Source organism: Terriglobus sp. RCC_193 (genome assembly GCF_041355105.1).
Lineage (GTDB): Bacteria > Acidobacteriota > Terriglobia > Terriglobales > Acidobacteriaceae > Terriglobus.
In genome coordinates this window covers 57672-173014 of the sequence record NZ_JBFUPK010000001.1, presented here as the reverse complement: position 1 = coordinate 173014, position 115343 = coordinate 57672, and the positions used below count along the sequence as shown (strand labels likewise).

Here is a 115343-nt window from a genome sequence, read left to right as displayed (position 1 = left end):
GCGCCTACCAGACGCAATACGGCCTGCTCGGCACCTCAGGCACAGGCGCCACCATCGGCCGCAACGCAGGCGTCCAGCCCTGGACCTTCTATCTGGACACTAACCTGCAGCGCACCTTCAAACTCACGCACAATGCCAAGGCGGAACATCCGCAATCGCTCACGGCAAACATCCGCAGCTCCAACGTGCTGAACCATCTCAACGTCACCAACGTAGGCAGCGTCGTAGGTTCACCTACCTTCGGCCGAGCCACCCAGGGCGACAATGGTCGACGCATCGAAGGCGGCCTTCGCTACAGCTTCTAATTCCGATCCTATAAATCAACATCGGCAGGTGTCTCATCCGAGGCGCCTGCCGATGACTTATTGGACAGAATGGCTCGCATCGCTCACGCTGATAAAGGGCCTCCCCCTGGGAGACTCTGTGTGAGGAGCAAAGCAAAAGAATGGATCAACGCGTAACGATCTGGTGCAAGGCCGTCTTGTTCGATATGGATGGCACACTCGTTGACTCAACAGCAGTGGTCGAGCAGGGCTGGGCCAAATGGGCATCGCGCTATGGACTTCAACTGGATTCCATCCTCAGGTTCTCGCATGGGCGTCCTGCATCTGCAACGATGGAACACTTCCTACCCGGGCAGGATCATGCGGCGGACATTGCAGAGCTTGTAGTGCATGAAGAAACCAATCTGCAGGGTGTGATCGCCATTCCGGGCGCGGCGGAGTTTGTGAATGCAGTGCAGGGACATCCATGGGCAATCGTCACATCCGCCTGGAGAAAATTAGCAACAGCCCGTGTAGGCGCTGCGGGCTTACCAATACCAGAGGTTCTGGTGCCAGTGGATGAGATCAGCAAAGGCAAGCCAGATCCAGAAGGCTTCTTAAAAGCCGCGGAAACACTAGGCGTGCAACCCAAAGACTGCCTGGTATTTGAAGACACACGACCCGGCATCGACGCAGCGCTTCGCGCGGGAATGCAGGTTGTAGGACTGCTGACAACAATGCCCGCAGAGCAACTGCAGCATGAATTGCTAGTACAGGACTTCCGCTCGGTGTCGATTGTTCCGCAGGGCGATCGGCTTGCAGTTTCACTCGTGATTGCAAACAGACCGTAAAGGAAGTTAACGAACTCTCTGAACGGGAACCGCTTCTCCCATAGGATGAGGACATGCGCATTCTTATCCCTGGCGGCAGCGGACAAGTCGGTCGCGTTCTGGCTCGCCATCTCACCGAAGCAGGCCATCAGGTCACAGTTCTTTCTCGCAACCCAGAACCCGCACCCTGGCAAACACTCCAATGGGACGGCATCACGGAAGGCCCCTGGGTCTCCGAACTGCATCGCGCAGACGCAGTCATCGGCCTATCCGGCCGCATCGTCAACACACGCTACACGCCCAAGCACCGCCGCGAAATTCTCGACTCACGCATCCTGCCCACACAGCTTCTCGGCAAACTCATCGCAGCTTCACCCACACCACCACGCATCTGGCTCAACGCATCCACCGCCACCATCTATCGCGACGCCCATGACCATGCGCAGGACGAGTTCGACGGTGAACTCGGCGACCGCCCCTTCGAACGCGGCAAACGCGAATCCGCCTCACTCCCTGAAACCTATTCATTCTCCGTCGACGTCGGCGCGCAGTGGGAAGAAGCTCTCTTCGCAGAAACACTACCGCACACGCAACGAGTAGCGCTCCGCACATCGCTCGTCATGTCGCCCAGCCCCGGCAGCGTCTTCGCAGTCTTCTCGCGTATCACCCGCCTCGGACTTGGTGGAACGCAGGGCTCAGGGGAACAACACGTCTCCTGGATGCATGAACTCGACTTCATACGCGCCATCAATCTTCTCCTGACGCGCCCGGAGATAACAGAAGAAACCGGCGGCATCATCAATCTGGCTGCGCCGGAAGCTCCCATCAATCGCCGCTTCATGCGCACGCTGCGCCGAGCATGGCACATGCCCATCGGTCTCCCGGCCCCAGAGTTCCTCATGCGCCCCGCACTCTGGGCCATCCGCACAGAACCGGAACTCGTCTTCAAAAGCCGCTGGGTATCTCCCGCACTCCTGCTGAAACACGGCTTCCAATTCCGCTTCCCCGACTGGCAATCCGCCGCGACCGACCTGGCCGCCCGCCTGAAGAAAAGCTGAACCCCTCGCATCAGGCGAACTCCAAACGGTCAAATACCGTCATTCTGAGCAAAGCGAAGAATCCCGACGAACCCTAATCCTGCCAAGACCGCCACAAGCTTCCAGCCACCACCCAAACCAGCTTCGCAAAAGCGAAGCTCATACGGTCGCAGACCGTCATCCTGAACGAAGCGAAGCGCAGCTGAAGGACCTGCATTCCTCTCAACTCTCTACAACGCATCAGGAAGCCCAAAACAAACCAGCAGCCAAAAAACCGGGTGCCCCAGGTTCGCGAAGTTAACCTGGGCATCGCTCCAAAGGAGCGATCCAACGCACAAAGTGCGTCCAGCAAAGCTCCAACGGCCGAAGACCGTCATCCTGAGCACTACGAAGCTCCAACGATCAAAGACCATCCCAACAAAGCTCGTACGGTCAACGACCGTCATTCTGAGCAAAGCGAAGAATCCCAACGCATCTTCTCGCAACCTACGCATTCAAATCCTTCCAGTCACAAACCCAAACCAGCTTCGCAAAAGCGAAGCTCAAACGAACGAAGTTCCTCTCCCAGCGAAGCTCCATCGCGCAAAGCGCGTCTTCTTTCGGAAGGGCAGGGCTTCAGCCCTGCCGTAAAGAGACTCACAAATCAAGAAAACCGCGCGGCCAAAAAGATAAACAGGAGCATGAGACAAACCCCGCGCGCCCACGGAACGACCATGGCTGGCCAAACGTCGAAGACTTCGAGAACGGCACGAAGTGCTGTCAAGCCCCTAACCCACCCAACCCCAACAAACCAAAAGAAATAGAGTTGGCAGGTTATTTCCCCCAAACCACTAAAATAGAAAAAGGGACAAGCTAAGAGCCAAAAGCTAACAGCTAAAGGCTTTAGAAAGACGATTCTACAAAACAGGGTGGAGGGGTACCCCACTAGCAAAGCTGATTTTCAGGCATTTCCCCTGCATCATGCGCCAGGATGCCGTTCAGCACCAGCATCCCCATCGCATGACGAGTATCCGTCGTAGCGCTGGCAATATGCGGCGTCAGGAACACATTCTCCAACTCGATATACCGCGGATCAAGCGCAGGCTCATTCGCATACACATCCAGCCCCGCCGCAAACACACGCTTTGACCGCAACGCCTCAATCAACGCATCGTCATCGACCGTATCGCCGCGAGACACATTCACCACCACAGCGTTCTCCGGCAGCAGAGCAATGCGCTCACGGTTCAGGAAGCGGTGCAGCTCCGGCGTTCCCGGCGCGCACAACACCAGGAAGTCACTCACACGCAACAGCTCTTCCGCCGTCGCATGGTAAGTCGCACCCAACTCCTCCGCAGCGGAGAGTTGACGACGATTGTGGTAGTGAATCTCCGTGCCAAAACCCCGCAGACGCGCAGCAATCGCCTGTCCGATGCGGCCCATACCAAGGATGCCCGCACGACGACCGGTCAACCCGATCCCCAGCAACTGCACATTGCTATAACCCTGCCATGTGCCGCTGCGCACCAGCGCCTCAGCCTCATGTCCGCGACGCGCGGCGTTCAGGACCAGCATCACAGCCAGATCGGCGCACGCATCGGACAGCACACCCGGTGAGTAGAAGACGCTCACGCCATACTCCCGGCAGGCATCCAGGTCCACATGGTTATACCCCACGGACACCGTGCCAATAGCCTTCAGCTCCGGCTGCAGCGCCGCGATCACCTCACGCCCCATCGGCTGCATGGCCGACACAAACACCGCCCGGCAACCCTGTGCCCCCTCCACCACTTCCGCAGCCGGAAGAATTCGATCACCATCCGCGCGAACGACATCGAAGTGGGTCGCAATGGCAGCTTCCACGGTTGCAGGCAAAGGTCGGCTCAGAAAGGCTTTGGCGCGTGTCATATCGCTCCATTATCGCCGCATTCCAGGCTATGGTTCGATGTCCATCGAAGCATCATCCAATATCCATGAGCAGGCAATTACAGGTTTCTGTACTCGATCTGGTTGGTATGCGTCCCGACGAATCCACGGGCAACGCCATCGCCCGCAGCGTGGAAACGGCGCAGCACGTAGAGCGTCTCGGCTACAAGCGCTTCTGGTTGGCAGAACACCACAGCATCCGCGGCCTCGCCTGTTCGGCAACCGCCATCCTCATCGGTCATGTAGCGGATAAGACATCCGCCATCCGCGTTGGCAGCGGCGGCATCATGCTGCCCAACCACGCGCCATTAGTAGTCGCCGAGCAGTTCGGCACGCTGGCATCCATGTATCCCAACCGCATCGACCTGGGACTGGGCCGCGCACCTGGTTCGGACATGCCCACCATGCGCGCCCTCCGCCGCACCAGCAGCGGCGACGACTTCCCCGACCTGGTAGCGGAACTGCGTCAGTATCTCGGCGACCCCAAGCCCGGCCAGATCGTCCACGCCGTCCCCGGCGAAGGCACCCACGTACCCATCACCCTGCTAGGCAGCAGCGGCTACTCCGCCCAGCTTGCAGGCCATCTGGGTCTGCCCTTCGCCTTCGCGGCACACTTCGCACCGCAGTATGTGGAACCGGCCATGGAACTCTACCGCCGCCACTTCACACCATCGGACGTGCTGGACAAGCCATACGCCATGGTCGGCCTCCCCGTGATCGCCGCCGACACCGAAGCACATGCCAAGCGGCTATTCACCACACCGCAGCAACGCTTCCTATCCCTGATACGCAACCAGCCCATCGAGGTACGCCCCCCGGTGGACTCCATGGAAGGCCTATGGAACTCCAGCGAAGCCGACGCCGTCGCAGCGCGGCTTGCACTTGCCGTTGTAGGTGATCGCGAAGGCGTGAAGACACGGCTACAGCGCACGGTGGACTGGCTTGGAGTGGACGAGGTCTTCGCAGTAACGGACACCTATGAGCAGGCAGACCGTCTCCGCTCCTACGAGATACTCGCAGACGTAGCGAAGGAGATCACGCTGCCTTCATAGCGCCTGCACCAACGGCAAAGGCGCATGCAGAGAGCATGCGCCTTTGTGTATATGCAGGTAAGTGAACTACGCGGAGACCAGCTCTTCCACCTGCGCTTTGCCGTAGTGGCTCTTCACATAGTCATCCAGGATGACCTTGAACTCATCCACAATGTGGTCGCCCTTGAGAGTCATGGCCAGCTTACCGTCAATGTAGACGGGCGCCTTCGGCTCCTCGAACGTACCCGGCAGCGAGATGCCGATGTTGGCATGTTTGGACTCGCCCGGTCCGTTCACGATGCAGCCCATGACGGCCAGCTTCATCTCTTCGACGCCGGGGTAGTTAACCTTCCAGTCGGGCATCGACGACGTGATGTAGTTCTGCACCTGCTCCGCCAGCATCTGGAAGTACGTCGACGTAGTGCGACCACAACCGGGACAGCTTGTGACCTGCGGTGCGAAGCTGCGGATAGAGAGTGCCTGCAGGATCTGTTGCGCACAACGCACTTCCTCACTGCGGTCGCCGCCCGGCGTCGGCGTAAGCGACACGCGGATGGTATCGCCAATGCCCTTCAGCAGCAGCGGCGCGAGGCCAGCAGTAGAAGCCACCGTCCCCTTCATGCCCATGCCGGCTTCCGTGAGGCCGAGGTGCAGTGCATGGTCCGTGCGTGAGGCGAGTTCGCTATAGACATCAATCAGGTCGCAAACGCCGCTGACCTTGGCCGAGAGGACGATCTGATCACGACGAAGGCCGTAACGTTCCGCCGCTGCAGCGTTGTCCAGCGCGGAGCGCACCATTGTCTCCAGCATGACCTCACGCGCAGGCAGAGGATTAGCCAACTGGTTGTTCTCATCCATCATCTTTGTCAGCAGCGCCTGGTCCAGCGATCCCCAGTTCACGCCAATGCGGACGGGCTTCTGATGCTTTACGGCAACTTCAATCATGGTGCGAAAATTGTCGTCGTCCTTGCGACCGATGGAGCAGTTGCCGGGATTGATACGGTACTTGGCGAGCGCCTGTGCACAGTCAGGATACTTTGCGAGCAGCTGATGGCCGTTGTAGTGGAAGTCGCCGATGATGGGTGTCTCCCATCCCTTCTTGCGGATACCTTCCACGATGTACGGCAGGGCCTTCGCGGCATCATCGTTGTTGACAGTAACGCGTACCATCTCGCTGCCAGCACGTGCGAGAGCGGCAATCTGCTGAATAGAACTTTCGATGTCGGCGGTGTCGGTGTTCGTCATCGACTGCACGACTACCGGAGCATCGGAGCCGACGCGAACGTTGCCAATCTTGACGGTGACGGCCTTCCGGCGGGTAATTTCGGGCATGAGAACCTCAAGTATTAAGTTTACCAAAGCGGCACCCCGGAAGCAGGTACACTAAACGGACGTGGCCCGGTAGCTCAGTTGCATAGAGCGGCGCACTCCTAAGGCGAAGGTCGCAGGTTGGACTCCTGCCCGGGTCACCATCACTTCCCTCTTCCATCTCCAACGACATGCGCGCTTCGAAGTCCTTTCCCCCAAAGAAAATAGGGCGACTGCGCCTATGTGACGCCGCCGCCCTGAAGAGAAGATCAACGTTTTGGCGACAGGCCGAAGGTAACCGAGAGCATAACGCTGCGACCAGGAAGAACACTGACGTTGTCTCCACCGTTGATGGGTGTTTGTCCAGTGGTGTTGAACGGGTCAACATAAGTGGTTCCGTTTGCCGCAATGTTCTGCGTCAACGCGGTACCCGCGATGCTGGTTCCTGTAATGCTGTGTTGGTCAAAGAGGTTATTGAAGCTCAGACGAATCTTGGTCTGGTCAAATCGTCCACCATTGCGGACTGTGTAGTTGAAGAAAAGATTCGTCGCGGAGAAGGGATTGATGGTTGCCTGATTGTGGTACTGACCATTGTCCTGGTACAGCGTCCCCACCCGCTTGTTGAAGATACCTGCGTCCCACGCTTTGTGCTGATACGTCACAGCTTCCGTTTGCGTATCCGATGGGGTGTTGGCGACCCACAGACCGGAAGGTGCGGCGAGCGTCAACTGCGCTGTCGATGTACCGCAGCCCGTAGCTCCAGACGTGCAGCTTACTGCGAGATTGCCCACATAGGTGGCGCGGCCAACCGTTGCATTCAGATACACACTTAAGCCGTGCGCAATGTAGATATTGCTCTCTGCTTCAAAGCCCTTGGTGATGGAGCTGGGCTGCAGGAAGTAGATCGGCTCGCCCGACGGATCAAGCGTGGATGAATAGCTGTTCTGGAAACGCGTGTGATAGAAATCCGCATTAAAGGTCACGTGTCGCAGCTTGACGATGCTACCGAACTGATAGGTTGTGGAGCGCTGCTGCTTCGGCTGCGTCTTCACAGGTATTCCCGTTGCACTCTGCTTATAGTCAAAGACCTTGCTCGGGGGCACAACACTTCCCGTGGCTAACTGAGCATAGGCAGACCAGTTGCTGGTGAGCTTGTAGTTTCCGTCAATAGAGGGCAACCACGCTGAATACGTGCCCGAATTTGTAATGAAGGAATTCGGATCATTTGTACCCAGACCACCAATCGTTTTTCCGTTGTCGGCATACTGCTTGGTCTGAATGTTGTAGTGAGCAAACTTCGTTCCGGCCGTTACGTCGAGCTTGCGGGTTACGTGAAAATCATATTCCGCATACGGCTGAAAAGAGTTTGTCCAGAACGATTCGTTGAAGTTGGAGAGGGGTTGATTGGCCCAGTTATTCAGCGGATCAGAAGGAAACTGGTGCCGGTTAGTTGCAGCCCACTCATACCACATGCCTGCGCGCAGGATTCCGAAGCGCGACACCTGGCTCAGCGTAGAAGTCTCACCATACTTGCGGTAACTGTTGTACTTATCCACACCGCAAGGGAGCGCGCTGACTCCCTTCTTCGCCACCTGCACGTTGCATGGTGCAATCGGCATACCGTTATAGGTTTTGGAGCCATTGATGGAAGTCAGTTCCGTGATGGGTGTGGCATTCGAGTATTTCTCGCCGTTGTCGTAGTTATAGGTATACGGCTTCACATCCAGAATGAAATTCTTTCCAAACTCTGAATGCACGCCCACGTACTCAAAATCTGTGGGAACGTGGTAGTAGTTGTACTGATTATTCAGATAGTTCACTGGATCGGAGTTATCCGTGAGCAGGAAGTTGATTCCCGAACCCGCAAAGGGCGCCAACGTTCCAGTGCACGTATAGCCATTCTGTGCGCCATACATCTGGCAGCGAGTTGCATTGAAGTTGGGGGTATTCGCATCCAGCCAGATCACACCGGAAAATCCCGAAAGATACGTCTTGTCTGAGAATTTGTACTGAGCCTTGATGGCACCCGCATTGCGTGTCTGATGATTGAAGGTCTGGTAGCCATCAGACTGCATGTGATGCACATCGATGGAAAAGTTCAACTTCTTACCGGGCAGCAGACCGCCCGAGTCATATTCGAAGTTATAGAGCTGAGTATTAAACGAGCCATAAGCAACACTGCCGCGGATGTTGCTGACCGGCGATACAGGCTTCGATAGAAGATGGATGGATCCACCAAAAGGCGTGGGGCCAATGGTGGAAGCAGAACCCGGGCTGCGATCGAAATCAATGCCGCCAAGGAACTGCGATGGGAAAAATGCCCACGAGTGATGCGTCGGAGTGTTGGTGTCGTAGAAAGGGATGCCGTCAAAATCAATGTCGTAGTTACCGTCAGGAAAGCCGCGGAAGTAAGTGCTCGATTGTCCGAGTCCCACACCATTGCCGTTCGTTGTGAAGGTACCCGGCGCCATCGCCACAGCTTCGCCAAAGTCAGCTACGGGTGACGTAAAGTTGCGGAGAAAGTGCTGCGTAATCACCGTGCGCGCAGAACGAGCATCCAGTGGTGTATCCATGGGAGCAAGTGCGGCAGCGACAGAATGCGTTGGGTCTGCTTCAACATTCACCTCGGTCGCTACCGATCCGATGTTGAGCGTCATGGAGAGGTCTGTCGCCTCGCTTCCTGCTACCGTCACGCCAGTCTTCACTGTGGAGGTAAATCCCGTGGAGGCAGCCTCGACGCGATAACGGCCATGGGGCAGTCCTGTAACGCTAAAGTGTCCCTGCGCATCGGTGACCGTGCTGCGTGCAACCGCTCCGCCATTTTCAGCGGTGATAGTAACGGTGGCGTGCGAAATGGAACTACCCTTGGCATCCAGAACTGTACCCGTGATGGACGCAGCTATTTGCGCAACGGCCATATGCGTTGTGACCAGAAACGCAGCGCCAACAGCAAACAGTGGCGCGCGTGCACACTGCAACAAAGTCTTTCTATTCGTCATCCGTAACCTCCGAGAAAATGTTGTTTGTAAAAGCTGGCTGTAAGAACAGCGGCGCGCTTAACGTGACGCCGTTACTGTGAGTCGTTGCTGCAACTCCTGCTGGGCCGCGACAAGCCGCGCGCGGAACACAGGGTTCGTAAGCATTGCGCCGAACATGGCGGAGGCTATCTCGCGGGCTGCCACTAGATCACTGGCGTAGTGCACTCCGCAGGTCAGCCGATGCTGCGCGTAGACGTCTGTGCGCGCCAGGATCAGGTCCTTCTTATCAGGAGCGATGTAGGCCATCGTGTAGCCCAACAGATAGCCGGAGAGCGTGTGGCCACTGGGGTAGGAGTTGTGCTCGGTCGTGATCTTGCAAGCAGGGTGCAGCGTGCTATCCAACTGGTACGGTCGCGGACGCGCGAATGCGTTCTTCAGCGGTGTGCTGGCCACGGCTTCTTCGTTATGCACGTCCGTGGAAAGTGCAGCCAGTTGCGGCAGATTCTCCGCCGTGAATCCGCTGCCGAAGATATTGCGATAAATGAAAATGTCCTGCTCTACGTCATCTGCCTGGGCTGCCTGCACATCCTGCGGTGTGCGGGCTGCTTCCAGCTTGTGCAGTTGCTCCAACTCCCGCACGGTGGCTGCGGAGGTATCACTTGGAGGATGCCCCACGATCAGGCTGGTATCCAGGGCAGACCCAAGAAGAAAGCGCGAAGTCTTTACTGCCTTGGGCGAAGGCGGGGTTGTCGCAGCCTGTTGCGCTGCCAGGGAGGCACAAAAGAGCAGGCCCAGAGCAGCCGTGAAGCGATTGAGTTGAGTCATATCAGGGGCGAGACTAGGGGTGCTTTTTGAAAGAACAGAGAGAAAACCATTGCAGGACTGTGAATTTGACCTTGTAGATGTCGCGCCTATGCGCATTTCTGTTGAAATTCAGATGGATTTCAGGTCTGCTTCAGAGCCTTTTCAGAATTGAGACAACTCCGCAATCGCTTCGCTGGAAACGTGCAGTTCGTCTCCTTCAGGGAAATCGATGTGGAATGTGGACCCCTGAAGAGGTGTACTTTCCACCGCTAAATCCGCACCGTGAGCGTCTGCAATCCATCTCCCGATGGAAAGGCCAAGACCATTGCCAGCGCGCGATTTCCCTTCTCGCAGATCCGCCTGATAAAAGCGATCGAAGACATGCGCGCGCACGCTTTCCGGCATGCCCACACCGGTATCGCGCACCGTAACGCGCGGTCGCATCCCGCCCCAGGAAACCTCTACTCGAATTTCGCCATGCTGCGGCGTATAGCGAATCGCGTTGTCCAGCAGGATGCCGAGCAGGCGCTGCAATAAAACCTCATCGCCGTTAACGCTGATCGATTGCTCTGGAAGTTGCCAGTCAAGGTAGATGCTGCAGGATTCGGCAAGGTCTTCCACACGCCGGCATCCACTTACGACCAACTCTGATAAATCAACCCGCTTAAACTGCACTTCATTGATGAAGTTGTCGCTCTGCGCAAGCGTCAGCAACGCATCCAGCAGCGTAGTGGCAGTGCGGCACTCCGTGACAATCTTCTCCAGGTCATGCCTATATTCGTCTTCTTCGCGTGGGCGAATTAACGAGAGCTGTGCCGTCGCCAGCATGACGGTGATGGAAGTACGAATGTCATGCGATGCATCTGCGGAGAAGCGGCTCAGTCGCAACACCGCAGCTTCAAGCCTTGCCAATAGCTGATTCCAGGCAATCACCAGGTTCTGCACTTCATCACGCGCCGTGGGCACGGGCAATCTGCTGGAGAGATTGCCAACACCAATTTCCAATGCGGCACGCGTAATACGATCCACCGGCTTCAAAGCATGGCGGCTCAAAAGATATCCGCTGACCGATGCCACAATCAGCAGCGCAGGCAAGAGAAGGAACAGCGCGTTGCGGTACCTGCTGAGGATGATGGCCTCTTCATCCAGCACGCCACCGATGTAGAGACGCACCGGTTGCCCCTTCAGCAACATGGCATGGCACAACACTAATACCGGCCCACCCTGAAGGATGACCGTGCCGTAGGTTGGATGTTCGCATCCCTCCGATTGTGGCAGGTCTGGCCCTGGTTGATCCGTAGGAAACATCCACGAGCCATCCGCATTACGTATGTGGAAGAGATTGCCTTCGTGCGTCACCAGAGCGTAGTTCTTCAACTGCTCGATGATGCTGGCCTGCGTACGCGAAGCCTCATTCGTTTGCAGAAGACTGATGAGTCGCGCCTCTCGCCCATCCAGATGTGTTTGTTTGCCCTGGATGAGTTCATAGTGCAGCAGACCGTACGTCAGCATGCCGAAGAGCACCAGCCCTGTGAACATGACAAGCGAATACAACAGCGCGAGTTTTGCGCGCACCGAAAGCATCAGCCTATCCCTCTTCAAAGATGTAGCCGATGCCATGCACCGTACGGATCACCGTGTGATCTACCTGAAGTTTTGAGCGCAGCCCGTGGATATACACATCCAGCGTGTTCTCCTTTACGTCTGCCGCAAATTCCCAGCCAGCTTCAATTAACTGCTCGCGCGAAGTGACAAGGCCTTTGCGGCGCATCAGAGTTTCCAGCAGCACGTATTGCTTGCGTGTCAGCGCGATCTCTTTGCGATTGCGGATAGCAACTCGACGGCCCGGATCCAGAACGATATCGCCCGCGCTGAGCGCTTGCGGATCTTCGCGAATAACGCGTCGGCCAAGCGCTGTTACCCGAGCCAGCAGGATCTCCAGGATGAATGGCTTCACCAGGTAATCATCTGCACCACGATCGAAAGCATCCACGATCTTTGGCACTGCATCCACCGCCGTCAGCATCAGGATGGGTGTCTTGCACAACTTGCGGCGCACACGCTCCAACACAGTAAAGCCATCAATACCGGGAAGAAGGATGTCCAGCAGAGCGACGTCAAACTGTCCGTTTAACAGGCACTCCTCACCTTCATGTCCGTCATAGCAAATGCTCACACGGTGGCCTTCTTCACGCAGTGCACGGTTCACCAGGGCTGCAATCCGCGTATCGTCTTCGATGACCAGTATGTTCATTCGCGTTACCGCGATCAGGCTCTTACCGCAGCGCGATCTTCAGGTCCTCATGGATCAGCCGTTGTGAAGTGAGTTTGCCGTTTGCGTCGAACGACAGGACAATCACCCAGTCATACACATCGTCCGGCCACTTGCTGTCAGGTATCAAAGTCTTCGAAGCGCCGAAAGCCTCCAGCAATGCTGGAATCTGACCGTGCCGCCATGAAATCAGCGGATGTGTTCCATGCGGGCTGTCACGCAGTTCCTTCACCAGCAGCGCATTGTCCTTCGTGCCAATGTCGCTGTGGAGAGGCATACCCGTGGCGGCATGCAGAGGCTCCAACGTCAATCGTGGCCGCATACTTTCGTCGCTGTCTGCCCCTGCGTAAAGACCATCCACGGCAAAGGACAGATCGCCGTCCTGAAAGTGCTGGAAATAGTTCACATAAGCCTTGGCGCGCGCCTCGCCCTGCGGCGTAAGTCCGTGGCTGTCAACTGACTTATCTGACTTGTCCGGTTTTTCCGAGTGACGGACAATGAGCAGAACATTGTTGGCCAGATAGTCGTGGCGGGACTGACCTGTACCAGACACAGACCAAAGCATCGCGAAGGCGAACATCGCCAACACACGTATGACACGCATGCAGAAACTCCAGGGTGAGACGGATCGCCGAATTAAGGGATCTTCACTTCAAGAAGACCTGAGCAGGGTTTATCGCAAGATGAACACTCGGTAAATTTCCATTTTTGGGCATTGTTCCGGCGCCCCGGCGCGAACGCGGGATAGGCCGACGATTGGCTATTAACATCATCGTTTTCATAAAGATTCGTTCTACAAACGAACCCTTTTGTTTCCATGCAACCGGTCGTCACGGCCGCACGGCTTTTACACTGGAAGCAGGATGTACACGGTCGCTGCCTTTTATCGCTTCTTCGCCCTCACCGATCCGCAGGCTCTGCGTGACGAACTGCATGAGACATTTGCGCTCACGGATCTGCGCGGCACCACGCTGCTGGCACCGGAAGGGGTCAATGGCACGATGGCAGGCTCAGCGGAGACGATGGAACGATTCCTGAATTTACTGAGAGAACGCGCAGGGTTAGACCGCGCAGAAGTAAAGTTTTCCTCCAGCGAAAAGCCGCCGTTTCGTCGCCTGAAGTTCAAGCGCAAGCGCGAGATCATTACCTTTCGCGCGGATTCACCGGTGGACCCGACGCGACCGGGCACCTATGTGGAATCTGCGCGCTGGAACGAACTGATTTCCAGCCCCGATGTGCTTCTGCTGGATACCCGCAACACATACGAAACGGAAATTGGCACTTTCGATGGCGCGGTGATGCCGCCCCTGGAGAAGTTTTCGGATTTCGCGCAATGGGTCCAGGAACATCTTGATCCAGCACGGCATACAAAGGTGGCAATGTTCTGCACGGGTGGTATCCGTTGTGAAAAGGCTTCTGCCTATATGCTGCAGCAGGGCTTTCCAGAGGTGTATCACCTACGCGGCGGTATTCTGCGTTACCTGGAGGAAACTCCGGCGGAACAGAGCCAGTGGAAGGGTGACTGCTACATCTTCGATGAGCGAGTGGCGGTGAAGCATTCCGATCTGCGGTCGGAAGATTCCATCCGGGACTAATCCCTTGCCCTGTTTACTAACAACAATGCCCCGGTTCGCAAAGTGAACCGGGGCATTGTTATTGATTTGCGATCGAACTCCCTTGCACTCTATCGCGGGCTGGCTGGTGTCGCCGGCGTGGCAGGAGTTGCGGGTGTGGCAGGAGTTGCCGAGGTTGTGGATGTTGATTTACTTCGGGAAGAACTGTGGCTGCCGCCGGTAATACCCATGAGCGGCCCCATTGCACTGGCTCCTGCGCCGTGAGAGATGCCCATGACACGGCCCATCGCGCCGTTGACGTCTTCCATACGGAAGTGGCCGCGAATGTGGACAACATTCACTTCACGTGATTCGGCGTTGAGAATGACCATGTCGCTGATAAAACCATCGCCACCGCTCTTGATGACAATGTCATTGCTTTCGCCATCGCTTTCGTTCCGGATGACATGGGACCAGCCGTTGCCTTCCAGCTTGCGGCGCAGCCCGTCCAGATCGCTTTTCTGGTACTGGCCCTTGGATGCAAACTCATAGTTGCGGACAGTGATGAGATCGATCTTCGAAGATAGCTCGGAGTAACGGCCATCGCGGTTGCCGAGCGCCATCATGTTCTTGTCGAGGTTGACCTCGTTGCGTTCCTTGGCATTGGCGCCGAGGCGATCAAGCCCCTCCATGAGTTCGTCCTTCGCCTGCGGATCGAATCCCACGACAGAGGGCTGTTCTGCAACCTCTGTCGAACCATCGTCATGCATCGTGACGGAATAGGCATGGGCAGCTTCGCCGGTGAAGCTGGCGGTGAGTGTCGTTGTGCCAGACCCGCTGCGCATGGCCAGCAGATACGGTTTTCCGGCAGAAGACGTGGTCGCGGTCTGTGCGTGGCCTGCGGTCGTACAGAAGACCAGCAGGGCAGCTGCTGAGAATTGCCGGAGAGAAAGAGTGTCGTTCATCGTACTTATCCTCAAAAACCTGGGTTCAAAAAGTTATTTCGCCAGTTCCAGCGCGATCTGGGTGAAGCGTGCGGCGCTGGTGCGCTCCATGCTGGTGTCCACCTGATCCAGAGCGTGGTTGGTCAACTGCAGAGCGAGATCAAGCTGCTGCTGCGCTTCGGTCGCGCGCCGTTCTTCGCGGACGCGGTGCAGATGCACCATGTCGCCACCGATAGCGAAGAGAAGCGTTGCGGCAACGAGAGTCCACCATCCGGCTCGCTTGTGGGCCGAAGCAAAGACGGCAAGACGACTCTTCTGCTTTCGTGTAGCTTCGCGGGTCGCGACGCGCTGCATAACGCGATCCGTAAATCCTTCCGGGGCGGGAACGTGGCGCATACATGCGCGCAAGTCATGCTCCAACTCCTCGATTTCCATCTGTTCGTTCCGCTCGAATTTATCCACGGACATACTCCTTCAAAACTACCGATCCTTTGCGGCGTAAGAGTTGCAGGCCGCGCTGCAGATGGCTCTTTACGGTGGCCACTGGATCACCGGTGGTACGGGCGATCTCTTCCGGTGTGAGATCTTCGCCATAACGAAGTACCAGCACGGTACGTTGTGCCTCCGGCAGGCTGTGCAGCATACGTTCCATGGCAACCCCCATAGAACCGCAGTCTGATCCGCCGGAATCGCCGGGGCGGTCGTGTTTGTCTTCCCACTCGTCGGACTGGCCCTCTGGCCGTACCTTGCGGCGACGGAGAGCGTCTGTCGAACGGTGGGTGGCGACGCGACGAAGCCAGTGACGCACGTGGTCCGCGCTTTCCAGCCGAGGAAGCCAGTTATGCAGCTCCAGGAAGACATCCTGGGCCACTTCCTCTGCCAGACCGCGGTCGCCGACAAGCCGCAGGGCCACGGAAAAGACCATGGAACTGTGGCTCTCAACGATGTCGCGAAACTCGTCTTCGGTTGCCGTCACCCGATTTTTCCTTACTTCTCAAACAGCCTGTCACTTTTCAATACGTCTCACATGACCGGAACGAATGCAGGAAGTTACCAGAAACGCCAAGTTTTTATTCCCCCGATTTCCACGCCCCCTGCTTTGGTATCCTGAACTGTCAGAAACGGGGAAGTTGCCATGCCGGAGCATCGCGCAAGAGAACATCATCGGAACCGTGTCCAGGAGACGCTTCGGGAAGAAATTGGCGTCATTATTGACGGCGAACTTTCCGATCCACGCATCGGGTCGGTGACGGTGACAGAGGTAACGCTGGAACCCGGCGGTAAGAGCGGCCATGTGTATGTGGCTGTAAACGGCGACGAGGGCGATGAGCAGCGCACTCTCGACGGCCTGCGCGCGGCCAAGGGTTACATTCGCGCCGAGTTGCTCGACCGTATGGGGACACGACATCTACCGGATCTATCGTTTCATATTGACCGGTCTGAGAAGATTAATGCGCGCATGACCACGTTGCTGACGCGGATGAAGAAACGTGAAGGACGGCGACGCGCCGGAGCCACGGAGGCCAATCCATCCTGATGGCGTTCACACCCTTGCGCTATTCCCATGATGTGTCGCAGGATTTCGATCCACAGCCGGAGCCGGCGGAGACGCCCTTGCAGCAGATTGCAGAGGAGATACGGCAGCATCGCCGTTTCCTGGTAACGTCACATGCACGCCCGGATGGCGATGCGGTGGGATCGACGCTGGCCATGGGAAGCATTCTGCACCGCATGGACAAAGAGGTGGACATGGTCCTGGCCGATCCCGTACCGCAGGTGTACCGGACGCTGCCAGGTATTGGGCGGATTCGACAGGCGCGTGAGGTGGATGCATCCGCGTATGACGTGGTCATCGTCCTGGAATGTGATGGCACCCTGCGCACCGGCCTGACAGGGCTGGATGCCATGCGCATTCTGAATATCGACCACCACCTGACCGGAGTACACTTCGGCACCTTGAACTGGATTGATCCAGAGGCCTCGGCGGTGGCGGCGATGGTGTTTGAGGTGGCGATGGCCCTGGGTGTGGACGTGACCCCGGCGATTGCCACCTGCCTATATACAGCGCTGATGACCGATACGGGCTCGTTCACCTATCCCGGAACGTCGGCGGATACCTTTACCCTGGCGCATGCGCTGATTGACCTGGGCGCAAAGGCGGACAGCGTGGCGCGCGACGTGCTCTATAGCGTACCGGTCTGCCGCATTCAACTGCTGGGGCGGGCGCTGTCGCGGATACGGATTGAGCAGGGTGTGGCATGGTCGTGGATTACGCAGGACGACCTGACAGAATTCTCCGCAACGGATGAGGATTCTGAAGGTACGGTGAATTATCTGATTTCCATTGCAGGCGTAGAGGCTGCTGTGTTTCTGCGGGAAACCTGTGGTGGACCTGTAGGGTTTCGGACTTCCCTGCGATCCAAGTCAAGCGTGGATGTTTCTGCCGTGGCCAGCCGTCTTGGTGGCGGCGGACACCGGAACGCCGCAGGTTGCACGCTGGAGGGACCATTCGATGTTTCGGTCACGCGTGTGCTGGCTGCCATGTACGAAGAGATCGAACGTGCCGCGTCCGCCGGGACTGTCTGTTAGCCTCAGATTCGGCAGTCCCAAACCGTGAACGAACCCATACAGAACGAATCGGCGACTCCGCCGGATGATCTTTCCACGCAGCCGCTGGGTTGGCGCGCATGGATGCAGACGGAAGCCGCATGCACATTGCGCGAGCTGGTAGTGTTGTGCGTCGTAACGGCGGCGCTCTTGTTCTTCGGTCTTGTGCCATTTCGCGTCGGGCCGGCAGTGATTTCACAACCGGCGATTGGACTGGTGGGCGCGGATGAGCCGCGATATGCGCAAATTGCAGTGGAGATGCTGGAAGAACACTCGGCTGTCTGCCATGCATTGGATGCCCGGGTAATCCCACGTTCGCTGCGTTGGAAGGACATCCACGCGAGCTTTCTCTGCGCAGAAGGCGGGACCATTACGCCGATCCTGTACGGTCATCCGTGGCTGGAGAAGCCAGCGCTGTATTACTGGCGCACCATGAGCTTCTACAAGGAGTTTGGCAAGAGCGACTGGGCTGCGCGATTGTCGAGTGCTACTGGCGCATTTGCTCTGGTGTTCCTGATCTTTCTGCATATGCGGAGATTCCGCGCAGGTGGCCACCTGGATGCTGCACTGATTACGGCGTCTGCTGTGGCGATTGTCGCGTTTGCGCGCGGTGCAAGCACGGATATGCAGCTTGCCGCACCATTCTGCATCGGCATGCTGGGCTGGTATGCATGGTACGAGACAGGCAAGAAGTTCTGGCTGTTTGACCTGTACTTCTTTGGCGGCATCGCCACGTTGGCCAAAGGGCCAGTAGCCATCTTTCTTTCTGTCAGCATCATCCTGCTGTTTGTTGGATTGAGACGGGAATGGCAGGTGCTGCGCCGCATGATCTGGCTGCCGGGCATCTGCCTGTTCCTGGCGATCGTGCTGCCCTGGTTTATCGCGGTGCAGTTACGCAATCCCACGTTTTACAAGTTCTTCCTGTTTGAGCAGAATCTGCAGCGATTTGCGTCAGACCGCTACCAGCACCATCAGAACCCGTTCTATTACCTGATTGTGCTGCTGCTGGCACTGATGCCGTGGACAGTTGTGGCGTTGCGAGCGCTGTGGGATTCCGTGGACATCGCGTGGGCAGAGTGGCGTGTGCGGCATAAGCCTGCGCGTTACCTGGGACATACGCGCGCGGGCGATGCGTTCCCTGAGTTTCTGGTGCTGTGGGCCATCTTTCCGGTGGTGTTCTTTTCGTTCTCCGGATCGAAACTGCCGGGATATATTCTGCCCGCCATTCCCCCGATCACGATTCTGACCGGCGACTACCTCTATCGCGTGCGTCGCGCCGGATTGCCACGTTGGCTGATGGTGTCACATGGAGTGATGTGCGGCATCCTGACGTTCGTGCTACTGCTGTGCCCGCAGTACATGGTGTATCAACGCATGATTCCACCATTGCCAACACTGGTGTGGGCCGCATCAATTGCGCTGGTGACAGGCGTAGCGATCGTGCTTCTTACACGGCGGTTTGGACTGCAGTGGCTACGACCACTGACTTTAGTGCCGGTGTTATGCCTGCTATTTTTCCTGCTGCACCGTAACGGTTGGCTGCTGGATGAGAACTATTCGGCGCGGCCCATGGCACGACAGATTCAGCAGATGGCGCCGGATGTGAAGCTTCTGGTGACCCACCACATCCGACGCGATACGGATTACGGGCTGTGCTTTTATCGCAACCAGCCACTGCGCCACTACCTGCAGGAAGAGTCCGCTACAGAGAAACAAAGCGTAATCACAGGCGTTCCCAACGAGGAACACATCCTGGTGATTCGTTCGGGCGATACGGCCCTGCTGCAGAAGCTGCTACCCTGGCGACATTACAAGCTGATGTTTGTGAATGTGTGGCAGGGTCTCGCGGTGTATCACGTGGATGCCCTGCAGTAGGAACCAAAGAGGTTCCCCAATTACATAAACCCTGCAAAACAAAGACAAAACCGTCTACTCTCAGCGATGGGAAGACGTGCTGGAACGATACGACATACGTGATCTGCGGCTGTATACGGGCCGCGACCTCCGCGAATTGCTGGCGGAAGAGGGGCGGCTGTGGCATGACAGGCTGCGATGGGACTATTCCGAATCCATCGCGCTGCTGCTGGGCTATCTGGATTCGCGCATTTTGCCGGGATTTGTGGCGGTGGAACGCACTACGGGCGCGGTGCATGGGTATTGTTTTTCCGTCTATGAAACGCAGAAGGCCGTGGTGGGCGACGTGTTCGCTGTAGGCGAAGATGCTCGCGAGTTGGAGATCACACTGCTGCATCACCTGCTGCCCATGTTGCAACATACGCCGGGCGTAGACAGGATCGAATCGCAGTTGCTGCTGGAGAGCAGCGAATTGCAGGAGCCGTTCGAGGAACACGAGTTTCATGCACACGCACGTCTGTTCATGGAAGTGAATCTGCCGGATATGCGAGAGCTGATTCCAGAAGGAAGTCTGGTTCGGCGTGAGGACGAGGTGCTACCGAAGCTGCCGCAACATCTAAAGCTGGTGCGCTGGACGGCCCCCTGCTATCAGCCCGCGGGCGACCTGATCCATCGCGCGTATGAAGCCCACGGCGACTCCAATATCAACGATCAATACCGCACCGTACAGGGATCGCTGCGGTTCCTGCACAACATTGTGCGTTTTCCCGGATGCGGCGTATTCGATGCGGAAAACAGCTTTGTCGTGAGGGATGAACGTAGCAGTCAGCTCGAGGCCATCGCGCTGGTATCAAAAGTGGATGTTGGCGTGGCACACATCACGCAGCTTTGCGTGTCGCCAAGGCGGCGTGGCTATGGAATGGGCAGGATGCTGCTGAGGCATGTGGCCACGCAACTGGCACAAAAGGGTACGCGAGCCATTACGCTCACGGTGACCGAAGCAAACACTCCAGCAAAAGGGCTGTATGAAAGCCTTGGATTTCGGACGCGGCTGGCGTTCCGTGCGAATGTGTGGACTCGGAATAGTCGATGAACACGCGGTGACCACTTTGTCCTGGTGATAAAAGCAAAGTTCTGCCAAAGAAAATGGACCCGTTTGAAGTGGGTCCGTTTTCGCGTTTCATGACACAACCGGTCAGTGACTTACCTGGGCGGTGTGGTTTGATCGTGCGGGCGCGGATAGGTCGCCGTAACCACAGTGCTGATACCGCCACGGGGGCGGAAGTCACCTTTGACCTCGGCCCAGATGGGATCGCAGGCAGTGACCATGTCGTCAAGGATGCGGTTGCAGATGTTTTCCTGGAAGATGCCAAGGTTGCGGTAGCAGAAGAGATATTCTTTCAGGCTCTTCAGTTCCAGGCACTTGTCCTTTGGCATGTAGCGGATGATGATGTGGCCGAAGTCCGGCAGGCCGGTGCGGGGACACACGCTGGTAAACTCCGGGTCGTCGATGAGTATCTCGTAGGAGCGGAACTGGTTCTGCCACGTCTCGATAGCGGGCATGGGCTCTTTGGTCCCGGCGGCTGCGTGCTCGTCGGTGTAGAGCGGATTGGTGTTGGTCATCATAATTCGTTATTTCCCTGCCCTTTATTTTAGCGTTTTTGCTGAATTTTCGATGGCAGGTGGCTGGTAGACGAGGTTCCTGGGCGATGGGCCGAAAGATGGCCAGGGGATAAGCGGCACCTGGTTAACACCGGGTTTGGACCAATCGCAAACGCCGTTGGGAAAGATGGTTTTCAGGCGCGCAAGCTCATCGACACTGAGCGACGTCTTGTAATCAGCGGGGTCAATGGGTTTGAGCGTGCATTTTAGGATGTTGCCTGCGAGCGGGCCGCCGGCTTCACGACGCGCATTGGAGTAGACGGGATAGTCGCGCTGGCAGGGACTTGTGGCGTCCTGAAAGACGAGTTCGTCGCGGGTGAAACGGCCCTCGGTGAAGCATCCATCAACGCCGCCAGAGGGCTTGTTGCGAAGGACTTTGTCACGTTGTGTGCCGGGCCGAGTATCGGATTTGTAGGCCGTGATCCAGTGGTTCAGCAGGTCCTGCGATGCGGCGTCAGTCACGATGTTGCGCCAGAAGACCATGTTCGCCGAACTACCGTTGGCCTGGCGGACACGATCGCGCAAAGCGAAATGAAACCAACCGTAGTGATAGCCGCCCGTTTCTTTGGATGTGCCATCGTCGACGATGGGAATGGAGGCGAGGCCGCCTCCGCCACTAAGCATGAGTCCGGACTGGTATGTGCGGCGGATAGCATCGAGGTTACCTGCAGTACGTGCGGGAATGTAGTTGGAATCGTTGTCGACGCCGCCGATCTTTTCGTTCAGATCGAGGAACTGCGTGGTGGTGATGACACCGCGATTCAGCGCGCTGAGACCGTATTGCACGCCCGTGTTGTCGAACGGGCGGAGAGCGAAGCCCGTCTGCGGATCGACACCGTAGGCGTTGCGTGCCCAGTCAAAGATAGTAGGCCGTGCGCCCGAGGGATTCTTATCCTGGTCATAGCGGAGTTGCCGCGGGACCGCGTCTTTCCACATGGCAGAGAGATAGCCCTTGATGTCGTCGCGGTGCGGGACGGGGTCGGTGCGTTGCGCTTGATTTGCCGCATCAATCATGGCGTCAACGGAGGGATAACCACCGATAGCTGCCTGCTGCATGCCGGTGAGCGCAAGCGGCGCGGTGGCCTGAAAATAATGCATCAGCAGATGCGCATCGAGTCCGGCCAGCGCAATGGCCAGCGCATCTGGGAAAGTCGCGCGGATCATCACACCGTCAATCAGGCCGGGGAAGGCATCGGCGATTTGCAATGACGTATACGCACCGCCAGAACCTCCGATGGAGATCGTCCAGTCGGGCACGCCGAAGGTTTCGATGAAATGTTCTTTGCCCATAGCGGTGGCTTCACCGGCCAGGATGGCATTGCAGGAGTTGCTGGTGTGGTTGAGCGTGTTGGAGAAAAGTGCGTCGCCCTGTGCGAGCCGTTCGCGATCCAGCGTGGAGACACCGAGCGCAGTACCCTGCACATACCATCCGCCCGGACAGCCTGAACCCTGCAACGCGACCAGATGGTGGTTCCATCCACGCGGCGGGGCGAACGGCGTGGGTTGCGGTTCGCTGGTGGGATCGTGGAGAACAGCGTTCTGGTAGATGCCGCGATCCATGGTTCCGGTTTCCACGCGGACGATGAAGTTGACGGTGTTGCCGGAAGCCGTAGTGGTGATGGCGACGTCGCGCGGGACCTTGGTGAGGTCTTTCAGCGGTTTGAATTGCAAAGAGTTCTTCGGCAGATACACGTACTGAACCACTGTGCGAACGGAGCAGTTTTCATCCAGCGGTTTCCCCAGCGCTGTTCCGTCAGGAAGTTTGAAATCGTTGGTCTGACAGATGAAGGGTGCCATGCGCGGGCCGGAGAAAACAGGGCCTTCGATGGGGTAGTTCGTCAGCGTGAGCAATACGGTTCCGCTGCGCAGCGTGTTCGCTCCGTTGCGCAGACCGGTGACGAGCGCGAGATAATCACTGTGCCCTTCTGCGTGGAAAGCGCGACTGACGTCTGTGCCGTTAAGCGTGACGGACGGCTTGGACGCAAGCGTGTGCAACTCCACAAGAACGTCGCCGCCAGTGACCAGCGATGCATCTGTTGAGATGGCTTTGAGCGTGGTCTGCGAAAGCGCGGGAGATGTGGCGGCGATTAATCCTGCTGCGAGAAAAGCTGTCCGAATGAGCACGGCAGCATGATAACCGCGCTGTCTTAATTCTCTGAAAGATGATCGATGTGGTCGAGTACGAGAACCGGCACCGGCTGTTTCTGCGGCTCCAGTTTCACTCCCAGTTGCTTGTGCAGTGCTTCCTGAAAGCCCTGCCCTTCCACGTCTGCTCCAGCGGCTGCCTGCGCGTAGGGAGGGATGAAGTCGAGGATGAAGTCGATGTTGCCGGTAATGCCAGTGTCGTTCACGACAGGGCGACCGAGGTCGCCCCAACCGGTCAATGAAGTGGCAAAGACGGTGATGGGCATATCACGTGCACCGATGCGGAAGTGCGTGCTGTTGCTGCCCGCAAGCATCAAGAGACCGCCGCACACCTGGGGATAACCTTCGGCATCCGCATCGTCGGTCGTCTTGCCCTTGAAGTCGGTGGAACACGTGCCGGTGTGTTTGCGGAAGTGCGGGCCAAAGGTATCTGGCTTGAGGAGTTGGAGCGAATACACGGATGCAGTGCGGGTCTCGTAATGGACGACGAGGCCGAAGCGTTCCTCAAGCAAGGAACGCATCATGAGACGAAGTTCGTCCTTGGTGACATCGGACTTGTCGGTGCGCGCCTGAATGTCGAAACGCGCTTCGCGTGCCCATGGTGGGGCCATATCGCGGAAAGCATCGCGCTGCGGCAGCGTCAGTTTCCACGCGAAGGAGATGATCTGAAGAAATTCAATATTGCGCAGATTAAGCTGGCCACCGGTAGGCGAGTAAACATTGCCGGGGCCGAGTGGGACATTGGTATTCGGTTCTTTGCTCCCGGGACCGATGCCGGATTTGTTCTCGCGCACGGAGGTGATGTCGAAAGCGAGTTTCTGCTGTGCCGCGATGGGAAGTGCGAGGCAAAGGATTGCGACAAGTCCGGCAAAGATTCGCATGGCGCTTCCAGCTTAGCGCAGATCGTTTTCCGCTCTTCCTTTGGCATTGCACAAAGCACAAAGGAGAGCAGGTCCTTCGGCTTCGCTCAGGATGACGAACTTCGTTCGTGTAAGCTTCGCTGGTTTTCTTGCTTACACGAGACCGAGATCAAAGAGGCTGTCGGCGCTGGAGTTGAGGGCTTCTTCAACAGAACGCGGTTGCCAGCCGAGGAGTTGCTGCGCTTTCGCAGACGTTGTCTGACGACGTTTGCCAAGCTGCGGGACCAGGTCTTTTGCCTCTGGCCTGATGACCGCGAAGGCACGGATCATCCAATCCGACACTTCGCGTTTGGGCAGCTTTGCACCACGTGCACCAAGGTGTTGGCGCAGGATATTTGCGTATTCGATAAACGGGACAGCGTTACCGCTGATAGCGAGAAAGCGTTGGCCATTGGCCTCAGGATGTGTCATGGCAAGGAGTTCGAGGTCAGCGACATCGCGAACATCGACGGCACCAAACGCGATGCGGGGAACACCGGGAAATTCGCCTTTCAACATGCGTTGAAGAATCTGCACCGACGTCGAGAGCTTTGGACCAAGTGCAGGACCGAAGATGCCAACCGGGTTAACCGATGCAAGTTGAAGATTGCCACCTTCGCGCGCAAGGAAGTCCCATGCGGCACGTTCGGCAATGGCTTTGCTGCGGATGTATGGACTCACGTCATCGCCGTCTACGTTGGTCCAGTCTTCTTCCGTAAAAGATGTGGAACGATCCGGATGCCCATAGCCAATAGCGGCAAAGGAACTGGTTAGAACGACTCGCTCCACACCTGCATCGCGTGCTGCGCGAAGAACACGAAGTGTGCCCTCGCGAGCGGGTGTGGTCAGGTCCATGGTCTTCTCATCCTTGCCAAAGAAGAACGGCGAAGCCACGTGGAGTACATAACGGCAGCCTGCAACGGCCTCGGGCCAACCTGTGTCAGAAGTAAGGTCAGTCGTACAGAATTCAACATGGCTATCACCCAGACCTGCACACGCCAGCATATTGCTGATTTCATGACTGCGATCAAGCGAACGTACCGTCGTGCGAACACGATAGCCCTGGCGTAACAACGCGACGATGCAGTGGATACCGACAAAGCCAGTGCCGCCGGTGACAAGAACAAGATCACTCATGATGATTGGATTCCAGTTTGGTTCGAAGGTTTTCGCTTAGCGCGGCTTGATGGGTTTGAACGGACGCAGACGCGGCGGATCAAAGGTAAGGTCAACGTGACCGGACGCCGGATGAAGCACCTTAGAGGGACGTCCCTGGCTTCGCATGCGAGAGGCTGCATACTCCCATGAGGGCACTCATCTTCATCCGTCTCCCAATGCGTTACGCAGGCCTGATCGCACCAATGCAATAGCTTTGGCATGGCTGCCTTGTGCGCTCCGGAGGTCATATACGCACGCATGCTCTCTGGACTGTCCCACAGGGTCATAGTCCAGAAAGTAAGCTTGCGGTCCGGCAGCAGCGAGCCTTTGCGAAAGCCTGCCGCGCTGCGTACCTGCGATTCCGACCGCAGCGCATACACCACGAACCCGGGAAGAAAACGCAGGGAGCGAATACGCAGGCGTGTGAGACTGACGTGCATCCGATTGTCACCTCGGGGAAGGCATGGGCTGGTTAATGGGCACTGGCTTGCCGAAATTCGGCGTACCATCCGCGTTCCAGGTAAATGGCTGGATGCGGGGCGAGCGGTGATTGCCGCAGCCCTGTCCTGCCTCTGGATTGGCGTGATAGATGATCCAGTTTTGACCGTTGGGCGCAGTGAAAAATCCATTGTGGCCGGGGCTGTAAGCGTGTGCTGATGGTTCGGTGGTGAAGAACGGATGATCGATCTTCGTCCAGCTCTTTGCGTCGAGCAGGTTCGCGTTTGCCTTCACTTCCAGTTCGCCCAGCGAATAGAAGTCTGTCCAGCAGCCGTTCGCGGAGAAGGTGACGAAAACCTTATCACCATGCGGCAGGAACTCCGGGCCTTCATTCACGTTGACGTGGCGTCCCGGCAGATCGCCGTGCAACTCCCACTCATATGTTGGCTTGCCAATGAGTGTGCGTGGACTGTCGATGGTCCACGGGTTACTCATATGCGCGATGAAGATATCCTGTTCGCCGTCGTGATCGCCCTGCCAGCCCGACCAGATGATGTAATGCTGACCGCGATGCTCAAAGACAGATGCGTCAATGGCCCACTTGTCCGTGCTATCGGCAACCTTCCCCTTCAGTATCCATGTGCCCTGCGTGGGATCGTCCGACGGATTCTCGACGACATAGATGCGATGATCTTCATTCTTGCCAGCGTCCGCGGCGAAGTAGATGTACCACTTATTGCCCCAGCGATGCAGTTCCGGCGCCCATAGTTCCTTTGACCATTCGTGACCTGGTTCGGGTGTCCACACGATGACCGGCGCAGCCTTATCCAGAACAGCCATGTCCGTGGTCTTGCGAATCTGCAGGTCTTTGCCGGTGGTGTTCATGTAGAAATACGAACCCTTGTAACGAATCACCCACGGATCAGGACCGTGATCGAGCACCGGATTCGTAAAAGTGGACTGCGCCGTGGCTGTGGCCGCGAAAAGAAGCGTGGCAAGAAGGGTTCGAATACGCATTGCGGTTGATTGTAGATCGGCAACGCGGTATTGCTCCACGCAAACAAGCGCAAAGCAGAAGCAGGACCGCATCTGTGCAACGGTCCTGCTTTCCGTTCAGAAGAAACGCAAGTGAAGAAACCTTTAGTGCGACGTGTACTTCAGGCCAAGGATGGAACCGATCAACATCGTGAGGAAGAGCAGGCGCGGAGCTGTTGCCGGCTCATCGAAAAGTGCAATGCCGAGGATGGTTGCTCCCACAGCGCCGATGCCTACCCACACAGCGTATGCAGTACCAATAGGAAGCGTCTGCGCTGCACGGGCCAGCAGATACATGCTGCCTGCGAGAGCGATGAGAGTAAAGATGCTGGGAAACAGGCGAGTGAAACCATGTGTGTATTTCAGGCCAACGGCCCATGTGGTTTCAAGAAGACCCGCGACAAAGATAAGAACCCAGGGGTTCGACATGAAGAGACGCTCCGCTGCGTCGTCTTGTCCTTACCGGGTACGGCGCGTCTCGTCCGGATCGAAAATCGATAGGTTAGATTTTGCGTTTCCTCAACAAGAATATCATTCTGCTTCTTTACCGCATACGAAAGGCCCGCTGGTTGCGGGCCTTTTCGAGTCACGGAAGAGAGGTTAATCGCGGCGGTTGAGCACCGGGCGGTTGTCATTGCTATTGCCGCTGTCCTGCGTGCTGGCCGGGTCGTTGTTACTGGCAGTGGTGCGGCGCAGCGTGGGTTTGTTGCCGTCCTTGCCACCGTCGACCTTGCGTTTGTTCTGAATGCGAGCCAGCCGTGCCTTGATGTCGTCGAATTCAGACGACGTGACCAGATAATCCGGACGCGAGGGCAGGATAGTGGCAATCTCCTGCTCAGAACGATCAATGCGATCCGGTGTCTGCGGGTGGTCAGAGAAGGCGCGTGCCAGAACGCCAGGCTTGCGCTTCTCTAACGCGTCCAGCTTTTCAAACATGGTGATAAGGCCCTGAGGATCGTACCCGGAGCGATAGGCGTATTGAATGCCGAGGTAGTCGGCTTCCGCCTCAAAGTTACGCGAGAACTTCAGAAAGCCAAGCGGAATGGCCAGCTGCGATGCCTCGTAGATGCCGTATGCCGTGTAGCCGCCCATGAAGATCAGGGGCACGGTGGAAAGCTGCATGTACTCCAGACGCGTCATCTGGCGGGCTGCGTGGTGCGCACACACATGCGCGATCTCGTGCGCCATCACACCGGCGAGTTCGCTTTCATTGTCCGCGGCCAGGATGAGGCCGCTGTTCACGTAGAAAAAACCACCGGGCAAAGCCATGGCGTTGATCTCGTCGGAATCGATAACCTTGATGGTGAACGGCACCTTGGCATCGGAGTTCTTCACGATGTTCTGGCCAACACGGTTCACATATTCGACAATGACGGGATCTGTGATGAGGTGCGAGGAACGTTCGATTTCGACCGCGTAGGACTTACCGTTGCGAACTTCCCAGTCCGTTGAAAACCAGTTCCCCAGGCCGCGACCACCGATGTCGCGCGTACCGGTGGCGTTGACGTCCTCCGTAGAGCCCTTCTTGATGTCCTTCTTCAGCTCGTCGCCGGGTTCCGGAATGGGCTGATTATTATTCTTCGCAGCTTCCGCGCGCGCCTTCTCCAGATCATCCTTCGAGGCCGTCACCGGGCCGTCGCCGGTAGGTCCGCCGTTGGTGGGCGACTTCGACTGCGGCGTATTGCCGGGATTAGAGGACGTGGTAGAGGTAGGCGTCTGCTGACCGGAGGTCTGCGCAACCACGGGCACGACCGGAACGGCGGCAAGGGTGGTAAGGAGAACCAGATTCTTCAATTTCATTGGAGGAAGCTCCCGGGCGCACGAAGCCCTATGTTGTTAGACGCAGTTTACGCCTCAAGGTTCCTATGCGGCAGGTACGCAATTTACCGCTGGAAGCGCGACGCGCATTGCTTCTGCATCCAGCCACAGGCTATGCTCACGAGGCACGCCAAATTGCGAATCTTTCTGCGGTGATCGCCGCATTCCATGGAGATAAAGCCCGAATGACCAAGGTAAAACTGGCAGCGATGATGTTCCTGGAGTTCTTCATCTGGGGTGGATGGTATGTGACCGTCAGCACCTGGGTGAGCCAGACGCTGCACTTCTCCGGTGTGCAAACCGGGTGGATTGTAGGTAGCACCGCCATTGGCGCGCTTGTCTCGCCGTTTCTTGCAGGATGGGTTGCCGATAACCTGATGCCCGCGCAGTACATGCTGGCACTGCTGCATCTCATTGGCGCCGTGCTGCTATATCTGGCGTCGAACCAGACACACTACGGTCCGCTATACGGCATCATCCTGACTTACGCGGTACTCTTCATGCCCACGCTGGGGTTGGCAAATACGGTTGCCTTCCGCCACATCAATAACCCCAAGACGGAGTTCGCACCCATCCGTGTGCTGGGCACCATTGGCTGGATCTGTGCTGGCCTGCTGATCAGCTACTTCCACGCCGACGCTACTGCCCTGCCACTGCGCATCTCCGCGATTGCCTCCGTGGTCATGGCCTTCTATTCGTTGACGTTGCCGTCCACACCACCGCAGGCTACGGAACCCTTCTCCGTGGGCAATCTATTCCCGGTGGAAGTGCGCCGCATGTTCCGCGATAAGAGCTTCCTGATCTTCGCGATTGCGTCATTCCTCATCTGCATTCCGCTGCAGTTCTACTATGCCTTCACCAACCCTTTCCTGAACCAGCTGCAGGTGCACAACGCAGCCGGCATCATGACCGGTGGCCAGATGAGCGAACTTGGCTGCATGTTGCTCATCCCATGGTTCTTCCGCCGCCTGGGCGTGAAGTGGATGCTGGTCAGCGGCATGCTGGCATGGGTGCTTCGCTACGTTGCCTTCTCTTATGGCAACCCCGGCTCGGGCGTGTGGATGTTATGGCTTGGCATTTTGCTGCACGGCATCTGCTATGACTTTTTCTTCGTCACAGGCCAGATCTACACCGATCGTAAGGCTCCGCTGGCCTACCGCAGCGCCGCACAGGGCCTGATCACGCTGATCACCTATGGTGTGGGCATGCTGGTGGGCGCATGGCTCAGCGGTGTGGTGGTGGACAAGTATGCCACCACACTGGCCGATGGCACCACAGCGCACAACTGGCACGCCATCTGGATCGTGGCGGCAGGCCTGTCTCTGGTGGTTCTGGTGTTGTTCACCGCCATCTTCAAGGACAACGAAGACGACGCGGATTCCACGCTGAGCACCACGCCACTGGTGGTGGAAGCCACAACAGGCACGGCTGTAGCAGAAGGCACTATCTAAACGATCACAACAACAGTAGAAAGGGGATGCGAGTTCTTCGCATCCCCTTTCTGTTTGCATTTCATGCAACCGGTTCCCCTACGTCCACCACGGCTCCACCTGCGGTTCGGTCAGCAGGACGCGTGTAAGCATGTTGATGGCAGAGCTTAAGCCTTCGTGGATGCTGGCAAGCGCGTCCTCATGCTCAATGGAGAGAACGTAGTCGTAGCCTGCAAGCCGCAGAGCGGAAGCGATGGATTTCCATTCGAGTTCGCCGTGCCCCCAGCCGACGGAACGAAAGAGCCACGAACGCTGCGGCATGTGGCGATAGCTCTTCGTGTCCAGCACGCCGTTCTTGGCGCGGTTGTTCGGAGAGATGAAGACATCTTTTGCATGGAAGTGGAAGATGGCCTCGCCAAGGTCTGCGATGGCTGTGGGAATGTCGATTCCCTGCCACCAGAAATGGCTCGGGTCGAAGTTCACGCCGATGCTCTTGCCCGCAGCTTCACGCAGTCGCAGTGCCGTCTCGGGGTTGTACACCACGAAGCCAGGATGCGCTTCCAGCGCGACCCGAATGCCGTGGTCCGCAGCGAAGGTGGCTGTTTCTTTCCAGTAAGGAATCACGCGTTCGTTCCACTGCCAGTCCAGAGCATCAGAATATTCCGGCGGCCAGGGGGTTGTGATCCAGTTCGGAATCTTGTCCTGCGGGCCCGCGCCGGGGCAGCCGCTGAAGGTGTTCACCACGGGCACTTCCAGCAGTTGCGCAAGCTGGATAGTTTTGCGAATTATCTTATCTTCTCGCGCAGCAACCGCGGGGTCAGGATGGATGGGATTGCCATGACAGGAGAGCGCGCTGATGATGCGGCCGGTATCTTCCACGCGGCGGCGGAAATCCTTGGCACGCTGCGGTGAGGCAAGAAGATCGTCAAGACCAACATGGCTATCGCCCGGGAAGTTACCTGTGCCAAATTCAAGAGCCTGTAATTGCGGATACTTCTTCAACTCTTCCAGAAGCTGGTCGAAGTTCAGTTGGCCGAACACTGCTGTGAGAAGACCTAATTTCATAGTGCAAAGTCCTTAAGGGGAATCGTGAGGGTGGAAAGCTGTAACAACATTGGCTGCCAACATGCGACCGGCAGCGGCACCGTTGCCTTTTTCCAGGGCTTCAATAACCTGCCAGTGAATGGCCTGCGCTTCCAGTAAATCAACATGTGTTTTGCCGAGACGCGTGGCAATGCGCACTTCATACGCCAGTGCTTCCCAGCTTCGTAACAACGCGCGGTTGTTTGCAGCAGCAACGATCATGCGATGGAACTGCACATCATGATGGCCGTAGGCACTTTGGTTCTTCTGCCGTGCCGCCGATTCTACCGCGCTCGCCTGTTTACGCAATGTCACAACATTGCCCTTGAAGTATTTTGCAGCAGAAACCGCGGCGAGCCGCTCCAGTGCTGCACGAACGTCATAGGCATCCTCTACCTGCTTGGGCGTGATCTCGCGAACGCGCGTCCCCTTGTAAGGTTCCGTGATGATGAGATCCATCGCCTCCAGTTCGCGCAGTGCCTCGCGCACGGGTCCCTGGCTGGTCTTCATTTCATTCGCGATCTGGAGTTCCACGATGCGCTGGCCGGGAGCCATGCGGCCATCCATGATGCGGCTCAATAATTCGTGCTTGACGCGGTCCGCATTGGACTGGCGCTGTGTGCCATCAGACATAGCATCCATTATGTCGGATGGAGGATGATGCTGTCATTGCATAGGGAAGAGCAGAGATCGATGGCGCATTACGCTTCACGCGTGACATTCGCTGCCAGTCCAAACGGCCAAAGTGACCTGGGTTGCTGGCTATTTATTCCTTGAAGAACATCTGGCGAGGGAGCTCTTCCTGTGCACGTGCGTAGTCTTCCGGGATTCCAATGTCGATGAAGTATCCGCTGGCAAGAAATGCAGTGGGACGCAGGTCGCGAAGATACTGCATGAGTACCTGCTCTTCAAAGGAAAACCGTTCTGGCAGCTGGAGAGTTTCCAGCAGATTGCGTTGCATAAGATAAACGCCTGCGTTAATGTAACCCGGACCGGAACGCCCCTTCTCTGAAAAGCCCATCACGTGTGTTCCGTCCACCTGAACTGCGCCATAACGTGTGGTGTCAGGAACCGGCATCAATGCAAGACTAAGTGTGCTCGCCGTAGCAACATGTTGTTGCTGCATCGCAGCGTAATCCACAGTGGCGAAGGTGTCACCGTTGAGAACGAAGACGGATTCACCCTGTGCCATGCGCATTGCAGCACGAATCGCTCCGCCGGTCCCAAGCGGTTCGTTTTCTTCGCAGAAGATAACTTCCAGCGGGCCATCCCGATGTGCGAAGCCATTGCGAATCTCTGCGGCGAGGTGGCCGATTGAGAGAATGACGCGAGTGAATCCCTGTTGCTGCAGCGATTGCAGAAGATACCAAAGAAACGGTTTCCCGGCGATGGGTGCCATGGGCTTAGGCAGATTGGGAACAACGCCAGCAAGGCGCGTTCCCTTCCCCCCGGCAAGGATAATGGCTTCCATCAGGCGTCGCTCCGTTCTGTTATCGTGCGCGCCATGCCGTAGCGCCTTCGCCCATGAAGCTACACGCCACGGTGCGGCCCGCTTCGGTTACGTTCAATGCAGCTTCCACACGTAGTCGCCGCGCAGGATCGACGAGGAACATCATGAAACCGCCGCCACCTGCACCGGAGACCTTGCCGCAGTATGCGCCTTCGCGGAGTGCCGTGTCGTAGAGCGCGTCAATGGTGGCGTTGGAAATACTGGATGCGAGACGCTTCTTTTGCCGCCACGCCTCCTTCATGATGTCGCCCATAACGTGTACTTCACCGCGAAGCAGAGCAGCTTTCATGTGGAAGGCTTCCTGCTTCGTACGATGCATCGCGTCCATAGCGTCTTCGTTCTTGTCGCGGACGTTCTTCGATTCCTCTTCGATGATGGCCGCGGAAGAGCGCGATTTACCGGTGTAGAAGAGAATCAATGATGCTTCGAGTTCCGCGATGATGTCCGACCGCACACGCAGCGGGTTGACCAATACCTGCGTCGTGTCATGGAACTCCATGAAGTTGAATCCGCCGAAGGCTGCCGCGTACTGGTCCTGCCGACCACCATGCAGGCCGATGTCGATACGCTCAATCGCGAAGGCAAGCTGTGCAAGATCGTATTCGCCGAGAGCGAGGCTCCATGCTTCATCAAATGCGCGCAACATGGAGACGACCATGGTGGACGACGATCCAAGACCACTGCCTGCAGGCGCATCACAATGCGTGATGAGTGTCAGCGGCTCGCGTTTGCCATTGCGATAATCGCTAATCATGCGGTTGTAAACACCGCGATGCAGTGAGAGTTTGTTGTCCTCTGGAATAGGAGCGTCCACAGGAAACTCTTCCACAATGTTCAGATCCTGCGCGATGAACCGGATGCAGTTGTCCGTGTTCGTCTGTAGCGTGGTATGTGCGAAGAGGCTGATGGTGGCGTTGAGAACAGCTCCACCGAAGAGATCACAGTAAGGAGAAACGTCTGTGCCACCGCCAGCAAGACCGAGACGAAGCGGGGCGCGTGCGCGATAGAGGGGCATGGCGTTCGATGATCCCTTTCCGAAAAGATCAACGCACAAAATGAGCGTGCGACTTATGCGTTTGTTTCCACGCGCGAAAACCGCTCGCACAGGAAAAGCCAGATAAAGACCGTATTCGTATAAACGTAACGCCAGAGCAGGCGGCGCGGCTCCAGGATGGTCCGGAAAAGCCACTCCATGCCGATCATCTGCATCCATGCGGGAGCGCGGCGAACCATGCCGCTGATCATCTCAAAGCTGCCACCTACGGCCATTGCAACAGGCACATTCATAAGACGAATGTGCTGGTCCATGAAGAACTCCTGCTTGGGCGCGCCGAAAGCAACGAAGAGAATATCGGGGGCGAAGTTGCGAATGGCCTCGCGTACAGCTTCCAAACCTTCTTCCGTGCGCTCAAAACCAAATGGTGGGCAATACACATCAACGATCAGATTCGGGCATGTCTCTGCGAGGAGTTCCTTCATCTTCTCACCCGCGCCGGGACGACCGCCCAGCAGCATCACGCGCTGCGAGTATGCATTTGCGCATTCGCAGATACGTGTGACCAGCTCCACGCCCTGCACTCGATGTGCATGAGAATCACGCAGTGCGCGCGTGGCCAGAAAAACGGAGATGCCGTCGAGAACAACTTCCTCTGCGCGACGAATCACATCGGCAAAGCGAGGCTGCTGATGGGCGAGCACAAAGACCTGTCCGTTAATCGCGATGACAAGATGTGTGGGTCCCTTTGCCTCTGCATGCTGCACCACACGCATCGCGACTTCGTCGATGGTGCCTGGCTGATACGGCAGATTCCTTACTGACAATGGTGTTTCTGCCGACATTCAGGAATCGCTGACCTTTAGCGGGAATAGCCGAAGTATAGCACCGGAAACATGCATTTTCCTGCGATTTCAATAGAAAACAACGCGTCGAAGATATTGCGTTCCCAAAGCGGAATCGCTGTTAGACATTGCTGGTGTCGGTGATATCTTCATCAATCGGTGCGTCTTCAGGAGTGGCTGGGCTAAGTCGTTGACGAAGCTGTAAACGACCATCCTGAAGAACATTCCAAAGAGGCATAAGACCCAGGTCATGCTTCGCGGCAAAGCTGACTCCAATGGCATTCACCAGCATGGCAAGCGCCGTTCCTGCCGCAGCTCCTGCATCCGTGAAATGCGGTGTGAGCACACCCAAACCCAGTAGAAGAACAGTCATGGAAACAGCATTGATCTTCAGCAGGGTGCGGGCGTGGCCCGTCATACCCAGCAGTTCCGGAACGCCCGCGCACAGGATAAGAGAAAACTGACCAAGCAGAAGGATGCGCATGGCCGGAGCTGCTGGTGCGTAACCCGCTCCGAAACGGCTGAGGAAGAACACCGGATTGATCGCAAGGAAAAGCGTGGGCAGCACAGAGAGAACAACCGTTACACCAACCGTCTGCTGCGCAACGCGGCGCAGCGTTGCACGATCACCACGCGCAGACGCAGCAGCAAACTGCGGCGAAGCGACAGCAGCCATTGCGGAAACCAGCAGGTTCAACAGAAGCACAATGCGCCACACCACAGCGTAGCGGGCAACCTCTGTCGTGGAGGCCGCGATGCCAAGGATGAAAGGCGGAGCGGAAGAAATCGCAAGTTGCAGAAGCTCCGCACTGAATAACTGCACACCGAGACGTGACAGTGAAGGCACATCCAGCGCCTGATGTTCCGCATGTCGCACTGGCAACACACGCAACATGAGCGCCACGCCAAAGACCGCATTCAAAAGCATGGCTGCCACAATCAGCAGCAGTGTGCGATTGACATCCAGATGAAACACGAGTGCACCGGCGCAGAAGATCGCCGGCCACAACCACTGATAGATCATCTGGCTGGTGGCCACACGGCCCAGACCTGCCAGCACACCGGCTGCTGCATTGGCGATGTTCTGCGGGAAGATGGAGATCGCACCAATCGCCAGCGGAATCGCCATTGCTGGTTTGTGCAGGAGGTATAAGGCGATCGGTTTCGCGAGCAATACCAAGGCCAGAGTAATCAGTGCGGAGTTCAGTAGCGTGAGGCGCATGCCGCGCCATGCGATACGACGCGCGGTGCTGGGAAGATCGCGCCCCAACGCAGCAGCGACTTCACGCGTCATCGCACGGTCCACGCCCAGCCGCCCCAGTCCTGAGGCCATGGTCATGACGCTGAAGACAATGTAGAACGCGCCCACATCCTCAATACCAAGACGCAAGGCGATGAGAAAATGCAGGCCGTAGCGCGTAGGTAAATCCAACAGGCGCGTGCTTGCCGTGGCCAGCGTACGGGTAAGGGCACCGGCGCGTGACGCAGAGGAGTTGGAAGGTTCGCGAGTATCAGCTGCCATGTCCATGCACAACGAACAGAGTAATGCTTTGCGCGGGAAGAACGGATGAAATTACGCCGTTGCGGTACCCGGTTGGCAAAGAAGTCGATAACTTGCCTAACGAAAGTGTGTGCGTCTCCACTGTGCCGGAGTCTGGCATACTACGCAGTGAAACATGAATATTTGCAGCTTCGTGGAGTTGTTTATTGATGACCATCACTGTAATAGCGTGGTCTGCATTGCGTTCCGCGGCAAATGCGCTGATGGTATCCGGGTCGGGCGCGGATGCTGCAATGCTCACATCGCCAAAGCTGCCGCTGCGGCCGTCGTAGTTGCGATACATCTGCATAGCGAAGAAGGTCGGTGAACCATCCGGCGGTGCGATCCAGCGCGTTGCCAGCGAAAGGCCTTCGCGTCCGAAGATGCCAAGAACATCCGCCTGCGCGGTGGCACCGTTCATGTGTTTGTCCGCGCCCCAGTTGTATTCGGTGATGGCAATGGGCGTTCCGCGGAAGTAATCGCGATCGACCATAGCACGCAGCGATGGGATCAGTGCGGTGTTGACAGGAATCCATGGAACATCGTGATAGTTCGCGTCCCACAGACCGCGCGTGGAGCGATTGCGCAGAAGTTGCATGGGTTCACTGACGTCGTCGCTGTACTGATTACTCTGTGGATAGTAATGCACACTCACCATGTCGACCGGATGCCCTGCGCCCTTCCATTTGCGGAGCAGCCACGGCAGCAAATCCATACCGCCAGTTTCGCGGACACGATCGGGAGTAGCGGTTCCCTTTGAGGACTGAAGCTGAATATCGAAACCACTGTTGAGTGTGCCAATGGGCGACCACTCTTCCGGGCCAACAATCTTTGCAGCAGGATCGGCCCTGTGAATCGCATCAGCGAGAGCCAATGTTTTCGCCAATAGCTCCGAGGCATGTACGCCTTCGGGATGCACATCGCGGCGATTTTCATGCCAGAGCGATGGCTCATTGCCCAAGAGGTAGTAGCGCGTTTCACCAGTGCGGCGATTCTTCAACAGCGACCGCACCCATGTGGCTTCGCGCGCGGGTGTATCTGGCTGCATAGCATCGTTGGAATCGTTATGAATGATGCTGCCATCGAGCCGGATGCCGTTGCCGGCTTCGGTCATTCCCTGTGCGTCCGTGGATTTCTGCAGGCCGTATTTCGCAATGGAGTAGCTGGACAGACGTGCGTGATTCGGACCAAGCTTCGCCACCCACCCCATCATGGGGATGGTGATCATACTGTCGGCACCGGCACCTTGCGTGAGTGCGACAAAGTCTTCGCCATACTGCGCAAGTATGTCTGCCTTGTTTGAGGGATAGCTTTCGTAGAACCAGTTATTGCCCGCGTTACGCGCGCCGGATTGGTAATCGTAGACCTCGGCTGCCGCGCCGCCGAGTCGATTCACCGGCGCGCGCAGAAGCTGAAGCTGCCTGGTGGTGCCGAAGTTTACGCCATAGATGAGTGGACTGATGGGATGGCGATTGCGGCTGGCATCCACGGTAATGTTCGTCACGCGCGGTGCATTCTGCTGTCCATAGCAAGTTGTGCACAGAGAAGCGCTGAGAATAAGCGGCAAAGTTCTCATGGATATCGGAACCTTGGGTCGTTCGCGCCATAACGGGCGCTTTCATGCACCAGAATGGCGAGGATCATAGCGAATTCGCCGGGCGCCATGGTGAGTGGATAACCGGTGGAGATGAGGATGGCGTAGATGAGGTAATCCTGCAACGATCCGAGAAAGGCTCCCTGGCGCGAAGCGCGAACGTAGCGCGATTCCCATAGGCCACGCACGGGAAGCATCAGAAGAAGCACCGCGCCGATGAGCCCGAATTCAAACGTGATGCCAAGCCAGGTGATGTCCGCAAGAAAAAACGAATGATTGAAATAGCGGATGAAACCAGTGGTATCCAGCGGAGTAATAGAGCCGACACCGATCATCCATCGCAGGGGATCGCTACCAAGAAAGGCGATGGCTTTTTCAATCGTTCCATTGCGAATATCAAATCCAGCCTGTGCGCCGGTATCGAAAGTGGACGCAACGTAAGGCACCGACAGCAGTGCAGCAGCAGCAAAGGGTAACAAAGCGAGAATGAGGATGCGCGTCTTCGGTTTGGAGAAGCGCAGCATGTTCATCGCAAACACCAGCGATAGACCCAACACAGCAGCGCGCATGCGAATCAGTCCCATCACCGCGGCAAAGCCCGCAATGGTCGCCAGCAGCCACCACACCTTCTTCTCTGCGAAGAAACGGCGGAAGCAGTAGAAGATACCAATGGTGCCGAAGAGAAACGGCATACGGATGCGGTTGCCGCGGCTGTCGTGGCTGAACATTGGTGCGTCCCCAGCTTTATGCAGCACTTCATACACGGACTGCGGCACGAAAATCCATAACAGGATCAATAACGTGAAGAGCAACAAGCCCCAGTAAAGAAAACCCTTTGCAATTTCGCTGGAGGTGGGCTTCACCAGCCGCAGAAACCCGGTAAAGGAAAAGAAGTACAGGATAGGCAACAGCTTCACTTGTGAGGTGAGCCCAAGGAAGAAATTCTGTTGGAAGGAGAAGACCGCCGTGAAGCTGGGTACGAGAAACAAATACAACAGCGAGAGCAGAATCTGCCGTGAGCCGCGCGGCGCAGGGCCATCTTTCATGGCGAAGAAGCACAGCGGCAGCGTAAGGATGGGGAACGCCTTGGACAGCGCCCACATGGGCGGCAGGATTTTCAGATAGTGGAAGACTTCGCCGAAGAGCGGCAGCACTGTAAACAACAGCAGAAAATACGGCCAGCGGACGGGCAGTTCATCCGGTGAATCGATGGCGACAACGGGCAAATGGAATGTCTTCTGCGTGCGCTGTAGAACGAACGCAGGCACCCGTTGCTGCTGGATCACTTGGCCACCGTGGTCACGGGATAGTTGCCAAAGCTGTAGCCCAGGCTGCGGCTGAAGGGGATCGTCTTATTGATGTATTCGTCGACCCACATGTCCACTTCCGTGATCTTGCTACGGGGGACAAACACCACATCGCGCGGTTCCAGCGTGGCGATGGCGGCATTAGGACGCCCCTTGGTGTAGTCCTTCACGCTGACATAGAAAACATTCGCGTGATTGTCCGATGTGCGGCGAATGATAGCCACCTGCCCCGTACGAGCCGTGTCCATCATGCCGCCGGCGGCGATGATGGCCTGCAAAACATCCATACCCGATGCCAGTTGGATGGCGCCGGGTGACTTCACCTGGCCTCCCACATAGACCGTCGTGCCATAACGAACGATAGTGATATCCGGAACAGCGTTAGCGGCAATCCCTGCGTCGCGCAGCGCGTTAGCAATAACAGAAGCGGCCTGTGTGGACGTATCGCCTGCCAGCAGAACATTGCCCAGGAGCGGAATGGGAACACGGCCATCCGGACCGACAGGGCCTACGTGATTCAGTTCGGCATTGTTGGGAAAGTTGATGGAAAGTTCATCGCCGGGGGCGAGGCGATATTCCTCCAGGATGTAATGTGCCGGAGGTGCGGAAGCAGCCTGCGGTGATGCGGCAGGTGTCTGGCCAGAAGCCGCGAGGGACATCCACACACACAAAAGAGCTGCAAAACGGCAGAAGATGCGCCTGTTTTTCCGTAGATAAACCGGGACCATTTCTGCCCTCCACATCTCTCATCCAGAGTGATGTTGAGTGTTATTATTGCCTAAATAATGGTGCAGGTCACGAGAGAAGCACAGACAGGGCGTTCCAGCGGAGATGCCCGTATGCCTCTCTACTTTTCCGGGAAAAATACGAAGCGGTTTTGAGTGACGACAATTCTTAACCCGACTCCTTCGGTCAACATTCCGCCTCCCACCCCGGGGCTGCGTTCCCCATCCCTCCGCGATCTACTGAATATTGCGTTTTACTATCGCCGCCTGGCATTCCTGCTGGCGACGGTACTGTTGTTGATCGGCGTGCTGGTGGCGTTATTGCTGCCCCCGTCCTACATGGCGCGCGCACGCCTGCTGGCACTAAACGGCGGTGTGTACGACCTGCAGTCCGGCGGCATTCCAAATGCGCGTTCGCTTACGGCACCTCCCGCAGCAGACGTGGAACAACAGCTTCTGGAGAGTGCGGAGCTACACCGCGACGTGATCCGCCGCGAATTGGGCGCACGTGTTTCGTCTGATGTCTTCGATAAGCGCCTGACGGAATTTGAAAGCCATCTGAAAGTCTCCAAGCTGGAAACCGGCGATGTGATTGAAGTAACGTATCGCGACCGCGATCCACAGCGTGCAGCCGCTGCGCTGAAGACTCTGCTGGCCGTGTACTTTGAGGAGCGCTCGGAGATTCTTACCTCAGGCCGCGTGGCATTCCTGACCCAGCAGCGCGACAACATTCGTGCACAACTGGACGCCGCGAACGGGCAGATTGAAGCCTATGAGAAGCAGCATGGCGTGGTGGATGTGAAAGGCCAGATTGACTCCGCCGTGCAGTTGGACGGGCAGTTGCGACAGCGCATGGCAGAGGCCGAAACAGCGGTTGCCGATGCGCGGCGCACTGTGGATGTATTGCAGAGCAACGCATCGCGCGTGCCGCAGGAAGTGGAGCTGTACCGTGACAACACGGAAGCAGCGCGCACTATTGGCACTATGGAGGCGGACCTGTTCAAGCTCCATGCAAAGCGTGCGGACCTGATGTCGCGCTATCTGCCGACTTCTCCCTTTGTCACACAGGTGGATGCGCAGATTGCGCAGTTGGAAACGTCAATTGAGCAGCAGAAGAAACAGGTCTCCGTGGCGACGCGCGTGGGCTACAACAATTTCAAAGATCAGATCAATGGCCAGCTTTCGCAGGCGCAGGCTACGCTTGCCGGAGCGCAGGGACGTTACACCGTATTACAGACACAGGTAGCCGCATCGCAGGGAAAGCTGAAGGATCTTGTCAGCGTGAACGACACTCTGGCACGCCTTACTTCGCAGCGCGATCTGCTGGCGGAGACGGCAAAAAACTATGCCGAGCAGGTGGAGAAGGCGCGCGTTGAACAGAATCAGACGATGACCTCTGGCACAACGAACGTGCGCATGATCGAAACGCCCACGGTACCGCGCAAACGCACAAATTCGCGACTGCTGTTCATCGCAGCCGCCATCGTCGCTTCCCTTCTGATCACGATTGTCGTAATTGTGGTCGCATCCAGCATGCGCGAGACGTTCCTTTCACCGGATGAGGCAGAACGCAGCCTGCGTCTGCCGGTGCTCTCCGACATTGCGCGACGGAGCGCTCCGGAACAGACAGCAAGGCGCGCGTTTGGCCGCCTGATTGCCGCAGCCGATTCCGTTCCCACCGGTGGTCAGGGCAAAGCAATTCTTCTGCTGACCGCGCAGAACGAAGGCGGCATGAGCCTCGTCGCACGAGGATTGACAGAGGCACTGGAACCGCGGTCGCCGGGGCGCGTGGCGCTGGTGCGCATGGAGGAAAATGGCGACACACCGATCGAAGGCTCATCGCTGGCGTTGCGTCCTTTGACGAAGGATGCAGTGATCACCGTGGGCATGACCATGACACGATCGCGCCTGATCAATCTCTTCCACGAACTGCGTTCCACCTACGACTACATTGTGGTGACAGCGCCACCCGCCTATCAGTGGTTTGAAAGCCTGGAATTGACCACCGTCGCCGATCTGACGGTGCTGATCCTGGCTGCAGAAGTCACACGCAAGCCCGTTGCCGAAACGATCCTGTCGCAGGCCAGCTACATCGGCGGCAACGTCGATGGGCTGGTGATGACGGGTCGCAAATACTATATCCCCGGCTGGCTTTATCGCCTGCTGCTGGGACGAGGGACAGCATGAAGTTGAGCGCCGTAATGCCGCTGAAAACCACCGGACGGCACTACGCCGACAATATTCCCCGTTGCGACATTCTCTTCTCTTCCCTGCGGCATTTCTCCACGCCGGATATCTTTGACCGCTTCCTGATCGTTGTTCCTCACGATGAAGTGGAAGCCGCGAAGAAATACTCCCAGGCATGGAGCGACTTCCCGATTGAGATCGTGGACGAGAGCGAACACTTTGGCGTGTTTCAGGAATTCAACCAGCGCCACCAGATTCGCAACTGGCACCGGCAGCAGATCATCAAGCTGTACGGCTCGGAACTGATCAACACAGAATACTTTCTCGTCTTTGATCCGGACACATTTGCCACGCATCCGTTCACCCTGGACACATTACTGCCCGGTGGCAAGGCGCTAACGCATATGCAGTCACGCAAGATCGAGGAAACTTTCTGGAAATCGTCTGCAGAGTTGCTTCAGCAGAATCCGCATCTCGAAGAAGATGGCATTTGGCTGACGCCGGTAACACTCTCCGCAACGCTGTGCCGCAGTCTGCACAAGCGATTGGAGGAGATGTTCGGCATTCCGTGGATGAAGGTATTGCTGCAGCGCTATGCCATGGATTGGACCGAGTACACGCTGTACTGGCTGAACGCGGAGCAGCAGGGATTGATTGACCAATTCCACGCGTTTCCACAGCCAGGCGATGTGGAACTGCATACCAGTCAAAGCATCTGGCGCGCCGGGACAGGCGGCGAGAATCTGCAGAAGTGGAATGCGGCGAAACACTTCTCGCCGGACGACAAAGGCATCTTCGCGGTAATTCAGAGCAACACGGGCCTGAACATTGACCAGATTACGAAGAAGCTGGAGCCATACATGCCTATCCAGCGTCAGCCCTATGACCGGCAAATTGACCTCAAGCTGAAAATTGCAGAGACATACTCCGCGATTGTGCGCCAGGTGATGAAGAGGACTGGTGGAGCATTGGGCGGCCGCTGATTTAAGTTCTCAATGGAAATAGGAAGGGGACGGTTGCCCGTCCCTTTTCCTATTGTTACTGACGTATTTACATCCCTGCCGGAGGGGCCGGGGGTGGATTGTCGCCTCCGCGACGCGGGCCTCCGGGACCTCCGAAGCCACGACGTCCGAAGCCACGATCCGACGCAGCCTGCACGGTGTAGCCGGCCGGCACCTGGAACAGAGCCACAGCCGGTTCCGCCTTGGTGAGACCGCTGACCGTCATGGTATCTGTGCCGCGGAATGGATTCACGTCTGAACGGCTGAGTTCCACCTTCAGGTCCTGCGAGAACCATTCCTCATGCGTGGTGACGATGGGTGCAGTGTTGCCCATCGTATTTGCGGGAATGGTGCGGGTGATGCGCTTGCCCGTGGCCACGACACCGCCAATCGTCTTGCTGCCCAGATCGGTGGTGGCAACGTTCTTGTTATCACGAGGTCCGCGATGAAGACCGCCCTGCGCGTTGTCATCTGCAGGCGGCTGCGGCGGCATACCGGGTCCACGACGTCCTGGCCCACGATCACCGCTTGGCTGGGGAATGGCGCGCACAACAGCGATTTTCTTTTCCGTACGAAGCGTTGTGATGGTTTTCGCGACGGGGTCAAAGATGGTGATCATCGTATGCGGTTGCGTGTCCGCACCATGCGCGGGGAAGGTGATCTCTTCACGAGTACGGCCCAGCGAATCGCGCGAAACAGTGCGCGTAACAGTGTGTGTCAGCGTGGTGCCATCCTGCAGCTTCTCCGTCGCCGTGGTGATGAAAGAAGCGGAATACGGTGCATTCGTTACCGGCTGATGTCCAAAGCGGAAGCCCATAGGACCGGGACCTCCGGGAGCAAACGGGTGGACACCCGGCCCGGAAGGTCCCTGGGCCAGGACCGGCAGCGCGGCCAGCAAAACCGAAGCGGAAAGCAGATGCAGTTTCATAGTTCGAGCTCCTGAAGTAGGACGGTCTGATAACTAAAGACGAGGATGCGTGTAGAAAGTGGCACAGGACAGGGAGAAATTTTTCACTCTGCCTACTGCGACTGGTTTTGCTTGCGTTCCGTATAGTCCGGCGGAGGCTGAAAAACGTTTGCTGCGGGGTCCGCAAAGGTGGCAGACTCCAGCAGCATCGTCTGTGTTCCCGTGCGCGGATCGTCATTCACATTCCGCACCAGCATGCCACCGCTTCCCACGGACATGCAGTTCTCTCGCGTAATGACGATGGGCCGGTCATTGCCGAAGAAATTCACCGGATAGGTTTCCGTCGTCCGATGTGACTTACAGGAAATCCCCTGCACCGTATCAAAACCAAGGTCTTCATTCTTGACCTCCGGGCGCATCTCCGCCACTACACCTGTCTGACTCACAGGCACAGCACCGCCGGACACCATCCCTCCGGCCATGCCGGTAACAACTCCGGTTCCCAAAGACGATGGCCCAGCGACAACGCCCGATGACGGTGGGGTTGCAGGCAACGTTCGCAGACCAGGATTCTGCGCAGACCGATGCATTTCGAAACGAATGTACGTGTGCGGCACATTCTTCCCTTCGTCTTCCTGATAGAAGTACGTCACGCCGGCGATTGGGTCCACAATACTCACGCTACGCGTGATGGAACGCCCCGGCATCTGCACCTCATTCTCATTCCGAGTGCGACCATACGCATCGCGAATCATTACGGTATGTGTGGCACGCATAATATGCGTGCCGTCCGCCAGCGTCTGCTGCGTCGTATGGATATAGGCGAACGTACCTGGCTGGTGCTGCGCGGATGCCGCAACCACAGCAGAAGAAGAGAACAATGCAACGACAAACAAGCGGGACAGCATAAGACACGCCTTTCCCTTGCGGTGAGGCGATTCTAAGCAAGGCGCAAATGAAGCTGCAACGCCAATTTGCGCTGGCCTACACGGCAGCCAGAGTGCGCAGGATGCTGACGTTGCGAAGTGTGTCGCCGGGCTCGTCTACCGGCGTTTCTGCGATGAAGGCGCAATGAGCAAAGCGTGGATCACGCAGAATACGGCGGAACGGCTCTGGACCGATAGTGCCGTCGCCGATGTGTTCGTGGCGATCAAGTTTGCTGCCCTGCGGTGCCTTCGCGTCATTGCAGTGCCACACCTTCACACGCTTTGTACCGAAGCTTTCTTCAATCAGCGCCACCGTTTCTTCATAGCCTACCGCGGTAACGATGTCATATCCCGCAACATGCGTGTGGCAGGTGTCCAGGCAGACATCAACCGAAGCGCAACGGTCCAGCATGTGCAGCAGGTCAGCCACCTGATCGAGTTTGCCGCCCATGCTGAACTCGCTTCCTGCCGTGTTCTCGATGAGGATCCGGAGTTGCGAGCTCTGGCAGTCAAGACCATCGATGGCGCGTTCGATATTCTCCGCCGCATGCTGCAGTGCTTCAGCGCGTGTCAGGCCCTTCCATGAACCGGGATGGAAGACGAGAAAATCTGCACCTAGCGCGAGCGCACGCTCCACTTCACCGCGAAAGGCTGCGGTTGAGTTCTTTCGCACCTCTTCGCTCTGTGAACAGAGATTGATCAGGTACGACGCATGAATCGTCAGTGGCGAGATATTGTGTTGCGCGCGCAGTGTGCGCATCTTTTCCGCATCAGCAGCACTCACAACGGAAGGCTTCCACTGTCGCGGTGACGACGAAAAAATCTGGAAACAGTTGGCGCCGCAGTCGACCGCACGCTGCACGGCCGTCCAGGTGCCACCGCTGGTGGAAAGGTGAATGCCGATGCGTCGGGGAGTATTCAAAGAAGCCACATTTTCATGGTAGCGGACAAGGCAGGCCATGCGAGACTGTGGGTGCTTCTTAAGAACCAATTCAGAAGGAACGAATGATGCCTGCACCGCAGAATTACCAGAATCACGGACGCTTCGACCCGAAATTTCACCTCTTCACAGTCCCTTTGATTCTGCTGTGCTTCATCGCATCTCTGTTTCATCTGTGGAAGGAGCACACGCCAGCGAATGTATATTTTACGCCTACGAGAAAGAGAAAAGGCACCCTTTACGGGGTGCCTTTCTGATTGTGTCTATGCTCAAACTTAGTACACGTCGAGTTGATAACGCTTCTGCTTCTTAAGGTCGTTCAGATATTCCTGTGCGTGTTCCGGGCTGCAGTCCTTACCGTCGGCAATCGTGTCGAGCAGGGTCTGTTCCACGTCCTTGGCCATGCGTGAAGCATCGCCGCAAACGTAGAAGTACGCACCGCGTTCCAGCCACGACCACAACTCTTTCTGGTTCTCGCGCATACGATCCTGCACATAGATCTTTTTCGTCTGATCGCGTGAGAAAGCAGTGTCCAGACGAGTCAATGTGCCGTCCTTCAACATGCCCTGAAACTCCTGCTTGTAGAGGAAATCCGATGCTTCGCGCTGCTCGCCAAAGAAGAGCCAGTTATTGCCCTGGTGGCCGTGCGCCTGGCGATGCTGCAGAAAGGAACGGAACGGAGCCACACCGGTTCCCGGCCCCACCATGATGACGGGGGTTTCCGTGTCTTCCGGCAGACGGAAGTTCGCGTTGGCATGCAGGAAGATGGGCATGATGGCGCCCTCATCAGCACGCTCGCCCAGGTGACCGGAGCACAGGCCCTGACGGTCCCTGTTATGCGTGTGGTAACGCACCACGCGCACCGTGGTGTGCACGGCATCAGGATGCTTCGCCTGCGAAGACGCGATGGAATACATGCGCGGCGTCAGGCGCTGCAACACAGTGAAAAGCTGCTGCGGATCGGTGATACCACCGGGGTGTTCCGTAATGAGATCGAGGAATTCACGTCCCCAGACATACTCTTCGGCACGCGATTTATTGTCTTGTCCGGCAAGCGACTTCAGGAAGTCCAGGCCGGGAACAGACTCCGGTGCAATCTTGGCGTAGCTGTTCACGCTACCGCGGGTCAGCTTGCCAATGTGCAGCTTGGTACGCAGCGCATTGTCCAGCGTATCTTCTTTCTTGAAGAAGTCGAGGACCTTCTCGTCGCCCTTGAAGTTGAGCGCCTTCAGAACAGCTTCCACTTCGCTGTCGCGGTTGGTGGGCTGGATTCCGACAGCGTCGCCGGGCGTGTAGGCCATGCCCTCTTCCAACGCCAGTTCAATGTGACGGGTTTCTTTCTCGGAGTCGCGGTCCGTCAACACCTGGTTGACCAGCATCTTCGATTCGTAAGGGCTATTGCGTGTGTATTTCTGCGTATCAGTGCTCATCGTGGTGACTTATAGGTTATCATGCCGACCACTTCAGTCCGCATTCCAACAGGCGATTTATAGCCTGAAGACGATTCCCGTGGAAAGTGCGACGGGATGGCCGCCGGTATTTCCGGAATACCCGTTGTAAGCGACTTCCAGTGCACGCCAGTCAATGTGCGGCAGCAGCGTGTACTCCACACCGCCGTTGATCTGGTATTGGAAATTGGTGGAGCTGGAGCCATTGCTGACGATACCGACGCCGCCTAGAGCCTCACCATAAACCTTGATGGGGATAACGTGCGGCACGATGGAGGCGCGGATGCCACCCAGGCCGCTGGAGAATTGCGCATTGCCGTTCTTCAGGATGGAGCCGCGCACATCGTATCCGATGTGCACCAGCGCAAGACTGTGCCGATCCTGATAGATGCCGAAGGTCGGACCCCAGAAGTAACCATTGCCGCTCGTCAGGTCATTCGACTGCCCTGTGACCTGCGCGTAAATCGCTGTCTGCGCATGCGCCTTAGCACCGCAGATGATGGAAAAGATGGAAAGTGCAACAGTGGCGGCAACGTGACGAAGGCGCATGGGGAAGTCCTCTCTTCTTAAAGCTTATGTATGTAGACGCCGACAAGAGCACACACGGTCACTGCGGAATCACCACAGTAAACCTGTCGGCCTATAAACGGCCGGTACGGACATGCTCCTTCGCCATCTCGCGGAAGTTACGAAGCAGAACACGGTCGCGCCGTGCCGCCCAGCAGACGCAGAGTTCCACAAATGCGTTTTGTTGCTTGAGCGGAACGAAGGCGAGGTCGCGAAAACCGATCTGCTGCCGGTTATAGGGCAGGATCGAAACGCCTTCTCCTGATTGCACCATGAGAATGACACTGCTCCATACCGTAGAGACACTAGCGATCTCCGGTGTGAACCCGGCTGTCATACAAAGTTCAATGACCTTGTCATAGACACTGGGCGATGTGCCGCGAGACGAGACGACAAAGCGCTCACCCGAGAGATCCTTCACATCCAGCCGCTTCGCCGATGCGCGGGGGTGGTTAAGCGGCAGAATTGCCACCATCGGGTCATGCTGGATGACTTCATAGCGGATGTCGCGGCGCATCTGCGGCTCCGGTACACGTGTGAATGCGAGATCGATCCGGCCATCCTGCAGAGCGCGCCACTGCTCCGCAACGTGCATCTCCATGAGCGTTAGTTCCACACCCGGGTGCGTGTCGCGAAAATTCCGAATGAGCGCAGGAAAGCCATCACCTACACCACCGGCAAAAAAACCGATGCGAAGCGTCCCCACCTGGCCGCGTTCGGCGCGTTGTGCCTCCAGGACGGCGGTACGGCTCGTCTCCAGCACACGTTGCGCATGTTCCAGAAATATCTTGCCGGGTTCTGTTAAAGCCGTTCGTCGATGACCCCGTTCCAACAGTCGCACACCAACCTCGTCCTCCAGATCAGCCATCTGCTCGCTGATAGCAGACTGGGAGACATGTAGATGAGCCGCTGCCCGGCTGAAGCTTTGCTGCTCTGCTACGGCCACAAGGTAACGCAGGTGTCGGAGTTCCATTCCTGCATGCTATCGGTTTTTCCGATAGTTATGCACGGAAGAAACCACGTGCAAATCCAGTGGTCGGGGAATCTGATAGTACAGAAGGCCGCATCTGCGGCCCGCGAGGATAACCACCGGATGTGGATCGTCAAGGTTGCGCTAACCCGCCCCTACACCTTTATCGTGCTGGCGCTGCTGATCTTGCTGGCAGCGCCCATCATGATCCTGCGCACCCCCACGGACATCTTTCCGAACATCAACATCCCGGTTATCTCGATTGGTTTCACCTATACGGGCCTGAATCCGGAAGAAGTAGAAGGACGGCTCACCACGCCGTATGAAAAGGCGTTGACGACGCTGGTGGACAACATCCAGCACACGGAATCCACCAGCTATAACGGATATGCCGTAATCCGCGTCTTCCTGCAACCCGGCGCCTCACTTGACACCGCCAATGCCCAGGTCACGGCAGCATCGCAATATGAGCTTCGCCAGTTGCCGCCGGGCATTCTGCCCCCGCAGATTATTAACTTCTCCGCATCAAGCGTTCCCATCGTTCAGATTGGCGTTTCCGGGCAAGGCATGTCCGAAGCACAACTGAACGACTACGCCACGAACTTCGTACGCACACAGTTTGTTACCGTGCCTGGTTCGGTTGTGCCATTGCCCTATGGTGGCAAGCTGCGTCAGATAACCATTTCCATGGACCAGTCGGCAATGCAATCCAAAGGCATTGCGCCGGGTGATCTGCTGGCGGCGCTCTCGCAACAAAATGTGATCACACCTTCAGGAACCATCAAAATTGGTTCCACCGAATATGACGTGCGGCCAAATGGTGCACCACGCACCATTGAAGATCTGCAGGACCTACCGATCAAGCAGGCCAATGGCAACACCATCTTCCTCCGCGATGTGGCTACGGTGGCAGAAGGCTTCCAATTCCAGACGAACGTTGTGCGCCAGGACGGCACGCGCGGTGTTCTGATCAGCGTGTTGAAGAACGGTAACTCGTCCACGCTGGATGTTGTGAAAGGCATTCGTGAATCGCTGCCACGCGTGAAGACCACCCTACCGCCACAGCTACAGTTGACGCCACTGGGCGATCAGTCGGTGTTTGTACGCGCCGCCGTGGAAGGCGTGATCCGTGAAGCCATCATCGCCGCGGTTCTCACGGCCATCATGATCCTTGTCTTCCTGGGAAGCTGGCGGTCCACAGTTATCATTGCCGTCTCGATCCCTCTATCGATTCTGACTTCGGTCATTGTGCTGGGGCTGATCGGCGAAACCATCAACACCATGACGCTGGGCGGACTGGCACTGGCCGTCGGCATCCTGGTGGACGACGCCACCGTCACCATTGAAAATATTGAGCGTTATCTGGAAGACGGCTACCCTCTGCTGGAAGCGATTGAACAAGGTGCTGCGCAGATTTCTGTTCCCGCACTTGTCTCCACGTTGTGCATCTGCATCGTGTTCCTGCCCATGTTCTTCCTGAGCGGCGTGTCACGCTTCCTGTTTGTGCCGCTGGCTGAGGCGGTGGTGTTTGCCATGCTGGCAAGCTACGTCCTTAGCCGTACATTGGTTCCCACGCTTGCGATGTACCTGCTGAAGGACCATGTACACGGCGAACATGAAAATGGCTTCTTCGCACGCTTCCAGCGAGGCTTCAATACTCGCTTTGACAAGGTGCGCGATGCCTACGATGGCATGTTGCGTCGCCTGATTGCAGCTCGCAAAGCTTTTGTTCCTGTGTTTCTTGGCATCTGCCTCTGCTGCATGCTGCTGATTCCCTTCCTTGGGCAGGATTTCTTCCCGGATACCGACAGCGGCCAGTTCACTTTGCATGTGCGTGCTCCAACAGGCACGCGCATTGAAGAAGTGGCCAACCTGTTTGACCAGGTGGAGAGCCAGATTCGCAAGACCATTCCATCCGATGAGATGTCTGGAGTTTTGGACAACATTGGTATGCCGTATTCGTCGATGAATACACAGCATCTGACAAATGGCACCATCAGTGCAGGCGATGGTGACATCTTCGTCACACTGAAGGAAGATCACCATCCCACCGCAAAGTACATCGAGACGTTGCGCCGCGACCTGCCCAAAATGTTCCCGCAAGCAACGTTCTACATGTTGCCCGCAGACATCACCACGCAGATTCTGAACTTTGGTATTCCCGCTCCAATCGACATTCAGATTGAAGGCAACAACATTGCAGCCAGCAAGGCGCAGGCAGACAAGATCCTGGCTCAACTGCGCGAGGTTCCGGGTTTGACAGACCTTCGCATTCAGCAGCCTTTTAACGGCCCCACACTGAGCGTTGATGTAGACCGTACCAAGGCATTGCAGGGGGGCTTCACTCCGCGCGACGTTTCGCAAAGTTTGCTGAACACCCTGAGTGGCTCATTCCAGGTAACACCCATGTTCTTTCTGAACTGGAAGAACGGCGTGAACTACAACATGGCCGCACAGACCCCGCAATACAAGATGGACACGGTGCAGGATCTACAGAATGTTCCGATTAACCGCAGCACCTCCATTGCAGCCGGCACTGGAAATGGACAGCCTGCCATTCTCAGTGACATGGCTACGGTGAAACGCGGCACAGAAATGACCGTGGTGAATCACTACAACATCCGTCGCGTGGTGGATATCTATGGCAGCGTTCAGAATCGCGACCTGGGCGCCGTGAGCCGCGATATTGAAAGGATTCTTGCAAAGGACCGCAAGGATCTTCCTCGCGGCACATACATTACGCTGAAGGGCCAGGTAGAGACGATGCGCAGTTCCTACATTGGCCTGGTGGGCGGTCTGATCTTCTCTATCGTGCTGGTTTATCTGCTGATCGTGGTGAACTTCCAGAGCTGGGTAGATCCATTCATCATCATCACCGCGTTACCAGCTGCACTTGCAGGCATCATTCTCTTTCTCTTCCTTACCGGAACGCGATTGAGCGTTCCGGCACTGATGGGCGCCATTATGTGTATGGGTGTGGCCACGGCGAACTCCATCCTTGTGGTTTCATTTGCCAAGCAACAACTTGAAGAACACGGTGACGCCCTGCGCGCAGCCATTGAAGCTGGTGCAACACGCTTCCGACCTGTATTGATGACTGCACTAGCCATGATCATCGGCATGGTTCCCATGGCCCTGGGGATGGGCGATGGCGGGGAGCAGAACGCACCGCTTGGACGCGCTGTGATCGGTGGCCTGCTGTGTGCTACCTGCGCCACTTTGATCTTTGTTCCTACCGTCTTCGCATTGATTCACGGTCGCAAAAAATCTAATCCCCAGCGCAACCAGACGCAGCTGGCAGAGGTGCATGCATGAGTGAGCAGAACCACATCGTAGACGCAGAGACCGTGAACGATGAACGCAGCGATGTGAAGCACGTGCATACCGATGTCGTTCCCGCGCATGAGGAAGCCCATGCGGACCACCACATCGACAGCCCGGGCAGCATGCGTTCTATTGGCATCCTTTTTGCGCTGGCCATACTGGCAGCCATTGGCTATGGCATTTATTCACGCCGCTCCCACGAGTCCACACTTCAGGAAACCACAGCGCAGGAATCGATTCCGCATGTAGTCGTAACGCATGCATCCGTCGGTTCGAAGAGCGGCATGTTGACCCTTCCCGGCAGCGTTTCCGCTTTCATTGAAACGCCCATATACTCCCGCACGAATGGCTATCTGAAAAAGTGGTATTTCGACATTGGTGCGCATGTAAAGCAGGGGCAACTGTTGGCCATAATTGAAACGCCGGAGGTGGATCAGCAGTTGATTCAGTCGCGTGCGGAACTGGAACGCCAGGAAGCGAATGCGCAGCTTGCAGGAACCACCAGTGACCGCTGGCAGAGCCTGCTGGCCAAACATGCCGTCTCGCAACAGGAAGCCGATCAGGCCCGCAGCAACTACATTGCAGCACAGGCCGCCGTGGATGCCAGCAAGGCCAATGTGAAGCGACTGGAAGAACTGCAGAGCTACGAGAAGATCATTGCCCCGTTCAGCGGCGTTATTACGGCACGCAACACGGATATTGGGGATCTGATTAACGCGGGATCCGCTGCAGCAAATCCACGTGAACTATTTCACCTGGCGGATACCAGCAAGATGCGTGTGTACGCAGCAATCCCTGAGCTTTATGCGGACCGCATACGCAATGGCGGCGTTGCAAGAATCACCCAGGACAGTAGCCCGGGGCAGGTTATTACCGGCAACATTGTCCGTAACTCCAGCGCGATTGACCGTACCAGCCGAACGTTGAATGTGGAAGTGGATATCGAGAACCGCGACAACGTATTGCGTCCCGGTGCATATGTATTCGTTCATTTCGATCTTCCCGGGGCTACAGGAACATTCACGATTCCCAGCAATACAATGCTCTTCCGCGCGCAGGGCGCACAGGTGGCCGTGGTGAAGGATGACCGTGTGCAACTGAAGCAGATCAAGATTGGTCATGATTACGGTGACACTGTGGAGGTAGTCTCCGGCATCACGGCAGAGGATGCGCTCATACTCAGTCCGTCTGACTCGCTGGTAAACGGTGCACAGGTGCGCGTGGCCAGCACGGTTGCGCCGAAAGGGCTTGAGTAATGAAGAAACTGCCACTACTCAGTCTTGGACTGGCGGCGCTTACCTTGACTGGATGCCGCGTCGGTCCCACGTATCAGAAGCCTGTATCCATGGCACCGCCCGCTTTCAAAGAAACTCCACCTGCATCGTTCGGTGAAGCAGAGGGATGGAAAGTGGCACACCCCGCCGATGCACAACTGCGCGGCGACTGGTGGACGATGTTTGGGGATCCGCAACTCGATGCACTGGAAGCAAAAGTGGATGGTGCTAACCAGTCGCTGAAGGCCGCGGAAGCAAACTATCGCGCTGCACAGACCTATGTGAGTTTCTATCGCGCGAACAGAGCACCAACCGTTGGCGTTGCGCCCTTTCTGGGGACAACGCGGCAATCGACCAACCAGCCGTACTTCAACCAATCCAGTAGTTTCGCCAGTGCCAACGGAGTTGGTGACCTTTCGCTACCCTTTTCATTGAACTACGAGGTGGATCTATGGGGACGCATCCGACGTTCGATTGAGTCCGCTGGCGATCAAGCACAGGCCACTGCTGCAGATCGTGAAAATCTTCGGCTGTCTCTCCACGCAGAACTCGCACAGGACTACATGGACTTGCGCTCCGCCGATGCACAACAGAAGCTGCTGAGCGAAACGGTGCAGGCCTTCCAGCGTGCGTTGCAACTCACGCAGGACCGCTATGAAGGAGGCGCCGCGCCATTGAGCGATGTGTCGCAGGCGCGTACACAATTGCAATCTGCTCAGGTTCAGGAAACTGACGTAGAAGTGCAGCGTGCACGCCTGGAACATGCCATTGCCGTACTCACGGGACAAGCGCCTGCCAACGTGAGCATTCCACGTACACCTTTAACGATCACGCCGCCGGTGCTGCCGGTTGTACCGGGGATGCTGCCTTCGCAGCTACTGGAACGCAGGCCGGATATTGCCGCAGCAGAACGCCGTACGGCCTCAGCAAATGAGCAGATCGGGATTGCGCAGGCTGCGTTTTATCCCACGCTTTCCATCTCTGCAGTCGCAGGTTTCATGGGCACCTCTGCAGTGAACTGGTTTACGTGGCCTTCACGGTTCTTCTCAGTCGGCCCCACGTTCTCACAGACGTTGTATGACCACGGTCGCAGACGTTCTCTCACCGATATTGCACGCGATCAGTACGACAACACCGTTGCAAACTATCAGCAGACGACGCTGACTGCCTTTGCCCAGGTGGAAGACAATCTTGCTGCACTGCGCGAATTGCAAAAGGAAGCCTTACAGCAACACGACGCGACCGCATCCGCGCAACAATCACTTGATCTGTTCAATGTTCGTTATGAGGGTGGAGTGGACACGTATCTACAGGTAATCACCTGGCAGACCGCGCTGTTGCAGAACCAGCGGAACGACATCGATCTGCAGCGCCGGCAGCTGGATGCAACCGTGCTATTGGTGAAAGCATTGGGCGGTGGGTGGGACACCTCGCAGCTACCCAAGCCGTAATACCTCAAACAATCACCACCCATTAAAAGAGACATGGCAAATGCCATGTCCTTTTTTATAGAAGACACTAGTTTTCATTCGTGATATTTAATTGACACGAATCATGCATTCATGACAATTTAGTGCCATGAATACCGAGACGCGGAGCTATTCCAGCCCATTACGCCAGCAGCAGGCGGAAGAAACGCGGCATCGCATTGTGGAAGCGGCGCTTGCTTTGATCTCGGAAAAACCACAGAATGCCTTCTCGCATGAGGAAATCGCGACGCGCGCGGGAATTGCGCTGCGTACTGTGTATCGGCACTTCCCTTCTCGTACCGAACTGCTGGACGCGGTCTGGCAAACGAGTGACAGCCGATTGGAGTTGATCCACTATCCTGACACGGAAGCCGAACTGCTCGCCGCTGTGGAACCGGTTTATACGCGTATGGACGCGAACGCACCGCTCATCCGTGGGCTTTTGCGTTCGAACGCTGGACAGGAAATGCGCCGACGAGACAACGAACGTCGCCGGGCTGCAATGCAACGTGCTCTTGCGCCTGCGACTGCACATCTGGACGCATCCGGAAAGCGCGTTGTCCTGGGCATTTTTCAGGCCCTTTTCGGCGGCCGGGCATGGGAAACGATGCGAGACCGTGCACATCTGCAAGAAGGCGAGCCAGCACGCGCTACAGAATGGGCCATGCGCACCCTGCTGGCGCAGCTTTACCGCGATCAAGAAGTTTTGGCACGCGAGAGCCGGCTCTCAGCGAAGCCTGCAGCAAACAAAGCGGCAAAGAAAAGCAAACGCGTATGAACCGCAGGCCATACCGTGTGTATTTCTCTGCATCGAAAGCGAATCAATAAACCATGTCTACAGTAAAGAAGCAGTTCTATGTCTTCGGCGAACTGGTCGAAGTAATTGTGAGCAGCAAAGAAACGAATGGAACCTTCTGCGTCATTCGTCAGTATTCAGACCCTGGTGGCGGTCCGCCACCGCACATTCATTCCAGGGAAGATGAATTCTTCACCGTCATTGACGGCGAATTTGAAATCCTCAACAGAGGTATCTGGCATCCGATAGGTAAGGGCGAAACAGCCTACACACTCCGCAATAATCCACATACCTTCCGCAACCGTGGCGCTTCCGTGGGATGCATACAGGCAACCGTCATTCCCGGTGGACTGGATGAGTATCTGGAAGAGCTTTCTCGTCTATCGATGCCACCTGTAATAGAAGAGGTCCTCCGCACATCAGAGCCTTATGGCGTAAGTTTTATTGCACCAACGCAGTGAGGTAGTTCTTCCCGGGAACGCTCCCCGTACATTTCGGCTGGAAGCCAACCAAAATCCGCTGCCGCAATAAGCGTCCTGCAAGCACGAAACATTGAGGTCGCCGAAAGGAAAACACTTATGCATTCCTTTTTCATTGTCCTGATTTTTCTTGCCATGATTCTCCTGCCCTGCCTCATTGCATCGGGCATTCCGATGAAAGATCGATAACGGTCGTTCCGTACAGTACGCCAACGAGGAACCGCCGGGATATTCCGGCGGTTTCGCCTTTTGTCACAAGGATAGGCGAAGACCAATACACTGGAGGGACGCTGTGCGAACGGCGGTTCAGAACAAGGAAGCGACAGACGTTGGCAGAGAAGACATATCGGATTCAAGAGGGTTCGCCCTCGCCACGGGGCGGTGCAGCATGGGATGGACGTGGAACGAACTTCACTCTATTCAGCGAAAACGCGACACGCGTGGAGCTTTGCCTGTTCGATGAAAATGGTCAACAGGAATTGCAGCGCATCAGTCTCCCGGAATATACCGATGGCATCTGGCATGGGTATGTTCCCGACGTGGGGCCGGGAACAGCTTATGGCTATCGCGTGTATGGACCTTACTCGCCCGGTGAAGGACATCGCTTCAATCCGAACAAACTATTGCTGGATCCTTACGCTACAGCACATCTTGGTGAGGTGAAGTGGGGGCCGGAAATCTTCGGTTACATCATGGAAACCGGAGATGACACAACATTTGATACGCGTGACAGCGCAGCCTTTGTACCAAAGTGCCTTGTCACGGATCCGCAGTTTCCATGGCACGATGCCCCACTGAAACAGCGTTCCTGTCGTATCGCCATAGAAGACACGATCCTGTACGAGATGCATGTGCGTGGCTTCACGAAACTGCATCCATCATTGCCTCCGGAAATACGTGGGACATACGAAGGTCTGGGCCACAGAGTCGTTGCGGATTACATTGAATCGCTGGGTGTGACCTCGATTGAGCTACTGCCTGTTCAGACCTTCATGAATGAGGCGCATTTACAAGATATCCGTCTGACTAATTACTGGGGCTACAACACCATTGGCTTCTTTGCGCCCGATCCGCGGTATGCGGCGCGCCCTCGCTTTGCACTGCAGGAATTCAAGTCGATGGTCGCGCAGTATCACGAGCGCTGCATGGAAGTAATTATGGATGTGGTCTACAACCACACCGCGGAAGGCAATGAACGCGGCCCCACACTCTCTTTCAAAGGTATAGATAACGCGAATTACTATCGCCTTCACGCAGAAAATCCTCGCTATTATGTGAATGACACAGGCACGGGGAACACCGTGAATGTGAACCACCCGCGCGTGTTGCAGATGATCTGCGACTCGCTTCGCTACTGGGTGGAAGAAACCCATGTCGATGGTTTCCGCTTTGACCTGAGCACCATCCTGGCGCGAGATCCAGGCGGTTTTGACAAGGGTGCGGGCTTCCTGAAAGTCGTCATGCAGGATCCTGTTCTCAGCCGTGTGAAGTTGATTGCCGAACCGTGGGACATTGGCCCCGGTGGATATCGTGTCGGTGAGTTTCCCCCGGGATGGATGGAATGGAATGACACTTTCCGCGATCGCACACGCGCCTTCTGGACCGGGCGCACAGGCGCAGGCGATTTCGCTAAAGCACTTACAGGATCACCAGAAATCTTCGACCATTTAGGCCGGCGTCCATGGACCAGTGTGAATTTCATCACCGCGCACGACGGGTTCACTCTGAACGATCTGGTCAGCTATAACGACAAGCACAATCTGGAGAACGGTGAGGACAACCGCGACGGCAGCAACCATAACCTTTCCTGGAACTGCGGCGAAGAAGGTCCAACGCAGAACACAGATGTGATTGCATTGAGACAGCGCCAGATACGTAACATGATGGCAACACTGCTACTTTCGCAAGGCACCCCAATGCTGCTGGCTGGCGATGAATTTGCGCGTACACAGCGTGGCAATAACAACGCCTACTGCCAGGACAACGAAATCAGTTGGGTGGACTGGAAGCTCGCGGAGACCAACGCTCCAATGCTTGCGTTTACACAACGCTTGCTTGCCCTACGAAGGGTGAACCCGCTGCTTCACCGTAGTCGGTACCTGCATGAGGGACTCGATAGCGAACTAGGGATTCGCGAACTGACATGGATTGGCGCTGACGGAAACGAAAGTCGTCGCGAGGATTGGAATCTCGATTTTCCGGAAACCTTTGGCATGTTGATCAACGGAGAGTCCCGCACTTCCGGGCTTCCCGAAAAGGGCAATGCCGAAACTCTGTTATGCCTTGTCAACGATCACCAGGCAGGCGTGCAGTTCACACTGCCGCACATGCAACGCGAAGGACAATGGAAGCTTCTCCTGTCCACAGAGCAGTTCGAAACGATCGACACAACACACGTAGGCGGAGAGGCCTTTTCTCTGGCACGACTTTCCCTGACGTTATGGAAGTACGTCGTGAACGCTTAGTCAAGGAACTTTCGTTTCCTCTTCTATTTGTATTTGTGCGGCCCGCTGCGCCATGTCACGGAGCGCAAGTAACACCGCATCGTGAACCTCATCACGAAAGGCATCGCGCACGGTCTGCACCACTTCATCCGGCTGAAATGGAACATCGTTGCCGGAGCGGTCCAGCATTCTTTCCAGCACTTCCTCCACCATCGGCTTCATGTGAATGTGCTTCGCTACAATCTTCGCCACGCGGCGCACCGGCAATTCAAGCGCTGGCTGTACAGCGTCCTGCATGGGCTGCGAGCGCTCCCAATCCTGCTCAAATACATGCATCATCCTGTGGATGGCTGGGGCATTCTCAAACGTGACACCGATCTCACGTCGCGCCTCCAATTCCAGCTTGCGAAGACTCTGACTTCCTAAAAATGCAGACTTGCCATCGCGAATGATAAGGCGCGCGTGGAGACGTGTGGGCAGAAGACGGAATGGAAGAGAGTAAGCCTTCGGCGAAACGCGACCAATCACTCTCACCTCAACTCCCTGCGAGACTTTATCGCGCAGGAGGGTAATGAATTCCGGATCGCTGATCTTCATCTCATACATCAGGATCTGTTTCTTCGCCCCCTGGATGAAGTCCATCAATTCCTTGCGCGCGTTCACCGGACTCACAATGAGATGTCTGGACGTGGAAGTGTATTGCTTGCGATGTTCATCACATTCGAACAACTTAATGGCTTCTGCCACTACAGACGGAGTGGTAATCGCAACACCAAAGGACCGGCTTAACGTAATGTCGAGATGCGTATAGTTGAACGCAAGCACATAGAGCTCCTTGCGATCAACGATGAACATCTTGCCATGGTAGCGAACAAGATCGTCCGCAGTATGAGAGACCGTAACTCCATACTCCAGCAATCGCATTTCCAACTTGCGAAGATTCTTGTCTTCTTCGCGGTTTGTGAACGCGATGAGTGCCTGCACGGCTACACCGCGCTCCACCGCCTCCACGAGCGCCCGTTCAATCTCGCTACGATCAAAGCGAAAAATGAGTATCTGAATGCTCTTTTTTGCCTTGCGCAGCGCGTCCAGGATCGGTTCGATCCCATCCTCCGGCTGTACCATCAGCTTCACGTTTGCAGTCGTTCTCCTGCCGGCTGTCACCGGATGTATGTCTCTTACATGATGAGGATGCAAATCTAACAGAGGAAGATGTTTTTCTTACAGTTTGCGCATCTGAACTTCTGTACATCCCGTTATTGAATCCGATGGGAGAACTCTCATGCGTTTGAACCGCCTTTCACACTGGGCGCTGATTTGTACTCTTTCCGTCGCTCCTGCGAGCATCACTGTCCGTGCGCAGGACGACGCTGTTTCCCAGACCGCCCACAGTAAGACGAAAGACAATGACAAAGACAACGATCGCGATGTTCGATCAAATGCGGCCCTATGGGCGAAGATCCAAAACCCAGTTCTGTGGCATGAACCCGGCAATATCGCCTCGCTGGACCTCTACTGGGGCGCCGGAGGTAAAGACAACCGGCCGAAGCCTCCGTTTGTGTTCCTGAGCGAAGATTCCAACGGAACCAACCCCAAGTTCGATGTACGGGATGCCAACGGAACCAAGTGGCGCGTGAAAGAAGGTGAGGAGGCGCAGCCTGAAATAGCTGCCTCTCGCCTATTGTGGGCCACGGGATATTACACCAACGAGGATTATCTGATTCCGGGCGGCCAGGTGCAGGGTGTGAAAATGAAGCGCGGCTCCGAGGATCTGAAGAAACGTGGAACGCTCGTAAATGTGCGGTTTGCACGCAAGCCGGATGGTCAGAAGAAGATCGGTATCTGGAAATGGAAAACGGCGTCGTTCTACGGAACACGGGAATTCAATGGTCTTCGCGTGATGATGGCCGTGATCAACAACTGGGATCTGAAAGATACAAACAATGCCGTCTACATGGACTCAAGAAATAATCAGCAGATTTTCCTAATAAGCGATATCGGAGCAAGCTTTGGCTCCAATGGCGTTTCCTGGTCGCGCTCCCGCTCCAAGGGCAACATCAATAGCTTTCGTTCATCCGGCTTTATTCAGAGCAAGACGGACTCCACTGTGAGCTTCTCCACACCTAAGAAGCCAACAGGAATGCTTCTGGCGACCATGGGAGCAACTGCAAAGTCATTTGCCATGCGCAAAGATCTGGATTGGATTGGAAACGATATTCCCATTCCGGATGCTCGCTGGATCGGTGGCTTGCTCGGTCAGCTCTCGCATAAGCAACTGACAGATGCCTTCCGCGCGGCAAACTTCTCTGATGAAGAGATTCAGGCCTATGTAGAAGTCGTGGAAAGCCGCATTACTGAATTGAAGAAGCTCTGACACCGCATCACTTCGATAGAAAGCCAGGCATCGTGCCTGGCTTTCTATTGTGTGGTTAGGCCAATAAAGCGGATCGCTCACCTTCACTGTTCTGAAGGTCATTCAGTTCCTGATACAGACCACCCGCTTTGATAAGCTGCTCATGCTTTCCGCTCTCGACAACGCGACCATCCTGGATGACATAGATATTGTCTGCCTTATGTACCGTTGCCAGCCGGTGCGCAATCACAATAACCGTCTTGTTCTGCATGAGGCGATCCAGCGCCCCGAAGACAAGATGTTCCGTGTTGGCATCCAGCGCAGAAGTTGGCTCATCGAGGATGAGTATGCGACTGTTGCGCACCATGGCTCTGGCAATGGCAATGCGCTGGCGCTGGCCACCCGAAAGCAGGATACCTCTCTCGCCAACTACCGTGTCGTATTTGTGTGGAAGGTTGTTAATGAACTCTGTGGCATTCGCCGCTTCAGCCGCGGCCACAATCTCTGCATGCGAAGCTTCAGGGCGCCCGTACGCGATATTGTCCCAGATACTTCCACTGAACAGAACCGTGTCCTGCAGCACGAAGCTTAGCTGTTCACGAAGTGAGCTTTGCTGCACCTTCGTAACATCCTGCCCATCAATGCGGATGACGCCCTTCTGAGCCTCATAGAAGCGTGCAACCAGGTTGATGATAGTGGTCTTACCAGAACCAGTCGGCCCTACCAAAGCAATCACGCAGCCAGGATCGGCATGCAGTGTAACGTCGTGCAGAATTTCATGTTCCCCATCATAGGAAAAAGAGACGTGTTCGAAGCTGATGTTGCCTGCTGTCACACGCAGCGGCTTTGCTCCGGGAACATCACGCATCTCATTGCTGTTGCCAATGACCTCCTTGATGCGTTCGTATCCAATGTCCGCTTTGGAATACGAATCCATGATCTTGGAAATGTCCTGCATAGGCTTGTACATACTGGCGATGTAAGCAATAAAGATATAGATCTTGCCGCCAGTCATGTCCGAGTTCAACGCAAGATTGCCGCCGAAATACAGAACGAGGCAGGTGCCAATCGCAGTGACAATGTTAACGATAGGAACCAGTTTTGCCTTAAGCGTGCGCGCGCGCAACGAGGCTTCTACCGTTTCCAGACTCTCGCCTTCCAGCCGGTGCAGTTCATATTCCTCACGCGAAAATGCCTTCACCACGCGGATGGAACTAATGACCTCCTGCACAACAGAGATCATCTTACCTTCCTGCTTGCGGACTTCACGCGATGCTTTCTTCACGCGACGCGTATACGTGTAAACGATGGCGAAGAGGATCGGCACCACTGCTAACGCAATCAGAGTTAGCTGCCAGCTCAGATAAAACAGCACGCCAATCATGCCTAGAATCGTGGCAATGTCGACAAGAATGCTGAGAAGCCCTGAGACGATAAAGTTCTGGATGGAATCGATATCGGTTGTTACGCGGCTGATGAGATCGCCCGTTTGACTGGTGTCGTGGTACGAGAGTGAGAGGCGCTGTACCTGTGCATACAGCTTGCGACGCAGGTCATGCGTAACCCACTGGCCAACGCTGGTGGTGGTGTACTTTTCCCAATACGAGCAAAAGGCATCCACCACGGCGATGAGCACAACAGCGCCGCATGCGAAGAGCAGTATCTGGTGAGGCTCGGTCCCCACCGTGCGCTTGATCAGAGCGAAGAGCCAGCCGTGCGACTCCTTCTTCGCAATGACGTTATCGAGAACGATCTTCAGAGGCCACGGCTGTGCAACATCGGCAATGCTCTCACCCGCAATCGCCGTAAGCCCGAGGATAAGAGCGCGGCGGTGCGGACGCAAAAGATCCTTGATCTTCAACTGCCGGTTCAGCTGCTGATCTTTGCCCGTTGCCATTGCAGTCTTATCTCCGTGCTCCACTAATTCTTTTTGATCTTGTGTCGCAGATACTGTCGGATGTCGTCGCCAAATTCTTTAAACTGCTGTGTCCCCATACGGCTTGCAATACTGCCCAACGAGCCTGTCGCCACACGGGTCCACTCGCGATCCTGCTCAGGATAAATACCATTGGCAAGCGTCTGGCTGGCAACGATACCGGTGAGCAACGGAATGTTTACCGTGTCGCCACCACTGTCTTTATGCGTGATCAGAACACGCTCTGCCGCATAGATCACACGCGATTTGAAAGAATGTCCCGGTCCCAGCACGTAATAGCGCGGATCATCTCGCAGAATTGCTGACATACTACCGTTCATGATGGCCTGCGTGCTCTGGCGAGCATAGTCAGCCCCCATACGCTCACCGTAGGCTGCGCTGTCGGTGCCGTAGTGCGGGCGGCTATCAAGCAGTTGTTGCCGTCCCGCGGTGAACGCAGCGGAAAAGACCGCCCCAAACGTTCCTAACTTCAGGATGGAAGCAGTGAGCTTCTCCTTTGGTCCCCACGGAACTGCGGTAAATCCGGGCTTGATGGTATGGGCATACTTTCTCGCAACAGTGGGCGCTGCTGTGGACGCCTGCCATCCTTCAGTTCTGTCCATCGCCACAGACGAAGACGCAGGAGGTTGGGAGCTGCTGAACCCAGGTGAGTCTGGAAACGACACAAGTGGGTCGACCTCGATAAGCGCATGCTCCAACGGCGCGTTGGGCTGCGCGCCACACGAGAGGGAGAGAAGCCCTGCAAGAAGAACACCAAAACTATACTGCTGTGTCAGAGCAATCATTAGCGTATAGGATGCGGCTCTGCAACCAGTTTATGCATGAAGGGGATACAAGAAGTCGCTCCTGGCAAGAGCCTTCGAGAAGAGGCCTGCGGAGACATAAAGAAAGCCCGCGAAATTTCGCGGGCTTTCTTTGTGTACTCTGAGCCCTTACAGCGAACTCATGTTGTGCAGGAACTCCTGGTTGTTGCGGGTCTTGCTGAGCTTGTCGGTGAGCAGTTCCATGGCTTCCACCGGCGACAGCGGATTCAGCACCTTGCGCAGAATCCACGTGCGCTGCAGATCTTCCTTCGGAATCAGCAGCTCTTCCTTACGCGTACCGCTGCGTTGGATGTCGATGGCCGGGAAGACGCGCTTGTCGACCAGCTTGCGGTCGAGGATCACTTCCATGTTGCCCGTGCCCTTGAACTCTTCAAAGATCACTTCGTCCATACGCGAGCCGGTATCCACAAGGGCCGTCGCCATGATGGTAAGCGAGCCACCTTCTTCAATGTTGCGGGCCGCGCCGAAGAAGCGCTTGGGGCGCTGCAGAGCGTTGGAGTCCACACCACCGGAAAGCACCTTGCCCGAGGGCGGAACAATCGTGTTGTAGGCGCGTGCAAGACGTGTGATGGAGTCCAGCAGGATCACCACATCACGCTTGTGCTCCACCAGACGCTTCGCCTTTTCGATGACCATTTCGGCCACCTGTACGTGACGTGCTGCGGGTTCGTCGAAGGTGGAGGAGATGACTTCACCCTTTACACTGCGCTGCATGTCGGTGACTTCTTCCGGACGCTCGTCGATCAGGAGAACGATGAGGACAACCTCAGGGTGGTTCGCCGTGATGGAGTTCGCGATGGACTGCAGGAGCACCGTCTTACCGGTACGCGGCGGAGCAACGATCAAGCCACGCTGGCCCTTGCCCACGGGGGTAAGCAGATCCATCACGCGGCCGCTGATGTTGTCGCGGACGGTTTCCATCTTCAGGCGCTCGTCTGCATAGAGCGGGGTCAGGTTGTCGAACAGAATCTTGTTGCGCGTCTCTTCGGGCGACTCAAAGTTGATCGCCTCAATCTTGACCAGCGCAAAGTACTTTTCACCTTCGTGCGGAGGACGCACGTTGCCGGAGATGGTGTCGCCAGTCTTCAGGTCGAATTTACGGATCTGAGACGGGGAGACGTAAATATCGTCGGGACCGGGGAGGTAGTTGTAATCCGGCGAGCGGAGGAAGCCATAGCCGTCGGGCAGGATTTCGAGAACGCCCTCGGCAAAGATGTGGCCCTCTTTTTCGCTCTGAGCCTGGAGAATCTTGAAGATAAGGTCCTGCTTGCGCAGGGCGCTGGTGCCTGGAATTTCAAGGCCGCGTGCGAGCTTCCCGAGTTCGGCAATGCTCTTTTCTTTGAGTTCGGTAATGGTCATGGGTACCTGTGTACGTTCGTTCCGTGATGTATGGAAGCGGTGAAGCTAAGGCGGGGTATCGGTGCGGAAGGGTGATGCGGGCTGATACGGGTAAAGCTTTTTGAGCAGTAGTGCTTCAGGACTGCAAGTTCTACGGTACAGCGATTGTATTGCAGAAGCGAGAAACGGTGCGGGAACCGCACGGCCGTTAGGCCGCGCGGCGCTCCTCGATGGTCTCCAGCACGGCTGCCGGCTCAGGACCAGTCTTCAGATCGCTGGGGGCTGCTTCGCGGAAGCGATCCAACACTTCATTCGTAGTGTCTTGCAGACGGGTGTTCGGTTTGTGCAGCTTGCGCGTTGCCTTGCTGGCGAGCTGACAGAGCTGGTAACGATTCTGGACGTGCGTAAGAGCGCCAAAAATCAGATCAGAGCGCATGATTCTCCTTCTTCAATCAAGTCTCACGGTCCTTCAGGGATCCGTTGACGGATAGATCGCGGCACACTGCCGCAGCTTTACGTTTTACGCAGCATGTCTTCGCAAATAACGAGGTACACGCTGCAGGTTTTCCGGCACGGAACTGCGCAGCTCTTCCGGCGGCGCTTCAGGCTCCGTTGCCTTCACTTCTTGAATCTCAGGGACGATTCGGGATCGTTGCGCTGGCCACTTGCGCAGCTTGAGAATCGCATTTCCCAGTATATGGGATTCACCAACACCCGGCCTGGATGCGTTGGCAGGAGAGAGATTCGCCGAGTTTCGTTCCGAACCGGCTAAAATCGGCTCCAAAAGCACCATAATTGCTTCAACTCTGATTATCAATACTTATTTTCAGAAGAAATCGCGCCAAGAATACCAAAATGTGGAGAAAAACTGGCGGCCTTCCGTAAGTCCTGCAACTTCAGTCTTATGCCCAGTAACTACGATCCAGAGTCCGATACTGAATGGCCTCCGCGATATGTTTTACGGCGATGTCCTGTGCCCCTTCCAGGTCAGCAATGGTACGAGCCGTCTTCAAAATGCGGTCATGGGCACGGGCGCTGAGCCCCTGCTGCTGCATCGCCCTCTCCAGAAGCCTTTCCGCGTCGCTGGACAACTCACAGAACACTCGAATCTGCCGACTGGACATCTGTGCGTTGTTGTAAACGGGGCGATGGCGTTTCGTGGTCTGCTGGTCGCCTACTTTTCCGAAGCGTTCTGCCTGGCGCTCCCGGGCGGCCAGGACGCGATCGCGGATCTGTGCAGAGGTCTCGCCCTCGCTTCCCTGCCTAAGCTCCTTGTACTGCACGGCAGGCACCTCAATATGAATGTCAATGCGGTCCAGCAGAGGTCCGCTGACCTTCGAGACATATCGCTGGATCATGGGGGGCGTGCAGGTGCAGTCGCGGCTCTTGTCGTTGAAAAATCCGCACGGGCAAGGGTTCATTGCCGCCAGCAGCATAAACCTCGCCGGGAAGCTAAGGCTCATGGCCGCGCGCGAAATAGTCACGGTGCCATCTTCCAGCGGTTGACGAAGAACTTCCAACACATTGCGCGGAAATTCCGGCAGCTCATCCAGAAAGAGCAGACCATTGTGCGCAAGTGAAACCTCACCGGGACGAGGCACCATGCCACCACCGATCAATCCAGCGTCGCTGATGGTGTGGTGAGGGGAACGGAATGGCCGATGAGCCACCAGCCCTTCGCTGGGTTCGAGCACCCCTGCGACCGAATGAATCTTTGTCGTCTCCAGCGCTTCGTCGAACGCAAGCGGCGCAAGAATGGATGGCAGGCGCTTTGCCAGCATGGTTTTGCCACTGCCCGGCGGGCCAATCATCAAAAGATTATGTCCGCCTGCTGCTGCCACTTCCATGGCTCGCTTCGCCGTGTGCTGCCCGCGAACGTCCTTGAAGTCGAACGGGAAGTGCTGCAGTTCGTTCAGAACTTCGCTGGGCTGGATCTTCAGCGGCTGGGCATGCTGGCCGCCGAAGGCAAAGCTGTTCAGCAGTTCACGGACCTCCGCCAGGGTTCGCACGGGATACACGTCCACGCCATCCACCACGGCGGCTTCACGCGCGTTTGCTTCCGGCAGAATTACATTGCGGATGCCAAGCTCGCGAGCCATCACGGCCATCGGTAGAACACCTGGAACTGCGCGCAGGTTTCCTTCCAGCCCTAGTTCACCAACCAACAGAAAGTCAGTCAGGTCCTTAACCTGCAGAGAACCGTACGCGCCGAGAATGCCAATCGCGATGGGAAGATCAAACCCGGAGCCTTCCTTTTTCAAGTCAGCAGGCGCCAGATTGATCGTGATGCGAGTGGGTGGAAGATCGAACCCGGAATTCTTGATGGCAGCACGCACACGGTCGCGGCTCTCACGCACAGCAGCGTCCGGCAATCCGACTGTGCTGAAGGTGGCGTCCTTCATACTCATCACACCAGAAAAATCCACTTCCACGTCAATGGGGTGGGCATCAATGCCATACACGGCTGCGCTGCGCGATTTGAACAACATGATTGTCTGGGGAGGTCTCCGATTGGCAGTGTACTTGGAGCCACAAATTTTTGTAGGTGGAAAGCGCAACAGGCATCCGCAGAGGCATCACGCGAAGAGCGCTTATTAAGGTTGTGTCTCGTTTGCATTTGTTCCTATAGTGGAAGAACATACGCAACGCGGCAGTGTGGACCGTTTCCCGAATGGGGACACGAAGGAGCAATCGTTGTTGGACCTATCGGCTTCAAACAGTACCGCGGAGATCGTAGCCCCTTCCGTTGGCCCGCAGGAGACTAAGCAGAAAATCTATTCCATCCAGCACCTGCGCTGGTTTGCAGCCACGCTGGTGGTTCTGCGTCATGCGTTAGGCCATTTTCCTGATGAGTTGACTTCTCGAAATCCCCTCACACGCTCCGGCGAGTTTGGGGTAGACATCTTCTTTGTCATATCAGGATTCATTCTTTGGTACATTTCGGCGCAATCACGGCCACGGCCTGTTCCTTTCCTGCTGAATCGCATCACGCGTGTCTATCCTCCGTACTGGTTCTTCACACTGGTCATGGTCGCTACTGCAATCGTGCTACCGAAGGCTTTTCGCTTTGCGTATGTGAAGCCTCTGTTCGTCGTAAAGTCCCTGCTTCTGTTTCCTGCGTGGCACCCCGTCCTGCACGCCATCAACCCGGTGCTGCCGATCGGCTGGACGCTTCAGTACGAAGTGTTCTTCTATCTATTGTTCGCGCTGATGCTCTTGCTGCCGCCTTCGCGACGCCTGCTGGGAAATCTTGCAGCACTTGTTCTGCTGGTCGCGCTGGGGCGACTCATTCACTTCAGCAGTCCACCGCTGCACGTATATACCGATCTTCCCCTGCTGGAGTTTGGTGCAGGCATGGTGATTGGAGCGCTGTACGAGAAACGCCGTCTGGTTCCGCCCGTATTGGGAATTGTCATGGCGATGGCAGCTCTTGTCTGGATGTATCCCATGACAGCATTTGTGGCCAGCGACTGTCGCGCACTGGCATGGGGACCACCTGCGGCCTTGCTGGTCTACGGCATTCTTAGCGCTGAGCACGGTACACGCGCTGCCTGGAACCTGCGCTTGCTGGAGTTGCTGGGAGACGCGTCCTATTCGCTCTACCTCTGCCACCTCTTTGCACTCGGCATACTGCGAATGGCCTGGAAGCCTTTTCCGCAATTCGGCACGACAGCGTGTGTGCTGTATGTTCTGGCAGCTACGTTGCTGGCAACCGCTATGGGATTGTTAACCCACGTCTATCTGGAAAAACCCACGGTGAAAGCCATGCGACGTGTCGTGAAACACCTTCTGAGGGAGAAGAAATCCACGAAAGTTTTTTCTGTTGCAATACGCTCCTGAGGGGTGCACCCTCTAGGTGCTTTCTGAAGCGACTGCGGGGTTTCCGCATCCATGAGTGACTGAAAGGGATTTCATGCGCTGGTTCTATATTCCCGCCTTATTTGCATTCTCACTTCTTTCGACAGCAGTACCGCTCCGCGCACAATCGTCCCCTGCAGACGGCACGGTGGTAGGAGCTCCTCCTGCTGAAACGAACCCTCAAATGTTGCGCGAAGCCGCATGGTCGCGTTTGAACGATGGTGTCACCGGGACGAAAAATACCGATACCCGCATTGCGGCCATCTCGGCGCTGTCCCTGCTGGGCGGTCAGCCCCGCGCAGAGAAACTGGTCGGCAATTGCCTGCATGATCCCGATATTGATGTCCGACTGGCAGCGATTGTGGCAGCTGGCGAGTTGATGAAGAACGGCAGCACCAATGTATTTTCCAATGAACTGCGCAGCCAGTTGAACGATCAGGATCCCAAGGTGGTCTTCACAACAGCCAGCACACTGTGGAAGCTGAATGATCCTTCGGGAGAAGACGTCCTGCTTGCCGTAGCGGAAGGTGAGCGTTCGGGCGATTACAACTTCTGGAAAGACAGTACACATCAGGCGAACCGTACGCTGCATAGCCCATTGGCCCTGATGAAGATTGCTGCGCAGCAAAGCGTCGCCATCCTGGTACCACCGGTTGGCATCGGCATGGGAGCCTATAACTACCTGAAAGGCCCAGGCGGCGTCTCTCCGCAAATTACCGCGATCTATCAGATCGGCAAGGAACGCACGAATCCCGCCAGGATTGCACTGATTGAAGCCACCAAAACGAAAGACCCCGGTGCGCGTTTAAGTGCTGCTGAAGCACTCAGCAATTACCGCGGCGCGGATGTTACGGCTACTCTGCGGGCATTGATGAACGATGACAAGGAGAACGTACGCCTGACCGCGAACGCCGCTTATATCCGTCAGACCACGACGCCAGGCGCGACATCGCCGACGACAAAACGCAAGAAATAACTCCAGCCCATCGGAACCGGACAAAGGAGACTGCGCACAACGCCTAGAATAGCGCTGTGACCAGTCTCTTTGAACTTTTCAAGATCGGCATTGGCCCTTCCAGCTCGCACACCGTCGCCCCCATGCGTGCGGCACAGGCATTTCTTCGTGGCTTGCAACGAGCGAATGTTTTTGATCGCGTGCAACGTGTACAGATTGATCTGTATGGATCATTGGCTTTGACCGGCATAGGGCACGGAACAGACTCCGCGGTATTGACAGGCCTCGCAGGCGAGATGCCGGACACGATCGAACCGGCACACCACAAGGCCATTCTGAAAGAAGCTGCGGAAGGCGGCCTGTTATTCGGTGGAACGAAGCGCATTGCGTTTCAAAGGGAGCGTGATCTGCTCTTTCACAAAGATCAGATGTACCCCAACGCCGATGTGGTCACACACCCGAACGGCATACGTTTCAGCGCCTTTGATGAAGCGGGGAACAAGCTGGCCGATGAGGTGTTCTATTCCATTGGCGGCGGCTTCATCGTAACGGCAGAACGATTCTCGGCGAGCGGCGCTGCCACTCCGGAATCGTCACGTGCTATTCCCTACAACTTTCGTAGCGCGGCTGAACTGCTGTCGTTAGCAGCTGCGGCAAACATCACCATCGCCGAACTGGTCTTCGCAAATGAGATCGCGATGATCGATGACCGGAAGATTCCACGGCCTCGTGTGGAAAGCACCGGCGATGCCGCCACCGATGTACGTAATGGCGTGCTGGCCCTATGGGCCGTGATGGACGACACCATTCAACGCGGCGTTCTGAACGAAGGCATATTGCCTGGAGGGTTGAACGTACGCCGGCGTGCGCCACGTCTTTCCACTCGCCTGCAGGAGAAAGGTTCCTCCGATCCACTGGCGCCTTTGGATTGGGTCACCGTGTTTGCCATGGCAGTGAGTGAAGAAAATGCCGCGGGTGGACGCGTGGTAACGGCACCGACAAATGGAGCCGCGGGTGTGGTGCCTGCGGTTGCTCGTTACTACCAGGACTTCATCCCCGAGGCCAATGAAGACGGCCTCTTGCGCTACTTCCTCACGGCCGCGGCCATCGGCATCTTGTACAAGGAAAATGCATCCATCTCCGGCGCGGAAGTTGGATGCCAGGGTGAAGTTGGTGTAGCGTGCAGCATGGCTGCAGGCGGACTTGTCGCAGCACTGAATGGAACCAACGCTCAGGTGGAACACGCTGCCGAAATCGCGATGGAACACAACCTCGGCATGACCTGTGACCCCATCGGTGGCCTTGTGCAAATCCCGTGCATTGAACGGAACGGCATGGGCGCAGTGAAAGCGGTGAACGCCGCACGTATGTCCATGAACGAGCTGGACGAACACAAGGTTTCTCTCGATCAGGTGATCCGTACCATGTACCAGACGGGACTCGATATGCAGTCGCGTTACAAGGAAACATCGCTCGCCGGACTCGCATTGAACATCATCGAGTGTTAACGAAAACCTGCATGAACACTGGGTATAAACGAACATCCATCACAATGCACTACCTCTTTGCGCAACGCCTTTTCTTCGCAGCGACGTGTAACTTCGTGAACGAAGCGGAGCATCGCAACAGGCTTGCGAGTTACGGCCTTGTCCCTTCCTTTTGTCCAATGCTTGCTGCAAAGGAAACTTGCCGCAGCAGCTTTATAAACTTTTTTGTTGACACTCTTCGCACGTGCTTCTATACATTCGTTAGCTGCAACATTTGAATGCAGCGCGCAGTCTTCTCACTCAGGGAGAGTAGGCAAGACGGCAACACAATGCGAAGCGGTGGCAAAGGCCGCAACGCAACAAGGCAAAGCAACTTCAAGCGGGGAGCGCGAAAGCGCTCCCCGTGTTGTGTTTACGCATGAATTCGCATCACTCGCTACACTAAAACAGTTATGACTCGCCGCCGATGGATTGCCGATACCTGGAACAAAGAACGTACCGAAGCAGCACTCACCGGCGATCAGGCCGCGCATCTTGCGCGTGTGCTGCGAGCGCAGCCCGGACAGATTTTTGATGTCGTAGCGGATGGCTTTCTGCATCGCGCGGAAGTGAAGAGCGTTCATGAGGACGAAGTCGTCTTCACGCTTCATGAAGAACAGGAAGCGGAAGTAGCTCTGCCCGTCCATCTACTGCTTGCCATCTTCAAGTTCGATCATTTGGAATGGGCGATCGAAAAGGCGACAGAACTTGGCGCGGCCCGCATGACTCCAGTGCTCGCTCGGCGCACGGAGAAACATCTGGCACAGGCTGCGGCAAAACGTGTGGAGCGATGGCGGCGCATCGTCCGTGAAGCATCACAGCAATCACGCCGCACGGATGTCCCGGAAGTCGATGACCCTGTAACGCTGAAGCAGTTTCTTCCGAGGGTGGATGCAAACGTGAAGCTGCTACTGGCAGAAACAGAAGAAGAAAACACCATCCGCGCCGCGCTCGAAGCCGCTCCTGCAAACGGAAGCATCGCATTGGCGATTGGCCCCGAAGGCGGATGGACCGCTGACGAAATGCAACTCTTTCATGACAGCGGATGGCAGCATGTAACGCTGGGGCCACGCATTCTGCGGGCAGAAACAGCAGCGATCGCGGGTCTCGCGATCGCTGCGGCATTGCGTTCCTGAAACGAAGTATTACTCGTCGCGGCCGAGCAGACCAATAAGAACGAAGGTGACGAGCAGGCAAAAGATACCTGCTCCAAGTGCCGGCCAGTGAATGGTCCAGATAATGGGATGCAGCGAGCTGGTTTCACCCCAGCCTGGATCGCGCGTGATGCCGTAATGCAGGATCAGCGCCATGCCGAGTACCGCTACCGCCATCTGTCCCACGCGCACCAACATGGTTAGCTGAACATCTCCTTCATGCGATCCATGAAGCCGTGCGACTGCGGTGCATTGTCGGTCTTCATGGTTTCGCTGAGTTCCTTCAGCAACTCCTTCTGCTTCTTGGTCAGCTTGTTCGGCGTCTGCACGCGAACCTCCACGATGAGGTCACCCTTGCCGTGGCTGTTCAGATGCGGCACGCCCTTGCCCTTGATGCGGAAGCTCCTGCCGCTCTGCGTTCCTTCCGGAACCTTCAGCACGGCAACGCCTTCCAGCGTTTCAATTTCAAGTTCATCGCCCATCGCAGCCTGCGGGAAGCTGACCGGCACCACGCAGTGCAGATCATCGCCATCGCGCTGGAAAAACTTGTGCGCCTTCACGCGAAGTTCTACATACAGATCACCTGCGGGACCACCCAGCTTTCCAGCTTCGCCCTCACCCTGATAGCGAATGCGTGTGCCATCTTCCACGCCTGCAGGCACCTTCACATGGATGGTGTGCTCGCGGCCCACGCGGCTTTCGCCACGGCAGGTCTGGCACGGATCGGTTACGTTTACACCCGAGCCTTCGCACTTGGGGCATGGGCGCGCTACCGAGAAGAACCCTTGCTGATAACGCACCTGGCCTGCACCACGGCACTGCGAACACGTCACAGGCTGCTTGCCGTTGGCAGAGCCGGTGCCGCTGCAATCCTCGCAGGTTTCCTGGCGCCTGATCTTGATCTCCTGCTCTTTGCCGAAGACCGCTTCTTCAAACTCCATGGTCAGGTCGTACTTCAGATCGCGGCCACGCTGTGCACGCGACTGACGACGTCCACCGCCCCCCCCACCAAACATCTCGCCAAAGATATCGCCGAAGATATCGCCCAGGTCCTGCGGGTCGCCGCTGAAGCCACCAAAGCCACCGGGGAATCCACCACCCTGCGACGCAGCGCCGCCAAAACCTGCATGACCATAACGGTCATACGCTGCGCGCTTTTGCGGATCACTCAGGATGCCGTAGGCTTCGCTACACTCCTTGAACTTCTCTTCCGCCGCCTTGTCGCCGGGATTGCGGTCTGGATGGAACTGCATGGCCAGCTTGCGATAGGAAGTCTTAATTTCCTGATCGGTCGCCGTCCTTGTGACCTGCAATACCTCGTAGTAATCAGCTTTCACCGTGGCTCCTGCCAAAGTTTCCTCTCAATCCCTTGCTGCACAACTGCAATGTTTACGCCTGATGCGACTGGTTGTTCTTCGCCACACGCACCAACGCGGGGCGCAGTAGGCGCTCCTTGATGCGGTAGCCCTTACGAATTTCGTCTATCACGGCATCGTCCGGGTGCTCGGCCGTTTCCACGGAGCCAAGCGCCTCCATGGTGCGCGGATCAAACTGCTGACCCACCGTTTCTACCGCCGTCACGCCAAGGTTACGCACTGCATCATCCAGCTGCTTCGCGATGAGTTCAATACCCGCTCGAAACTGCTCCGGCGATCCCGTTGACTTCAGCGCGAGCTGGAAGTTATCCAGCACGCCCAGGAATCCTTCCGCAGCGTTGCCCACGGCGTAATCGCGAAACTCCGCGCGTTCCTTCGCTTCGCGCTTGCGGGCGTTGTCAAACTCCGCCTGCAGACGCGCCAACCGATCGGCATACTGATCGCGCTCGCCCTTGATCTGGTCATACTCGTTCTGCGACACGGTAGCAGCCTCCGCTTCTACGACGGTGTTGCTCTCTTCCGCTTCCGCTGCGTTCACCATCTCCTGATCCGTTGCGGCGGTTGTCTCTTCTGTTCCCTTCATGCCCATCCACTTCCTGTATCGATCTGAAAACATTTCAAAGCCTGTCTTACGAAAGGTGTCGGTTCGCTTTACGACTGTTCGCCGGAATCATTTCCGGCTTGTGCGAACATCTGCGCCACATAGCCCACTGCATTGATCGTGTTCTCGTAATGCATACGCTGTGTTGCCAGCACACCCACGGTGCCGCGCACCGTTCCATCCACTACCGCAGGCGCTGCCACCAGTACCATGCCCTGCATCTCAGGCACGCGTTCTTCCATGTTGAAGATCACGCGTACGCTACGCTCTTCCGAATCGACATATGCTGCCAGCAGAGCGACGACACGCTCCTTGGCTTCCAATGCTGCCAGCATCTCGCGGAGACGCGCACTGTCTTTATCGGCGGTGCCCAGCAAATTTGAGACGCCCTCCACATAGACGCTCTGCTCCAGCGATCGGTCGTCCGGCACAGCACGCGACCATAACTCCTCCGCCGCCTGTAACAACCGCTGATACTCGCTGCGTTCGCATTCCGCACGCACGACAATCTCCGCGCGGATACGCTCTACGCTCCACCCGCGGAAGTTCTCGTTCAAATAGCGCGATGCCGTTTCCAGATCGTTCATGGAAAGATCGCGCTCCAGTAGCAACACACGATCACGCACAGCGCCACTGCGAGTAACAACTACGGCGAGCACCTTTTTCAACCCCAGCCGCTGAAAATGAACATGCTCCAGCAGGTCGCCGGGCTGCGCCGTTGCCAACGCCAATCCCACACCACTGGACAATGCGGCAAGCACCTGCGGCGTGCGTTCAAAGAACGCTCCAAGACCGCCAAGGCCCTGCAACTGAGCATCAATCTGCGTGCGCGACTCTACCGGAAGCCAGCGCGGCGCAATGCGATTGGCTCCGCGAATCAGTTCCACGTGCAGACGAAACGCGCGTGCTGTAGGGATACGTCCTGCGGAAGTATGCGGCTGCTCCAGCATGCCCGCATCCGCCAGTTCCACCATCACGTTACGCACGGTGGCAGAACTTAAACCGCTGATGTTCGCAAGCGCCTGCGATGCTACCGGCTCACCGGTCTGCACATACAGTTCAATGGCGGCAGCCAGAATCGCCTGCTGCCGCGCATGCAAACCCAAGCCGGTTTCGCGCAGATCCGCCATAGATTTTTATTTTAACGCGGGCGGAATCGAAATATGAGTCAAAGAGACGCAACCTTGACGTCAGAAATAGTCTTTAAATGGGTCAGAACAAAGTCCGCTCGTTGCACCACATCCACACGTGGGATTTCAAGGACGTTGTAACCGCACTCCTGATAAATACTTAGCATCAATTCCGAAGTTCGCACGGCCTCGGCAAAATCCTGTCTGCGTTCTGCATCTGAGGTGTAAATCTCCTGCCATGCAGGCGCAAGGAATACAGTGCCGGCATACCGGTACGTTGCACTCGCATCGGCTGCCGCCTTTTCGTTCAATCCGCACAGCCGTGCATAGCAAAGTGTGTCCGGAATGCCACGATCACAGATCGCAGCACCGGGCCCGGATTCGTTCTGAAATGAGCAAACGGATCGCTGCAGCATGAGTTCCGTGTAAGCCTCACGATCAGCCCACGGAAGCGCTGTTCCATTCGAAGCCACCTGCTCCTGAATGATCTGGCGAGCGACTTCCGGGACAGTACGCAGTCCTCTCCGCTCCAGTTCATTCAGCAGAGTCGTCTTCCCTGCTCCGGGACCGCCGGTCAAAACGAAGAGGTAGGGCTTGGAGATCATGTTGAAGCTAATTGATCTCCAGCACGTCCTGCGACTCTTCCTGCACTTCTTCCACGCGCTCCATCACCTCGCGAGCAATGTCGAAGTAAGCCTTGGCCTTCGCATCATCCTCACCGGCAAGGGTTACTGGCAAGCCTCGATCGCCTCCAGCGCGAATCGCCGGATCAAGATCAACCGACCCCAGAAACGGCAGGTTGTACTGGCGAGCCGTGCTGGCTGTGCCGCCCGCGCCGAAGACGTCGATAATCTCACCATTGGGCAGGCGCATCTGCGACATGTTCTCAACCAGGCCAAGCACTTCAACATTCACCTGGTGGAACATCTCCAACGCCTTGCGAGCATCCTGCAACGCCACACCAGACCCCGTCGACACAACAACCGCTCCCGTTAGCGGCACGGTCTGCACCAGCGAGATGACGACATCGCCCGTTCCCGGAGGCAGATCGACGATGAGGTAATCCAGTTCTCCCCACTTCACCTGCTGCAGAAACTGGCGGATGATCTGGTGCAGCATGGGTCCGCGCATGACCAGCGGCTTGTCGCCCGGTGAGATAAGCCCCACAGAGATAAACTTCACACCGAAGCTCTCCAGCGGCTCCATCATGGAGTCGTCCGTAACGGACGGCTGGCGCGTCTGGCCCATCATGGTGGGCACATTGGGGCCGTAGATATCCGCATCAATCAGTCCGACACGCTTGCCCAGTTTGGCCAGTGCAATCGCCAGATTCACACTGAGAGTGGTTTTGCCCACACCGCCCTTGCCGCTGCCCACTGCCACTACTGCGCCGATTCCCGGCAACGCCTGCGGCCCCTGAGGCGCGCCCTGTCCCATGTGTCCCATTGTTTTTTCCTGTCTGAAATTGTTCGCTGACTAAACGTGCCAGTCGCTGGTGAGAATCTCGCGCAGTTCGCGCTTCCGTTGCGTCTCTTCCGCACGGCTTTCACGACGACGCAAAGCATCTTCGTAGCGCCGCTTCTGGTGCTCCGTCTCCGGTATCACCGGATCGACCACAACCGGTGTTCCAGTCTGATCCACGGCAACATACGTGATGTAAGCCGTGGATACATGGCGCAGAAGCCGCGTCTTCGGGTCCTCAACCATGGCCTTTACGCCTACTTCCATGCTGCTTTTAAAGGCGCGATTCACACTGGCTTTCAGGATGAGCAGATCGCCGACATGAACAGGGGCGACGAAATCCAGATGATCCATGCTCGCAGTAACCACAGCCGTGGAACGTGCATGACGATACGCAGCCACCGCGCCAACAAGGTCAATGAACTGCATCAGCCTGCCGCCGAAGAGATTGCCCAGCGAGTTGGCATCGCCGGGGAAGATAATCTCGCTGCGTTCCGCCTGCGACTCCCCTACCGTCCTGTGCCGATCTACCATCGCCTACCAGTGTACGACCGCTTGCCGTGCAGCGCTGTTCCAGCGTCCAATAGACGCATGGACAAGATTGCAATGCTCACCGAAATTCTGCAGGCCAACCCGGCCGACAGCTTTGCCCGCTACGGCCTGGCCATGGAGCATCTTTCACAGAACGACCCGGAAAAGGCGCTGGAAGAGTTCGCCGCTACCATCCAACACAACCCGGATTATGTTCCCGCCTACCAGATGAGCGGCCAGACCTTGGCAAAGCTTCATCGCACAGACGAAGCAAAACAGCTCCTGCAGGATGGCCTTACCGCGGCACAGCGCACTGGTAATCGACATGCCGCGTCGGAGATGAGTGCTTTGCTGGATGAATTGGAACTAGGCTACTGACCTCTCGCTGCACTACACTTTCGTGACTACGATGCCGCTTCACATCACGCCGACTCAAATCGCCGTCCGACTGTTGCTGGCCACCGTGGCCAGTCTGCTGCTCGGCCTGAACCGCGACGAGCATGGCCGCCCCGCAGGCATGCGCACCACCATGCTGGTCACGCTGGCGGCAACACTGGCCATGTTGCAGGTGAACATTCTGCTGCCGCTGGATGGCAAGGCGCACGACAACTTCAACACGCTGGACCTGATGCGTCTGCCGCTTGGTATCCTCAGCGGCATCGGTTTCATCGGCGCGGGCACCATCCTGAAGAAAGAGAACACCGCGATTGGTGTCACCACCGCGGCAACGCTCTGGTATTCGACGATCCTCGGCCTTCTCTTCGGCGGAGGACAGATCTATCTTGGCATCGCCGCTACCGTTCTTGCTGCCGGTGTTCTGATTGGCCTTCGCCCTACGGAGACTTGGATTCGGCGGCGCCATGTTGGCGTACTTACAGTCACTTTTGGTGAAGGTGGCCCATCCGAGGCAGAAGTCAGCCGCATCATTGAATCCTGCCATTGTAGGTTGAACGGTTGGGCGGCGGAGTACGACTCTCCTACGCACTTGGCGCAGGTGCGTGCAGAGATAAGCTGGCATGCGCCGAATCGCGACGATGTTCATAGTCCTGCAGGTCTGGATAGGTTGCGCACCGTGCCTGGAGTTATCGCTTACCGGTGGCAAAGATAATCGCTGCGACCAAATGACATGCATCGGAGTCCTATACTTACTCCGATGGCCACACAGCATACGATTCCTTCGCATCTTCCGCAGACACTTGGCGAACTTCGCACCAGCGAGTGGACCATCGACCGCGTATCGCGTTCCGTGAAAGACGAACTACGCGACAACCTGATTGCAAAACTGCGTGCGAAGGAAACCATCTTTCCAGGCATCGTCGGTTATGAAGACACTGTGCTGCCGCAGATTGTGAATGCGGTTTTGTCCCGACATAACTTCATTCTGCTGGGTTTGCGTGGACAGGCGAAGAGCCGCATCCTGCGTGGGCTTACGACGCTACTCGATCCTGTTGTGCCGTATGTTGCAGGATCGGAGATTCGGGACAACCCGTACGCTCCGCTGTCAGCGTATGCAAAGCTGCTGATCGCCGAGAAAGCCGATGCAACACCGATTGCATGGCTTACACCGGATGAACGCTACGTGGAGAAGCTGGCCACACCAGACGTTACCGTTGCTGATCTTATCGGCGATGTTGATCCCATTAAAGCTGCGAAGTCCGGTGAGTTGCTGAGCAGCGAACTCACCATGCATTACGGCCTGTTGCCGCGAGCCAACCGAGGCATCTTCGCCATCAATGAATTACCCGATCTTGCCGGCAAGATTCAGGTAGCGCTATTCAACATCATGCAGGAAGGCGACGTGCAGATTAAGGGGTATCCCGTACGCCTGCAGTTGGATGTTGCGCTCACCTTCTCCGCCAATCCCGAAGATTACACCGCACGCGGCAAGATTGTGACTCCTCTGAAGGACCGCATCGGCTCCGAGATTCGCACGCATTATCTGGACTCGCTGGAGCAGGCTATCTCCGTCACACAACAGGAAGCATGGAGTACGCGAGCCGCACTGGACGTTCACATTCCACGTTACATCCGCGAAGTGGTTGAGCAGATCGCGTTCGTCGCCCGTGAGGACAAGCGCGTGGACAAGCGCAGCGGTGTGTCCCAGCGACTACCCATCTCCGTGATGGAGCTTGTGTTGTCCAACGCGGAACGCCGTGCATTGCAGCATGGCGAAACGGTTGCGGTGCCACGCATCGGCGACATCTACACGGCAATGCCTGGCATCACCGGCAAGATCGAGCTGGAATACGAAGGCGAGATGCGTGGCGCCGATACTGTGGTGCGTGATGTGATTCGCACGGCGGTGCAGCGCACCTTCGATGGCTACTTTGCCGAGGCGAACACGCAGCAGATTGAACAGTGGTTCAACCTGGGTGGAACGGTGCAACTCTCCGATGCAGTTGCAGCAGAAGACTCGCTGAAAGAGCTGCAACAGATCCAGGGACTCTTCGACAAGCTGAAGCCATTGTCTCTGCCGAACCGCGCATCCGCCGAGGTGCTTGTGTCGGCTGCGGAGTTCCTGCTGGAAGGTATGACAGCGCATAAGCGTATCAGCCGTACGGAAGAGCGCAGCTTCACCGCCGCGGAGAAGCAGGCACGCAAGGAGCGCGCGCAGAACTTCCACGAAGAGGTTCGGGAACGTGAGCGCGAAGACTGGCAGAACCGCAACCGCAGCAAGCGCGGCTTCAACTAAACCCTTCCGGAGTTCTGATGCGACGTGCACTCACCACCCTCGCTGCTTTACTCGCTGTATCGCCGACATACGCCTATGCAGAAGGCCAAACGGTCCGTGATACGCATGCATCGTTCCTCGATGTCAGCGCGCGGCAGAAAGAGTTGCGCATGGCCACTTCATCTCGCGTTAAGGACGCTGTCGCCCACCTTGACTCCTGTCTGAAGCTGCCAGCGGTGGATGCGCCGCAGGGACGCATGATTATTCCTCGGCACTACCTCACCGGATCGGATGGTCCGATTAATCCCGCCGAGCATGAAGCGACCGCTCCCTACAACTCCTTTGAACGCCGCATTACCGCTGGCATGAATCGCTATCTCGCCACGGGCGACCTGAAGGAAGCAGCCTGTGCACAGCAACAGATTCACCAGTGGGCACAGGCCAATGAACTTCTGGACTACGACCCAAAGGAGAGTTCGCAGGCGTGGTATCAGGTCGAGTGGACACTCTCCTCCATTGCAGTTACGGAATCCGTCCTGGTGAACAACAGCACGCTGGATCCCACGATGCTGCAGCAGGACAAGGCATGGTTGAATCGTGTAGCGCATCGCATGATCGACTTCGAGGTAACACATCCCGCGCATAACAATCACCATGCGTGGCGCGCACTTGGAGCGGTTGCAACGGGTGTGGTTACAGGCGACGACAAACTCTTCCAGTGGGGCATTACCGTCTTCCACGAAGAGGTGGACCAGATTGATGCACGCGGAGCATTTCCGCTGGAGATGCAGCGCAAGGAGAACTCTATCCACTACCAGGCATTCGCGCTGCAACCACTGATTCCTATTGCAGAGTTTGCGGAACGGCAGAAGATCGATCTCTATGCCTACATATCTGCAAGTGGCAAGACCATTCGCGATGCCGTTCGCTTCCTTACCGACGTTGTTGCGAATCCCGACATCGTAAAGGTCTACACGGATGTGCCGCAGAAGCTGCGACCACTTCCACGTGACTTCTACTGCTTTGGCGAGTTCTATGTTCACCGCTTCCCGACGCTACCTGAATCCGTGGCTATGAAAACAGATATGCAGGAACCAACGTACGCATCGCGCATTGGTGGAAGCACAACCGTGCTTGCCGGAGAGCCACGATGAAGCGCACGCGCTACACGAAGTTCAATGGCGACTTTGCCGGAGGCATCGGGCTGGATGACCTGATGGAGGCGCTCGGCGACTTTCTGCTGGATAGCGGATTCCATGATCCGTGGTCAGACTTCCAGGAACTGAACGGCGACCACACAATGGACAACCTGCGCGAAGCCATCAAGCAGGTGATGGAATCCGGCGATTTCCTGGATGAAGAGGCTCAGCAAAAATACGACGAAATGAATGAAGAACAGCGCGAAGAGATGCTGGATTCACTTGTGGAGCGGATGCAGCAGGGGGACTATATCCAGCAGGAGGAGGGGGAGGCCTCCGAGATGCAGGGGCAGGCGGGGCCGGGGGAGATTGCGCAGCCTGCACCGCCGCAGGGTGAGGCCCGCTTCAACGTCACCGACAAGAGTATGGACTTCCTCAGCTATAAGTCCCTGCGCGACCTGCTGGGTGGGATGGGACGCTCCATCAGCGGGCGGCATGACACGCGGTATGAGGCCAGCGGGATTGAGGCCAGTGGTTCCTCCAAGCCGTATGAATTCGGCGACGTGATGAACCTCGACGTCAACGCCACGTTGTCCAGCGCCCTGCAGCGTGAGGGTCTGAGCGTGCCGCTGAATGTGGAGTACAGCGACCTGGTGATCCACCAGAGCGAGTACCAGTCGTCGTGCGCGACGGTGGTGATGCTGGATTGCTCGCACTCCATGATCCTGTATGGCGAGGACCGGTTTACACCGGCCAAGCGTGTCGCGATGGCGCTGTCGCACCTGATCCGCACGCAGTTCCCCGGTGACTCGCTGCACCTGGTGCTGTTCCATGACTCCGCTGAGGAGTTGCCGATACAGGCTGTGGCGCGGGTGAAGGTTGGGCCTTACTACACCAACACGCGCGAGGGTCTGCGGCTGGCGCGGCGCATCCTTGCACGCAGCAACAAGGACATGAAGCAGATCGTGATGATCACGGATGGCAAGCCGTCCGCACTGACGCTGGATGATGGCCGCATCTACCGCAACGCCTTCGGCCTTGATCCCATGGTGATCGCGGAGACGCTGGAAGAGGTGAACCGCTGCAAGCGCAGCAACATCGTGATCAACACCTTTATGCTGGCGCAGGACTTTGCCCTGATGCAGTTTGTGCAGAAGGTCAGCGCGATGTGCAAGGGCAAGGCTTACTTCACCAGTCCTGATCGCTTAGGAAGCTATGTGCTGCAGGACTTCATGAACCGGCGGATGAAGACAATCCACTAGCCGCGGCGCTTCCACACGAGATAGGTTGCCCATGCGGCAAGTGTGCAGTTGTCTTCCACGCGGCCATCGAAAATCATTTGCTCGAACTCGTGGACGCTGACCCGGTGTGCGGTCAGGCCGTGTTCCTCGGCTTCCAGTTCCACCTGACCGTGTGTCAAGTCCTCTGCCAGCCATACGTGATGGCGCTGGCGCATGGCGCCGTAAGCGATCCAGTTGGCGGCGAGGTGAGTCATCTTCCCTGCTGTGAGGCCTGTCTCCTCGCGGAGTTCCCCACGGGCGAGGGCTTCGATATCCACGTCTTCACCCTGCTCCCAGCCACCCTGCGGGAACTCGTAGTAACTGCCTTCCACGGCATAGCGATATTGGTGGACAAGAGTCAGGAAGTCGCCTTCGGGCGTTTGCTCCAGCGGGATGATGATGCAGGCCGGATCCTTATCCAGAACGCCGTAGATGCCGCGCTGGCCATTGGCTCGCTGGATGATGTCCTCGCGGACGCGTGACCATTTGTTCTGGTAGACCATGCGGCTTTCCAGCGTGCGAATTGGCTTTTCCTGCATATCCCCTAAGGGTACCCCCTCCCCCTGTTTTTCTAAAATCGTCTTTCTAGGGGGGTTACGGCGATGGTGGCGCTAAAATCGTCTTCTCATTGGGGTTAAAGGCAAATTCGTCTTTCTAAAGCCTTTAGCTGTGAGCTTTTTTGGCTTTTAGCTTGTCCCTGCTTCTATTGTAAAGAGTCGGAGGAAATTCCATGCCACCTCTATTTCTTTTGGTTTGTTATGGTTGGGCGGTTTGTGGGCTTGACAGCATTTCGGAGGCTCAGTCAGCGCAGGATGGAGTACCGATGAAAAGAACGTTTTATGAGGACCAATTCTGAAGCCAGGGTCCCGGCTTAATGAGTCATTGGCCGTTTTCGTCAGGGTGAGATTTGGCAGCAGATAATTCTCAACGAGTCGTCTGTACCAGCGGAGGAGTCCAACGCCCGCTGGTGATTGCTTCTTTCGGCCAGTAGGCGCGTATGTAGAGAGAGAAGTTGTCCTTTGGCGCAGGCAGCCAGTTGTCCTGCTTATCGGGTCCGGGGGACGAGTTCTGAACATAGATGGTCAGTGACCCATCCGGTGAAAGCTTCATGGATTTGCTCTTGGTTCCAAGAGAGAAACGGCTAAGAGAGTTGGGCTCGAACAGGTGCTCCTTGTTGTAGAGGGTCAGAGACCAGAAGCCATCCACAGGCGGCGTCTTGCCGGCGGGGAAGCTCACTGTGTAGGCATGACTGCCGTTCAGCCGCTGGCCTATCGAGTCGAAGTCGGTATAGATGTAGCGCGTCTCGTTTGGCGCATTGTCGTACATGTTGGACTTTGCACTGGCTGTTCGGGAGAGATAGTCAAAGCCCCAGTTGGCTCCGTTGGGAGGGGAGTTCCAGCCGTTGCCGATGGGGCGTCCGTTCAAGTGGAAGTCAAAGAGCGGGGTAATGAGGTCTTTCTCGGCGGAAATGGCTGTCTGGGTCAGAATCTCCTTGATTTTGGGATCTTTTGCGGCGGCATCCAGGACGGATTGGAAGTTCGCGTAAAGCGCCTCTTCGCCCGGCATCGGCGGAATCTGTTTGAGGATGACCTGGAGCTCGTCGAAGAATTTTTCCGGGATGACAAATTTGGTTTCGCCTGCTGTTGCTGGCGGAGCCGGGAAGATGGGAGAGTTCTTCCAGTCGAAGGTCTTCATCTTGCCGTCGAAGTCGGAGAGCGGATAGACGACGACCTGGCTGAGGAGCGGCTGGATGGCAGCCTTGTCCTCTGGGGTGTCGTCCTGGAAGATGCGCGGAAGGACAGCGACCAGGTCGGTGGACGAGTGGATGACCCTGGTGATGCCGTCAGGCACCGTGCCTTTCCAGTTCGGGCCGACGAGAAGATAGAAGCCGCGTTTGGTGCCGTACTGCTTGCCAATCTCGCCGATGGAATTGGTTCGAGCATCGGAGATCTGGTAAGTGAAGAAGCGCTGGCCGAAGTCCGGAACCTGGATGACGACTGGCACGGTGTCGACGTGCTGGAAGCCGGCACCGTAGACCGTGTCCTGGTTGGGACAGGTGACGATGCGCTCGTCGGCGGCGATGTAGTCGCTGAGCATTGAGATGTGGCCGGGAGGCGATACGGGTACGATGCCGCCGAGGCGCCCCGGTCCGGGAAGGTCCTTCGTGGCGAGAGAGCGGTTGAGGTTGTTCACAAGCGGCCAGCCCCAGATATAAGCGAACCGGCCGACGGCGGCGACGTACTCCGGCGTCATCACGGTGCCGGCAGGTGTGCCAACCATCTGAGCAGGCTTTGGCTGAGGCTGCCCCGTCTGTCCATCGGAAGGCGCCACCTCCTGCGTCTGTTTCGCAGGAGGCGTGCAGGCTGTCAGCCCAAGAACCGACAGAAGAATCATGCTCGTGTATTTCATCGTGCGCCTCGGAAGTGAGATTTAGATGTGCAATGAAAGCTTTAATCGAACGCGATTCGGATTAGCTCACCTTCTCTACATCGGGCAGCACCCATGTCTTCTGGAACAGGGCTGGTTGTGGACCGTAGAGACGGAACATGACTTCAAATTTGCGATTAGGGTCGGTGGGAACCCAGTTGTTGTCTTTGCCATCCGGGGCTTTAGGGCCGAAGTAGATGTCTACTGAGCCATCGGAATTCTTTTGCAGCGTCGTGTCGTTGGAGGCGCGGCTGGCGCGATCGAGATTCTTGACCAGAGCGTGTGTCACGCGGTCATACACTGTGGCCGACCAATACTGGGTTGTCGGCGCGTTTGGCGGTACGTGGAGCCGGTAGGCCTCACCGCCATTGAACCCATTGCCATCCTTGTCCTTGGCCTCCAGCAGATAGAACTGCGCGGTGCCCAGCCGCTTGATGCCGATGTAGCCGATGGAGTACGTGATCGTACGGGCATCGACGGGGTAGACGTTCGGGTCAGCGTACCCGGAAGAACCTTCCTTGATGAGTTCAGCCATGGCTGGGACAGCCCAATGCGCGTTTGGAAAGAAGGGTGGAAACCCTGCTTCATACAACCCATCGATATAGTCCCGCGCCTCGACGATAGCGGACTTCAGAGCTTCGGTTGTATTGGCGTCGGGGTTAAACGGCTTGCCCTTTTCAATTCCGATCGACTTCAACTGGTCGATCATCGCCTTGTCTCGCGTCTGCCAGGGCTCCGTCTGAATGATGCGGTCCAACGACTGGAAGAATCGCATGTCGTAAGGAATCGTTGAGTCGTAGTCCACATCGATGGCATCGGTGAATTTCGTTTCGCCCGGATGCGATGCCTGCGAGAGCGGATACACCCTGAGGCGTTTGCCATACTCTCTCGCTTTGGCGATGTCTGCGTCGCTGTGGCTGGCCAGGTTTGAGCGGAAGAGCGCATACCCGCCGTACGTGTCTGACTGAAGCGTGATGTATCCGGCGGGAGCCTTGCCTTGGTAGCCCGGCGGCAGAATCAGGTATTTGCCTCCTTTGCCATGATCAGCACCAGCGGGACCGGCATCTTCCAGCGGCATCTGCCAGACTGTGTCGATGTTCGCTGCGAAGACTCCTTGATCGGCGGGAGGAACTTCGATCACAACAGGTCCCGCATCTTTCGTGTTGAAAAAGATCATGAAGTAAAGCGCGTCGGGATTGGGAGTCAACGTCTGGTTCTTCCATGTCACCGGACGCGACCAGTACACGACCTCGTTCTGCCTGGAGGATGTCTTGTTGAGCATCTCCTGCAGCATCAGGTCATAGTTGACCGCGGGCATGCCCCAGATGACGGCTTGAACGGCGCGGCTGCGCAGAACGTTGTTCTGCACGTTAGCGGAAGTTGCGCTTTGTGTCGTAGACGTCATGGTTTCCTTCTTTTGCTGTTCACATGCGGTAAGCGTCAACAGGAAACACGTTGCTATGACCCGAAAGATCTTCATCATATTGGCCTTCTTTCGTGCAGGATGAATTATGTACGAGGATGCCGTGACGCACTGAAGGTTAGGCCCCGTGTATTCAGAATGCTTGGTGGGTCTGAGCTCATAACTCAGACCCAGATGTGGCTTTATTACTTGTCAGGGTCCATCCAGTTACGGTTCATTTCAATTTGTCTTCTCGAGATCAGGCAGCACCCAGGTCTTGTCGAAGAGAGCTTTCTCTGGCCCGTAGAAGCGGAAGAGGATTTCAAATTTCCCGTTGGCGCTGGTTGGAATCCAGTTGGACTCTTTTCCTGAAGGAGCCTTTGGGCCAAAGTAGATGTCTGCTGAGCCATCGGGATTCTTTTGAAGGCCGGGAGTCTGAGAGGAGCGGCTGGACCACTGCGTGTTGCGAATGAGGGCGTGCGTGTCGCCATAGTAGGCAACGGCAGACCAGTAGAGTTTGACCGGTGCATTCGCGGGTACGTTGAGACGATATGTTTGAGCACCGTCGAGAAGCTTGCCCTGGTTGTCTTTCATCGTCATGAGGTAATACTGCCCGGCGCCCAGATGCTTTGCGCTGAAGAAACCAAAAGAGTACGTGAGGCCTCGCGCGTCGGTCGGATAACTGTTGGGATCCGCATAGCCCGTCTCTATCCCCTTCACGAACTCAGACGACACTGGGAGTGCCCAGTGTTTTCCTTCGTTGAAGGGGGGAATGAACGCCTGTTCAAAGCGAGGACGGAACGCAGCATGTGCTTCGAGAACAGCCTGCTTGAGTGTGTCCTGAGTGGCAGCGTCAGGGTTGAAGGGCTTTCCCTTTTCGATGCCGATAGACTTCAACGGATCAATCATGGCCTTATCGCGGGTTAACCAGGGCTCCGCCTGGACGATGCGATTGAGCGATTCATAGAAGCGCATGTCGTAAGGGATGGTGGCGTCGAACAGCACGTCGATGGCGTCGATGAATTGCGTGTCCGACGGATGAGAAGCCTGCGAAAGTGGGTAGACTTTGATCCGCTTGCCGTAAGCGACTGCTTTGGCGATCTCTGCATCGGTCGCATTCTGAAAATTGGAGCGCAGGAGCGCATAGCTCTCATACGTTTCTGACGGCATGGGAATGTAACCGGCCGGAACTTTGTCTTTGTAGCCGGGAGGAAGGATGAGGTACTTACCGCCTTTTCCTTTGTCGACGCCAGCAGGGCCCACGTCCTCAATGGCCGTCTGCCATGCATCATCCACTGAGCCGGTAATCGAGCCGGTGTCAGCAGGCGGAATCTCCAGAACGACAGGCCCTACCTCTTTGGTGTTGAAAAAAGGCATGAGGTAGATCGTGTCTGGATTAGGCGTGAGGGTCTGATTCTTCCAGGTCAAGGGTCTGGACCAGAAGACGACCTTGTTGCTGCCTTCGCCACCGTTGGCATCGTGCACCATGGCCTGATACATGCGATCGAAGTTAACCGCAGGCATACCCCAGAGGACCGCTTCGACACCGCGACGCTCGGTGGTGCGGCGAGAGAGATCCTCGGCAGACAAACTCTGCGCGGTGGACGTGGGCTTTGCGGTCTCAGGCGGCTGTTGCTGGCAACCGGTCAGACCGATGAATGCCAATCCAGAAACAACGATGGTAGTTCGAGCGAATGCAGTGATTTTGTACATCAGCGACTCTCCTCGATCTATGGGCAGGGGCGAGCTCCTGCAACAGACAGACAAGCCAAGATCGCAGTCGAGGGAGTAAGAGGTAACTGTAAGAAATGCAGTCGAGTCACTTATCCCCCTGGATTGTTGGGCTGGGGATTCTTCGCTGCGCTGGACGCACTTTGTGCGTTGGGTCGCGTACTTCGTACCGTTCTCGAAAAGCCGAGCGATACCCAGGTTAGCTTCTCGAACCTGGGGCACCCGGTTTTTGGGCTGCTGGTTTGTTGGGGTTTCCTGGTGCGTTGTAGAGGTGTGAAGGAATGCAGGTCCTTCAGCTACGCTTCGCTTCGTTCAGGATGACGGTCTGCGACCGTAGGAGCTTCGCTGGGGGACGGTCTTTCGACCGTAGGAGCTTCGCTTTGCGAAGCTGGTTCGGTTCTGTGGCTGGAAGGCGCTCGAACGTGTCGTTGTAGGAAAATGCGTTGGGATTCTTCGCTTCGCTCAGAATGACGGTCTTTCGACCGTATGAGCTTCGCTGGGGGATGGTCTGCAACCGTGGGAGCTTCGCTGGGGGATGTTCTTTGGCTGTTGGAGTGCTGTGCACATCTTCGTGCTTTGGAACTTGGCTGGCCTTCGGTCCTTGGTCGCGCGTTTGGCGCTTGTTGCGGAATTTGTCGCGCCGCAGGTATACGTTGTCGTCTACTCTCTGATTATCGATACAACAGTTTTCTGTAACGGAGGACCTTCTCTTTGGACCCGCGCGCTCGACTTGTTGCTACATCCGCGCTTTCGTTTTTGCTACTGCCGCTTTCGCTCTGTGCACAAGAGCCAGCGACGGCAACACCTGCAAAGCCTGACGCACCCGCAGCCACCGCTCCTCAGCGTGGCCGCACAGCCAATGCCGGCGCACCTGCCGCCAATACTCCTGAAGGCGAACTGCCCATTCCGGCTGAGACGAACTCCGTTACGCATCACGACTGGACCGCAGGCAGTCGCACCGTCCACTACACCGCGACAGCCGGTGTTCTGCTGATCAACGGTGAAGGGCAGGATTCCAAGCCGATTGGCACCATGTCTTACGTGGCTTACACCGAAGATGGTGTGCATGCGAAGTCGCGCCCAGTGACGTTCTTTTACAACGGCGGGCCCGGTTCGGCGACCATCTGGCTGCACATGGGTTCGATGGGGCCGGTCCGCGTGATCACCAAGAGCCCTGAGGCATCGGGCGCGCCGCCGTTTGAATGGGTGCAGAACCAGTACAGCCTGATCGATAAGACGGACTTGGTGTTCATTGATGCGCCGCTGACCGGCTACTCGCGGCTGGTGGGCAAGGGCAAGGCTACGGACTTCCAGGGCGTGGATCAGGACGTGCGCGCGTTCAACAAGTTCATTACGCGCTACATCACGGTGAACCAGCGCTGGTCGTCACCGAAGTATCTGTTTGGCGAGAGCTATGGCACGCCGCGTTCGGCTGCGCTGGTGGCGTCGCTGAATAATGATGGCATTGCCTTCAATGGCGTTACGCTGCTGTCGTCGGTGCTGAACTACTTTGTGAATTCGCCGGGCTATGACCTGGATACCAAACGCTACATTCCAAGCTATGCGGCGATTGCCTGGTATCACAACAAGGTTCCGCATACCGGCACCATGAAGGACTTTGTGCAGAAGGCCCGCGAGTTTACACGCGGCGAGTACGCCATTGCGCTGGACCAGGGTGACCAGTTGCCTGCCGCTGAGTTTGACGCCGTGGCCACGAAGCTGGCTGGATTCACAGGGCTTTCCGTGACGTACTGCAAGCAGGTGAAGCTGCGCATTGATCCTTCGCGCTTCCGCAAGGAGCTGCTGCGCGACAAGGGCCTGACGCTGGGTCGTTACGACGCTCGCTTTGAAGGCACAGACACGGACGATGCAGGTGAGACGCCGGGCTATGATCCTTCGGATACCGGTATCTCTGGTGCGTATGTCGGTGCTTTCCACGAGTACATGCAGAAGGAGTTGAAGCACAACCCCGACACCACGTACGACCTGCGCGCTCCGGGCGGCAACTGGGATTGGCATCACCGTCCCTCCGGTATGCGTGGCGGCGGTGGTGCTGGGCAGGCTCCGGCACAGCCGAATACGGTGACCGACCTGTCGGATGCGATGCGTAAGAACCCGAGTCTGCGCGTGTTTTCAGCGAATGGCTGGTATGACCTGGCGACTCCGTTCTTTGGTACGGAGCATGACCTGGCCCAGATGATGCTGCCAAAGTCCCAGGCTGGCAACGTGAAGTATGGCTACTATCCGGCGGGGCACATGGTGTATCTGAATGTGGACGCGCTGAAGGAAATGCACGACGACCTGGAGAAGTGGTACTCCGAGAAATAAGCGTCGGGTATCGCGGAAATGAAATGCCCCGGACTGATTTCTCAGTTCCGGGGCATTTTCGTTGTTGGTTACTTGCCGGTGAGGTTGCCGGGCGAGGTCATGCACTGGAAGCCGATGCGGTTGTGGGCTCCGTCGCAGAACGGGCGCTTTTCGCTGGCGCCGCAACGGCAGAGGGAGACGGCTGGCTTGCCGGTGAGATCCCATTCGGCGCCGTCGGCGTCGATGAGGCGGATGTGGCCTTCCACGCGGAGCGGGCCGTTGGGGCGGACGGTGATGGTAACAGGGGCCTGTTCGGACATGGGTGGTTCTCCTTAGAGCTTTACCTGCGGATACGGGTTCTTAATAGCCCCGAAGGTGCAGATGCCTTGGGCAGCATAGCAGAGGCGTAAAGATGACGCTTTTAACAAGGCGTGGGGATGCCTGGCTTCCCTCAGCGTTGTAGAGGGTGGAGAAGAAAGCAGGTCCCCTTCGCTTCGCTCGAGGGCATGCTTCGGCTTCACTCAGGATGACGCTCCTTTGCGCGTACGAGCTTCGCTTTTGCGAAGCTGGTTTTGGTTCTTTGGCTGGAAGTTACCAGAGACCTTGGCAGGACGAGACTTTGTTGGGATTCTTCGCTGCGCTCAGAATGACAGCCCCTCGGCTGTGGGAGATTCGCTGGTTGACGATGACGTTCGAAGACCATCGTGATGCCCAGGTTTCTGTTAAGGAACCTGAGCATCACGATGGTCGACGAACTCAGCCAGCTCGCTGGAGTATGACAGGGGCTAGGCCAGGCGGAGAGTCTCGACACTCCGATCGAAGTCGCACCCGGAGCGTGTCCGCAAGCCCCTTTACGATGCGCGCCTTCTCCGCGAGATCTGGAGAGAGAGCCTTGTCCCGCGAGAGAAGGTCACTTTCCAGTAACAGGCTGGTGAGTGTGGATTGAAGTTCTTCCGCTACGGCTGCCGCGGCCTGCTTCCGTCCGACGGTTTCCGCTTGCCTGCGTCCTTCCAGGACACTTTGCAGCAGGCGCACGACACCGAGCGCTCCCAGGCTGGAGAGAGGAATCTCCAATGGGACTGCCCCGTTCGCGTTCTGCCACACGATGTCAGAGGTGGTCATTTCCGCGTCGGACAACGCGGAATCCAGCAGCAACGCGGTGACCGGCCCGCGCCGCAGACGTGCCAATGCAGCACGACGACTCCTGGCGATTTCAACGATTGCATCCGCTTCACGGGAGAGAGCGCGAGCCAGGTTCTCGGCGCCTTCCATGGCGGTGACGATTAATACTGTCTTCTCCATATTTCCGCCTCACATCTCGACGGTTTACGAAAATCGGGAAGAGGAAAAAGAAAAACAATCCAAAGCAGCGAAGAACCGTACGACAAAAACAACAATTGTGGGCGGCATTCTCCTCAGTGCACGCCGGAGTGAAAACCCCGGTCATGCCTGGCTAAATATCTGAGATGCCGTATTCCTTAAGTTTGCGGTACAGGGTTGTTTTCCCAATACCGAGTAGTTTTGCAGCCATCAATTTGTCGCCGTGGAGCTGGCGAATGGTGTGGAGGATTGCCTCCCGTTCGAGCTCCGCAATGGAGACGATGGGATTCGAGGGACGGTCCGCAGCCGGAACCGAAGGTTGTGACGGGCGTTCATCTACACGCGTCAGTGCGGCAGCAGTGTCCGTGGACATCTTCTGATGCATCTGCGTGGGGAGATCGCCCATGTAAAGGACAGGTCCGCTGGAAAGGGCACAAGCACGCTCGATGGCGCTTTCCAACTCGCGGACATTGCCGGGCCAATCGTAGGAGGTAAGAATCTCCATGGCTTCCGGCGAAAAACGGTAGGTGGTGGCGCGTTCGCGGCGCATGCGTACAAGGAAGTATTCCAACAGGAGCGGAATATCTTCGCGGCGTTCCCGCAAAGCCGGAATGCGCAGGCTGACAACGTTGAGCCTGTAATACAGATCCTTGCGAAACTGTCCCTGCGCCACAAGTGCCGCCAGATCGCGGCTGGAACCGGCAAGCACACGCGCGGTGAGCGGCATGGCCTGAGGCGCACCGGGAGGGGTGATCTGTCGATCCTGCAAGACACGCATCAGGCGCGCCTGCAGCTCCAGAGGCATTTCACTGATGCCGTCGAGAAACACGGTGCCGCCCTCAGGTGACGCAAGCAGCGGTACCTGCGAACGGTCAAAACCGGTATACGCGCCGCGGGTAAAGCCGAAGAGTTCACTTTCCAGAACAGCCGGGGCAAGCTGTCCGCACTCCAGAACGTGAAATCCACGGGTGGCCAGCGGACCGCTGGCATGAATGGCACGCGCAACGGTTTCTTTGCCGGAGCCACTTTCACCCAGGATGAGTACAGGGTGGTTTGCCGTGGCAACCTTGGAGATGATGCGGTAAAGCTTTTCCATCTCCGGCGAACGGCCGACGAGATTGCCGAATCCGGCCTGGGCGCGGAGGCTGCCCTGCACGCGCTGCCCCTCAATCTCAAACGTTCGGCGCTGGCCGGCGCGTTCCAGAACGCTGGTAAGTTCGTCCATGGCGAAGGGCTTGGTGAGGTAATCGGTGGCGCCCATGCGCATGGCTTCCACGGCGGATGAGACAGTGGCGAAGGCAGTCATGATGACCACGGAGGTCCGCGGACGGACGCGGCGCACGTCTTCCAACAGCGACAGGCCGCCGCCGGGCATGCGCAGGTCCATCAATACGACATCGATCGCGTGGATGCGGATGACCTCACGCGCCTGCTCTGAAGTATTGGCAGCATGAACGGCGAATCCCATGCCCGCTGCGACTTCACAGCAGGCTTTGAGTACAGGCAGATCGTCGTCGACGACGAGGAGTTCGAGTTTGCGATCCGACAGAGAGAGCTGAGGGATATCCGCTCCTTCTGGTAAAGGGGCAAGCGGCGAAGAAAAGGACCAGCGGGCGACATGATGGCTATGAGAGAGATCCGGGGCAGGGCCGCGCGAAACCGGCAACCTTTCATCCGAAAGACCGGGGAGCGGGAAGGTATTCAAGGGCTTCAATGGTTCGGGCATCGTTCTTTGGTTACTCAATTAACGTACTCTTTGCGACCTAAGTAATGCTCGAAAAGTAACCGAAAAGAGGGCAATGGGTACGTATTATTTTTGGTTCGTTACGGGAAACTCATTCCCAAAATGGAACGACTGACGCAAAAATCCGCCATTCGCAACAATCGGTGATACTGAAGAGGATGAGTGAGAACAAGGAAGTGATTTTTCGCAGCAATGATCGTGGTGTGGACGAGCTTCGGCCGATACGGCTGATCCGGGATTTTGTGGCTACCGCAGAAGGTTCTGTACTGGTGGAGGTTGGGAACACGCGCGTACTTTGCAACGCCACCGTGGAACCGACCGTGCCGGGATGGCTACGGAACAGCGGCAAGGGATGGGTTACCGCAGAGTACAGCATGTTACCGAGAGCTACGCTCACGCGCACCCCGCGGGAGAGCGAACGCGGCAAGATTGGCGGCAGAACGCATGAGATTCAGCGGCTGATTGGACGTTCGCTGCGCAGCGTGGTGGACCTGAAGGCGCTGGGCGAGCGGTCGATTGTGCTGGATTGCGATGTGATCCAGGCCGACGGCGGCACGCGGACTGCGGCGATCACCGGGGCGTGTGCGGCGCTGGCACTGGCGCTGAACCGGCTGGTGAAGGCGGGAACACTGACGAAGTCGCCGATGCGGGAGCTGGTGGCTGCGACGTCTGTGGGCATTGTGGATGGGCAGGTGCTGCTGGACCTGGCGTATGAAGAAGATTCGCAGGCGGAAGTGGACATGAACGTGGTGATGACGGCTTCCGGCGGGCTGGTGGAGACACAGGCGACAGCGGAGAAGGTGCCGTATTCCCGGACGCAACTTGGCGAGATGCTCGACCTGGCTGAGAACGGCATCCGACAGCTTATCCGGCTGCAGGAAGACCTGCTGCAGAGCTAAGTGTTCGCGCGTTTATCGGTCCGTGGTGTGATGCAACTGTGTCACACCGTTCATGCGGTGTTCGCGCGCCGATAAAATAATGAAGCGATTCAAAACAGGGAGGATGACAGTGGCAACGAAGCCAACACCGGGAAAGATCAAGGGATTGAAGGCTGTATCCGATGCACGCGGTGTGATTGCCGCAGCGGCCATGGACCAGCGCGGATCGCTGCAGAAGTCGATTGGCACAGCACGCGGTTCGGCTGCGTCGGGCGATGATCTGGTTATCTTCAAGGAACTGGTAACGAAGACGCTGACGAAGTATGCGTCGGCGATTCTGCTGGATCCGGAATATGGTCTGCCTGCGGCGCGTCAGCGGAACGATGCGGGCCTGCTGCTGGCCTATGAAAAGACCGGCTATGATGCCACCACGCCGGGACGTCTGCCGGATTTGCTGGACCTGTGGAGTGTTCGCCGCTTGAAGGAAGCGGGGGCGGACTGCGTGAAGATTCTGCTGTATTACACGCCGTACGAAGACGCTCGCGTCAACGACCTGAAGCAGGCGTGGATTGAGCGCATTGGCGATGAATGCCGCTGGCACGATATTCCCTTTTTCCTGGAGCCGGTGGGTTATGACGAAGGCGGCAAGGGCGAGAAGACGCTGGAGTATGCGCGCAAGAAGCCATCCGTCGTCACGAAGACGATGGAGGAGTTCACCAAGGATCGCTATGGCGTGGACGTGCTGAAGGTGGAAGTTCCTGTTGAGATGACTTTCGTGGAAGGCACGAAGGCGTTCAAGGGCGAATCGGCTTACACACGTGCGCAGGCGCTGCAGTATTTCCGCGATGCGGAGACGGTGACGGACAAGCCGTTCATCTACCTGTCAGCCGGTGTGACGAATCCGATCTTCATTGAAACGCTGGCGCTGGCGGGTGAAAGCGGCACGAAGTTCAATGGTGTTCTGTGCGGTCGTGCGACGTGGTACGACGGCATTAATATCTACGCGCAGCAGGGTGCGGCGGCCTTTGAAGCATGGCTGGACACCACGGGCGTGGAGAACATTAAGAACGTGAATGAGGCGTTGAAGGCAGCTTCGCCCTGGTACCTGAAGTATGGCGCAGGCTCGCTAGCTGAACTTTAATAAACCCGGAACGGACACTGATAGAGCCGCCCGGTGGGCGGCTCTGTTTCCATCCGCTTCGGTTTTGTATCCCAGGGATAGGAACTACACTCCGTTACCATGATAAGAACTTGAGTCATTAGAAATTGCGTACCTCGTTGTTGAGGATCGCAGCCCATTGCCATCCATATTGAGCCTTCGCTGGAGTTGTGGTGAAACCCCTGGACCCAAGATCCGAATCCGCCGCAACACCGAAGGTGCACCCTCACACCTTCGCCACGCTGGACGGGTTACGGGGCGTCGCTGCGATTGCAGTCGTTCTATTCCACTATCCTGCACTGGTCGGCAGGCAGATTGTTCCGCAGGGATATCTTGCAGTTGATTTCTTCTTTCTGCTGAGCGGGTTTGTTCTGACCTTTGCATACCAGGGGCGGCTGGCATCCGGGTGGTCGCTGCGTCAATTTCTCCGGGTGCGGGTCGCAAGACTTTATCCGCTGTACTGTCTCGGATTATTGTTCGGCTTTCTCGTCAACCGTTTGCAGGCGATACATGGGACGTCCGTTGGCTCGACCAGCACGGTCCTGACATTCCTGGGACTGGGATTGGTTTTTCTGCCTTATATGGGCGGTCCCGGCACAGTCATCTTCCCTTTGAATATGCCGTCGTGGTCTGTTCTGATGGAGCTTCTTGCCAACGTTATTCACGCGGTATTTTACAAACGACCGTCGACGATGAAGCTTCTGGCGGGCATCGTCATTGGTCTGACCGGCATACTGATCGCCGCAATTCGGCTGGGCAATTTTGACTTTGGCGCTACAAACCCCTTCGCTGTCTTCGCTCTGTTTCGCGTGCTGTGTTCTTATTCACTTGGGATTCTGCTCTTTCGGTTCTGGCAGAAGACCAGTGTCCGCTGGAAAGTCTCACCAGGTGTCATTTCAATTCTGTTAGTTGCCATTCTGGCTGCTCCCATTCCGGGACGTTTTCTGGTTGCATACGAAGTTCTGGCTTCTCTTTTGCTCTTTCCGATGCTGGTGTTTGCAGGGGCAAGCACTCAACCCAAGCCGCGATACTTACGAGTCTTTCTTTTGCTTGGTCAGGCATCGTATGCCATTTATGTTCTGCAGGCGCCGCTGGTGCAGCTCTACACGCGCATCTGGGCAAACGTGGCCCATCACTCCGCAGAGGTTTACCGGCCGTGGTCCGGCCTGCTTTACGCCTGCCTGCTTGTGGCATTGGCCTTGTTCGTGGACTATGTGTACGATCTGCCGGCGCGAGCACTGCTAAAACGCTGGCTGACCAAAGGCGAGGCGAAGACACAACGAGCAACGATTGCCACTCGATAGTGGAGGGCGTGCAGCTTTCCCGAATACGGAAACGAATGCCATCGTGATTTGCGATGGCCTTTTGTTTTCAATGTCGGACGCTTACCATCGGCAGGGCTATGTGGATGCGACGATTGTGCCGACACTGAAGACCGATACGGCGAATCACACGGTGGCTTATACCCTGACGATTTCACCGGGCGTGGTCTATTATGTGGACAGTGTCCACAACACGGGTTTATCAGGACAGGCACAGAAAGATTTTGACGCAAACTGGAAGCTGAAACCGGGGTCTGTGTGGGATTCCATTTATGCTGCAAAATTTCTACAGAACAATACGGCGCTGCGATCGCTGGCACCATACACCGCAAAGTTTGATTCCGTGGCGCATCCAGAGACGCACACGGTGAATGTGACGATTACATTCTTTGCAAATAACAAGTAGAGGCCATATATGGGGAAAGTTCGGATTGCGGGATTTTCGGTTTCGCTGGATGGATTTGCTGCGGGTATCGAGCAGAGCCTGAATGATCCGCTGGGCAAACGTGGGCCGGAGTTGATGCAGTGGTTCTTTCAGACGAAGACCTTTCAGGCGATGCATGGCACGCCAGGCGAGGGCGTGGACACTGCAGATGACATCTTTGCCCGCCGCGCGATGGAAGGTAATGGTGCGTGGATTCTGGGACGCAACATGTTTGGGCCGGTGCGTGGGCCGTGGCCGGATGAAAGCTGGAAGGGTTGGTGGGGCGAGGAGCCGCCGTATCACGTGCCCACGTTTGTGCTGACGCATCATCCGCGCGATCCGATTGTGATGAAGGGTGGGACGACCTTTTACTTTGTGACGGATGGCATTGGCTCCGCGCTGGAGAAGGCGAAGCAGGCTGCGGGTGGGAAGCATGTTCGCATTGGCGGGGGAACTTTAACCGCTCGGCAGTATCTGCAGGCGGGACTTGTGGACAGTGTCCACCTGGCGTTTTCTCCAGTGTTGCTGGGCCGTGGTGAGAACCTGCTGGCGGGACTTGATCTGCCTTCGCTTGGGTTCAGCGTAAAAGAACATGCGGCGACCGAAGTCGCCACACACGTGGTTCTGGAACGCTGATCTTCTGCTCTTTCGAGAGCTTGCACTCCGAGCAGCGTCGGAGTGAGCACCGAGGAAAGCAGGTCCTTCGGCTTCGCTCAGGATGACGCGCTTCGTTCGTTTGAGCTTTGCTGGCGCCCCGCTTCATATGCAGAAGCTTCGCTGGATAACGCGTGAGTGTTGCTTGTGCTTGATGTTGAAAATGCGATGCCCGTCCGTGGGTGTGTCACGGACGGGCATCGCATTTGTGTAAGCGTGTCGAGAACGCTACGAAGTACTATTCCCACTCAATGGTGCCGGGTGGTTTTGAGGTGATGTCGTAGACGACGCGGTTGATGCCGCGGACTTCGTTCACGATGCGGCTGCTGATGGTCTTGAGGACTTCGTAGGGTAGCGGCACCCAGTCGGCGGTCATGCCGTCGTCACTGTGCACCGCGCGAACGGCGCAGGTGTAAGCGTAGGTGCGCTGGTCGCCCATGACGCCGACTGATTTGACCGGCAGCAGGACGGCGAAGCTCTGCCAGATCTGCTTGTAGAGGCCTGCCTTCTTGATTTCGCTCACGACGATGTCGTCGGCGTTCTGCAGGATTTCTACGCGCTCCGGTGTGATTTCGCCGACGATGCGGACGGCGAGGCCGGGGCCGGGGAAGGGCTGGCGTTCGAGCACTTCTTCAGGCATACCAAGATCGCGACCCACACGGCGCACTTCATCCTTGAAGAGGTCGCGCAATGGCTCAATGAGTTTGAGCTTCATGTTTTCCGGCAGGCCACCGACGTTGTGGTGGCTCTTGATGGTCTGCGACGGGCCCTTGACGCTGGAGGATTCGATGACGTCCGGGTAAAGTGTGCCCTGTACGAGCCATGCGATCTCGTTGCCAGCGGCGTCGTGCTGCAGTTCGCCGTGCTGCTCCTGTTCGCTGAGGATGCGTGCGGCTTCGTCGTCGAATACGGAGATGAATTCGCGGCCGATGATCTTGCGCTTGGTTTCGGGGTCGGTGATGCCGCCGAGTTGCGAGAGGAAGCGCTTCGACGCGTCGACAGCAACCACATTGAGGCCGAGCTTGGTGCGCATGTTGGCCTGCACCTGCTCGAACTCGTTTTTGCGGAGTACACCGTTGTTGACGAAGATGCAGGTAAGACGATCGCCGATGGCGCGTGAGACGAGCACCGCTGCAACAGCCGAATCCACACCGCCGGAGAGCGCGCAGATGGCGTGTCCCTTGCCCACCTGTTTGCGAATGGCTTCTACCGTGGAGGTGATGAAGTGTGCGGGGGTCCAGTCAGCTTTTGCGCCGCAGATGTTGAGCACGAAATTCTTCAGCAGCTCGGTCCCCTGCTTTGAATGCGCGACTTCAGGGTGCCATTGCACCGCATACATCTTGCGCTTTTCGTCCGCGATGGAAGAGATGGCGTTGTGCGTTTCGCCTGCAATGACGAAGCCTGCGGGGAGTTCAACGACGCTGTCGCCGTGGCTCATCCATACATCGAGCTTTGCAGGAAGGCCAGCGAAGAGCTTGTTGGTTTTCTTCACGTCGACAATAGCGTTGCCGTATTCGCGCTTATCCGCAGGCGTGACTTTGCCGCCGAGGTGATGCGCCATGAACTGCATGCCGTAGCAGATGCCGAGCGTGGGCAGACCAAACTTGAGCACTGCGGGGTCTGCGTTGGGCGCGTCCGCGTCGTACACGGAGCTGGGGCCGCCGGAGAGGATGATACCGATGGGGTTCTGCGCGCGGATGCTCTCAAGCGAGGCGGTGCAAGGCAGAACGACGGAGAAAACATTGAACTCGCGTACACGACGTGCAATCAGCTGCGTATACTGCGCGCCAAAATCCAGAATGACGATGGTTGAACTGTCCACAAGGCTGATTGTAACTTCCGCAGGTTACAGACGTGCCTGTGAATCTTCGCCTGGAGTTCGCTATTCGAATTTGTTCCTCAGGCGGTGCTTACGACGCTGGTAACAATGCCTGCGCTGACTAAGAGGATGACGATGTATCCGAAGGCATAAAGACCAAAGGACATAGCGGTGATTCCTCTGCAAACTGTGCGGCGGGATTGCTGCCGTTGGTTTCCTTCGTCGTTCTCATGAGGGGTAAAGAATGCAGGTGCTTCGGCTTCGCTCAGGATGACGACCTTTGGTCCGTATAGAGCTTCGCTTTGCGAACCTGGTTCGTAGGATCGCGCTTTGCGCGATACCCAGGTTAGCTTCGCGAACCTGGGGCACCCAGTTCGTTGCCAGGAACTTTGGAATGCCTTGGCGATGGAACATGCGTTGGGATTCTTCGCTGCGCTCAGAATGACGGGCTACTGTTCGCCTTATCTTATGGGCTACTGTTCGCCTTATTCAGAGATCTGCGACTGCGGACGGATGAGTTGGAGGTAGCCTGCGAGACGCGCTACGTGGAAGAAGTCGGACGCGATGAAATACCAGACGGCGATGACACAGTTCCAGACGAAAAGGAACTGATCTGTGAGTTCGGTTTGGAAAGGCAACGGACACGCGGAGAAGACCACAGCGAGAACGAGCAGTGCGATCTTGACGATGCCGAGGACGAGATTGATTTCGATCAGTCCACTGCGCAGGCCGCCGGTGCGGATGGCTTCTGCGATGCTACGACCTACGCTGCTGCGGTTGAGGGCGGAGAGCAGCGGCGCGAGGCTGAAGATCCAGCCGATGAGCGCGGAGATAACAAACAGTCCGAGCGTGAGGAAGATGACGCCGCCCACGTAGCCCATGATGATGGGTTCGCCACCGCTGGCGATGGGATTCACGATCGTCCAGCGGCCCAGCGCCTGCACACCGAAGAACCACGCGGTAAACAATGCGGCCAATGGCAGGATACGCAACAGTTGCAACGCAACCATGGTGCCGATGCGCGGCTGTAATGTGGAATCGATGCGGCGAAGAACGAGGGTGCGTCCGATGCCAGAGACGATGGCCCAGACCACAAGCAACAGCGGTGCAAGCCACGATGCGATGTGCAGCAGACCGGGAAGAATGATGGTTGCGAAGTCCGCGATGGTGGCGGAGGCCTTCATGGGATCGGTGAGGAGCTGATTCACCGTGAGTGCTTCGATATTGGTTTCGCGCCAGGGGAGTGATGCGAAGAGTTTTGCCGCGTGCACGTAAACGATGGCGATGGCGGGGATGCCAAAGAGCCATCGCCATGCGATTTCCAGCAGCACCCACGAGGGATGGTTGCGCACCTGTGTGAGTGTGGCGACGAATCCCTGCGTGGCGCGCTGCTGTTCCTTAACCAAACTAACTATCCCTTCACGACGAGGTTGACCATCTTGCCGGGGACGAATATCTCCTTGACGATGGCCTTGCCTGCGATGCGTGCGGCGACCTTCTCATCGGCTTTAGCGGCGGCCTTGATGGTTTCTGCGTCGGCGGCTGCATCGACCTTGATGACGTTGACGAGTTTGCCGTTGATCTGCACGGGGATTTCGATCTCATCTTCGCGCGCAAGCTCCGCATCCGCGATGGGCCAGGGCTGACGGAAGACGATGCCGGTATGGCCAAGCTCGCCCCACAGTTCCTGCGAGAGGAATGGAGCGAAAGGTGCGAGCAGAAGTACAAGGCCACGGAAGATTTCACGAATGGTGGCGGGCGAAACGTTGCCTGCATCCATCTTCGCTTCGCTGGCGGAAATTTCATTTACCAGCATCATGATGGAGGCGATGCAGGTGTTGAAGTGCCAGCGGCCACTGAAGTCCAGCGTGATCTTCGCGATGGTCTGATGGAGTTTGCGCAGCAGATGCTGGCCTTCGACGCTGAGGTCTTCGATCAACGTCTTGCGCTCGGTTGCCGCGCACTGCGCAGCGTACTTGGTGGTGAGGCGATGCACGCGCGAGAGGAAACGATAAACGCCTGCGACGCCCTCTTCCTGCCACTCCAGATCGCGATCCGGCGGTGCAGCGAACAAGGCGTACATGCGCGTGGCGTCCGCGCCGTACTTGGCGATCATGTCGTCGGGCGAGACGACGTTGCCCTTGGACTTGGACATCTTCGCGCCGTTCTTGATGACCATGCCCTGCGTAAAGAGGCGCGTTGCGGGCTCGCTATTTTTGATGAGGCCGATGTCGCGCATGACCTTTGTCCAGTAACGCGAATAGATCAGATGCAGGATTGCGTGTTCGACGCCGCCGATGTACTGGTCGATGGGGAACCAGTAGTTTGCGGCTTCGCTGGCGAAGGGTGCGGTGTTGTTGTGTGCGTCCGTGTAGCGATAGAAGTACCAGGACGAATCGACGAAGGTGTCCATGGTATCGGTCTCGCGGCGCGCTGGACCGTCGCACTGCGGGCAGGTGGTGTTGACGAAGTCTTCCGCGCGCGAGAGCGGCGAGCCATCGACCACCGCGAGATCAACATTCTCCGGCAGCAACACAGGCAACTGGTTCTCAGGCACTGGCTGCATGCCGCACTTGTCGCAGTAGACGACAGGGATGGGTGTACCCCAGTAACGCTGACGCGAGACGCCCCAGTCCTTCAGGCGATACGTTGTTGTCTTCTTGCCGAAGCCGTTCTTCTCTGCGAAGGACGACATCTTGTCCTGCGCTTCGAGGACGGCTTCGCCTGTCCATTCACCACTGTCGATCAGCACGGCTTCTGCTTTGTCGGTATACGGCAAAGGCAGATCGTTGGTGTCGAGGTTGGGCGCGATCACTCGCTTGATGGGCAGGTTGTACTTCGTTGCAAACTCGAAGTCACGCTCGTCATGCGCAGGTACGCTCATGACCGCGCCGGTGCCGTAGCCGGAGAGGACGTAGTTCGCTATCCACACCGGTAGCTTCTCGCCGTTGAAAGGATTGATGACGCTGCGACCGGTGGGGACGCCGTGCTTGGGCAGTTCGCCCAGCATATCGGTGTCGCGCGCGGTCTTCTGCTCGGCCAGCATCTTATCCACTTCAACGGACAGCTTCGCGTCCGCGCCAGCCCAGTGCTGCACGATGGGATGGTCCGGCGCGAGTTGCAGCGAGGATGCGCCGAAGATGGTGTCAATGCGCGTGGTGAAGACCGTGATGGTCATGTTGTCCGTGCAGCCATCGACAGCGAATGTGACTTCAGCGCCTTCACTGCGACCGATCCAGTTGCGCTGCATGACGCGCACTTTTTCCGGCCAGCCTTCGAGGTTGTCGAGGCCGTCGAGCAGTTCGTCCGCGTAGTTGGTGATGCGGAAGAACCATTGGGTGAGGTCGCGCTGTTCCACGAGCGTGTCTTCATGGCGCCAGCAACAGCCGGCGATGACCTGCTCATTGGCGAGAACGGTGTTGCAGTTGGGGCACCAGTTGACCTTGCTCTTGCGACGGAAGGCGAGGTCGCGCTTCAGCATTTCCAGGAAGAGCCACTGGTTCCAGCGATAGTACTCGGGCAGGCAGGTGGTGACTTCGCGCGACCAGTCATACGACAGGCCCATGCGCTGCATCTGCTTGCGCATCTCCGCGATGTTGTTCAGCGTCCATTCGCGTGGCGCGGTGTTGTTCTTGATGGCTGCATTTTCCGCGGGCAGGCCGAAAGAGTCCCAGCCCATGGGGTGAAGGACGTTGAAGCCGTTCATCCACTGGTAGCGCGCGAGGGCGTCGCCGATGGAGTAGTTGCGGACGTGGCCCATGTGCAGCTTGCCGGAGGGGTACGGCAGCATTTCCAGCACGTAATACTTCGGCTTTTGGCTGGTGGCGATGGGGTCGGCGGCGTACAGCGATGGGTCAGCGTCCCAGGCGGCCTGCAGGCGCGGCTCAATCTCGTTGGGCTGATAACGCTTGGGTTCTTCGGTGGCCGGGTTGTTTGTTTCGACGATCTGTTCGGAAGACATGCACCTTTTATTGTAGGCCGCGCCGGTATCTGGATGAATCAAGACCGGCGCGGCATGTGCGATTTACGCTGCCGTGACCGCAAATGCGCGTGTTGCGGGGCGCAGTAAGGCTCGCGGCACTTTATGGGCGTCGCGGCGAAGGAGCTTCTTGCCACGCATCAGGTGGCCTTCCACGCTGCGGGGCGTGGCTCCGCGACGGGCTGCGATAGTTTCGACGGAGAGCTCTTCGAAGTAGCGCATACGCAGGACCGCCTGGGTTCCCGCCGGTAAACGCTCCATGCGCAGGAGCAGGATGCTGTGGTCTTCGTTGCGGAGGAGTGTGCGCTCCGGTGTTTCCATGTGGTCGGCGCGTTGCATTTCAAACTCCGAGAGCAGCAGAGGGTCCTCGTCAATGGATGCGGCGAGGCGCACCTTTTGCGAACGCAGGAGGGCCAGGGATTTGTTGATGACGATGCTGGTAAACCAGGTCTTCCACTGGGCATCTTCACGGAAGCCATCGAGGGCTTTCCATGCGGAATAAAAGGCGTTCTGCAGGGTGTCTTCCGCGTCGTGCTCGTTATGCAGGATTCGATAGGCGATGCGCAGGAAATAGTTGCGATGATCCACAACGAGTTGCAGCAGAAGCTGCTGACGCTGAGAGGAAGTGAGGCAGGCAGATGTCATGACGAAGCTCTCCGTTGGGTGCCAGACGAGAAGGAACTGCGCGCAGGCAAGCGCTGCGCGAGGGCTTCAGGCGACGGAGAGTGCTGGCGGTGGTCGGAAGAGTAGTGGTGGCGGCCACAGACCCGGCGATGCAGGTAATACAGATACTGCGCGCTGTTGAACCGGCATGGTACCTGGTTCGGGAGCCAGTACGGCAACGCTGAGGTCCATGACAGGCGATTCCTCAGCCTGCGCCAGATCAGCAGCGACCTTCTCCACACGTTCACGCTGCGCCAGAGATGCCGCAGTGCCGCCGGCACGGGCATTCAGCCTGCCGGGGATGTGGTTGAACTTCAGCGTGTAGGTGGATTGGACCGTGAACATGCTGAAGAGGCCAGCCACTGCCAGCATCAGCCAGAATGCGCGTGTTGTGAATCGACGCCGCACCATGTTCCTGTCTTCTATGAGACTCCGATTACCGCTGAAGGTCAACCCGCCTGGCTGCTACCCTGAATGCCTATGAACCTGATTGTGAGTACGCAGTGGGTGGCGGATCGGCTGGGCGACAGGAAGCTGGTCCTGGTGGATGCGACGATGCCTCCGGTGGGTGTGACGCCTGCGGTGGATACGCGCGGGCGCTATGTGGCAGAACATCTGCCGGGTGCTGTTTTCTTTTCGATTGATGACCTGAGTGACCACTCGTCCGGTCTGCCGCATACGCTGCCTGCCGCGGAGAGTTTTGGCGCGAGCATGGAAGCGCTGGGCATTGGGAAGGATGACACCATCGTGGTCTATGAGCAGGTGGGTGTGTTCTCTGCCCCGCGTGCGGTATGGATGCTGCGCAGCTTTGGCGCGAAGGATGTGCATCTGCTGGATGGTGGTCTGGCTGCGTGGAAGGCTGCGGGGTTGCCGCTGGAAAGTGGCGAGGTGACACGGGAGCGCGCGTCGTTTGCGGCGGAATTGAAGCCAGGCGTGATGACGACGTTTGCGGAGTTGCAGGGGAAGATTGCACGTGGGGAACAGATTCTGGATGCAAGAGCGAAGGGGCGGTTTGATGGCACAGCGCCGGAGCCGCGTGCTGGGCTTTCTTCCGGGCATATGCCGGGTGCGGTGAATGCTCCGTTTATGGAACTGGCTGCGGATGGAAAGATGAAATCACCGGAGGAGCTACGGGAGTATTTTGGGGCGAAGGGTGTTGATCTTTCGCAGCCCTGCACGACTTCATGCGGGTCCGGTGTGACGGCGGCAGTGGTTTCGCTGGCGCTGGAGTTGGCCGGTGCTGAGAAGCTGAGTTTGTATGACGGTTCATGGGCGGAGTATGCGTCACGGCCGGAAGCGGTGATCGTGACTCGTTAGTTTCGTTTCTTAACTATCCTGTTTCTCAAGCGAAGAGACGCCCTTGCGCTTCTGCGAAGGTTGCAGAGCGTGAGGGCTTCTTTTCGTTGCGGTCTTCTCCGTTGAGCAGGCTGTCCATGTGACGTTCGCCTACTTTGTGGCGGATACAGCTTGCTTTGACCAGCGCCCGAAGACGTTCGCGGTAGGGGCGAGAGGCGAAGTCCATGTCGCGAAAACGTTCCATGTAGAGCGCCTGCAGATGCGGGAAGTGTTCACGGATGAACTCGAAGTACGTGGGGCGTGAGCAGGATTTGAGGAAGAGTGGATTGGCCCCGAGGAAGCTGGCGTTGACGCTCCTGGCGAGCGCGGCCATGCGGTCGATGGCTTCCGCTGTGTCCGTGATGCCGGGTAACAGGGGACAGTTGAGGATGCCGGTGCGGATGCCTGCTTCGCGCAGTTTACGCACGGTTTCAAAACGCAGATCGGGCCGTGGGGCACGGGGTTCGAGCTTGCGTGCGAGTTCCGCGTCGGGCGTGGTGATGGTGATGTGCACGACCAGTGTGCTGCGTTCGTTGATCTGCTGGAGCAGGTCGAGGTCGCGCTGGATGAGGGAGGATTTGGTGATCATGCCGATCTTCAATCCTTCATGCCGCGCGAGGACTTCGAGAAGGCTGCGCGTGATCTTCATGCGGCGCTCGATGGGCTGCCAGGGGTCGGTGGCGGTGCCGAGCGCGATCTCTTCGTGGAGCTTGCGTTGTTTTGCCATGCGACGGAGGTCCTGCTCGAGAAGCCATGCGGCGTTTTGCTTGGCGAAGATGCGGCGCTCGAAGGCTTCGGGGTCGCGGAGGTTGATCTCCTGGGGATTGCCTGACGCATTCTCGTGGTGCGGGAGGAGTGCAGGTCCCTCCGCTACCCCTTCGACACGCTCAGGGTCCGGTCGGGATGACGATCTTATGGCGGACTCCGCGTCGGCGGCAAGTGTGCCTCGGATGGGTTCGGTGGCGGCTGGCGCGAGGAACTCGTGGGTGTAGCGGGCGTAGCAGTAGCGGCAGCCGAATTCGCAGCCGCGGTAAGGGTTGATGGACCACGCCATCCAGTGCATGCGTTTGGAGACGGACTTGTTCAGGATGGAGCGGACGGCGAGTGTGCGGAAGTCGACGTCGTGGCCCGCGTCAAGGTGTTCGCTTTCGAGCGCCATGCGCCCGAGGCCGTTGACGCGGGGTTGATCGAGGATGGGAAAGAGGTTCGCCGCATTCGCCATTTATTCGCCTTTTCTGAGGTGAGCTTAGGCGTTGTTTTGGGTGGGGTCAAGGGTGGAGTTGTGGAAAGATTCCCTCAGCGGCTGAAGCCGCTTTTCTTGATGGGGCTTTACGGCAGGGCTGAAGCCCTGCCCCTTCAAAGAAGTCGCGCCCTTGGCACGATGGAGCTTCGCTGGTTCGTGCTTTGCACGAATACCCAGGTTAGCTTCGCGAACCTGGGGCACCCGGTTTCGTGGCTATTGATGCGTTTTGCTTTCCTGACGCGTTGTAGAGGGTGTGGAGGAATGCAGGTCCTTCAGCTCCGCTTCGCTGCGTTCAGGATGACGGTCGTTGACTGTTGGAGCAACGCAGTTCCTTTGGTTATTGCGGCAGCTTCGATTCTGACGGCCATTGTTTGTTGGGTTGTAGGCCCATTTTGAAGGTGAGTTCGCCGCCGTTGATGATGTCGCTGTGTTTGATCCAGAAGTTGTTGAGTGGTTTGCCGTTCAACGTGGCGGACTGGATGTAGATGTTTTGCGGGCTGACGCCTTCGGCGTGGATGTGGAAGGTTTTGCCGTTGGTGAGATGGATCTTTGCGTCGGGCAGTAAGGGCGTGCCGATTTCGTAGGCGGTGATGCCGGGCGTTACGGGGTAGAAGCCGAGTGCGCTGAGGAGGTACCACGCGGACATCTGGCCTGCGTCGTCGTTGCCAGCGAGGCCATCCGGGCGATCCTGATACCAGTTCTTGCGCGTGACGGCGACCTCCTGCTGTGTCTTCCAAGCTTCGCCTGCGTAGTCGTAGAGGTAGGTGATGGCGTGCGAGGGTTCGTTGCCGTGGTCGTAGAGCTTGCGTGCGAAGAGTTCGTCGAGCTTCCTGGTGAAGCCTGTGTTGCCGCCCTCTAACTGGATGAGGCCCGGGATGTCCTGAGGCACGAAGAAGGTGTACTGGAAGGGCAGGCCTTCGGTGATGTACTTGTAGGGCTTTGCGGGGTCGAAGGGCGAGTCCCATGTGCCGTCGGCGTGGCGGCCTCGGGCGAAGCCGGTTTGCGGGTCGATGATGTTGCGGTAGTTCTGTGCACGCTTCATCAGCGTGGCTGCGTCTTCTGTTTTGCCGAGTGACTTTGCGACCTGCGCTACGACGAAATCGTCATAGGCGTATTCGAGTGTGCGTGAGACCTGCTCCTGCTGGTGGAAGGCGTCGAGGACCTTGTTTTCCAGCGGGACGTAGCCGAGTTTCAGGTAGTCGTCGAGAGCGCGGCGGCCTTTGCCGTCCTTGTATTCCTCGATGGTCTTCGGCTGCTCAAAGGCGTTGCGGCGCATGAGCGGGTAGGCGCGGTTGATGTCGAAGCCGCGGATGCCCTTCAGGTAGGCGTCAGCGATGATGACGGCGGCATGGTCGCCGACCATGGCGGAGGTGTAGCTGTTCCACATGGGGAAGATGGGCAGGAAGCCGCCCTCTTCACCTTTAAGGATGAGCGAGCGGACCATGGCGGCGTCGCGGTCAGGGTCAATGATGGTGAGCAGCGGATGGAGCGCGCGGAAGGTGTCCCAGGCGGAGAAATCTTCGTAGTAGTCGCCGCTGCCCTGCACTGTTCCACCGACCGCGAATTTTGGCCTGGTGCCGCTTACGTCGCTGAAGGTGCGCGGCACCAGGATCGCGTGGTACATGGCGGTGTAAAAGACACGGCGGTCGGCTTCGGGTCCGTTGATTTCAATCTTGCCCAGCGCACGGTCCCATGTGGCGTGCGATTTTGCTTCGGTTGTGGCTGCGTCAAACGTGGGGATTTCTGCTGCGAGATTCTTTCTGGCTTCGTCGATGGAGACGAATGAGGTGCCGATACGTGCGCGCACCGTTTCACCCTGCTTCACGTTGAAGGTGATGGCGGTTCCAGCGGGTTGAAAATCGGCACCGATGTGGATTGCAGCTTGCACTGCCTGCTCGGAGCCGGGTGCGCCCGCTTCGGCGGCGTTGCTGGCCTTCCACGATGTGCCTGTGGTGAAGTCGTGGTCGAAACGGATGACGACGTAGCCTGCGAAGCCTGCTGATTTGCCGGTGCCGCGATAGAAACGTCGTACGGGATTGATGCCGGTGATTTCGCGGTGTGCGGCGTCGACTGTGAGGATAGCGTCGCCGCCGGGGGCGAGGTTTTCCACCTGAAGCCATGCGGGGCCGGACTGCTGGAACGTAAACGACAGCAGGCCGCTGTGCGAGAGCGCCGTCACGCTGGCTTTGACGTGCAGATCAGGCAAGGAAACGTCATAGCGATAGGGTGAGGTGTGTTCGTCGGTATGTGGAAAGCGGGAGGCTCGCTGCGATGCGTCCGTGGGGAAACTGCCGGTGCCTGCGAGGAATTGGAAGCTGCCGTAGTCCTGCACTGCGGAGCCGGAGAGGAAGTGTGTGGCACGGATGCCGTAGAGTCGTGGCGCGTCGTACAGGTAGGCCACGGTGCCCTTTTTCTCTGTCCGCGTGATCGCGGGTGTCCATGACGTCATGCCGTAGGGCACGCCCACTCCGGGGAAGGTATTGCCTTCTGCGGAGGTGCCTACGAGCGGGTTTACGTCGTCGGCGAGTGTGTGTTTTTGAGCGGCGGCAGAAAGTGTGACGGCACAGAGAGCGAGCGAAAGGACCTTGCGGAGCATGGCAACACTTTACCCTGCATCCCCTCAGCGGCTGAAGCCGCTTTCTCGGTTCGGGTTAAACGGCAGGGCTGAAGCCCTGCCCCTTCAAAGAAGTCGCCCCCTTGGCGCGATGGAGCTTCGCTGGTTCGTGCTTTGCACGAATACCCAGGTTAACTTCGCGAACCTGGGGCACCCGGTTTCGTGGCTACTGGTGTGTTGGGTTTTTCTGGTGCGTTGTAGTGGGTTGAGGGGAATGCAGGTCCTTCAGCTTCGCTTCGCTGCGTTCAGGATGACGGTCTTCGACCGTACGAGCTTCGCCTTTGCGAAGCTGGTTTTGGGTTTATGGCTGGAAGGGATTGAGCTTGTTGCCGGGGGAAATGCGTTGGGATTCTTCGCTGCGCTCAGAATGACGGCCTTTCGAACCGTATGAGCTTGTTGGATGACGGTCTTCGACCGTAGGAGCTTCGCCTTTGCGAAGCTGGTTTTGGTTTGTGGCTGGAAGCTTGTGAGGGCTTTGGCAGGATGAGAGTTCGTCGGGATTCTTCGCTTTGCTCAGAATGACGGCTTCCATGGAGAATAGAAGTTCATGGGGAATAGCAGTTCCCAGCTATTTGCGCAGTGCTTCCAGGATCATGGGGCCTGCCTGCGAGATGCTGCCTGCGCCGAGTGTGAGAATGGCTTCGCCCTTGGCAGCAGCTTCTGCGACGCGTTGTGCGCCGGCTTCGAGGCTGGGTGCGTAGTTGGCGTCGATGCCTGCGTTGCGCATGGCGCGGACGAGAGCACCGGAAGAGACGCCTTCGATGGGCTGTTCGCTGGCGGCGTAGATGTCCACTACTTCCACGCGATCCGCATTCTTGAAGGCGAGAATGAAATCTTCAAAGAGATCGCGTGTGCGCGTATAACGATGCGGCTGGAAGAGGACATGGACGCGACGATAGCCTACGTCGCGCGCGGCCTGCAGCGTGGCACGAATTTCGGTGGGGTGGTGACCGTAGTCGTCAATGACGGTGACGCCGCGGGCTTCGCCTTTGGTCTGGAAACGGCGATCAACGCCGCGAAAACGCGATAAGCCTGCGGCGATCTGCTTTGGCGGTACACCGAGTTCCACACCAATGGCAACGGCAGCCGTTGCGTTCAGGACGTTGTGTTTGCCGGGCACATGCAGCTTGAACGGGCCGAGCACGATGCCGCGTGCGTTCACTTCAAAGGTGGAGTAGCTTTCCGCTTCGGCGGGCAGCATGACGAGCTGGAAGTCTGCTTCGGGGCTTTCGCCGTAAGTCATGACACGCTTGGTGACGCGCGGAAGGATGGCGCGCAGGAGCGGGTCGTCAATGCAGGCGGTGGTGGCTCCGTAGAACGGGACCTTGTTCATGAAGTCGACGAAGCACTGCTCCACGTCGTCCATGTCGCGATAGTTTTCCATGTGTTCGCGATCAAGGTTTGTGACAACGGCGAGGATGGGCGAGAGTTTGAGGAAGCTGCGGTCGCTCTCATCGGCTTCTGCGACGAGGTACTGCGACTGGCCGGGACGCGCGTTGGAACCGAACATGTCCACGCGACCGCCCACCACTACGGTGGGGTCGAGGCCGCCTGTCTCCAGCACTGCCGCCACCATGCTGGTGGTGGTGGTTTTGCCGTGCATGCCAGCGATGGCGACGCCGTATTTCAGGCGCATCAGTTCGGCGAGCATCTCAGCGCGGGGGATGACGGGGATGTGGCGGGCCTGGGCTTCGACGACTTCGGGATTGTCCTTGGCGACAGCCGAGCTGATGACGACGACGTCGGCGGGGCGTACCTGTTCTGCGGCGTGGCCGACGAAGATGGCTGCGCCGAGTTTCTTGAGGCGGTCTGTGGTGGGCGAGGTACGGAGGTCGGATCCGCTGACAGGGAAACCCATGGAAAGCAGGATCTCAGCGATGCCGCTCATGCCGATGCCGCCAATCCCGATAAAGTGTACGCGCTGCGCCGCTGCGAACAAGGCCGAACCGTTCTCCCGTTACAGAATCAGAAATCACTGTAGCAGTGTGAACGCCGCCCTGCGGAGCATTTCCACGCGAAACGTTTATTTTCAGGGCGATGCGGTGCCGGGATACGCAACTTTTGTCGCAAAACTGCGTTTGAGCATGTGTAAGCCAGCCTCACCCGCGGGATGCGGGGCGGCATGGCGGAAGGAGCACGACCATGTACGTTCCCACCGCAGTTCGGACCTCCGTGACAACTCTTGCTATTGCCGCAGCCAGCCTGATGGCCACGCCCACGCTGCGTGCGCAGTGGGGTATCTCAGTGAACGTGGGCGTGGCGCGGGTGGCACCGCCTCCGTTGCCGGTGATGGAACAACCCTTCGCGCCAGGCGATGGCTACCTCTGGACGCCCGGCTACTGGGCATGGGACGACCAGGTGCAGGATTACTACTGGGTGGACGGCGAGTGGGTGATGGCGCCGGAAACCGGCCTGCTGTGGACGCCCGGATATTGGGCTTATGGCAACAGCGGCTATGTATGGAACGCCGGATATTGGGGCCCGGAAGTGGGCTTCTATGGCGGCGTGAACTATGGCTTTGGCTATTTCGGGACCGGCTATGAGGGCGGCTACTGGAACGGCAACCGCTTCTTTTACAACACGGCGATCAACCGCGTGGATATGCGGTTTGTTCACAACACGTTTGTGCGGCCTGTGGGAGGCGACTGGAACCGTGGCGGCGCTCGCGTGTCGTTCAACGGTGGCCCCGGCGGACTGCGTATGCAGCCCAACCGCGATGAGCAACGCGCGATGCTGGATCGGCGCTTTGGGCCTACGATGACGCAGCGTGATCGTGGATTTAATCGCGGGGTGGTTTCTACTCCGTCGAATAATGGCTTCCGCGGTGGGAGTCCACAGGACTTCCGTGGAAATGACGGGCGCGGCAGCGATGGCCGTAGCAACGGGTTTACTGGCAACACGCAGCAGCCTGCGCGCGATGGAGCGAACCGCGACGGAGGCAACAATGGCATGCGCTGGTCCGGCGGCAATGACAACCAGAACCGGCCTCCGCAGGTGAACACGCCCAATCCTCCGCAGCGTGGGTTTCCGCAAGGGGGGCAGGTGAATACACCGAATCCTCCTCGCCGGGAGATGCCGATGGATGGTGGCCGGGGAAACAACACCGTTCAGCCGAACGCGCCGGTGCAGCGGAATTTCGATCGTCCGGCGCAGAATGCGCAGCCGAATGATTTCCGTGGCGGTGCTTCCCAGGCTCCGCAGGGCGGTAATCGGTTTGGTGGTGGGGATCGCCCGAACTTCAGTGCTCCTCAGGGTGGTCACAACATGCCCTCAGGTATACGCAGTTTTGGCAGATTCTAAGGGGTTTACCCGCAGAGTCGGCGGCTTTTCAGGCTTCCGGCTCTGCTTTTTGGTGGCTGAGACTGGCGCTTTTCATTCAACCGCAACCTGAGCCGGGTTTCGGTGTTCAAATTAATGACGTTGATCCGGGATGGCTCCCGGAGAACCGACCGGGCTTCGATCGAACCCCGCCGCAAGGGGACGGACAGGCGAAGAAGATCCGGCATGGTGATTGAGATGATGAAGTTTGGAAAGTTTGCAGCGATTGCTGCCCTGTCTCTTGCTCCCGTGGCTGCGTTGATGACGACGAACGACGCGCAGGCCCAGGTGGTGGTTGCGGCCAGCTTTGGTGCTCCCCCGGCGATTCCCGAATACGACCAGCCCGTTGCTCCCGGCGACGGCTACATCTGGACGCCCGGCTACTGGGCATGGGATTCTGCGGCGAACGACTATTACTGGGTAAACGGCGCCTGGGTGATGCCTCCCTATACTGGCGCACTGTGGACGCCTGGTTGGTGGGGTCCTGGCTACGACAGCGGATGGCTGTGGAACGCGGGCTATTGGGGTCCAACCGTGGGCTACTACGGTGGCGTGAACTACGGCTGGGGCTACTTTGGTGTGGGCTTCTATGGCGGCTACTGGAACAGTGGACGCTTCTGGTACAACCGCACCTATTGCCACTTCGGACCGGGCTTCGGCGGTCGCTGGTACAACGGCAGCTACGGTGGTTTCCGTGGGAATATCCGCGGTGGTGGACCGGGGTTCAATGGACATCCTCCGGCGAACTTCCGCAGCGCTGGCTTCAACGGCGGACGCGGCTTTAACGGAGGGAATGGATTCCGCGGCGGCGTGAACGGTGGCAACTTCAACCGCGGCGGACAGCCCGGCGGATCGTTTAACCGTGGTAATGGATTTGCCGGTCAGCCGGGTGGTGCGAACCGCTATGGCCAGCCCGGTGGCCAGACCCGCAGCTTCTCGCAGCCAGGCGGCAACTTTAACGGAGCGCGGAGCTTTTCCTCACCCGGCGGTAACTACGGCGGTGGTGGACGCAGCTTCTCAGCACCTTCGGGTGGCGGCAACTTCGGTGGCGGTGGTGGCTTCAGCGGTGGCGGCGGTGGTGGATTCCACGGCGGCGGGGGCGGAGGTTCCCGTGGTGGTGGTGGCGGCGGTCACCGGTAAACATCAACTTCCCTCCCCCAGAGGGATCAAGGCCCGGCACAATTGCCGGGCCTTTCTTCTTGCTTATTTCCAGTTAGCGCGCGAGAGAGACGATGCGATTGCCGATGTTCTGCAAGGCATCTGGCTTTGCTCCGGACCTGGCTGCCTGGGACATCTTCTGCAGATGTCCTGGTGCAGTGAGCAGTGCGATCAGGCGTGTGCGGAGGATGTCCGGTGTCAGTTCCGCTTGCGGCAGCATCTCTGCTGCGCCGATGCGGACCATGGCGAGGGCGTTTTTGGTCTGATGGTCGTCCGCCGCTTGCGGAAATGGAACCAACAATGCCGGACGTCCCGCTGCTGCGAGTTCTGCCACCGTGCTGCCAGAGCGTGCAAGCACCAGCGTGGCCTGTTCGAGTTGCTGCGGCATGTCTTTCAGGAATGGCAACACCGTCACACGTTCCGCGGGGATACCGGCGTTGCGATAGGCCGTTTCTGTTGCAGCGAAGGCACGCTCGCCTGTCTGGTGAACGATGGTGAGATGCGGAATGGCTGTAAGAAGATCGGCGGCGATCAGAGGCACTGTGTCATTGAACACCTTCGCGCCGTTGCTGCCTGCGGTGATGAGCAGACGCGGTGGCTGCGTGACCAGTGAGCCAGTCTGAAAGATTTCCGAGCGAACGGGGACGCCGGTGACTTCGGCGTTGCGAAAGTAACTGCGCGTTTCTTCAAAGGCTACGGCTGCGGCGCTGACGCGTTTGCCGAGAACGCGATTCACCATGCCGGGTACGGCATTGGGCTCGTATGCGAGCGTGGAGATGCGCAGCAGTGTGGCTGCAATCATTGCAGGACCGCTGGCGTATCCACCAACTCCAACTACTACCTGCGGACGGAAGCTGCGCAACAGACGGATGCAGTGAAGGATGCCGAGCGGGAGGTCTGCGAGGGTCTTGATGCGCGTAAGCAATGACACGTTGGCGAGTTGGCCCACCTGCATCAGTTCGAGTGGAAAGCCTGCTTCCGGAACGAGCTTTGTTTCGATGCCTCGCGGTGTCCCAAGCAACCGCACTTCAGCCGCGTGACGGTCGCGCAGTTCGCGTGCGATGGCAAGCGCGGGGATAACGTGACCGCCGGTGCCACCGCCTGCGATGAGAACGCGCAGGTTGTCGTTTGCAGCCACGTCAGTCAATCTCGCGCGTGATGTTAAGCAGCACGCCCATGCTGGCCAGCGTGATGAAGACGCTGGTGCCGCCGGACGAGATGAATGGCAGCGGGATGCCCTTGGTGGGCAGCAGCGCGATGACGACGCTCATGTTGAAGAAGGCCTGGATGAGGATGGCCGACGTCATGCCGAAGGCGAGGAAGCGCGCGAAGGGATCCGTCGACAAATACGCAGCGCGCAGGCCGCGATAGCCGAGGAATGCGAAGGCTGCCAGCACGCACAGCGCGCCGAT

101 protein-coding genes, 1 tRNA gene and 1 riboswitch (2 of these 103 cut by a window edge) are annotated in these 115343 nt (G+C 57.3%); of the genes, 40 read left to right on the top strand and 62 right to left on the bottom strand.

Annotated features, from left to right (window positions below):
• The 3 genes from AB6729_RS00750 to AB6729_RS00740 all read left to right on the top strand — a co-directional run.
• Positions 1 to 305, top strand: the 3' portion of a protein-coding gene (locus tag AB6729_RS00750; protein WP_371079650.1) for a carboxypeptidase regulatory-like domain-containing protein. The gene continues 2485 nt to the left of window position 1, outside the view; the window shows 305 of its 2790 coding nt (coding positions 2486-2790); its start codon lies off the left edge, out of view; its stop codon occupies positions 303 to 305.
• A gap of 140 nt (positions 306 to 445) precedes the next feature.
• Complete coding sequence (locus tag AB6729_RS00745; protein WP_371079649.1) at positions 446 to 1114, top strand: HAD-IA family hydrolase; 669 nt, start codon at positions 446 to 448, stop codon at positions 1112 to 1114.
• Between the two features lie 53 nt (positions 1115 to 1167).
• Positions 1168 to 2151, top strand: a complete 984-nt coding sequence (locus AB6729_RS00740) for an epimerase (protein ID WP_371079648.1) — start codon at positions 1168 to 1170, stop codon at positions 2149 to 2151.
• A 903-nt stretch (positions 2152 to 3054) separates the two neighbouring features.
• Here the strand turns inward: AB6729_RS00740 and AB6729_RS00735 are convergent.
• Positions 3055 to 4017, bottom strand: coding sequence for a 2-hydroxyacid dehydrogenase (locus AB6729_RS00735; protein ID WP_371079647.1), 963 nt, complete (start codon positions 4015 to 4017; stop codon positions 3055 to 3057).
• Between the two features lie 65 nt (positions 4018 to 4082).
• Here AB6729_RS00735 and AB6729_RS00730 point away from each other — a divergent pair, with 65 nt between their 5' ends.
• Entirely contained in the window at positions 4083 to 5087 is a 1005-nt protein-coding gene (locus tag AB6729_RS00730) for an LLM class flavin-dependent oxidoreductase (RefSeq protein WP_371079646.1), read from the top strand.
• A gap of 66 nt (positions 5088 to 5153) precedes the next feature.
• Here AB6729_RS00730 and ispG read toward each other — a convergent pair whose 3' ends face one another.
• Complete coding sequence (ispG, locus tag AB6729_RS00725) at positions 5154 to 6398, bottom strand: flavodoxin-dependent (E)-4-hydroxy-3-methylbut-2-enyl-diphosphate synthase (protein WP_371079645.1); 1245 nt, start codon at positions 6396 to 6398, stop codon at positions 5154 to 5156.
• Between the two features lie 63 nt (positions 6399 to 6461).
• Between ispG and AB6729_RS00720 the strand changes: the two genes are divergently transcribed.
• A tRNA-Arg gene (locus AB6729_RS00720) sits at positions 6462 to 6538 on the top strand.
• 105 nt (positions 6539 to 6643) lie between these two features.
• Here the strand turns inward: AB6729_RS00720 and AB6729_RS00715 are convergent.
• From AB6729_RS00715 to AB6729_RS00695, 5 genes are all read right to left on the bottom strand, one after another.
• Complete coding sequence (locus AB6729_RS00715; protein ID WP_371079644.1) at positions 6644 to 9373, bottom strand: TonB-dependent receptor; 2730 nt, start codon at positions 9371 to 9373, stop codon at positions 6644 to 6646.
• Between the two features lie 57 nt (positions 9374 to 9430).
• Entirely contained in the window at positions 9431 to 10177 is a 747-nt protein-coding gene (locus AB6729_RS00710; RefSeq protein WP_371079643.1) for a phosphatase PAP2 family protein, read from the bottom strand.
• A gap of 141 nt (positions 10178 to 10318) precedes the next feature.
• Positions 10319 to 11740 (bottom strand): ATP-binding protein, encoded by a 1422-nt coding sequence (locus tag AB6729_RS00705; protein ID WP_371079642.1) that lies wholly within the window; start codon positions 11738 to 11740, stop codon positions 10319 to 10321.
• A 4-nt stretch (positions 11741 to 11744) separates the two neighbouring features.
• On the bottom strand, positions 11745 to 12410 hold the full coding sequence (locus AB6729_RS00700) for a response regulator transcription factor (RefSeq protein ID WP_371079641.1): 666 nt from the start codon (positions 12408 to 12410) through the stop codon (positions 11745 to 11747).
• A 22-nt stretch (positions 12411 to 12432) separates the two neighbouring features.
• Entirely contained in the window at positions 12433 to 13032 is a 600-nt protein-coding gene (locus AB6729_RS00695) for a hypothetical protein (RefSeq protein ID WP_371079640.1), read from the bottom strand.
• Between the two features lie 259 nt (positions 13033 to 13291).
• Here AB6729_RS00695 and AB6729_RS00690 point away from each other — a divergent pair, with 259 nt between their 5' ends.
• A complete protein-coding gene (locus AB6729_RS00690) occupies positions 13292 to 14023 on the top strand; it encodes a rhodanese-related sulfurtransferase (RefSeq protein ID WP_371079639.1) in 732 nt (243 codons plus the stop codon).
• A gap of 89 nt (positions 14024 to 14112) precedes the next feature.
• Here the strand turns inward: AB6729_RS00690 and AB6729_RS00685 are convergent, their stop codons facing one another.
• Genes AB6729_RS00685 through AB6729_RS00675 form a run of 3 tightly spaced genes read right to left on the bottom strand, consistent with a single transcriptional unit; the run spans position 14113 to position 15901 of the window.
• Positions 14113 to 14946 (bottom strand): DUF4252 domain-containing protein, encoded by an 834-nt coding sequence (locus AB6729_RS00685; RefSeq protein WP_371079638.1) that lies wholly within the window; start codon positions 14944 to 14946, stop codon positions 14113 to 14115.
• Positions 14947 to 14979: 33 nt separating this feature from the next.
• The gene (locus tag AB6729_RS00680) at positions 14980 to 15387 is read right to left on the bottom strand and encodes a hypothetical protein (RefSeq protein ID WP_371079637.1); all 408 of its coding nucleotides are present in this window, start codon (positions 15385 to 15387) and stop codon (positions 14980 to 14982) included.
• The gene (locus tag AB6729_RS00675; protein WP_371079636.1) at positions 15380 to 15901 is read right to left on the bottom strand and encodes an RNA polymerase sigma factor; all 522 of its coding nucleotides are present in this window, start codon (positions 15899 to 15901) and stop codon (positions 15380 to 15382) included. Before AB6729_RS00675 ends, AB6729_RS00680 begins: the two co-directional genes overlap by 8 nt.
• A 159-nt stretch (positions 15902 to 16060) precedes the next feature.
• On the opposite strand from AB6729_RS00675, the gene rbfA reads away from it, so the two are divergent.
• The 4 genes from rbfA to AB6729_RS00655 all read left to right on the top strand — a co-directional run bounded on the left by rbfA (position 16061) and on the right by AB6729_RS00655 (position 20479).
• A complete protein-coding gene (gene rbfA, locus AB6729_RS00670) occupies positions 16061 to 16462 on the top strand; it encodes a 30S ribosome-binding factor RbfA (protein ID WP_371079635.1) in 402 nt (133 codons plus the stop codon).
• Entirely contained in the window at positions 16462 to 17514 is a 1053-nt protein-coding gene (locus AB6729_RS00665) for a bifunctional oligoribonuclease/PAP phosphatase NrnA (protein WP_371079634.1), read from the top strand. The genes rbfA and AB6729_RS00665 overlap by 1 nt, the downstream gene beginning before the upstream one ends.
• A gap of 24 nt (positions 17515 to 17538) precedes the next feature.
• Positions 17539 to 19407, top strand: coding sequence for an ArnT family glycosyltransferase (locus tag AB6729_RS00660; protein ID WP_371079633.1), 1869 nt, complete (start codon positions 17539 to 17541; stop codon positions 19405 to 19407).
• 76 nt (positions 19408 to 19483) lie between these two features.
• Positions 19484 to 20479 carry a GNAT family N-acetyltransferase gene (locus AB6729_RS00655; protein ID WP_371079632.1) on the top strand — a complete coding sequence of 332 codons (996 nt, stop codon included), beginning with the start codon at positions 19484 to 19486 and terminating at the stop codon, positions 20477 to 20479.
• 110 nt (positions 20480 to 20589) lie between these two features.
• Here AB6729_RS00655 and queF read toward each other — a convergent pair whose 3' ends face one another.
• The 7 genes from queF to AB6729_RS00620 form a co-directional block, all read right to left on the bottom strand.
• Positions 20590 to 21012: a preQ(1) synthase gene (gene queF, locus AB6729_RS00650; RefSeq protein ID WP_371079631.1), complete on the bottom strand. Its 423-nt coding sequence runs from the start codon at positions 21010 to 21012 to the stop codon at positions 20590 to 20592.
• 21 nt (positions 21013 to 21033) lie between these two features.
• Positions 21034 to 23172 (bottom strand): DUF6351 family protein, encoded by a 2139-nt coding sequence (locus tag AB6729_RS00645; protein WP_371079630.1) that lies wholly within the window; start codon positions 23170 to 23172, stop codon positions 21034 to 21036.
• Positions 23173 to 23195: 23 nt separating this feature from the next.
• Positions 23196 to 24074, bottom strand: coding sequence for a TIGR03435 family protein (locus AB6729_RS00640; protein ID WP_371079629.1), 879 nt, complete (start codon positions 24072 to 24074; stop codon positions 23196 to 23198).
• Between the two features lie 132 nt (positions 24075 to 24206).
• Positions 24207 to 25229 carry an SDR family oxidoreductase gene (locus AB6729_RS00635; protein WP_371079628.1) on the bottom strand — a complete coding sequence of 341 codons (1023 nt, stop codon included), beginning with the start codon at positions 25227 to 25229 and terminating at the stop codon, positions 24207 to 24209.
• Between the two features lie 468 nt (positions 25230 to 25697).
• Entirely contained in the window at positions 25698 to 26705 is a 1008-nt protein-coding gene (locus AB6729_RS00630; RefSeq protein ID WP_371079627.1) for a family 43 glycosylhydrolase, read from the bottom strand.
• Positions 26706 to 26828: 123 nt separating this feature from the next.
• Entirely contained in the window at positions 26829 to 27152 is a 324-nt protein-coding gene (sugE, locus tag AB6729_RS00625; RefSeq protein WP_371079626.1) for a quaternary ammonium compound efflux SMR transporter SugE, read from the bottom strand.
• Positions 27153 to 27165: 13 nt separating this feature from the next.
• Positions 27166 to 27227, bottom strand: a riboswitch (guanidine-III (ykkC-III) riboswitch).
• 96 nt (positions 27228 to 27323) lie between these two features.
• Positions 27324 to 28523 carry a M48 family metallopeptidase gene (locus AB6729_RS00620; protein ID WP_371079625.1) on the bottom strand — a complete coding sequence of 400 codons (1200 nt, stop codon included), beginning with the start codon at positions 28521 to 28523 and terminating at the stop codon, positions 27324 to 27326.
• A 203-nt stretch (positions 28524 to 28726) separates the two neighbouring features.
• On the opposite strand from AB6729_RS00620, the gene AB6729_RS00615 reads away from it, so the two are divergent.
• Positions 28727 to 29992: a nucleoside permease gene (locus AB6729_RS00615; RefSeq protein WP_371079624.1), complete on the top strand. Its 1266-nt coding sequence runs from the start codon at positions 28727 to 28729 to the stop codon at positions 29990 to 29992.
• 78 nt (positions 29993 to 30070) lie between these two features.
• Here AB6729_RS00615 and AB6729_RS00610 read toward each other — a convergent pair whose 3' ends face one another.
• The 9 genes from AB6729_RS00610 to AB6729_RS00570 all read right to left on the bottom strand — a co-directional run bounded on the left by AB6729_RS00610 (position 30071) and on the right by AB6729_RS00570 (position 39503).
• Positions 30071 to 31036, bottom strand: a complete 966-nt coding sequence (locus tag AB6729_RS00610; RefSeq protein ID WP_371079623.1) for a sugar phosphate isomerase/epimerase family protein — start codon at positions 31034 to 31036, stop codon at positions 30071 to 30073.
• Between the two features lie 12 nt (positions 31037 to 31048).
• Positions 31049 to 31687 (bottom strand): GntR family transcriptional regulator, encoded by a 639-nt coding sequence (locus tag AB6729_RS00605; RefSeq protein WP_371079622.1) that lies wholly within the window; start codon positions 31685 to 31687, stop codon positions 31049 to 31051.
• A gap of 133 nt (positions 31688 to 31820) precedes the next feature.
• Entirely contained in the window at positions 31821 to 32525 is a 705-nt protein-coding gene (locus AB6729_RS00600) for a nucleotidyltransferase family protein (RefSeq protein ID WP_371079621.1), read from the bottom strand.
• A gap of 19 nt (positions 32526 to 32544) precedes the next feature.
• The gene (locus tag AB6729_RS00595) at positions 32545 to 33579 is read right to left on the bottom strand and encodes a hypothetical protein (RefSeq protein ID WP_371079620.1); all 1035 of its coding nucleotides are present in this window, start codon (positions 33577 to 33579) and stop codon (positions 32545 to 32547) included.
• Between the two features lie 53 nt (positions 33580 to 33632).
• Positions 33633 to 34385 (bottom strand): WecB/TagA/CpsF family glycosyltransferase, encoded by a 753-nt coding sequence (locus AB6729_RS00590; protein ID WP_371079619.1) that lies wholly within the window; start codon positions 34383 to 34385, stop codon positions 33633 to 33635.
• Positions 34386 to 34524: 139 nt separating this feature from the next.
• Entirely contained in the window at positions 34525 to 35925 is a 1401-nt protein-coding gene (locus tag AB6729_RS00585) for a lipopolysaccharide biosynthesis protein (protein ID WP_371079618.1), read from the bottom strand.
• Complete coding sequence (locus tag AB6729_RS00580) at positions 35915 to 37447, bottom strand: glycoside hydrolase family 44 protein (protein WP_371079617.1); 1533 nt, start codon at positions 37445 to 37447, stop codon at positions 35915 to 35917. Before AB6729_RS00580 ends, AB6729_RS00585 begins: the two co-directional genes overlap by 11 nt.
• 68 nt (positions 37448 to 37515) lie before the next feature.
• Positions 37516 to 38805, bottom strand: coding sequence for a hypothetical protein (locus AB6729_RS00575; protein ID WP_371079616.1), 1290 nt, complete (start codon positions 38803 to 38805; stop codon positions 37516 to 37518).
• Between the two features lie 14 nt (positions 38806 to 38819).
• On the bottom strand, positions 38820 to 39503 hold the full coding sequence (locus AB6729_RS00570) for a polysaccharide biosynthesis/export family protein (protein WP_371081167.1): 684 nt from the start codon (positions 39501 to 39503) through the stop codon (positions 38820 to 38822).
• 222 nt (positions 39504 to 39725) lie between these two features.
• Here AB6729_RS00570 and AB6729_RS00565 point away from each other — a divergent pair, with 222 nt between their 5' ends.
• The gene (locus AB6729_RS00565) at positions 39726 to 41756 is read left to right on the top strand and encodes a hypothetical protein (RefSeq protein ID WP_371079615.1); all 2031 of its coding nucleotides are present in this window, start codon (positions 39726 to 39728) and stop codon (positions 41754 to 41756) included.
• Positions 41753 to 42739: a DUF6492 family protein gene (locus AB6729_RS00560; RefSeq protein WP_371079614.1), complete on the top strand. Its 987-nt coding sequence runs from the start codon at positions 41753 to 41755 to the stop codon at positions 42737 to 42739. The genes AB6729_RS00565 and AB6729_RS00560 overlap by 4 nt, the downstream gene beginning before the upstream one ends.
• Before the next feature lie 67 nt (positions 42740 to 42806).
• Here AB6729_RS00560 and AB6729_RS00555 read toward each other — a convergent pair whose 3' ends face one another.
• From AB6729_RS00555 to AB6729_RS00545, 3 genes are all read right to left on the bottom strand, one after another.
• Positions 42807 to 43685, bottom strand: coding sequence for a hypothetical protein (locus tag AB6729_RS00555; RefSeq protein WP_371079613.1), 879 nt, complete (start codon positions 43683 to 43685; stop codon positions 42807 to 42809).
• A gap of 92 nt (positions 43686 to 43777) precedes the next feature.
• Positions 43778 to 44572 carry a hypothetical protein gene (locus AB6729_RS00550; RefSeq protein WP_371079612.1) on the bottom strand — a complete coding sequence of 265 codons (795 nt, stop codon included), beginning with the start codon at positions 44570 to 44572 and terminating at the stop codon, positions 43778 to 43780.
• 76 nt (positions 44573 to 44648) lie between these two features.
• Complete coding sequence (locus AB6729_RS00545) at positions 44649 to 45551, bottom strand: deoxyribonuclease IV (RefSeq protein ID WP_371079611.1); 903 nt, start codon at positions 45549 to 45551, stop codon at positions 44649 to 44651.
• A 44-nt stretch (positions 45552 to 45595) separates the two neighbouring features.
• Here AB6729_RS00545 and AB6729_RS00540 point away from each other — a divergent pair, with 44 nt between their 5' ends.
• Positions 45596 to 45787, top strand: a complete 192-nt coding sequence (locus AB6729_RS00540) for a DUF6526 family protein (protein ID WP_371079610.1) — start codon at positions 45596 to 45598, stop codon at positions 45785 to 45787.
• 18 nt (positions 45788 to 45805) lie between these two features.
• Here the strand turns inward: AB6729_RS00540 and AB6729_RS00535 are convergent, their stop codons facing one another.
• The 3 genes from AB6729_RS00535 to AB6729_RS00525 all read right to left on the bottom strand — a co-directional run bounded on the left by AB6729_RS00535 (position 45806) and on the right by AB6729_RS00525 (position 48518).
• Positions 45806 to 46960, bottom strand: a complete 1155-nt coding sequence (locus AB6729_RS00535; protein ID WP_371079609.1) for a sulfite reductase flavoprotein subunit alpha — start codon at positions 46958 to 46960, stop codon at positions 45806 to 45808.
• 57 nt (positions 46961 to 47017) lie between these two features.
• Positions 47018 to 47527, bottom strand: a complete 510-nt coding sequence (locus tag AB6729_RS00530) for a hypothetical protein (RefSeq protein WP_371079608.1) — start codon at positions 47525 to 47527, stop codon at positions 47018 to 47020.
• Positions 47528 to 47618: 91 nt separating this feature from the next.
• Positions 47619 to 48518, bottom strand: a complete 900-nt coding sequence (locus tag AB6729_RS00525) for a LysR substrate-binding domain-containing protein (RefSeq protein ID WP_371079607.1) — start codon at positions 48516 to 48518, stop codon at positions 47619 to 47621.
• 120 nt (positions 48519 to 48638) lie between these two features.
• Between AB6729_RS00525 and AB6729_RS00520 the strand changes: the two genes are divergently transcribed.
• The 6 genes from AB6729_RS00520 (at position 48639) to glgX (ending at position 58322) form a co-directional block, all read left to right on the top strand.
• The gene (locus AB6729_RS00520) at positions 48639 to 51830 is read left to right on the top strand and encodes an efflux RND transporter permease subunit (RefSeq protein ID WP_371079606.1); all 3192 of its coding nucleotides are present in this window, start codon (positions 48639 to 48641) and stop codon (positions 51828 to 51830) included.
• Positions 51827 to 53095 (top strand): efflux RND transporter periplasmic adaptor subunit, encoded by a 1269-nt coding sequence (locus AB6729_RS00515; RefSeq protein WP_371079605.1) that lies wholly within the window; start codon positions 51827 to 51829, stop codon positions 53093 to 53095. The genes AB6729_RS00520 and AB6729_RS00515 overlap by 4 nt, the downstream gene beginning before the upstream one ends.
• Entirely contained in the window at positions 53095 to 54564 is a 1470-nt protein-coding gene (locus AB6729_RS00510) for an efflux transporter outer membrane subunit (RefSeq protein WP_371079604.1), read from the top strand. The genes AB6729_RS00515 and AB6729_RS00510 overlap by 1 nt, the downstream gene beginning before the upstream one ends.
• Positions 54565 to 54691: 127 nt before the next feature.
• Positions 54692 to 55360: a TetR family transcriptional regulator gene (locus AB6729_RS00505; protein ID WP_371079603.1), complete on the top strand. Its 669-nt coding sequence runs from the start codon at positions 54692 to 54694 to the stop codon at positions 55358 to 55360.
• A 53-nt stretch (positions 55361 to 55413) separates the two neighbouring features.
• On the top strand, positions 55414 to 55839 hold the full coding sequence (locus tag AB6729_RS00500; RefSeq protein ID WP_371079602.1) for a cupin domain-containing protein: 426 nt from the start codon (positions 55414 to 55416) through the stop codon (positions 55837 to 55839).
• A 347-nt stretch (positions 55840 to 56186) separates the two neighbouring features.
• Positions 56187 to 58322 carry a glycogen debranching protein GlgX gene (glgX, locus tag AB6729_RS00495; RefSeq protein WP_371079601.1) on the top strand — a complete coding sequence of 712 codons (2136 nt, stop codon included), beginning with the start codon at positions 56187 to 56189 and terminating at the stop codon, positions 58320 to 58322.
• Here glgX and AB6729_RS00490 read toward each other — a convergent pair whose 3' ends face one another.
• The gene (locus AB6729_RS00490) at positions 58323 to 59426 is read right to left on the bottom strand and encodes a phospholipase D-like domain-containing protein (protein ID WP_371081166.1); all 1104 of its coding nucleotides are present in this window, start codon (positions 59424 to 59426) and stop codon (positions 58323 to 58325) included.
• A gap of 157 nt (positions 59427 to 59583) precedes the next feature.
• Between AB6729_RS00490 and AB6729_RS00485 the strand changes: the two genes are divergently transcribed.
• Positions 59584 to 60675 carry a hypothetical protein gene (locus tag AB6729_RS00485; protein WP_371079600.1) on the top strand — a complete coding sequence of 364 codons (1092 nt, stop codon included), beginning with the start codon at positions 59584 to 59586 and terminating at the stop codon, positions 60673 to 60675.
• Between the two features lie 55 nt (positions 60676 to 60730).
• On the opposite strand, the gene AB6729_RS00480 is transcribed toward AB6729_RS00485, so the two are convergent.
• The 5 genes from AB6729_RS00480 to AB6729_RS00460 form a co-directional block, all read right to left on the bottom strand.
• On the bottom strand, positions 60731 to 62551 hold the full coding sequence (locus tag AB6729_RS00480) for an ABC transporter ATP-binding protein (protein ID WP_371079599.1): 1821 nt from the start codon (positions 62549 to 62551) through the stop codon (positions 60731 to 60733).
• Positions 62552 to 62574: 23 nt separating this feature from the next.
• The gene (locus AB6729_RS00475; RefSeq protein WP_371079598.1) at positions 62575 to 63192 is read right to left on the bottom strand and encodes a hypothetical protein; all 618 of its coding nucleotides are present in this window, start codon (positions 63190 to 63192) and stop codon (positions 62575 to 62577) included.
• A gap of 330 nt (positions 63193 to 63522) precedes the next feature.
• On the bottom strand, positions 63523 to 64773 hold the full coding sequence (gene rho / locus AB6729_RS00470; protein WP_371079597.1) for a transcription termination factor Rho: 1251 nt from the start codon (positions 64771 to 64773) through the stop codon (positions 63523 to 63525).
• 187 nt (positions 64774 to 64960) lie between these two features.
• Positions 64961 to 65188 (bottom strand): DNA-directed RNA polymerase subunit omega, encoded by a 228-nt coding sequence (locus AB6729_RS00465; protein ID WP_334242038.1) that lies wholly within the window; start codon positions 65186 to 65188, stop codon positions 64961 to 64963.
• 466 nt (positions 65189 to 65654) lie between these two features.
• Positions 65655 to 67241 carry a YifB family Mg chelatase-like AAA ATPase gene (locus tag AB6729_RS00460; protein ID WP_371079596.1) on the bottom strand — a complete coding sequence of 529 codons (1587 nt, stop codon included), beginning with the start codon at positions 67239 to 67241 and terminating at the stop codon, positions 65655 to 65657.
• Between the two features lie 139 nt (positions 67242 to 67380).
• On the opposite strand from AB6729_RS00460, the gene AB6729_RS00455 reads away from it, so the two are divergent.
• The 4 genes from AB6729_RS00455 to AB6729_RS00440 all read left to right on the top strand — a co-directional run bounded on the left by AB6729_RS00455 (position 67381) and on the right by AB6729_RS00440 (position 72227).
• Complete coding sequence (locus AB6729_RS00455) at positions 67381 to 68592, top strand: acyltransferase family protein (RefSeq protein WP_371079595.1); 1212 nt, start codon at positions 67381 to 67383, stop codon at positions 68590 to 68592.
• A gap of 202 nt (positions 68593 to 68794) precedes the next feature.
• Positions 68795 to 69586, top strand: coding sequence for a HEAT repeat domain-containing protein (locus AB6729_RS00450; protein WP_371079594.1), 792 nt, complete (start codon positions 68795 to 68797; stop codon positions 69584 to 69586).
• Positions 69587 to 69642: 56 nt separating this feature from the next.
• On the top strand, positions 69643 to 71073 hold the full coding sequence (locus AB6729_RS00445; RefSeq protein ID WP_371079593.1) for an L-serine ammonia-lyase: 1431 nt from the start codon (positions 69643 to 69645) through the stop codon (positions 71071 to 71073).
• Positions 71074 to 71504: 431 nt separating this feature from the next.
• On the top strand, positions 71505 to 72227 hold the full coding sequence (locus AB6729_RS00440) for a 16S rRNA (uracil(1498)-N(3))-methyltransferase (protein ID WP_371079592.1): 723 nt from the start codon (positions 71505 to 71507) through the stop codon (positions 72225 to 72227).
• 9 nt (positions 72228 to 72236) lie between these two features.
• On the opposite strand, the gene AB6729_RS00435 is transcribed toward AB6729_RS00440, so the two are convergent.
• The 7 genes from AB6729_RS00435 to AB6729_RS00405 form a co-directional block, all read right to left on the bottom strand.
• Entirely contained in the window at positions 72237 to 72443 is a 207-nt protein-coding gene (locus AB6729_RS00435) for a hypothetical protein (protein WP_371079591.1), read from the bottom strand.
• A gap of 2 nt (positions 72444 to 72445) precedes the next feature.
• Entirely contained in the window at positions 72446 to 73597 is a 1152-nt protein-coding gene (dnaJ, locus tag AB6729_RS00430; protein WP_371079590.1) for a molecular chaperone DnaJ, read from the bottom strand.
• A gap of 37 nt (positions 73598 to 73634) precedes the next feature.
• Positions 73635 to 74204 carry a nucleotide exchange factor GrpE gene (locus AB6729_RS00425; protein WP_371079589.1) on the bottom strand — a complete coding sequence of 190 codons (570 nt, stop codon included), beginning with the start codon at positions 74202 to 74204 and terminating at the stop codon, positions 73635 to 73637.
• 68 nt (positions 74205 to 74272) lie between these two features.
• Positions 74273 to 75352 carry a heat-inducible transcriptional repressor HrcA gene (hrcA, locus tag AB6729_RS00420; RefSeq protein WP_371079588.1) on the bottom strand — a complete coding sequence of 360 codons (1080 nt, stop codon included), beginning with the start codon at positions 75350 to 75352 and terminating at the stop codon, positions 74273 to 74275.
• 38 nt (positions 75353 to 75390) lie between these two features.
• Positions 75391 to 75957: an AAA family ATPase gene (locus AB6729_RS00415; protein WP_371079587.1), complete on the bottom strand. Its 567-nt coding sequence runs from the start codon at positions 75955 to 75957 to the stop codon at positions 75391 to 75393.
• 7 nt (positions 75958 to 75964) lie between these two features.
• Positions 75965 to 76798 (bottom strand): Mrp/NBP35 family ATP-binding protein, encoded by an 834-nt coding sequence (locus tag AB6729_RS00410; RefSeq protein WP_371079586.1) that lies wholly within the window; start codon positions 76796 to 76798, stop codon positions 75965 to 75967.
• Positions 76799 to 76828: 30 nt separating this feature from the next.
• Positions 76829 to 77347 carry an acyl-CoA thioesterase gene (locus tag AB6729_RS00405; RefSeq protein WP_371079585.1) on the bottom strand — a complete coding sequence of 173 codons (519 nt, stop codon included), beginning with the start codon at positions 77345 to 77347 and terminating at the stop codon, positions 76829 to 76831.
• A gap of 57 nt (positions 77348 to 77404) precedes the next feature.
• Between AB6729_RS00405 and AB6729_RS00400 the strand changes: the two genes are divergently transcribed.
• Genes AB6729_RS00400 through AB6729_RS00380 form a run of 5 tightly spaced genes read left to right on the top strand, consistent with a single transcriptional unit; the run spans position 77405 to position 82416 of the window.
• The gene (locus AB6729_RS00400; protein WP_371079584.1) at positions 77405 to 77722 is read left to right on the top strand and encodes a tetratricopeptide repeat protein; all 318 of its coding nucleotides are present in this window, start codon (positions 77405 to 77407) and stop codon (positions 77720 to 77722) included.
• Positions 77723 to 77753: 31 nt separating this feature from the next.
• Positions 77754 to 78452 carry an MgtC/SapB family protein gene (locus AB6729_RS00395; RefSeq protein WP_371079583.1) on the top strand — a complete coding sequence of 233 codons (699 nt, stop codon included), beginning with the start codon at positions 77754 to 77756 and terminating at the stop codon, positions 78450 to 78452.
• Positions 78453 to 78497: 45 nt separating this feature from the next.
• Positions 78498 to 80036 (top strand): magnesium chelatase, encoded by a 1539-nt coding sequence (locus AB6729_RS00390; protein ID WP_371079582.1) that lies wholly within the window; start codon positions 78498 to 78500, stop codon positions 80034 to 80036.
• A gap of 17 nt (positions 80037 to 80053) precedes the next feature.
• On the top strand, positions 80054 to 81169 hold the full coding sequence (locus AB6729_RS00385; RefSeq protein WP_371079581.1) for an alginate lyase family protein: 1116 nt from the start codon (positions 80054 to 80056) through the stop codon (positions 81167 to 81169).
• On the top strand, positions 81166 to 82416 hold the full coding sequence (locus AB6729_RS00380) for a VWA domain-containing protein (protein ID WP_371079580.1): 1251 nt from the start codon (positions 81166 to 81168) through the stop codon (positions 82414 to 82416). The genes AB6729_RS00385 and AB6729_RS00380 overlap by 4 nt, the downstream gene beginning before the upstream one ends.
• On the opposite strand, the gene AB6729_RS00375 is transcribed toward AB6729_RS00380, so the two are convergent.
• The 4 genes from AB6729_RS00375 to AB6729_RS00360 form a co-directional block, all read right to left on the bottom strand.
• A complete protein-coding gene (locus AB6729_RS00375) occupies positions 82413 to 82973 on the bottom strand; it encodes an NUDIX domain-containing protein (protein WP_371079579.1) in 561 nt (186 codons plus the stop codon). The two genes, AB6729_RS00380 and AB6729_RS00375, sit on opposite strands and share 4 nt — an antisense overlap.
• 385 nt (positions 82974 to 83358) lie before the next feature.
• The gene (locus AB6729_RS00370) at positions 83359 to 84828 is read right to left on the bottom strand and encodes a DUF1254 domain-containing protein (protein WP_371079578.1); all 1470 of its coding nucleotides are present in this window, start codon (positions 84826 to 84828) and stop codon (positions 83359 to 83361) included.
• A 76-nt stretch (positions 84829 to 84904) separates the two neighbouring features.
• On the bottom strand, positions 84905 to 86344 hold the full coding sequence (locus tag AB6729_RS00365) for a DUF1254 domain-containing protein (protein ID WP_371079577.1): 1440 nt from the start codon (positions 86342 to 86344) through the stop codon (positions 84905 to 84907).
• A 159-nt stretch (positions 86345 to 86503) separates the two neighbouring features.
• Positions 86504 to 87976, bottom strand: coding sequence for a DUF1254 domain-containing protein (locus AB6729_RS00360; protein WP_371079576.1), 1473 nt, complete (start codon positions 87974 to 87976; stop codon positions 86504 to 86506).
• A 729-nt stretch (positions 87977 to 88705) separates the two neighbouring features.
• On the opposite strand from AB6729_RS00360, the gene AB6729_RS00355 reads away from it, so the two are divergent.
• On the top strand, positions 88706 to 90322 hold the full coding sequence (locus tag AB6729_RS00355) for a S10 family peptidase (protein ID WP_371079575.1): 1617 nt from the start codon (positions 88706 to 88708) through the stop codon (positions 90320 to 90322).
• 68 nt (positions 90323 to 90390) lie between these two features.
• Here the strand turns inward: AB6729_RS00355 and AB6729_RS00350 are convergent, their stop codons facing one another.
• The 3 genes from AB6729_RS00350 to AB6729_RS00340 all read right to left on the bottom strand — a co-directional run bounded on the left by AB6729_RS00350 (position 90391) and on the right by AB6729_RS00340 (position 93287).
• Positions 90391 to 90621 carry a CDGSH iron-sulfur domain-containing protein gene (locus AB6729_RS00350; RefSeq protein ID WP_083343676.1) on the bottom strand — a complete coding sequence of 77 codons (231 nt, stop codon included), beginning with the start codon at positions 90619 to 90621 and terminating at the stop codon, positions 90391 to 90393.
• A 436-nt stretch (positions 90622 to 91057) separates the two neighbouring features.
• The gene (locus tag AB6729_RS00345; RefSeq protein WP_371079574.1) at positions 91058 to 91603 is read right to left on the bottom strand and encodes a hypothetical protein; all 546 of its coding nucleotides are present in this window, start codon (positions 91601 to 91603) and stop codon (positions 91058 to 91060) included.
• Between the two features lie 151 nt (positions 91604 to 91754).
• A complete protein-coding gene (locus AB6729_RS00340) occupies positions 91755 to 93287 on the bottom strand; it encodes a sigma-54-dependent transcriptional regulator (protein WP_371079573.1) in 1533 nt (510 codons plus the stop codon).
• 236 nt (positions 93288 to 93523) lie between these two features.
• Between AB6729_RS00340 and rph the strand changes: the two genes are divergently transcribed.
• From rph to AB6729_RS00315, 5 genes are all read left to right on the top strand, one after another.
• Complete coding sequence (gene rph / locus AB6729_RS00335; RefSeq protein ID WP_371079572.1) at positions 93524 to 94264, top strand: ribonuclease PH; 741 nt, start codon at positions 93524 to 93526, stop codon at positions 94262 to 94264.
• A 109-nt stretch (positions 94265 to 94373) separates the two neighbouring features.
• Positions 94374 to 95384: a tagatose 1,6-diphosphate aldolase gene (locus AB6729_RS00330; RefSeq protein ID WP_371079571.1), complete on the top strand. Its 1011-nt coding sequence runs from the start codon at positions 94374 to 94376 to the stop codon at positions 95382 to 95384.
• A gap of 191 nt (positions 95385 to 95575) precedes the next feature.
• Entirely contained in the window at positions 95576 to 96706 is a 1131-nt protein-coding gene (locus AB6729_RS00325) for an acyltransferase family protein (RefSeq protein ID WP_371079570.1), read from the top strand.
• Positions 96707 to 96776: 70 nt separating this feature from the next.
• Entirely contained in the window at positions 96777 to 97130 is a 354-nt protein-coding gene (locus AB6729_RS00320) for a hypothetical protein (RefSeq protein ID WP_371079569.1), read from the top strand.
• 9 nt (positions 97131 to 97139) lie between these two features.
• Positions 97140 to 97784 carry a dihydrofolate reductase family protein gene (locus AB6729_RS00315; RefSeq protein WP_371079568.1) on the top strand — a complete coding sequence of 215 codons (645 nt, stop codon included), beginning with the start codon at positions 97140 to 97142 and terminating at the stop codon, positions 97782 to 97784.
• Positions 97785 to 98040: 256 nt separating this feature from the next.
• On the opposite strand, the gene guaA is transcribed toward AB6729_RS00315, so the two are convergent.
• The 5 genes from guaA to AB6729_RS00290 all read right to left on the bottom strand — a co-directional run bounded on the left by guaA (position 98041) and on the right by AB6729_RS00290 (position 104674).
• On the bottom strand, positions 98041 to 99624 hold the full coding sequence (gene guaA, locus AB6729_RS00310) for a glutamine-hydrolyzing GMP synthase (RefSeq protein WP_371079567.1): 1584 nt from the start codon (positions 99622 to 99624) through the stop codon (positions 98041 to 98043).
• A gap of 482 nt (positions 99625 to 100106) precedes the next feature.
• Complete coding sequence (locus tag AB6729_RS00305) at positions 100107 to 101027, bottom strand: hypothetical protein (protein WP_371079566.1); 921 nt, start codon at positions 101025 to 101027, stop codon at positions 100107 to 100109.
• Between the two features lie 5 nt (positions 101028 to 101032).
• A complete protein-coding gene (gene leuS, locus AB6729_RS00300; RefSeq protein ID WP_371079565.1) occupies positions 101033 to 103582 on the bottom strand; it encodes a leucine--tRNA ligase in 2550 nt (849 codons plus the stop codon).
• A gap of 63 nt (positions 103583 to 103645) precedes the next feature.
• A complete protein-coding gene (locus tag AB6729_RS00295) occupies positions 103646 to 104245 on the bottom strand; it encodes an RNA polymerase sigma factor (RefSeq protein WP_371079564.1) in 600 nt (199 codons plus the stop codon).
• A gap of 66 nt (positions 104246 to 104311) precedes the next feature.
• A complete protein-coding gene (locus tag AB6729_RS00290; RefSeq protein WP_371079563.1) occupies positions 104312 to 104674 on the bottom strand; it encodes a hypothetical protein in 363 nt (120 codons plus the stop codon).
• 69 nt (positions 104675 to 104743) lie between these two features.
• Between AB6729_RS00290 and sseA the strand changes: the two genes are divergently transcribed.
• Positions 104744 to 105580: a 3-mercaptopyruvate sulfurtransferase gene (sseA, locus tag AB6729_RS00285; protein ID WP_371079562.1), complete on the top strand. Its 837-nt coding sequence runs from the start codon at positions 104744 to 104746 to the stop codon at positions 105578 to 105580.
• A gap of 25 nt (positions 105581 to 105605) precedes the next feature.
• On the opposite strand, the gene AB6729_RS00280 is transcribed toward sseA, so the two are convergent.
• Positions 105606 to 106820 carry a radical SAM protein gene (locus AB6729_RS00280; protein WP_371079561.1) on the bottom strand — a complete coding sequence of 405 codons (1215 nt, stop codon included), beginning with the start codon at positions 106818 to 106820 and terminating at the stop codon, positions 105606 to 105608.
• Positions 106821 to 107178: 358 nt separating this feature from the next.
• Positions 107179 to 109437, bottom strand: coding sequence for a GH92 family glycosyl hydrolase (locus tag AB6729_RS00275; RefSeq protein ID WP_371079560.1), 2259 nt, complete (start codon positions 109435 to 109437; stop codon positions 107179 to 107181).
• Between AB6729_RS00275 and AB6729_RS00270 the strand changes: the two genes are divergently transcribed.
• Positions 109436 to 109846: a hypothetical protein gene (locus tag AB6729_RS00270; RefSeq protein WP_371079559.1), complete on the top strand. Its 411-nt coding sequence runs from the start codon at positions 109436 to 109438 to the stop codon at positions 109844 to 109846. The two genes, AB6729_RS00275 and AB6729_RS00270, sit on opposite strands and share 2 nt — an antisense overlap.
• A gap of 177 nt (positions 109847 to 110023) precedes the next feature.
• On the opposite strand, the gene murC is transcribed toward AB6729_RS00270, so the two are convergent.
• On the bottom strand, positions 110024 to 111394 hold the full coding sequence (gene murC / locus AB6729_RS00265; protein WP_371079558.1) for a UDP-N-acetylmuramate--L-alanine ligase: 1371 nt from the start codon (positions 111392 to 111394) through the stop codon (positions 110024 to 110026).
• Between the two features lie 233 nt (positions 111395 to 111627).
• On the opposite strand from murC, the gene AB6729_RS00260 reads away from it, so the two are divergent.
• Complete coding sequence (locus AB6729_RS00260; RefSeq protein ID WP_371079557.1) at positions 111628 to 112755, top strand: colicin transporter; 1128 nt, start codon at positions 111628 to 111630, stop codon at positions 112753 to 112755.
• Positions 112756 to 112959: 204 nt separating this feature from the next.
• Positions 112960 to 113913, top strand: coding sequence for a colicin transporter (locus tag AB6729_RS00255; protein ID WP_371079556.1), 954 nt, complete (start codon positions 112960 to 112962; stop codon positions 113911 to 113913).
• A 73-nt stretch (positions 113914 to 113986) separates the two neighbouring features.
• Here the strand turns inward: AB6729_RS00255 and murG are convergent, their stop codons facing one another.
• Together murG and ftsW are read right to left on the bottom strand one after the other, a co-directional pair.
• The gene (gene murG / locus AB6729_RS00250; protein ID WP_371079555.1) at positions 113987 to 115069 is read right to left on the bottom strand and encodes an undecaprenyldiphospho-muramoylpentapeptide beta-N-acetylglucosaminyltransferase; all 1083 of its coding nucleotides are present in this window, start codon (positions 115067 to 115069) and stop codon (positions 113987 to 113989) included.
• 1 nt (position 115070) lies between these two features.
• Positions 115071 to 115343, bottom strand: partial view of a putative lipid II flippase FtsW gene (gene ftsW / locus AB6729_RS00245; protein ID WP_371079554.1) — the 3' end only. It continues 819 nt past the right edge of the window; 273 of the gene's 1092 nt are visible here — the last part of the coding sequence; the start codon falls outside the window, past its right edge; the stop codon is at positions 115071 to 115073.

What these genes read in the sequence shown, in the direction of transcription:
- AB6729_RS00745 (WP_371079649.1), top strand. Translation starts at nt 446, where the DNA reads ATGGATCAACGCGTAACGATCTGGTGCAAGGCCGTCTTGTTCGATATG.
- AB6729_RS00740 (WP_371079648.1), top strand. Translation starts at nt 1,168, where the DNA reads ATGCGCATTCTTATCCCTGGCGGCAGCGGACAAGTCGGTCGCGTTCTG.
- AB6729_RS00735 (WP_371079647.1), bottom strand. Translation starts at nt 4,017, where the DNA reads ATGACACGCGCCAAAGCCTTTCTGAGCCGACCTTTGCCTGCAACCGTG.
- AB6729_RS00730 (WP_371079646.1), top strand. Translation starts at nt 4,083, where the DNA reads ATGAGCAGGCAATTACAGGTTTCTGTACTCGATCTGGTTGGTATGCGT.
- ispG (WP_371079645.1), bottom strand. Translation starts at nt 6,398, where the DNA reads ATGCCCGAAATTACCCGCCGGAAGGCCGTCACCGTCAAGATTGGCAAC.
- AB6729_RS00715 (WP_371079644.1), bottom strand. Translation starts at nt 9,373, where the DNA reads ATGACGAATAGAAAGACTTTGTTGCAGTGTGCACGCGCGCCACTGTTT.
- AB6729_RS00710 (WP_371079643.1), bottom strand. Translation starts at nt 10,177, where the DNA reads ATGACTCAACTCAATCGCTTCACGGCTGCTCTGGGCCTGCTCTTTTGT.
- AB6729_RS00705 (WP_371079642.1), bottom strand. Translation starts at nt 11,740, where the DNA reads ATGCTTTCGGTGCGCGCAAAACTCGCGCTGTTGTATTCGCTTGTCATG.
- AB6729_RS00700 (WP_371079641.1), bottom strand. Translation starts at nt 12,410, where the DNA reads ATGAACATACTGGTCATCGAAGACGATACGCGGATTGCAGCCCTGGTG.
- AB6729_RS00695 (WP_371079640.1), bottom strand. Translation starts at nt 13,032, where the DNA reads ATGCGTGTCATACGTGTGTTGGCGATGTTCGCCTTCGCGATGCTTTGG.
- AB6729_RS00690 (WP_371079639.1), top strand. Translation starts at nt 13,292, where the DNA reads ATGTACACGGTCGCTGCCTTTTATCGCTTCTTCGCCCTCACCGATCCG.
- AB6729_RS00685 (WP_371079638.1), bottom strand. Translation starts at nt 14,946, where the DNA reads ATGAACGACACTCTTTCTCTCCGGCAATTCTCAGCAGCTGCCCTGCTG.
- rbfA (WP_371079635.1), top strand. Translation starts at nt 16,061, where the DNA reads ATGCCGGAGCATCGCGCAAGAGAACATCATCGGAACCGTGTCCAGGAG.
- AB6729_RS00665 (WP_371079634.1), top strand. Translation starts at nt 16,462, where the DNA reads ATGGCGTTCACACCCTTGCGCTATTCCCATGATGTGTCGCAGGATTTC.
- queF (WP_371079631.1), bottom strand. Translation starts at nt 21,012, where the DNA reads ATGATGACCAACACCAATCCGCTCTACACCGACGAGCACGCAGCCGCC.
- AB6729_RS00640 (WP_371079629.1), bottom strand. Translation starts at nt 24,074, where the DNA reads ATGCGAATCTTTGCCGGACTTGTCGCAATCCTTTGCCTCGCACTTCCC.
- AB6729_RS00635 (WP_371079628.1), bottom strand. Translation starts at nt 25,229, where the DNA reads ATGAGTGATCTTGTTCTTGTCACCGGCGGCACTGGCTTTGTCGGTATC.
- AB6729_RS00630 (WP_371079627.1), bottom strand. Translation starts at nt 26,705, where the DNA reads ATGCGTATTCGAACCCTTCTTGCCACGCTTCTTTTCGCGGCCACAGCC.
- sugE (WP_371079626.1), bottom strand. Translation starts at nt 27,152, where the DNA reads ATGTCGAACCCCTGGGTTCTTATCTTTGTCGCGGGTCTTCTTGAAACC.
- AB6729_RS00620 (WP_371079625.1), bottom strand. Translation starts at nt 28,523, where the DNA reads ATGAAATTGAAGAATCTGGTTCTCCTTACCACCCTTGCCGCCGTTCCG.
- AB6729_RS00615 (WP_371079624.1), top strand. Translation starts at nt 28,727, where the DNA reads ATGACCAAGGTAAAACTGGCAGCGATGATGTTCCTGGAGTTCTTCATC.
- AB6729_RS00610 (WP_371079623.1), bottom strand. Translation starts at nt 31,036, where the DNA reads ATGAAATTAGGTCTTCTCACAGCAGTGTTCGGCCAACTGAACTTCGAC.
- AB6729_RS00605 (WP_371079622.1), bottom strand. Translation starts at nt 31,687, where the DNA reads ATGTCTGATGGCACACAGCGCCAGTCCAATGCGGACCGCGTCAAGCAC.
- AB6729_RS00600 (WP_371079621.1), bottom strand. Translation starts at nt 32,525, where the DNA reads ATGGAAGCCATTATCCTTGCCGGGGGGAAGGGAACGCGCCTTGCTGGC.
- AB6729_RS00595 (WP_371079620.1), bottom strand. Translation starts at nt 33,579, where the DNA reads ATGCCCCTCTATCGCGCACGCGCCCCGCTTCGTCTCGGTCTTGCTGGC.
- AB6729_RS00585 (WP_371079618.1), bottom strand. Translation starts at nt 35,925, where the DNA reads ATGGCAGCTGATACTCGCGAACCTTCCAACTCCTCTGCGTCACGCGCC.
- AB6729_RS00570 (WP_371081167.1), bottom strand. Translation starts at nt 39,503, where the DNA reads ATGTCCCTCGCGGCTTCTGGCCAGACACCTGCCGCATCACCGCAGGCT.
- AB6729_RS00560 (WP_371079614.1), top strand. Translation starts at nt 41,753, where the DNA reads ATGAAGTTGAGCGCCGTAATGCCGCTGAAAACCACCGGACGGCACTAC.
- AB6729_RS00555 (WP_371079613.1), bottom strand. Translation starts at nt 43,685, where the DNA reads ATGAAACTGCATCTGCTTTCCGCTTCGGTTTTGCTGGCCGCGCTGCCG.
- AB6729_RS00550 (WP_371079612.1), bottom strand. Translation starts at nt 44,572, where the DNA reads ATGCTGTCCCGCTTGTTTGTCGTTGCATTGTTCTCTTCTTCTGCTGTG.
- AB6729_RS00545 (WP_371079611.1), bottom strand. Translation starts at nt 45,551, where the DNA reads ATGGCCTGCCTTGTCCGCTACCATGAAAATGTGGCTTCTTTGAATACT.
- AB6729_RS00540 (WP_371079610.1), top strand. Translation starts at nt 45,596, where the DNA reads ATGATGCCTGCACCGCAGAATTACCAGAATCACGGACGCTTCGACCCG.
- AB6729_RS00535 (WP_371079609.1), bottom strand. Translation starts at nt 46,960, where the DNA reads ATGAGCACTGATACGCAGAAATACACACGCAATAGCCCTTACGAATCG.
- AB6729_RS00530 (WP_371079608.1), bottom strand. Translation starts at nt 47,527, where the DNA reads ATGCGCCTTCGTCACGTTGCCGCCACTGTTGCACTTTCCATCTTTTCC.
- AB6729_RS00525 (WP_371079607.1), bottom strand. Translation starts at nt 48,518, where the DNA reads ATGGAACTCCGACACCTGCGTTACCTTGTGGCCGTAGCAGAGCAGCAA.
- AB6729_RS00520 (WP_371079606.1), top strand. Translation starts at nt 48,639, where the DNA reads ATGTGGATCGTCAAGGTTGCGCTAACCCGCCCCTACACCTTTATCGTG.
- AB6729_RS00515 (WP_371079605.1), top strand. Translation starts at nt 51,827, where the DNA reads ATGAGTGAGCAGAACCACATCGTAGACGCAGAGACCGTGAACGATGAA.
- AB6729_RS00510 (WP_371079604.1), top strand. Translation starts at nt 53,095, where the DNA reads ATGAAGAAACTGCCACTACTCAGTCTTGGACTGGCGGCGCTTACCTTG.
- AB6729_RS00505 (WP_371079603.1), top strand. Translation starts at nt 54,692, where the DNA reads ATGAATACCGAGACGCGGAGCTATTCCAGCCCATTACGCCAGCAGCAG.
- AB6729_RS00500 (WP_371079602.1), top strand. Translation starts at nt 55,414, where the DNA reads ATGTCTACAGTAAAGAAGCAGTTCTATGTCTTCGGCGAACTGGTCGAA.
- AB6729_RS00490 (WP_371081166.1), bottom strand. Translation starts at nt 59,426, where the DNA reads ATGGTACAGCCGGAGGATGGGATCGAACCGATCCTGGACGCGCTGCGC.
- AB6729_RS00485 (WP_371079600.1), top strand. Translation starts at nt 59,584, where the DNA reads ATGCGTTTGAACCGCCTTTCACACTGGGCGCTGATTTGTACTCTTTCC.
- AB6729_RS00480 (WP_371079599.1), bottom strand. Translation starts at nt 62,551, where the DNA reads ATGGCAACGGGCAAAGATCAGCAGCTGAACCGGCAGTTGAAGATCAAG.
- AB6729_RS00475 (WP_371079598.1), bottom strand. Translation starts at nt 63,192, where the DNA reads ATGGACAGAACTGAAGGATGGCAGGCGTCCACAGCAGCGCCCACTGTT.
- rho (WP_371079597.1), bottom strand. Translation starts at nt 64,773, where the DNA reads ATGACCATTACCGAACTCAAAGAAAAGAGCATTGCCGAACTCGGGAAG.
- AB6729_RS00465 (WP_334242038.1), bottom strand. Translation starts at nt 65,188, where the DNA reads ATGCGCTCTGATCTGATTTTTGGCGCTCTTACGCACGTCCAGAATCGT.
- AB6729_RS00460 (WP_371079596.1), bottom strand. Translation starts at nt 67,241, where the DNA reads ATGTTGTTCAAATCGCGCAGCGCAGCCGTGTATGGCATTGATGCCCAC.
- AB6729_RS00450 (WP_371079594.1), top strand. Translation starts at nt 68,795, where the DNA reads ATGTTGCGCGAAGCCGCATGGTCGCGTTTGAACGATGGTGTCACCGGG.
- AB6729_RS00440 (WP_371079592.1), top strand. Translation starts at nt 71,505, where the DNA reads ATGACTCGCCGCCGATGGATTGCCGATACCTGGAACAAAGAACGTACC.
- AB6729_RS00435 (WP_371079591.1), bottom strand. Translation starts at nt 72,443, where the DNA reads ATGTTGGTGCGCGTGGGACAGATGGCGGTAGCGGTACTCGGCATGGCG.
- AB6729_RS00425 (WP_371079589.1), bottom strand. Translation starts at nt 74,204, where the DNA reads ATGAAGGGAACAGAAGAGACAACCGCCGCAACGGATCAGGAGATGGTG.
- hrcA (WP_371079588.1), bottom strand. Translation starts at nt 75,352, where the DNA reads ATGGCGGATCTGCGCGAAACCGGCTTGGGTTTGCATGCGCGGCAGCAG.
- AB6729_RS00415 (WP_371079587.1), bottom strand. Translation starts at nt 75,957, where the DNA reads ATGATCTCCAAGCCCTACCTCTTCGTTTTGACCGGCGGTCCCGGAGCA.
- AB6729_RS00410 (WP_371079586.1), bottom strand. Translation starts at nt 76,798, where the DNA reads ATGGGACACATGGGACAGGGCGCGCCTCAGGGGCCGCAGGCGTTGCCG.
- AB6729_RS00405 (WP_371079585.1), bottom strand. Translation starts at nt 77,347, where the DNA reads ATGGTAGATCGGCACAGGACGGTAGGGGAGTCGCAGGCGGAACGCAGC.
- AB6729_RS00400 (WP_371079584.1), top strand. Translation starts at nt 77,405, where the DNA reads ATGGACAAGATTGCAATGCTCACCGAAATTCTGCAGGCCAACCCGGCC.
- AB6729_RS00395 (WP_371079583.1), top strand. Translation starts at nt 77,754, where the DNA reads ATGCCGCTTCACATCACGCCGACTCAAATCGCCGTCCGACTGTTGCTG.
- AB6729_RS00390 (WP_371079582.1), top strand. Translation starts at nt 78,498, where the DNA reads ATGGCCACACAGCATACGATTCCTTCGCATCTTCCGCAGACACTTGGC.
- AB6729_RS00385 (WP_371079581.1), top strand. Translation starts at nt 80,054, where the DNA reads ATGCGACGTGCACTCACCACCCTCGCTGCTTTACTCGCTGTATCGCCG.
- AB6729_RS00380 (WP_371079580.1), top strand. Translation starts at nt 81,166, where the DNA reads ATGAAGCGCACGCGCTACACGAAGTTCAATGGCGACTTTGCCGGAGGC.
- AB6729_RS00375 (WP_371079579.1), bottom strand. Translation starts at nt 82,973, where the DNA reads ATGCAGGAAAAGCCAATTCGCACGCTGGAAAGCCGCATGGTCTACCAG.
- AB6729_RS00370 (WP_371079578.1), bottom strand. Translation starts at nt 84,828, where the DNA reads ATGATTCTTCTGTCGGTTCTTGGGCTGACAGCCTGCACGCCTCCTGCG.
- AB6729_RS00365 (WP_371079577.1), bottom strand. Translation starts at nt 86,344, where the DNA reads ATGATGAAGATCTTTCGGGTCATAGCAACGTGTTTCCTGTTGACGCTT.
- AB6729_RS00360 (WP_371079576.1), bottom strand. Translation starts at nt 87,976, where the DNA reads ATGTACAAAATCACTGCATTCGCTCGAACTACCATCGTTGTTTCTGGA.
- AB6729_RS00350 (WP_083343676.1), bottom strand. Translation starts at nt 90,621, where the DNA reads ATGTCCGAACAGGCCCCTGTTACCATCACCGTCCGCCCCAACGGCCCG.
- AB6729_RS00345 (WP_371079574.1), bottom strand. Translation starts at nt 91,603, where the DNA reads ATGGAGAAGACAGTATTAATCGTCACCGCCATGGAAGGCGCCGAGAAC.
- rph (WP_371079572.1), top strand. Translation starts at nt 93,524, where the DNA reads ATGAGTGAGAACAAGGAAGTGATTTTTCGCAGCAATGATCGTGGTGTG.
- AB6729_RS00320 (WP_371079569.1), top strand. Translation starts at nt 96,777, where the DNA reads ATGTCGGACGCTTACCATCGGCAGGGCTATGTGGATGCGACGATTGTG.
- AB6729_RS00315 (WP_371079568.1), top strand. Translation starts at nt 97,140, where the DNA reads ATGGGGAAAGTTCGGATTGCGGGATTTTCGGTTTCGCTGGATGGATTT.
- leuS (WP_371079565.1), bottom strand. Translation starts at nt 103,582, where the DNA reads ATGTCTTCCGAACAGATCGTCGAAACAAACAACCCGGCCACCGAAGAA.
- AB6729_RS00295 (WP_371079564.1), bottom strand. Translation starts at nt 104,245, where the DNA reads ATGACATCTGCCTGCCTCACTTCCTCTCAGCGTCAGCAGCTTCTGCTG.
- AB6729_RS00290 (WP_371079563.1), bottom strand. Translation starts at nt 104,674, where the DNA reads ATGGTGCGGCGTCGATTCACAACACGCGCATTCTGGCTGATGCTGGCA.
- sseA (WP_371079562.1), top strand. Translation starts at nt 104,744, where the DNA reads ATGAACCTGATTGTGAGTACGCAGTGGGTGGCGGATCGGCTGGGCGAC.
- AB6729_RS00280 (WP_371079561.1), bottom strand. Translation starts at nt 106,820, where the DNA reads ATGGCGAATGCGGCGAACCTCTTTCCCATCCTCGATCAACCCCGCGTC.
- AB6729_RS00270 (WP_371079559.1), top strand. Translation starts at nt 109,436, where the DNA reads ATGGCAACACTTTACCCTGCATCCCCTCAGCGGCTGAAGCCGCTTTCT.
- AB6729_RS00275 (WP_371079560.1), bottom strand. Translation starts at nt 109,437, where the DNA reads ATGCTCCGCAAGGTCCTTTCGCTCGCTCTCTGTGCCGTCACACTTTCT.
- AB6729_RS00255 (WP_371079556.1), top strand. Translation starts at nt 112,960, where the DNA reads ATGGTGATTGAGATGATGAAGTTTGGAAAGTTTGCAGCGATTGCTGCC.